This is a genomic window from Ruegeria sp. AB7 (genome assembly GCF_056542625.1).
On record NZ_JBQGAC010000008.1, the window covers coordinates 113688 to 200672 of the forward strand.

The 86985-nt window shown below is 57.7% G+C and carries 82 protein-coding genes and 2 tRNA genes (1 of these 84 cut by a window edge); 56 read left to right on the forward strand and 28 right to left on the reverse strand.

The features are described from left to right. The 6 genes in view from ACR0EN_RS18395 to ACR0EN_RS18420 are tightly spaced (at most 53 nt apart) and all read left to right on the forward strand, a layout consistent with a single transcriptional unit that may run on beyond the window. Positions 1 to 933 carry the 3' portion of an LLM class flavin-dependent oxidoreductase gene (locus tag ACR0EN_RS18395; protein ID WP_480588218.1) on the forward strand. 222 nt of this gene lie to the left of the window's left edge, so 933 of the gene's 1155 nt are visible here — the last part of the coding sequence; its start codon lies off the left edge, out of view; the stop codon is at positions 931 to 933. Next, positions 933 to 1823 (forward strand): aldo/keto reductase, encoded by an 891-nt coding sequence (locus tag ACR0EN_RS18400; RefSeq protein ID WP_170425620.1) that lies wholly within the window; start codon positions 933 to 935, stop codon positions 1821 to 1823. Before ACR0EN_RS18395 ends, ACR0EN_RS18400 begins: the two co-directional genes overlap by 1 nt. Next, on the forward strand, positions 1823 to 2338 hold the full coding sequence (locus tag ACR0EN_RS18405) for a flavin reductase family protein (RefSeq protein WP_170408253.1): 516 nt from the start codon (positions 1823 to 1825) through the stop codon (positions 2336 to 2338). The genes ACR0EN_RS18400 and ACR0EN_RS18405 overlap by 1 nt, the downstream gene beginning before the upstream one ends. Before the next feature lie 53 nt (positions 2339 to 2391). Beyond that, positions 2392 to 2979, forward strand: a complete 588-nt coding sequence (locus tag ACR0EN_RS18410) for a TRAP transporter small permease (RefSeq protein WP_170398319.1) — start codon at positions 2392 to 2394, stop codon at positions 2977 to 2979. Next, on the forward strand, positions 2980 to 4269 hold the full coding sequence (locus ACR0EN_RS18415; protein WP_170398321.1) for a TRAP transporter large permease: 1290 nt from the start codon (positions 2980 to 2982) through the stop codon (positions 4267 to 4269). Positions 4270 to 4294: 25 nt separating this feature from the next. Then, positions 4295 to 5356 carry a TRAP transporter substrate-binding protein gene (locus ACR0EN_RS18420; protein ID WP_480588221.1) on the forward strand — a complete coding sequence of 354 codons (1062 nt, stop codon included), beginning with the start codon at positions 4295 to 4297 and terminating at the stop codon, positions 5354 to 5356. Positions 5357 to 5386: 30 nt separating this feature from the next. Here ACR0EN_RS18420 and ACR0EN_RS18425 read toward each other — a convergent pair whose 3' ends face one another. Then, on the reverse strand, positions 5387 to 5857 hold the full coding sequence (locus ACR0EN_RS18425; protein ID WP_170595133.1) for a tetratricopeptide repeat protein: 471 nt from the start codon (positions 5855 to 5857) through the stop codon (positions 5387 to 5389). Positions 5858 to 5872: 15 nt separating this feature from the next. On the opposite strand from ACR0EN_RS18425, the gene ACR0EN_RS18430 reads away from it, so the two are divergent. The 3 genes from ACR0EN_RS18430 (at position 5873) to ACR0EN_RS18440 (ending at position 9774) form a co-directional block, all read left to right on the forward strand. Further along, complete coding sequence (locus tag ACR0EN_RS18430; RefSeq protein ID WP_480588223.1) at positions 5873 to 7141, forward strand: cytochrome-c peroxidase; 1269 nt, start codon at positions 5873 to 5875, stop codon at positions 7139 to 7141. Positions 7142 to 7216: 75 nt separating this feature from the next. Then, complete coding sequence (locus ACR0EN_RS18435) at positions 7217 to 8602, forward strand: bifunctional enoyl-CoA hydratase/phosphate acetyltransferase (protein ID WP_170613203.1); 1386 nt, start codon at positions 7217 to 7219, stop codon at positions 8600 to 8602. Next, positions 8602 to 9774 (forward strand): acetate/propionate family kinase, encoded by a 1173-nt coding sequence (locus tag ACR0EN_RS18440; RefSeq protein WP_170819109.1) that lies wholly within the window; start codon positions 8602 to 8604, stop codon positions 9772 to 9774. The genes ACR0EN_RS18435 and ACR0EN_RS18440 overlap by 1 nt, the downstream gene beginning before the upstream one ends. A gap of 213 nt (positions 9775 to 9987) precedes the next feature. On the opposite strand, the gene gph is transcribed toward ACR0EN_RS18440, so the two are convergent. Beyond that, a complete protein-coding gene (gene gph / locus ACR0EN_RS18445) occupies positions 9988 to 10650 on the reverse strand; it encodes a phosphoglycolate phosphatase (RefSeq protein ID WP_170613205.1) in 663 nt (220 codons plus the stop codon). A 225-nt stretch (positions 10651 to 10875) separates the two neighbouring features. Here gph and hemP point away from each other — a divergent pair, with 225 nt between their 5' ends. Further along, positions 10876 to 11043: a hemin uptake protein HemP gene (hemP, locus tag ACR0EN_RS18450; protein WP_170408197.1), complete on the forward strand. Its 168-nt coding sequence runs from the start codon at positions 10876 to 10878 to the stop codon at positions 11041 to 11043. After that, positions 11040 to 11516, forward strand: coding sequence for a hypothetical protein (locus tag ACR0EN_RS18455; RefSeq protein WP_170408198.1), 477 nt, complete (start codon positions 11040 to 11042; stop codon positions 11514 to 11516). The genes hemP and ACR0EN_RS18455 overlap by 4 nt, the downstream gene beginning before the upstream one ends. A gap of 46 nt (positions 11517 to 11562) precedes the next feature. Here the strand turns inward: ACR0EN_RS18455 and ACR0EN_RS18460 are convergent, their stop codons facing one another. From ACR0EN_RS18460 to ACR0EN_RS18470, 3 genes are all read right to left on the reverse strand, one after another. Continuing rightward, positions 11563 to 14628 (reverse strand): aminotransferase class III-fold pyridoxal phosphate-dependent enzyme, encoded by a 3066-nt coding sequence (locus ACR0EN_RS18460; RefSeq protein ID WP_480588226.1) that lies wholly within the window; start codon positions 14626 to 14628, stop codon positions 11563 to 11565. A gap of 104 nt (positions 14629 to 14732) precedes the next feature. After that, positions 14733 to 15659, reverse strand: a complete 927-nt coding sequence (locus tag ACR0EN_RS18465) for an NAD(P)-dependent oxidoreductase (RefSeq protein WP_255612153.1) — start codon at positions 15657 to 15659, stop codon at positions 14733 to 14735. 114 nt (positions 15660 to 15773) lie between these two features. Further along, the gene (locus tag ACR0EN_RS18470; RefSeq protein ID WP_480588228.1) at positions 15774 to 16415 is read right to left on the reverse strand and encodes a pyridoxamine 5'-phosphate oxidase family protein; all 642 of its coding nucleotides are present in this window, start codon (positions 16413 to 16415) and stop codon (positions 15774 to 15776) included. A 219-nt stretch (positions 16416 to 16634) separates the two neighbouring features. Here ACR0EN_RS18470 and ACR0EN_RS18475 point away from each other — a divergent pair, with 219 nt between their 5' ends. Together ACR0EN_RS18475 and ACR0EN_RS18480 are read left to right on the forward strand one after the other, a co-directional pair. Continuing rightward, a complete protein-coding gene (locus ACR0EN_RS18475; RefSeq protein ID WP_170425647.1) occupies positions 16635 to 17792 on the forward strand; it encodes an acyl-CoA dehydrogenase family protein in 1158 nt (385 codons plus the stop codon). 216 nt (positions 17793 to 18008) lie between these two features. Next, positions 18009 to 18761 carry a nuclear transport factor 2 family protein gene (locus ACR0EN_RS18480; RefSeq protein WP_480588230.1) on the forward strand — a complete coding sequence of 251 codons (753 nt, stop codon included), beginning with the start codon at positions 18009 to 18011 and terminating at the stop codon, positions 18759 to 18761. 7 nt (positions 18762 to 18768) lie between these two features. Here the strand turns inward: ACR0EN_RS18480 and ACR0EN_RS18485 are convergent, their stop codons facing one another. After that, the gene (locus ACR0EN_RS18485) at positions 18769 to 19668 is read right to left on the reverse strand and encodes a LysR substrate-binding domain-containing protein (protein ID WP_480588232.1); all 900 of its coding nucleotides are present in this window, start codon (positions 19666 to 19668) and stop codon (positions 18769 to 18771) included. A gap of 217 nt (positions 19669 to 19885) precedes the next feature. Between ACR0EN_RS18485 and ACR0EN_RS18490 the strand changes: the two genes are divergently transcribed. From ACR0EN_RS18490 to ACR0EN_RS18500, 3 genes are read left to right on the forward strand one after another with little or no spacing between them, the layout of a single operon-like run. Then, positions 19886 to 22078, forward strand: a complete 2193-nt coding sequence (locus ACR0EN_RS18490; protein WP_480588234.1) for a dehydrogenase E1 component subunit alpha/beta — start codon at positions 19886 to 19888, stop codon at positions 22076 to 22078. Then, on the forward strand, positions 22075 to 23109 hold the full coding sequence (locus ACR0EN_RS18495) for an ACP S-malonyltransferase (RefSeq protein WP_170819114.1): 1035 nt from the start codon (positions 22075 to 22077) through the stop codon (positions 23107 to 23109). Before ACR0EN_RS18490 ends, ACR0EN_RS18495 begins: the two co-directional genes overlap by 4 nt. 41 nt (positions 23110 to 23150) lie before the next feature. Next, positions 23151 to 24422 carry an NAD(P)/FAD-dependent oxidoreductase gene (locus ACR0EN_RS18500; RefSeq protein ID WP_170819115.1) on the forward strand — a complete coding sequence of 424 codons (1272 nt, stop codon included), beginning with the start codon at positions 23151 to 23153 and terminating at the stop codon, positions 24420 to 24422. Between the two features lie 2 nt (positions 24423 to 24424). Here ACR0EN_RS18500 and ACR0EN_RS18505 read toward each other — a convergent pair whose 3' ends face one another. Further along, a complete protein-coding gene (locus ACR0EN_RS18505) occupies positions 24425 to 25126 on the reverse strand; it encodes an SDR family oxidoreductase (RefSeq protein WP_480459942.1) in 702 nt (233 codons plus the stop codon). A gap of 103 nt (positions 25127 to 25229) precedes the next feature. Between ACR0EN_RS18505 and ACR0EN_RS18510 the strand changes: the two genes are divergently transcribed. Beyond that, positions 25230 to 26081 carry a LysR substrate-binding domain-containing protein gene (locus tag ACR0EN_RS18510; protein ID WP_480588236.1) on the forward strand — a complete coding sequence of 284 codons (852 nt, stop codon included), beginning with the start codon at positions 25230 to 25232 and terminating at the stop codon, positions 26079 to 26081. Here the strand turns inward: ACR0EN_RS18510 and ACR0EN_RS18515 are convergent. Further along, positions 26072 to 26974, reverse strand: coding sequence for a LysR family transcriptional regulator (locus tag ACR0EN_RS18515; RefSeq protein ID WP_170819117.1), 903 nt, complete (start codon positions 26972 to 26974; stop codon positions 26072 to 26074). The two genes, ACR0EN_RS18510 and ACR0EN_RS18515, sit on opposite strands and share 10 nt — an antisense overlap. Positions 26975 to 27051: 77 nt before the next feature. Here ACR0EN_RS18515 and ACR0EN_RS18520 point away from each other — a divergent pair, with 77 nt between their 5' ends. The 5 genes from ACR0EN_RS18520 (at position 27052) to ACR0EN_RS18540 (ending at position 34229) form a co-directional block, all read left to right on the forward strand. After that, the gene (locus tag ACR0EN_RS18520; RefSeq protein WP_480588237.1) at positions 27052 to 30264 is read left to right on the forward strand and encodes a reductive dehalogenase; all 3213 of its coding nucleotides are present in this window, start codon (positions 27052 to 27054) and stop codon (positions 30262 to 30264) included. A gap of 129 nt (positions 30265 to 30393) precedes the next feature. After that, positions 30394 to 31260 carry an FAD binding domain-containing protein gene (locus tag ACR0EN_RS18525; protein ID WP_170398402.1) on the forward strand — a complete coding sequence of 289 codons (867 nt, stop codon included), beginning with the start codon at positions 30394 to 30396 and terminating at the stop codon, positions 31258 to 31260. Then, positions 31257 to 31736: a (2Fe-2S)-binding protein gene (locus ACR0EN_RS18530; protein ID WP_170408211.1), complete on the forward strand. Its 480-nt coding sequence runs from the start codon at positions 31257 to 31259 to the stop codon at positions 31734 to 31736. Before ACR0EN_RS18525 ends, ACR0EN_RS18530 begins: the two co-directional genes overlap by 4 nt. Further along, on the forward strand, positions 31736 to 33991 hold the full coding sequence (locus ACR0EN_RS18535) for a xanthine dehydrogenase family protein molybdopterin-binding subunit (protein ID WP_170819119.1): 2256 nt from the start codon (positions 31736 to 31738) through the stop codon (positions 33989 to 33991). Before ACR0EN_RS18530 ends, ACR0EN_RS18535 begins: the two co-directional genes overlap by 1 nt. Beyond that, entirely contained in the window at positions 33984 to 34229 is a 246-nt protein-coding gene (locus ACR0EN_RS18540) for a MoaD/ThiS family protein (RefSeq protein ID WP_170408213.1), read from the forward strand. The genes ACR0EN_RS18535 and ACR0EN_RS18540 overlap by 8 nt, the downstream gene beginning before the upstream one ends. A gap of 28 nt (positions 34230 to 34257) precedes the next feature. On the opposite strand, the gene ACR0EN_RS18545 is transcribed toward ACR0EN_RS18540, so the two are convergent. Beyond that, complete coding sequence (locus tag ACR0EN_RS18545) at positions 34258 to 35130, reverse strand: LysR family transcriptional regulator (RefSeq protein WP_170819120.1); 873 nt, start codon at positions 35128 to 35130, stop codon at positions 34258 to 34260. Between the two features lie 99 nt (positions 35131 to 35229). On the opposite strand from ACR0EN_RS18545, the gene ACR0EN_RS18550 reads away from it, so the two are divergent. The 6 genes from ACR0EN_RS18550 (at position 35230) to ACR0EN_RS18575 (ending at position 42876) form a co-directional block, all read left to right on the forward strand. Next, positions 35230 to 36672, forward strand: a complete 1443-nt coding sequence (locus ACR0EN_RS18550; RefSeq protein WP_170819121.1) for an aldehyde dehydrogenase family protein — start codon at positions 35230 to 35232, stop codon at positions 36670 to 36672. Continuing rightward, complete coding sequence (locus ACR0EN_RS18555; protein WP_170819122.1) at positions 36672 to 37649, forward strand: membrane dipeptidase; 978 nt, start codon at positions 36672 to 36674, stop codon at positions 37647 to 37649. Before ACR0EN_RS18550 ends, ACR0EN_RS18555 begins: the two co-directional genes overlap by 1 nt. Further along, the gene (locus ACR0EN_RS18560; RefSeq protein WP_480588240.1) at positions 37649 to 39331 is read left to right on the forward strand and encodes a hypothetical protein; all 1683 of its coding nucleotides are present in this window, start codon (positions 37649 to 37651) and stop codon (positions 39329 to 39331) included. The genes ACR0EN_RS18555 and ACR0EN_RS18560 overlap by 1 nt, the downstream gene beginning before the upstream one ends. After that, complete coding sequence (locus ACR0EN_RS18565) at positions 39328 to 39957, forward strand: DUF3726 domain-containing protein (protein WP_480588242.1); 630 nt, start codon at positions 39328 to 39330, stop codon at positions 39955 to 39957. Before ACR0EN_RS18560 ends, ACR0EN_RS18565 begins: the two co-directional genes overlap by 4 nt. 13 nt (positions 39958 to 39970) lie before the next feature. Next, complete coding sequence (locus ACR0EN_RS18570) at positions 39971 to 40981, forward strand: Ldh family oxidoreductase (protein ID WP_170513784.1); 1011 nt, start codon at positions 39971 to 39973, stop codon at positions 40979 to 40981. Positions 40982 to 41058: 77 nt separating this feature from the next. Then, complete coding sequence (locus tag ACR0EN_RS18575; protein ID WP_170514568.1) at positions 41059 to 42876, forward strand: BCCT family transporter; 1818 nt, start codon at positions 41059 to 41061, stop codon at positions 42874 to 42876. Between the two features lie 621 nt (positions 42877 to 43497). Here ACR0EN_RS18575 and ACR0EN_RS18580 read toward each other — a convergent pair. The 6 genes from ACR0EN_RS18580 to ACR0EN_RS18605 all read right to left on the reverse strand — a co-directional run bounded on the left by ACR0EN_RS18580 (position 43498) and on the right by ACR0EN_RS18605 (position 48882). Further along, complete coding sequence (locus ACR0EN_RS18580) at positions 43498 to 44112, reverse strand: YidC/Oxa1 family membrane protein insertase (RefSeq protein WP_170398434.1); 615 nt, start codon at positions 44110 to 44112, stop codon at positions 43498 to 43500. A 44-nt stretch (positions 44113 to 44156) separates the two neighbouring features. Next, positions 44157 to 45605 (reverse strand): class I SAM-dependent methyltransferase, encoded by a 1449-nt coding sequence (locus ACR0EN_RS18585; protein WP_480588244.1) that lies wholly within the window; start codon positions 45603 to 45605, stop codon positions 44157 to 44159. Further along, entirely contained in the window at positions 45574 to 45801 is a 228-nt protein-coding gene (locus ACR0EN_RS18590; protein ID WP_170398438.1) for a hypothetical protein, read from the reverse strand. The genes ACR0EN_RS18585 and ACR0EN_RS18590 overlap by 32 nt, the downstream gene beginning before the upstream one ends. Further along, positions 45794 to 47299 carry a hypothetical protein gene (locus tag ACR0EN_RS18595; RefSeq protein WP_170819127.1) on the reverse strand — a complete coding sequence of 502 codons (1506 nt, stop codon included), beginning with the start codon at positions 47297 to 47299 and terminating at the stop codon, positions 45794 to 45796. The genes ACR0EN_RS18590 and ACR0EN_RS18595 overlap by 8 nt, the downstream gene beginning before the upstream one ends. An 814-nt stretch (positions 47300 to 48113) precedes the next feature. Further along, complete coding sequence (locus tag ACR0EN_RS18600) at positions 48114 to 48725, reverse strand: DUF6538 domain-containing protein (RefSeq protein ID WP_480588270.1); 612 nt, start codon at positions 48723 to 48725, stop codon at positions 48114 to 48116. A gap of 82 nt (positions 48726 to 48807) precedes the next feature. Beyond that, positions 48808 to 48882 (reverse strand) — tRNA-Thr (locus ACR0EN_RS18605). An 83-nt stretch (positions 48883 to 48965) separates the two neighbouring features. Between ACR0EN_RS18605 and ACR0EN_RS18610 the strand changes: the two genes are divergently transcribed. From ACR0EN_RS18610 to ACR0EN_RS18655, 10 genes are all read left to right on the forward strand, one after another. Beyond that, the gene (locus tag ACR0EN_RS18610; protein WP_170425679.1) at positions 48966 to 49121 is read left to right on the forward strand and encodes a hypothetical protein; all 156 of its coding nucleotides are present in this window, start codon (positions 48966 to 48968) and stop codon (positions 49119 to 49121) included. Between the two features lie 6 nt (positions 49122 to 49127). Beyond that, a complete protein-coding gene (gene murA / locus ACR0EN_RS18615) occupies positions 49128 to 50396 on the forward strand; it encodes a UDP-N-acetylglucosamine 1-carboxyvinyltransferase (protein WP_480588246.1) in 1269 nt (422 codons plus the stop codon). Beyond that, complete coding sequence (locus tag ACR0EN_RS18620) at positions 50393 to 50869, forward strand: DUF2948 family protein (RefSeq protein ID WP_170408222.1); 477 nt, start codon at positions 50393 to 50395, stop codon at positions 50867 to 50869. Before murA ends, ACR0EN_RS18620 begins: the two co-directional genes overlap by 4 nt. After that, positions 50866 to 51387 carry a GNAT family N-acetyltransferase gene (locus ACR0EN_RS18625; RefSeq protein WP_170819129.1) on the forward strand — a complete coding sequence of 174 codons (522 nt, stop codon included), beginning with the start codon at positions 50866 to 50868 and terminating at the stop codon, positions 51385 to 51387. The genes ACR0EN_RS18620 and ACR0EN_RS18625 overlap by 4 nt, the downstream gene beginning before the upstream one ends. Before the next feature lie 60 nt (positions 51388 to 51447). Continuing rightward, positions 51448 to 52749 carry a histidinol dehydrogenase gene (gene hisD, locus ACR0EN_RS18630; RefSeq protein WP_170819130.1) on the forward strand — a complete coding sequence of 434 codons (1302 nt, stop codon included), beginning with the start codon at positions 51448 to 51450 and terminating at the stop codon, positions 52747 to 52749. Positions 52750 to 52847: 98 nt separating this feature from the next. Continuing rightward, entirely contained in the window at positions 52848 to 53327 is a 480-nt protein-coding gene (locus ACR0EN_RS18635; RefSeq protein ID WP_170398457.1) for a UPF0262 family protein, read from the forward strand. A gap of 3 nt (positions 53328 to 53330) precedes the next feature. Then, a complete protein-coding gene (locus tag ACR0EN_RS18640; RefSeq protein ID WP_170398460.1) occupies positions 53331 to 53783 on the forward strand; it encodes an arsenate-mycothiol transferase ArsC in 453 nt (150 codons plus the stop codon). A 2-nt stretch (positions 53784 to 53785) separates the two neighbouring features. Continuing rightward, complete coding sequence (locus ACR0EN_RS18645; RefSeq protein ID WP_170819131.1) at positions 53786 to 54184, forward strand: ketosteroid isomerase-related protein; 399 nt, start codon at positions 53786 to 53788, stop codon at positions 54182 to 54184. After that, positions 54177 to 54770, forward strand: a complete 594-nt coding sequence (locus ACR0EN_RS18650; RefSeq protein ID WP_480588249.1) for a GNAT family N-acetyltransferase — start codon at positions 54177 to 54179, stop codon at positions 54768 to 54770. Before ACR0EN_RS18645 ends, ACR0EN_RS18650 begins: the two co-directional genes overlap by 8 nt. 144 nt (positions 54771 to 54914) lie before the next feature. After that, positions 54915 to 55664, forward strand: a complete 750-nt coding sequence (locus tag ACR0EN_RS18655) for a hypothetical protein (RefSeq protein WP_170819133.1) — start codon at positions 54915 to 54917, stop codon at positions 55662 to 55664. Between the two features lie 68 nt (positions 55665 to 55732). On the opposite strand, the gene ACR0EN_RS18660 is transcribed toward ACR0EN_RS18655, so the two are convergent. Beyond that, positions 55733 to 56506 carry a FadR/GntR family transcriptional regulator gene (locus ACR0EN_RS18660; RefSeq protein WP_170819134.1) on the reverse strand — a complete coding sequence of 258 codons (774 nt, stop codon included), beginning with the start codon at positions 56504 to 56506 and terminating at the stop codon, positions 55733 to 55735. A gap of 330 nt (positions 56507 to 56836) precedes the next feature. On the opposite strand from ACR0EN_RS18660, the gene ACR0EN_RS18665 reads away from it, so the two are divergent. From ACR0EN_RS18665 to dld, 3 genes are all read left to right on the forward strand, one after another. Continuing rightward, positions 56837 to 57889, forward strand: a complete 1053-nt coding sequence (locus ACR0EN_RS18665; RefSeq protein WP_480588252.1) for a TRAP transporter substrate-binding protein — start codon at positions 56837 to 56839, stop codon at positions 57887 to 57889. A gap of 128 nt (positions 57890 to 58017) precedes the next feature. Continuing rightward, entirely contained in the window at positions 58018 to 60084 is a 2067-nt protein-coding gene (locus ACR0EN_RS18670) for a TRAP transporter large permease subunit (protein WP_480588254.1), read from the forward strand. A gap of 14 nt (positions 60085 to 60098) precedes the next feature. Further along, positions 60099 to 61781: a D-lactate dehydrogenase gene (dld, locus tag ACR0EN_RS18675; protein WP_170819136.1), complete on the forward strand. Its 1683-nt coding sequence runs from the start codon at positions 60099 to 60101 to the stop codon at positions 61779 to 61781. Positions 61782 to 61814: 33 nt separating this feature from the next. Here dld and ACR0EN_RS18680 read toward each other — a convergent pair whose 3' ends face one another. Further along, positions 61815 to 62438 (reverse strand): DnaJ domain-containing protein, encoded by a 624-nt coding sequence (locus ACR0EN_RS18680; protein ID WP_170398478.1) that lies wholly within the window; start codon positions 62436 to 62438, stop codon positions 61815 to 61817. Positions 62439 to 62545: 107 nt separating this feature from the next. Here ACR0EN_RS18680 and ACR0EN_RS18685 point away from each other — a divergent pair, with 107 nt between their 5' ends. The 8 genes from ACR0EN_RS18685 (at position 62546) to ACR0EN_RS18720 (ending at position 72617) form a co-directional block, all read left to right on the forward strand. Next, the gene (locus ACR0EN_RS18685) at positions 62546 to 62800 is read left to right on the forward strand and encodes a BolA family protein (RefSeq protein ID WP_170398480.1); all 255 of its coding nucleotides are present in this window, start codon (positions 62546 to 62548) and stop codon (positions 62798 to 62800) included. A 159-nt stretch (positions 62801 to 62959) separates the two neighbouring features. Next, on the forward strand, positions 62960 to 64066 hold the full coding sequence (locus ACR0EN_RS18690) for a cytochrome-c peroxidase (protein ID WP_480588256.1): 1107 nt from the start codon (positions 62960 to 62962) through the stop codon (positions 64064 to 64066). A gap of 11 nt (positions 64067 to 64077) precedes the next feature. Next, positions 64078 to 65262, forward strand: a complete 1185-nt coding sequence (locus ACR0EN_RS18695) for a cytochrome-c peroxidase (protein ID WP_480588258.1) — start codon at positions 64078 to 64080, stop codon at positions 65260 to 65262. A gap of 5 nt (positions 65263 to 65267) precedes the next feature. Continuing rightward, positions 65268 to 65837, forward strand: a complete 570-nt coding sequence (locus ACR0EN_RS18700) for an arsenate reductase (azurin) small subunit (protein ID WP_170425700.1) — start codon at positions 65268 to 65270, stop codon at positions 65835 to 65837. Positions 65838 to 65850: 13 nt separating this feature from the next. Further along, the gene (locus tag ACR0EN_RS18705) at positions 65851 to 68532 is read left to right on the forward strand and encodes an arsenate reductase (azurin) large subunit (protein ID WP_170819138.1); all 2682 of its coding nucleotides are present in this window, start codon (positions 65851 to 65853) and stop codon (positions 68530 to 68532) included. Between the two features lie 143 nt (positions 68533 to 68675). After that, on the forward strand, positions 68676 to 70880 hold the full coding sequence (locus ACR0EN_RS18710) for a HEAT repeat domain-containing protein (protein ID WP_480588260.1): 2205 nt from the start codon (positions 68676 to 68678) through the stop codon (positions 70878 to 70880). Between the two features lie 14 nt (positions 70881 to 70894). After that, positions 70895 to 71380 (forward strand): plastocyanin/azurin family copper-binding protein, encoded by a 486-nt coding sequence (locus ACR0EN_RS18715; protein ID WP_170408233.1) that lies wholly within the window; start codon positions 70895 to 70897, stop codon positions 71378 to 71380. Beyond that, positions 71373 to 72617 carry a molybdopterin molybdotransferase MoeA gene (locus ACR0EN_RS18720; protein ID WP_480588262.1) on the forward strand — a complete coding sequence of 415 codons (1245 nt, stop codon included), beginning with the start codon at positions 71373 to 71375 and terminating at the stop codon, positions 72615 to 72617. The genes ACR0EN_RS18715 and ACR0EN_RS18720 overlap by 8 nt, the downstream gene beginning before the upstream one ends. Positions 72618 to 72771: 154 nt before the next feature. Here the strand turns inward: ACR0EN_RS18720 and ACR0EN_RS18725 are convergent, their stop codons facing one another. From ACR0EN_RS18725 to ACR0EN_RS18760, 8 genes are all read right to left on the reverse strand, one after another. Further along, positions 72772 to 73290 carry a GNAT family N-acetyltransferase gene (locus ACR0EN_RS18725; protein WP_170425708.1) on the reverse strand — a complete coding sequence of 173 codons (519 nt, stop codon included), beginning with the start codon at positions 73288 to 73290 and terminating at the stop codon, positions 72772 to 72774. Next, on the reverse strand, positions 73287 to 73841 hold the full coding sequence (locus ACR0EN_RS18730; protein WP_170819141.1) for a helix-turn-helix transcriptional regulator: 555 nt from the start codon (positions 73839 to 73841) through the stop codon (positions 73287 to 73289). The genes ACR0EN_RS18725 and ACR0EN_RS18730 overlap by 4 nt, the downstream gene beginning before the upstream one ends. A 116-nt stretch (positions 73842 to 73957) precedes the next feature. Further along, positions 73958 to 74974: a Fe(3+) ABC transporter substrate-binding protein gene (locus ACR0EN_RS18735; protein WP_170398498.1), complete on the reverse strand. Its 1017-nt coding sequence runs from the start codon at positions 74972 to 74974 to the stop codon at positions 73958 to 73960. A 141-nt stretch (positions 74975 to 75115) separates the two neighbouring features. Further along, positions 75116 to 75679 (reverse strand): hypothetical protein, encoded by a 564-nt coding sequence (locus tag ACR0EN_RS18740; protein WP_170398500.1) that lies wholly within the window; start codon positions 75677 to 75679, stop codon positions 75116 to 75118. Positions 75680 to 75699: 20 nt separating this feature from the next. Next, a complete protein-coding gene (locus tag ACR0EN_RS18745; protein WP_170398502.1) occupies positions 75700 to 76221 on the reverse strand; it encodes a hypothetical protein in 522 nt (173 codons plus the stop codon). Continuing rightward, positions 76211 to 76597 (reverse strand): hypothetical protein, encoded by a 387-nt coding sequence (locus tag ACR0EN_RS18750; protein ID WP_170636916.1) that lies wholly within the window; start codon positions 76595 to 76597, stop codon positions 76211 to 76213. The genes ACR0EN_RS18745 and ACR0EN_RS18750 overlap by 11 nt, the downstream gene beginning before the upstream one ends. 184 nt (positions 76598 to 76781) lie before the next feature. Further along, positions 76782 to 76907, reverse strand: a complete 126-nt coding sequence (gene ykgO / locus ACR0EN_RS18755; protein WP_005648635.1) for a type B 50S ribosomal protein L36 — start codon at positions 76905 to 76907, stop codon at positions 76782 to 76784. A 92-nt stretch (positions 76908 to 76999) separates the two neighbouring features. Beyond that, positions 77000 to 77074: transfer RNA gene (locus tag ACR0EN_RS18760), tRNA-Val, on the reverse strand. Between the two features lie 149 nt (positions 77075 to 77223). On the opposite strand from ACR0EN_RS18760, the gene ACR0EN_RS18765 reads away from it, so the two are divergent. Continuing rightward, entirely contained in the window at positions 77224 to 78096 is an 873-nt protein-coding gene (locus ACR0EN_RS18765; RefSeq protein WP_170425714.1) for an N-formylglutamate amidohydrolase, read from the forward strand. Between the two features lie 2 nt (positions 78097 to 78098). Here ACR0EN_RS18765 and ACR0EN_RS18770 read toward each other — a convergent pair whose 3' ends face one another. Further along, on the reverse strand, positions 78099 to 79352 hold the full coding sequence (locus ACR0EN_RS18770) for a DNA polymerase IV (protein ID WP_170733876.1): 1254 nt from the start codon (positions 79350 to 79352) through the stop codon (positions 78099 to 78101). 91 nt (positions 79353 to 79443) lie between these two features. On the opposite strand from ACR0EN_RS18770, the gene ACR0EN_RS18775 reads away from it, so the two are divergent. Then, on the forward strand, positions 79444 to 79842 hold the full coding sequence (locus tag ACR0EN_RS18775; protein WP_480588265.1) for an NUDIX hydrolase: 399 nt from the start codon (positions 79444 to 79446) through the stop codon (positions 79840 to 79842). A 257-nt stretch (positions 79843 to 80099) separates the two neighbouring features. Here ACR0EN_RS18775 and pyrF read toward each other — a convergent pair whose 3' ends face one another. Next, entirely contained in the window at positions 80100 to 80804 is a 705-nt protein-coding gene (gene pyrF / locus ACR0EN_RS18780) for an orotidine-5'-phosphate decarboxylase (RefSeq protein ID WP_170425720.1), read from the reverse strand. 141 nt (positions 80805 to 80945) lie between these two features. Between pyrF and ACR0EN_RS18785 the strand changes: the two genes are divergently transcribed. Continuing rightward, a complete protein-coding gene (locus ACR0EN_RS18785; protein WP_170636920.1) occupies positions 80946 to 81266 on the forward strand; it encodes a hypothetical protein in 321 nt (106 codons plus the stop codon). A gap of 127 nt (positions 81267 to 81393) precedes the next feature. Beyond that, positions 81394 to 84012, forward strand: coding sequence for an ATP-dependent chaperone ClpB (gene clpB, locus ACR0EN_RS18790; protein WP_170819144.1), 2619 nt, complete (start codon positions 81394 to 81396; stop codon positions 84010 to 84012). 72 nt (positions 84013 to 84084) lie between these two features. Here the strand turns inward: clpB and ACR0EN_RS18795 are convergent, their stop codons facing one another. After that, positions 84085 to 84462: a VOC family protein gene (locus ACR0EN_RS18795; protein WP_170466559.1), complete on the reverse strand. Its 378-nt coding sequence runs from the start codon at positions 84460 to 84462 to the stop codon at positions 84085 to 84087. 40 nt (positions 84463 to 84502) lie between these two features. On the opposite strand from ACR0EN_RS18795, the gene ACR0EN_RS18800 reads away from it, so the two are divergent. The 3 genes from ACR0EN_RS18800 to msrQ all read left to right on the forward strand — a co-directional run bounded on the left by ACR0EN_RS18800 (position 84503) and on the right by msrQ (position 86692). Continuing rightward, entirely contained in the window at positions 84503 to 85042 is a 540-nt protein-coding gene (locus tag ACR0EN_RS18800; protein ID WP_170819145.1) for a winged helix-turn-helix transcriptional regulator, read from the forward strand. 131 nt (positions 85043 to 85173) lie between these two features. Further along, on the forward strand, positions 85174 to 86073 hold the full coding sequence (gene msrP, locus ACR0EN_RS18805) for a protein-methionine-sulfoxide reductase catalytic subunit MsrP (protein WP_170425728.1): 900 nt from the start codon (positions 85174 to 85176) through the stop codon (positions 86071 to 86073). A gap of 4 nt (positions 86074 to 86077) precedes the next feature. Further along, entirely contained in the window at positions 86078 to 86692 is a 615-nt protein-coding gene (gene msrQ / locus ACR0EN_RS18810) for a protein-methionine-sulfoxide reductase heme-binding subunit MsrQ (RefSeq protein ID WP_170398528.1), read from the forward strand. Positions 86693 to 86985: the final 293 nt, after the last annotated feature.

An 86985-nucleotide genomic window follows, 5' to 3' on the forward strand; every position in this document is an offset into this window, starting at 1 on the left:
GTTGCAGGCTGCGCCCCGATCACTGAAAAGATCAACCTGCTGGCCGCCGTGCGCTGTGGCGAAATGCAGCCCATCATGCTGGCCCGTACCATCGCGACGCTGGACCACATGCTAAAGGGGCGGCTGACGGTTAACATCATCTCGTCCGATTTCCCGGGCGAGAAAGCCGACAGTGCGTACCGCTATCAGCGTTCGCGCGAAGTTGTGGAGATTTTGAAACAGGCCTGGACACAGGATGAGATCAACCACGCGGGTGAGGTCTATAACTTTTCGGGCCTGACCACCGATCCGGCCCGGCCCTACCAAACCGGTGGTCCGTTGCTGTATTTTGGAGGCTATTCTCCGTCCGCGTTGGATTTGTGTGGTGAGCATTGCGATGTCTATCTGATGTGGCCGGAAACCAAGGACCAACTGGCTGAACGGATGAAGGCTGTTCATGCGGTGGCCGAGAATTACAACCGGACGCTGGATTACGGCCTGCGCGTGCACATGATCGTGCGCGATACCGAGGCCGAAGCGCAGGAATATGCGGACTACATCGTCTCAAAACTGGATGACGAGTACGGGCGTGCCATTCGTGAACGGGCGTTGGACGCAACCTCGCTGGGTGTGGCGCATCAGTCCAAGAACCGTGATCTGGCCGACGAATATGGCTATGTCGAACCCGGCCTTTGGACCGGCGTCGGACGCGCACGGTCGGGCTGTGGTGCTGCGCTGGTCGGTTCGACCGATCAAGTTATGTCTAAAATCGTAGAGTATCAGAAGATGGGCATCCGCGCCTTCATCTTCTCGGGCTACCCGCACATGGACGAGGCCAAGCATTTTGGCGCCCGTGTGATGCCCAACCTGAAAACCTGCTCGCTTCCCGAAGCCTACGGGCGCGTGCCAGCAACCACCCCGGCAACCCCGCTGGGCAACGGAGTTCGTCGCTGATGCAACGTGTGAAACTATCTGACACGCTGGAAATGAGCCGTCTTGTCTATGGCATGTGGCGCTTGGGTGATGACAGTGACACCTCGACTGCGCATGTTGAGGCCAAGATTCAGGCCTGTCTGGATCAGGGCATCACCACCTTCGATCAGGCCGACATTTATGGCGGATACGCGGCCGAAGCCGTTCTGGGCAATGCCTTGCGCACCAATCCCAGCCTGCGCCAGAAAATGGAGATCGTCACCAAATGTGACATCGTCGCGCCGATGGGGCGTTATGCCGAGGCCAAGGTCAAATATTACGACACGTCGCGTGCGCATATTCTGAAATCGGTCGATACATCTCTGTCGGAAATGGCGATCGACCACATCGACTTGCTACTGATCCACCGCCCGGATCCAATGATGGATCACCATGAAACCGGTGCAGCGCTGGATGAGGTGGTTGCCAGTGGCAAGGTCGGTGCGGTTGGTGTGTCCAACTTCCGCCCTTGGGACTGGTCTTTGCTGCAGTCGGCGATGAAAACCCAGTTGGTCACCAATCAGATCGAGATATCTCTGGGCGAGATCAGCCCGTTCACTAACGGCGATCTGGCGTTCCATCAACAGCATGGTCACCCGCTTATGGCGTGGTCTCCACTGGGTGGAGGCCTTTTGATGGCCGGGAATCCACCGGTTGGTGTTGTTGCGGATGAGATAGCCGAGGATTTCGGGGTGGACCGCGCCGCCGTTGCGGTTGCCTTCCTGCTCGCGCATCCGGCGAACATCCTGCCGGTTTTGGGCACAAATAATCTGGGCCGTATCAAACGCGCCTCGGATGCGTTGAAGGTCAAGCTGGATCGTGAAAGCTGGTACCGCCTGTATGAGGCGGCGCTGGGACATGAGGTGCCATGATGAACGCAATCTCGCGCGATATGAACCATACATTCGTCCCGCATAAGGACGACACGCGAACCCTGCGCGATGCTTTTGGCCGTTTTGCCACCGGAGTTACTGTCGTGACCTGCGACAGTGAGGATGGGCCAATCTGCATTACCGCCAACAGCTTTTCGTCCCTGTCGCTGGATCCGCCGCTGGTGATGTGGGCGGGCGACCGCAATTCGCGCCGGTTCCGCTATTTTCACGCGGCGCGTCACTTCAGTGTGCATGTTCTGTCTGCTGAACAGGCCGAGCTGTGCTTTGGCTGTTCAAAAGACGCCCATGCGCTGCGTGATATCGAACATGACCGTTGTGAAAACGGCACCCCGTTGTTGCCGGGCAGTCTTGCCCGGTTCGAATGCGAGCAGCACGCTTATCACGATGCAGGCGATCATGTGATCGTGGTGGGCAAAGTTCTGAAAGTCAGCATGGCGGATGGAGACGCGCTGACGTTCTTTGCCGGAAAACTCGGCCAATTCGCGCAGAGCTAAGCGCGATATGACGACTGCGGGTCAAACCCGCAGCTGACAGTGGGAGGATCCGCATGGGCGGACTGGCATCGGCGTTGACGCCGATTGCATTCGTGAACGAAACCGTGCTGCGTCTGGGCCGCGCGGTCGGTGTTGTTGCGATTGCAGTTATGGTTATCGCGATCTTGATTCAGGTGTTCTTCCGATATGTCTTGGGCAACGCCCTGCCATGGCCGGATGAGGCTGCCCGGTTCTGCATGCTCTGGATGACGGGCCTGATGGCCCCCACAGCTTTCCGTCGCGGAGGGTTCGTCGCTATCGATATGCTTGCACGTTTCCTGCCGCGCGTGCTTGGTCAATCGCTCAATTTGTTCCTGCTGCTGATCTCGCTGGCCGTGCTGCTTGTTGCGGTCAATATCGGCTGGTCTGAGGTTACGGGCTTTGGTGGCCGGTTCGCCACTGCGGCGTTGTACCTGCCTACCTCTTTCGGGTTCGATGAATGGTACCGTATTCCGCGCAGTTGGATGATGGCCTCGCTGCTGGTTGGGATCATCTTGCTGATCTCGGTCAATATCGAACTGATCTTGCGGTCGATAGTAACCATGTTGGGCGGAGCACATCTTTTGCCTGAAATTCCCGAAGCTGCGGTGGGGGCTGAATAAATGCTGATTTGGTTCCTGCCCACCTTCCTGATTTTCCTGCTGATCGGCCTGCCGGTCTTTTTCGCACTGCTGGCAGCGCCCGGCATTCTGCTATGGCTCAGCGGTCAGACCAACGACATTACGCTGCTCTATCGCAATGTCTATAACGGTATGGATAGCTTCCCGCTGATGGCGATCCCTTTCTTCATGCTGGCCGGAGAACTGATGAACCGGGGCGGCATCACCATCCGCCTCGTCGAGTTCAGCCAGGCCCTGATGGGCCACCTGCGGGGCGGCCTTGCGCATGTGAACGTCCTCAGCTCGATCCTGTTCGCGGGCCTTTCAGGGTCCGCTGTCGCCGATACTTCGGCGCTTGGGTCAATGCTGATCCCGGCGATGGAGAAGCAAGGCTATACCCGCAAATTTGCCGCCGCGATCACGGCAGCCAGTTCGGTGATCGGGCCGATCATCCCGCCCTCGGGCATCATGATCATCTATGCCTATGTCATGGGTGAAAGTGTGGCTGCGCTCTTTCTCGCTGGCATCGTGCCTGGGGTCATGGTCGGTGTCGGTTTGATGCTCATGATCAAGCTGATGGCGGATCGCTACGACTTCCCGGTCGCCAGCCGTAAATACACTTGGCCGGAACGCCGTCAGGCCAGCCTAAAAGCGTTCTTCCCACTGATGACCCCTGTGATCATCCTGGGCGGAATACTGGGTGGCATCTTTACCCCAACCGAGGCCGCCGCAGTCGCAGTAGGGTATGCCTTCATCATCGGTTTCTTCGTCCTGCGCACATTGACGTGGAAAGAAGTCCCCGAGGTGCTCAGCAATGCAGGTATGACCTCAGCTGTCGTCCTGTTGTTGGTCGGGGCGGCAATGGCGTTCAAGACGGTCGTTAGTCTTAGCCATGCGCCGGAGCAGCTGGCCTCGCTAATCCTCAGCCTGTCGGAAAACCCGCTGATCCTGCTGTTCCTGATCAACCTGCTGCTGTTCATCGTCGGAATGTTCCTGGATGCAGGCCCCGCTATTATCATCCTTGGCCCGATCCTCGGTCCGATCTTCACCAGCCTCGGTGTAGACCCGATCCATTTTGCCATTATCATGAGCGTCAACCTGACCGTCGGTCTGGCCACCCCGCCCATGGGGCTGGTGCTGTTCGTAGCCGCCGCCGTGTCTCGGGAACGGGTTGAAACCATCGCCAAGGCAATCCTGCCGTTTCTGGCGGTCGAAATCATCGTGATCTTCTTGATCACATACATCCCCGCACTATCCATGACGATCCCGAGGATAACGGGATTTGCAAACTGAACTGAGTATCACAGGGAGGAAACGCATGCTCAGAAGATTTATCAAAACCGCAGCGGTGGCCACGTCGCTAGCGGCCGCGTCTGCGATTGCCGCGGCTGCCGCCGACTACACGCTACGCGCCACAGCAAACTCGAATGAAAACGACGAAGACTATGACGGTCTGGTCGTTTTCAAGAACTACGTTGAGGCGGCCTCGAACGGAGCCATTGAGGTTGAGCTGTTCATAGGTACGCAGCTCTGCTCGAACGGTGCCGAGTGTCTGCAGGGTGTGGCAGACGGTACGATCGACATCTACATCTCAACCTCTGGAGGGGCCTCGGGCATCTTCCCTTATGTGCAGGTTCTGGACCTGCCTTACCTGATGGCCGATGACCGCATTGCCGAACATGTCCTATCCGGTGATTTCACCCGGCAGATGCGCGACATGGCGCTGGAGGATTCCGGCGGTGCGATCCGTCTGATGACAATCGGCAATACAGGTGGCTGGCGCAACTTTGCCAATACGCAACGCCGTGTTGCTGAGCCGGCTGACATGGAAGGTCTGAAAATCCGCACCGTGGTTGCCGACCTGCCGCAGGAGCTGGTCAAAGCACTGGGTGCATCACCGACCCCGATCCCGTGGCCAGAACTGTTCACCAGCTTCCAGACCGGCGTGGTTGAGGGCTCGAAAAACGGCATCACTGACATCATGGGTATGAAGTTCCCTGATGCAGGCCTGCAATATGTCACGCTGGATGGGCATGCCTACATGGGTGCGCTGTGGTGGATGAACAACGCCAAGTTCCAGGAGATGCCAGAAGATATGCGCCGCGTGGTAGTCGACGGGTTTTATGCGCTGCAGCAGGCGACCTTTGCCTCACCCAAGCGCAAGTCGATCCAGGCGTATGAGGATTTCGTTGCCGGCGGTGGTGACCTTTATGTCCTGACACCCGACCAGAAAGCTGCTTTCAAAGAAGCCGCAACCCCGGTCTATGACTGGTTCCAGTCCAATGTGGCACGTGGTGATGAGATCTTTGTAGCGTTGACTGACGCTGTGGCAGCAGCCGAGGCGGATGTTAATGCCTCACGCGATGCGGATCTGAACTGAATTGCTGGGCCGGGCCCTGGGGTCCGGCCCTCACCGAAACGGGTACATCCACCCTTTGTAGTCGTTGACCAGAACATGCGCCTTCTCGATCTGCTCCGGCGACATTTTTTTGACCACTTCTTCAAGGCTGATCGCCGCATCGGGGTCGCCGCCAATGGCGCTGAGCGTGTACCACATGTACGCTCGAACCAGATCAGGCGCGGGCATGCCCAGACCCAACTCGTAGTACCAACCGATACCAGATTGCGCCCCGGGATGACCTTTCATCGAGGCGCGCAAGTACCATTCAAACGCGCGTTCATAGTCCTGTTCGACTCCAAGTCCCAACCCGTACATCACACCGATCAATTCCTCGGCTTCGGCATTGCCGGACCGCGCTGCCGGCAGCAATTCCTCACGCGCGGCTTCAAACTCTCCGGCCTCCATCAGATCGCGTGCTTTTTCCAGTTCAGCCAGCGCTGGGGTCGCGAGAAGGCACAGGGCAAATACAAACTGGCGCATGGGGTTGCTTTCCTTTTGGCAGGGGCTGCGGCAGCTCAGGATCTGCCGCGCCCGCTGACGGATGACGATTTCATCCCCTTTGATATGGAACAGGCCGCCATCGGTCATCAACTGTTTTACGATCCGATCTTGTCGGGCAACCAGAACATCAGCTGTGCCCACTGCCACCACCCGGATTTTGGCACCTCGGACGGGTTGTCGCTGGGCATTGGCGAGGGCGGGCAGGGGCTTGGCCCAGATCGCACGCCGGGCACCGGAGCGGACAAAATCCGCAAGCGTATTCCCCGCAATTCGCCGGGGCTTTGGAACCTTGGGGCAAAGCATCTTCACACGGTCTTCCATGACGGTCGCCTAAGTATCTCTGACGTCTACGGTAACGGCTTCAATTCGCCCGCGCAGGAATGGCTGCCGGAGGGGTTGAATTCACTGCTGGCCGCGCAGGCACTTTTCCCGCTGACCTCGCAATTCGAGATGGCCGGAAATGTGGCCGAAAATCAAGTCACCGGCGCGGTGCATGACCGCATCGACAAGGGCTGGCCGATCCTCGCCAAACGCGTGCGCACTGATCCGCGCTATGGGCCTGCCATGGTCAAGGCATTCGATGACATCGACACGACCGAGGACATCACGATCACCCAAGTAGCCAACGCGCTGGCGGCATTCATGGCGCTGGAATGGCGCAGCATGGACAGCCCGTTCGATCAATATCTGGCCGGAGATAACACAGCCCTGACGCCTCGGCAAAAGGACGGCATGACCCTGTTTTATGGTGAGGCAGGTTGCGCAAACTGCCATTCCGGCCCGTTGCTATCGGATCAAAAATTCCACGCGCTGAGCCTGCCGCCATTTGGACCGGGCAAGACCCGCCAATGGGACCCCTATGCCCGCGACGTGGGTCATATGGGTGAAAGCAACCGTCTTGAGGACGCCTATCGTTTCCGCACACCGATGCTGCGCAATGTGACAGAGACGGCGCCCTATGGTCACAACGGTGCCTTTCCCGATCTGGCAGGCATTATTCGCCACCACTTGAACCCATCTCAGAGCCTCGCTGCCTGGACCCCTGATTTGGCCGGGCTGCCCAACGTGCCGTGGCTTGAGAATGTGGATTTCATCGTCTGGCAGGATCGATTTGAGATGGAGCGTCATCGCCAGAAAATTGACATCGAACCGCTGGAACTGACCGATGCCCAGGTCGCAGATCTGGTGGCGTTCATGGGTGCATTGACCGGGACCACACTGGATGCGCCACTGTTCGGTGTGCCAGATGGGTTTGAGCCCTAGAAACCCACCAAACGTCATTGGAAATTTACGTGAAATCTCATAATGATCGGTGCAAAACAGCCGCCGAGAGTTTCAATGCAGTATCACAACAAGCCCTTTGATCAGCTTCAGATCGGAGACACCGCCGAGTTGACCCGGTTCTGCACAGAGGATGATTTTTATGCCTTCGCATCGAATTCCGGCAACCATAACCCTTTGAACCTGGCCGACGAAGATGGGGACGGTGATAACGTAAACGAGGCGATCGCGCCCGAGATGTTTCTTGGGGCTCTGATCTCGGCCGTTTTGGGGAATATCCTGCCGGGCGCGGGTACGCTGTATAAGTCGCAAAGCTTGGATTTTAGCGCCCGGGCATATGCGGGTGAAGAACTGCTGGCCAGAGTTACGGTTATCAAAAAACGCGATAACCGCGAGGTAGTTCTGGAAACTCAGGTGATGCGCCCTAGTGATGAGGCGCTGATCGTGTCCGGCATCGCGGTCGTGATCGCTCCGGAGAAAGAACTGTCATTCAATGAGATTGAAGTGCCTGGTCTAGTCGTCGAGCGGCACCGGCATTTTGATGCACTGCTCGATCGCTCGCGCCCGCTGCCTCCGATCCCCACGGCAGTTGTCGCCCCAGAAGAGCCCAACTCGCTGGGGGGGGCCTTATTGGCGGCGCGTGAAACCATCATCAAGCCGGTCCTGATAGGTGACCCCGACAAGATTGCTGCAGCAGCGCGTGAGATTGAGTTGCCCTTGGGTGACGTTGAGATCGTTCCCGTTAAGGACCATCTGGACGCCGCCAACAAAGCGGTTGATCTGGTTGTCGAAGGACATGTTGAAGCATTGATGAAGGGGCATCTTCATACGGACGAACTGCTACGGGCGGCGTTGCGGCGGGATCGTGGACTTCGCGCGGGGCGCCGATTTACGCATGTCTTCGTCATGGATATACCCGGCCAGCCGCATCCCTTGCTGGTGACCGATGCGGCCATCAATATCGAGCCGGATCTGGAAACCAAGATCGACATCACGCAGAACGCGATCGATCTGGCAATCTCAATCGGAATTGGCGCTCCGAAAGTGGGTGTTCTGTCGGCGGTCGAGACGGTGAATCCAGCAATCCGGTCGTCGATTGATGCCGCATTGCTGTCGAAGATGGCCGAGCGGGGGCAGATCAGGGGTGGCTTGGTCGATGGGCCGCTTGCCATGGACAACGCGGTCAGCCTGGCCGCGGCGCGCACCAAAGGGATCGTGTCTGAGGTGGCCGGGCGGGCAGACATTCTTGTCGTACCCAACCTGGACGCAGGCAACATGCTAGCCAAGCAACTGACGTATATCGCGCACGCCGAGGCTGCCGGGGTGGTGCTGGGCGCGCGCGTACCGATTATTCTGACCAGTCGCGCAGATGGCGAAAAGGCGCGGCTCGTTTCCTGTGCCGTCGCGGCCCTGCATGCGGCGCGGATGTCGGGTAAGATCTGATGGACCATATCATCACACTGAATTCAGGCTCGTCCTCGCTGAAGTTTGGGTTGTTCTCCGCGGGCGAAGCAGATCCGATCCTGGTCTGTTCGGGAGAGGTGGAACGCATCGGCAGCCGCGCGGCGCGCATCAAAGCAGAGACCACGGATGGCCGCGTGCTTGCCGATACCGCTTCTGAAGCGCTGTGCGATCAGGCCAGCGCCTTGGACTATATTTTGGATTTGCTGGAACGGCAGTTTCCGTCGGCGGGCGTGACCGCGGTTGGACACCGCATCGTGCATGGCGGCCCGGATAATGACAGGCCCATTCTGCTGACCCCCGAAAGCTTGCAGATGCTGGAAAAACTCGAGCCTTTTGCGCCCCTGCACCAACCTTACAATCTGCAGGGCGCACGTACTGCGATGGACAGGTTCCCCAATGCCAAGCAGGTTGCCTGTTTCGATACCGCTTTTCACCGCCACCACCCTTGGGTCAATGACACCTTCGCATTGCCGACCGAGTATTACGATATGGGCGTTCGCCGCTATGGCTTCCACGGTCTGAGCTATGATTACATCTCTGACTATCTGGCCAAGACTGCGCCGCTGATACATGGCGGACGGGTGGTTGTGGCGCATCTTGGCAACGGTGCCTCGATGTGCGCCATGATCGGAGGTCGCTCGGTCGGTTCAAGCATGGGGTTCTCGGCCATGGATGGTTTGCCGATGGGAACGCGTTGTGGCCAGCTGGATCCGGGCGTTGTGCTGTATCTGATGGATCAGCAAGGCATGAATGCGGATGAGATCTCGGACCTTCTGTATCGTAAATCCGGGTTGCTTGGCCTTTCCGGGATGACCAATGATATGCGTACGCTTGAGGCGTCGAATACGCCGGGTGCACGCAATGCCATCAACTACTACACGTTCCGGATACGCCGCGAGCTGGGCGCTTTGGCCGCCGTGTTGGGAGGTCTGGACGCCGTCGTGTTTACCGGCGGGATCGGTGAGAACTCGACCTATATCCGCGACCGTATCTGCACTGACATGGGGTGGTTGGGTCTTGAACTGGACCACGATGCAAACGCGGACAATCTGCGCGTCATCTCGACCGACCTGTCACGTGTGAAACTGATGGTCATTCCGACGAACGAGGAACTGGTGATCGCGCGTGCCGCGGCTGAGAAAGCCGCATAAATCCCAGTTTTTAGGCTTCTGCGCGCAAAATAATTTGGGGGATCGGGAAAAAAATCGCAGCACTACGGGAATCCCCCAATTTCGCGATCCGCGCAGGTGCGTTAACTTTTCATTAACTACCGGGCCAGTGCGCCCAATCCACTTTCACTAATTTCCCCCGATGAGGGGCTGGCTTCTTACCCCCTTGGCCGGCCCCTCGACCTTTTTTGGGGTCTATGCCTGCGTCAGGATTTTCCGAACAAGTGCAGGCAGTGCGGTACTGTTATCATAGCTGAGCGTGTGCGGCATGTCCGAAACCGGCGACTTTCGATATCCCTGTTCAAACAGCAAAAACGGAACCTGAGCCCGTTGCGCAGTTTCGGCATCAACCTCACTGTCGCCAACGAAGATCTGTGGGCCTGCGGCTTGAAGGGTCTTGAAACAGGCGTGCAAGTGCTCTGGATCGGGTTTGCGTATATCCAGCGTGTCTCCACCAAAGACCGTGTTGAAATAGGGTAGCAGGCCAAGTTCGCCCAGCACATGCCGGGCAGGGGCTTCGGGTTTGTTGGTGCAGACCCCAAGCGCACAGCCCATATCGCGAAGCTCATCCAGCGCCTGGATCACGCCGGGATAAACTACGGTCTGATCGCAGGCGCCTGCATTGTAGTGCTTCAGGGTAAGCTGTGTCAGGTCCTTGTGAAGCGTTGGCTCCAGCCCGCAATGCGTCATCGCGCGCTCGACCAGCTTGGGTAGTCCGTTCCCGACGAATCCCCGGATCGTATCCTGAGGCAAGGCGGGGTGCCCCTGATCGTGCAGCATTCGGTTTACCGCAGCTGCAAGGTCGGCAAGGCTGTCTATCAGGGTGCCATCCAGATCAAATACGACAACTGCTGCCATCTGCGAATCCGCCTTTGTTTGTTGATGTCCAATGCCTAGGTCGTGCTGTGCGACGGCGCAATAGAGACCCGTGGGAGCGATTGAAAAAACGGCAGCTTGACAAACCTTACTATTTTTATCAGATTAATCACACGAACAGATAGCCAGCCCAAAACAGGGTCAGCCAGATCAAGCGAAACGAAGACAGACAAGGCCAAGTGCCACAGATGCTCTGGAGATGCCCCAATGAACGCGCAAACCCCTTCCTCGACCCTTAGCTACGCTGTTTCGATGCTTCCGGCCCACAAGGCGGAAGACCTCACCAATGGCGGCAATTTGGCCCATATCGAGCTGGGCGATCAGCTTTATACGCTGCGTATCACCCGCGCAGGCAAACTGATCCTGACAAAATGAGCGCACCTTCTTCGCGTGGCGGGGCGGCTGTTGGCCGTCTGGCTGACCTGAACCCCATTGAGGCCGGAGCCGTCATGTATCTGCGGCTTTGGGGTGATGGGGTCGAAGGCCGGGCAAATGCCGCAAGCGATTTTGACATCGCGCTGGGTGCAGATCAGGGACGCGCCACGATGCTGACGCTGGACCGGCTGTGTTCACTTTGTGCACATCACGGTCGCCGTCCGCTGGTGCGTCATGGGCTGGGATGTGCATGTCTGGGCGCTGATGAGAATTGTTTTGCCCAGATGATCGGTGCCGCCTCTGAAGGGGCGCGTGAAGATGCAATGATGATGGCCTCGCTGATCGTACGGCCCGATTTCGCCCCGGCACTGGCCTCGTTGTCCGAGGAACTGGGCTTGGCGTTACGCCGGATGACCGTTTCGATCCCTTTGCCGACGACCGGGCACCACCCCCCACATTCAGTGCTCCACTGATCGACGGCGACAAAACCCCAGCAATTTCGCTGGGGTTTTGTGTTTCTTAGCAGCAGCCGCAGCCCGCATGATGATGATCGTGATCGCACATGGGGGCAGGGCTGTAGTCACCCACTTCGCCAAGAACCTCCCGCAGCGCCCAAAGAATCATGTCGACGTCCTCTGCTTCGATGGTTAGCGGTGGCCGGATTTTCAGGATATTGTCCTTGGGTCCCTCGCTACCGATCAGAATGCGATGATCGCGCATCCGATTCTTGACGTAGCTGCAAATCTCACCGCTTTCCGAACCGTCAGGATTGACCAGTTCCACCCCTAAAAACAGACCCATGCCGCGTACATCGCCAACGCAGGCAAAGTCCGCTTCGATCTTTCGGAGGCCGTCCATCAGACGAGCCCCCATCACACGGGCGTTCTCTTGAAGGCCTTCATCGTCGACGATGTCCAACACCTCTTTCCCGATTCTGCAGGACAAGGTTGAGCCGCCGAAGGTCGAGAAAAACTCGATCCCGTTGTCGAAGCTTTCGGCGATCTCTTTGGTAGTGACCAGCACACCCAGCGGGTGGCCGTTGCCGATGGGCTTCCCCATTACCACTATATCAGGCAGCGCGCCCTGATGTTCAAAGCCGAAGTAATAGTCGCCCAGGCGCCCGAGGCCGGTCTGGACTTCATCGGCAATGCAGACCCCTCCGGCGGCGCGGATTTTTTCATAGACCGCAGACAGATAGCCTTTTGGTGGAATGATCTGTCCCCCGACCGAGGGGAATGTTTCAGCGATGAACCCAGCTAGGCCTTGCCCTTTTGCCTGTAATGCCGAAATCGCCGGATCAATCAGGTCAGCAAACTTCCGTGCGCGCTCGGGGTCATCACGCCGGAACGAGCCGCGATAGTCATCCGCGACCTCAATCAGTTCCACCCAATCTGCCTGCCCAATACCGCCAGGTTTGTTGAATTTGTAGGCCGAGATCGCCACCGCAGCGTTTGTGTTGCCGTGATAGCCGTGATCGGGCGTCACGATCCCTTTTGCCCCGGTGTGCGCGCGCGCCAGACGCAGAGCCAATTCGTTGGCCTCTGTCCCTGAGTTGACGAAGAAACAGACTTCAAGGTGATCCGGCAGTTTCGACAATACCTTGTCGGCAAAAGCGGTTTGCGCCGGGTGCAGATAGCGTGTGTTCGAATTCATGCGCTTCAGCTGATCCGCTGCAACCGCCTGAATACGCGGATGCGCATGGCCTACATGCGGAACGTTGTTGTAGGCATCCAGATAGGGTCGCCCCCATTCATCGAACAGGTGATGCCTCCAGCCACGCACCAGCATGACCGGGTCGTCGTATGTCAGGCTGAGATTGCCGCCGAAGTGTTCGCGCCTGTCCTGTAGGATCGCCTGCTTGTCGGTTGGTCGATAGAAAACCTTTTCATCAGGCAAGTTCAACAGTGCTGCGGGGTTGGGGCAGACCGCGTGCCAAAGCTCGAGCTCATCAGGATCCGCTACGCCCGGCCAGTCGGCCTGCATACCGTCGGTCGTCAGCGCCAGTTGGAAATGCACATGCGGGGCCCATCCGCCATTCTGACTGGCATCGCCCAGACGGGCAAAAGCTGCACCCTGAGCCACCGGGTCACCTGGTTTCAAACGCTCACTCACCTCAGGGTCCAGATGGCCATAAAGCGTGTAGAATGCATCCCCTTCGGGCGTTTCGTGGTGCAGGATCACAACCCCGCCATAGTCGAGATGCGCGTCCCTGTTTTCAACCGCTTCGACCCGACCGCTGAGAGGTGCATGCAGCACTGTTCCGGCGGGTGCAAACACATCCACGGCCAGATGCACTGTGCGCCGATCCGACGCTTTCCACGGTCCCTTGCGAAACCCCGGCTCAGCATAGATCAGGCGAGGCTCGCTGTAATACCCAAGCCAGGGACTTTCCCCAAACTCCTCACCAACCCGCGCCGCCTCGTCCAACGGCATGTGGAACGGGTTTTGAGGCCAGGTTGAGTTTTCCACCGACAGTGAGCCCATTGGCGTGTCGCTCAGATCCTGCCCGAACATCTGCGCGAAATGTCCACGATGGTTGGACAGATAGGCATGGATGCGCTCGGCCCCATCCACAACGGGCAAACCACACGCGGCGCGCAATCGGGCGGGCATGAGTGCGCCATTGATTGCCTCATTTTCAATCAATCGCCACGCTGGGGCCTGGCTGATCGTGACATACGGATCATCCGGGTTCTCAATCGCCATCAGCGTCGAATTCACCACGGACACCGCCAACCGTGCTTGCAACAAAGGCCAGATCAGGTCGATCTCATCCGGGCGTAACCGATTGGCGGCGTGATACCCGCGTACCAGCGCAGCCAATGCGCGCTCGGGTTTAGGGTGGTCCAGAACGACATAGGCCCCGGCAATAGCCAGATCGCAAACGCGCGGCGCCGCGCACATGTCGCCAAGATCGATCAGACCCGAGATGCTGCGTCGCTCGCCCAGTTTGCCTTCAACAAGGATATTGTAATCATTGGCATCATTGTGAATCGCCTGCTTTGGCAATGCACCCAGTTGATCAGAGATCGCCTCAAAATCCGCAGCGATTTGTTGAACGCGCGCGCGTCGTGCCGGATCAGAGATGGCCTCTAGTTGGTCGACGATCCAACTCGCCCGCGTCAAATCCCATTTGAAATCGGCGCGCTGCAAACCCTCATGGGTGAACCCCTCCAGCGCCCGGTCGGTTGCGCCCAGAACACGGCCCAGTTTTAGTATCAGGTCTTCGGTCTTGGGCGCGCTGCTTGCATAGCATGCCCCCGGCAGTCGTTCCTGCAGCCAGACCTGTCGCGGTTGCCCATGCGCGTCGGCAATCTCGGGCAACATCATCCCGTTCAAATCGGGATAAACGGCAGGAAAGGGCAATCCGGGCGCTGCTGCGCTGAGATGTCCCAGCGCCTTGATCTGCAGATCGACCAATGCCGCATCGCACCCCGCGCGCATCACCTTGAGCACATAATCCTGCCCGTTGGTGGCTTTGACCAGAAAGTTGAGGTCGTACTCCCCATCCAGACGCGTCAGACGGGCGTCCAGACCCCAGTGTTCACGCAGGCGACCAGCCCAGAAAGTGTTCATGTCGCTCATGCGCTATCTCTTGCAACTGCCACGGTGATCCTCTTCATCTGGCCAAAAATATCTTCGGGCGGAGTCGCGCCCTGGCGCGATGGGGCAGACAGCCCCCCCTTTGCTCAGTCCAGTGCTCGCAACCGTTTGAACAACGAGGACGTATCCCACCGGCCCCCGCCAAGTTTCTGCACGTCTTTGTAGAACTGGTCGACCAGCGCCGTCACTGGCAGTGAAGCCCCGGTCTCATTGGCGGTATCCAGACAGATTCCCAGATCCTTGCGCATCCAGTCGACTGCAAAGCCATGCTCAAAATGGTCATCCAGCATGGTTTCATACCGGTTGGCCATCTGCCAGCTGCCAGCCGCGCCCTGACTGATCACTTCGACCACAGCTCGGCCATCAAGCCCGGCCTTCTCGGCAAAATGTAATGCTTCGCTCAGGCCCTGCACCAGCCCGGCAATCGCGATCTGGTTGCACATTTTGGTCATTTGACCCGCGCCGCTGTCCCCAATGCGGCGGCAGATTTTGGAATAGACCTGCATCACCGGCTCAGCAGCACGATAAGCGTCCATGTCACCGCCGCACATGATCGATAGCACACCATTTTCGGCTCCCGCCTGACCGCCCGAGATCGGGGCGTCCACAAAAGCAACCCCCTGTGTCATGCCAGCCTCGTACAACTCACGCGTGACCTTGGCCGAGACGGTGGTGTGATCAACAAATACCGCACCCTTGGCCATTCCGTGAAAGGCGCCATCTTCACCTGTGCAAACCATACGCAGATCGTCGTCATTGCCAACGCAGGCCATCACGAACTCTGCCCCTTCTGCGGCTTGCCGCGGTGTCAGGGCCATCGCGCCGCCATGCTGGGCGACCCAAGCCTCGGCCTTGGATGCGGTGCGGTTGTAGACGGTGACTTCGTGGCCGGCAGCCTGAAGATGCCCGGCCATCGGGTAGCCCATGACGCCTAGGCCAAGGAACGCAACTTTTGCCATGTGATGATCCTCTCTGTTATCCGCTCCTGCCTCAAGCGGACGGCAGGTCGTGATGTTTAGAAAGGACAAAGCAAAGCTTGGACCAAAGGGCAACCCTGCGTCACAATTTGCCGCTCAGATCCATAGCGATCGCGCGCCATTCGTTTCACATCTGAACCGGCGCGGATTTCATCTTCGAAAAACGGCCGCAGCTTTGAGCTCAGCCAATTCCCTCTGTAAACGCTGGTTTTCTGATTGCAGAACAGCCAGTTGCTGACCCAGATCATTCAGATGTGGCCGAAGCTCGGCCTCGGTAAAGCGCGGCGTGATGTGGCGGGGGCAATTCCAGTCAAGCGCTTCAACTTTGATGATCGCGGCCCGTTTTGCCTCGGTCTCGGAGCCTTTGGTGTAAAGATCAGCCGCTGCTGCGGCACCTTCCGAGAATGTCATCTGGCCAAGTATCTTGAGGCGGCGCTGGTTCGCGTAGTCCATTAATATCAGTGCCACGCGGTCATTCCCATCCAGGTTGCCGCGCGAGATATATTGTTTGTTACCAGACAGGTCCGCATAGCCGATGGTGTGCGGGTCCAGCACTTTCAGAAACCCTATCGGCCCACCGCGAAACTGCACATAAGGCCAGCCGGTTTCGGAGACGGTGGCCTGATAGAACCCATCGCGGGCGCGAATGAACGCCTCTTCGGTCGGTCCGATTTGATGGCCCTGTTTTGGTCCTCGGCTCAGGAATTTCGCATAGGTCGCGGCGGATCCCATCCGCTCTTGATGGGCGCGAACGGCGGGTGTGAAGGTCAGTTCAGAAAAGGCGCGGGGCATTATGCTGTTTCCTGGGTCTTCCGGGGCGTTTGCGCAATATGGTCGATGATGGCCTGCTCTGTCAGGCGTGGGAACACAGATGTGAACGTTTGGCCCCAAATTCGGCAACGGTGCCAAGGACGTTGCGTAGCATCTGTCCTGGACGCCACGTCACATGGATTGGAAGGAATCACACACCCGGCTAGTTTTAGGCAAACACCTGATCTGGAGAGCTATTTGATGTCGCTTTTTACCAGCACCGCCGCCTGGGTTACTGACGAACACCGAATGTTTGCTGAAATGGCGGGCCGGTTCATGGATGATGCCTTGGTACCCAATACCGAAAAATGGGCCGAGAACGGGGCGGTTGATCGCACTTTTTGGTTGCAGGCGGGAGAGACGGGTCTGATGGCCGGTTCGATTGCTGAGGAATATGGTGGCGTCGGCGGCGGGATGGGTTTCGATTCCGTTACTTTGTATGAGCAGACTGCGCGCGGGGACGCAGGATGGGGATATGGCATCCAGTCTATCGTGACCCACTACATCACCGCTTATGGCAGTGAGGATCAGAAACAGAAGTGGCTGCCGAAACTGGCCTCGGGTGAGATGATCGGCGCGCTGGCCATGACCGAGCCGGGCACGGGATCGGATGTGCAGGCGGTGAAGACGACCGCTGAGAAGGATGGCAATTCTTATCGGCTCAACGGGTCCAAGATATTTATCACCAACGGGCAATCGGCTGATCTGGTTATCGTGGCTGCCAAAACTGACAAGTCGTTAGGTGCGAAGGGTGTCTCTCTGATTGTGGTCGAAACCGACGGGGCTGATGGATTCCGGAGGGGGCGGAACCTCAAGAAACTGGGAATGAAGGGCAACGATACGGCTGAGCTGTTCTTTGAAGACGTAAAGGTGCCAATGACCAACCTGCTGGGCCCGGAAGAGGGGCAGGGGTTCTATCAACTAATGAAGCAGTTGCCGTGGGAGCGGCTGACCATCGGGATCATGGCGCTGGGCGCGATCGATTTCGCCATATCGCAGACGGTGGAATACGTGCAGGAGCGCAAGGCGTTCGGACAGCGGGTGATGGATTTCCAGAACACCCGTTTCAAGTTGGCCGAGTGTAAAACCAAGGCCGAGGTGCTGCGCAGTTTCGTCAATGACTGCATTGGAAAACTGGAGGCCGGTGAATTGGATGCTGCGACGGCCTCGATGGTGAAATACTGGGGCTCTGAGGTGCAGAACGAAGTGATGCACGAATGCCTGCAACTGTTCGGCGGCTATGGGTTCATGATGGAATACCCAATCGCGCGGCTCTATGCGGATGCGCGGGTCCAAATGATCTATGGCGGGACGAATGAAGTCATGAAAGAGCTCATCGCCCGTTCGCTGGACGTCTGAACCAAAACACTCCCGCCCGTCGTCCACATTCCTTACGGAACGTCTCCTCCCGTTGGGCCAGGCAGGCGCGGACGCAGCCCGCGCCTGCCTGGCCCCCTGCCGTCCGCAGGACGCAAGGCCGAAGGCCGCGCAGGGTTTGGCTGGTGCTGGCGTTGATGCCTGACACGTCGCCTGCCATTGTGATCACGGAGTAGTCAGACCTGAAGGGAACCCGGTATGGAGAAGTCCAACAAAGATCGCATATCTGCCCTGCTCAAAAGCATCGAAACGGGCGATCCGGGTCCGGTTTCGGTGGTAAATGAAGCACGATACATCCAGCACAATCCTCAAACCCATGAAGGCAGCGAAGGGCTTGCATCCCTATTCAAACAGCTGTCCCAGACCTCACCGCGCGTGAATATCGTACGCGCCTTTGAAGACGGCGATTTTGTATTTGCGCATACGGAATATGATTTCTCGCGTCGTAATATTGGCTTCGAAGTGTTCCGGTTCGAAGACGGGCAAGCGGTAGAGCATTGGGACAATATCCAGAAACGGATGGGGCCAAACGGCTCGGATCACAGTATGGTGGATGGTCCGACCGAAGTTCGGGATGTCGAGCAAACCGAGGAAAACCGGGCCTTTGTTCGCGCCTTCGTCGAAACCGCGTTGATTGCCGGGGATCTCGACCAGATAGAGGCCTGTATCAATACTTCCGCTTACGTAGAACACAGCCCGCAGCTCTCGGATGACTTGACTGCCTTGAGGACCGCATTGGCCGATAGGAACGCCCTAAACTATCAGCATCTGCATCGGGTATTGGCGGAAGGGGATTTTGTACTGACCGTGTGCGAAGGTGAATATCAGGGCACTCACAGCGCATTTTATGATCTGTACCGCGTTGCAGATGGCAAGATCGTCGAACACTGGGATACGGTTGAGTCCATTGCACCACGCAGCGAATGGAAGAATGACAACGGCAAGTTCTGAGGCCGCATCAGGCTTTAGCGCTTGTTCCGATCTGTTCACCAATCCAGACTTGGAAAGACCGTAACGGCTCGGGCATCGAGCGGTCATGCGGCCAGACCAGATAATAGCTGCCAAGGCTCACGCGCGGCCCGTCCCATGCCTGGACAAGCCGCCCGGTGCGCAAATCATCTTGCACCAGATATGACGGCAACAGAGCCACGCCCAACCCATGAATCGTGGCCTGAATCATGGTCGAAAACTGATCGAACAGCATTCCCCGTAGGCCGGTGACGGGCTGGCCCTGTATCTCAAACCAGCGCTCCCAGGCATCCGGACGCGACTCCAGATGCAGCAGTGGCGCGGCGCGGAGAGCATCCAAGCTATTGAAATTGACGGCGGTAAGGGCAGGGGCGCAGACCGGCAGGACCTCTTCCCGCATGATCGGCAGATACTGAACGCCCGCCCAATCCTGCTGACCGAAATGGATCGCGGCATCAAATGGCTCAGTCGTAAAATCAAACGGTTTGAGGCGGGTCCCCAGATTGACAGTAACCTCGGGATGACGTCGCGCAAAATCCTGAAGGCGCGGTGCCAGCCAATGCATGCCGAACGCGGGAAGGATCGACAAGTCAAGTGATCCGCCCGCCGGGTTAGCTTTGAGTTTCAGTGCGGCCTGCGCCAGATCCTGAACAGCAGACCTTGCGGTTTGCACATAGACTTTGGCTGCAGGCGTCAGGTGCAGCCGCATCTGGCTGCGTTCGATCAATTGCACGCCCAGCTGATCCTCCATCGTCTTCAACTGCCGACTGATTGCGCTTTGTGTTAAGGACAGCTCGGCCGCCGCAGCAGATGCGCTGCCCAGCCGATCTACGGCTTCAAGCGCAAGCAAGGACGAGATTGAAGGCAAGAAACGGCGGGGTGCAATCATATGACAATTCCTCATACCTATTGAACGCAATAGCACTGGTTTTTTCCTGCCGCCAGAGCGATGACTGGTGCGCCACATCACCTTTGTGGTCGAGCGGGTGCCGTACCATCCGCGATCTTGAAATTCACGTCGGAGCGCGGGACAAATCAGCAAGCGGGTCGGGCCCGCGCAGAGGTTCCCCAAGGCCGATGACACCAACAAGACAAAAGCGAGAGACATGGACCGCGCCCAGATCGTACATGAGAATTTCCTGACCCGTGTCGCAAATCGTGATTTTCCCGACGGAGCCCCACCGCGCGTCGGTCTGGGCGATGCTGAAGCCGTTTCGCTATTCCGGTCGCAAGTTCTCAGCCGCGCGTTGGATCGGACCAGCCGGGTGATGCAGAAGGCGGGGCAGGGGTTCTACACCATCGGCTCATCTGGCCACGAAGGGATGGCCGCCGTCGCGCACGCATTGCGCCCAAGCGATATTGCCTTTCTGCATTACCGGGATGCTGCGTTTCAGATCGCGCGTTCTGAACAGGTGCCGGGCCAGCAGATCGCGTGGGATATGCTGCTCAGCTTTGCGTGCTCGAAAGAGGACCCAACCTCGGGCGGGCGGCACAAGGTACTGGGGTCAAGGGCGCTGATGATCCCGCCGCAGACCTCGACCATCGCCAGCCATTTGCCCAAAGCCGTTGGTGCGGCTTATGCGCTGGGGGCAGCCCGGCGACATGCGCCCGAACATCGCGTGTTGCCGGAAGACGGGATTGCGATGTGTTCATTTGGGGATGCCTCGGCCAATCACTCAACCGCGCAGGGGGCGATCAACACGGCAGGCTGGACCAGTGTGCAATCGACGCCGCTGCCGCTGCTGTTCGTGTGTGAAGACAACGGGATCGGGATTTCGGTCAAAACGCCCAAGGGCTGGATTCAGGCGTCGATGGAGCATCGTCCGGGGATCAAGTATTTTCAGGCCAATGGGTTGGACATTTATGAAACCCATGCAGTCGCGAAAGAGGCTGCAGATTATGTCCGCAAGCGCAGGAAACCGGCCTTCCTGCATCTCAGAACCGTGCGGCTTTATGGCCATGCCGGGGCGGATGTGCCCACGACCTATCTGCCGAAAACTGAGGTTGAGGCGGATGAGGCCAATGATCCGCTTTTGCACACCGTACGACTGCTGGATCAGGCGGGTGCATTGTCGTCGGATCAGGCGTTAAAAATCTACAGCGATACCTGCACCCGAACGGATCGTGTGGCTACAGAGGCTGCCAGCCGTCCCCATCTTGCCAATGCGACCGAAGTGGTGGCAAGCCTGATCCCGCCTAAGCGCCCTTGTAAAGCGACCAACGGCCCGAGCGCTGAGGCGCGTGCGAAGACCTTTGGCGCAGATATGCGCGCGATGGATGAGCCGCAGCCGCTCAGCCGCCTGATCAACTGGGCGCTGACCGATCTGATGTTGGAACATGCCGAGATCGTTTGCATGGGCGAAGATGTGGGCCGCAAAGGTGGCGTTTATGGCGTCACACAAAAGCTGCAGCAACGCTTTGGTCCGGACCGCGTGATTGATACGCTGCTGGATGAACAATCCATTCTGGGTCTCGCGATCGGTATGGGCCATAACGGTTTCATCCCGATCCCCGAGATCCAGTTTCTGGCCTATCTGCACAATGCCGAGGACCAGATTCGGGGCGAAGCCGCAACTTTGCCGTTCTTCTCGAACGGGCAGTTCACCAACCCTATGGTGCTGCGGATTGCGGGGCTGGGATATCAGAAGGGCTTTGGTGGGCATTTCCATAACGACAACTCTCTGGCCGTTTTGCGGGATATCCCTGGTGTCATCATCGCCTGCCCGTCGACCGGGGCGGATGCGGTGCAAATGCTGCGCGAATGCGTGCGGTTGGCGCGCGAAGAGCAGCGGGTAGTGGTGTTTCTTGAACCGATTGCACTCTACCCGATGCGCGATCTGCATGCGGCGCAGGATGGCGGGTGGATGACCACCTATCCTGCGCGGGATCAGAAAATTGCGCTGGGCGATGTGGGAGTACACGGGGACGGCACCGATCTCGCCATCGTGACCTATGGCAACGGGCATTACCTGTCGCAACAGGCCCTGCCCGAAATTGAGGCGGCGGGTCTGAAAACCCGGATTATCGATATGCGTTGGCTAGCTCCTCTGCCAGAGGAGGCGCTGCGCGAAGCCACCAAAACATGCGCGCATGTTCTGATCGTCGACGAATGCCGCAAGACCGGCAGCCAGTCCGAGGCGCTGATGACTTTCTTCGCCGAACAAAGTTCTTCTACTCGAACTGCCCGCGTTGTGGCCGAGGATTGCTTTATCGCAACCGGCCCCGCCTATGCCGCACCTCTTCCTTCGAAAGACGGTATCGTTGCCGCAGCGCTGGCTTTGACAGGAGCAGCCTCATGACCCGCACCGCCGTTGTGATCTGCCCGGGCCGGGGCACTTATAACAAGCCTGAGCTGGGCTATCTGCACCAACATCATTCGGATCGTATGGACTTGTTCCGCAGCTTCGACGCCATTCGCGCCGGAACCGGACAGGATGCGATTACTGCCTTGGATGGGGCTGATCGCTTTAGCGTCGGGAAGTACTCGCGCGGCGATGTGGCCTCACCCCTGATCTATGCTGCCGCGTTGGCCGATGCGCAGGCATTGGCCAACGATATTGAAGTCGTCGCCGTCACTGGTAACTCGATGGGCTGGTATATTGCGCTAGCCACCGCAGGGGCATTGACCCCTGGGAACGGGTTTCGCGTGGTCAATACGATGGGCACGCTGATGCAGAAGCACCTGATCGGCGGTCAACTGGTTTACCCATTCGTCGATGAGACATGGGCGAATGATCCTGCCCGCAAAGCCGCATTGCTGGATGAGGTGGCGAGGATCGATGCGTTGCGCAATCATTCTCTGGCGCTTTCGATCGATCTGGGCGGGATGCTGGTATTGGCAGGCAATGAGGCGGGTCTGACGGCGTTTGAGGCGGCACACCCCACCGTGCAGGATCGGTTCCCATTGCGGCTGGCCAATCACGCCGCCTTTCATACGGCGCTGCAGGCCCCGGTGGCGGCGGAAGGTCGGGCGCAATTGAGTTCTGATCTTTTTGCTCAGCCAAAGTTCCCGATGATTGACGGGCGCGGCAAAATCTGGTGGCCCGGCGCAACTGACACGAGTGAGTTGTGGGACTACACGCTGGGCCATCAGGTGACCGAGACCTATGACTTCACCCATGCGATCCAGACGGCCGCACGCGAGTTCGCGCCCGATCTGTTCATCGTCACCGGCCCCGGTGCAACGCTGAGCGGCGCGGTGGCGCAGTCACTGACACTGGGGCGCTGGCGGGGCATGACCGACAAGGCGTCATTCCAGTCGCATCAGGAGGCGGATCCGTTCCTCATCGCCATGGGGCGGGCTGACCAGCGCGCCCTTGCAACTAACTGAGACCAGCCTGATGATCGGCGAAACTTTGGCGAGGCCCGGGCATGCGCGACTATGATCAATCGTTATGGCGGCAGACCTGTCGCGAGCGTATCGACACGCAAAAGCTGTCTGATGACGTAAGCGTTGATCTTGCCGTGATCGGCGGTGGTTACACCGGGTGTTCTGCGGCCTTGACCGCAGCAAAAGCGGGGGCTTCGGTGTGCCTGCTCGAAGCGTATCAGATCGGCCATGGTGGATCGGGGCGGAATGTCGGTCTCGTCAACGCAGGGCTTTGGCTGCCACCCGATCAAATTCGGTCGCATCTGGGGCAAATGGCGGGGGATCGGTTGATCGATCTGCTGGCTAACGCGCCGTCAGACGTGTTCGAGTTGATTGAAGCGCACGGGATTGACTGCGAGCCTGAGCGGCAAGGCACGTTGCATTGTGCTCATTCGGCCTCGGGCTTTGGTGATCTGCGTACACGCCACGCACAGCTGAGCGCTTCTGGTGCGCCGGTCGAATTGCTCGATCCTGACGCGTCGCGCCAGCGGACGGGCAGCCCGGCAGTCCACGGCGCATTGTTTGACCCCCGCGCGGGTACAATTCAGCCGCTGGGCTATGCGGTGGGACTGGCCCGCGCCGCACAGAATGCGGGAGCGCAGATATATACGCAAAGCCCGATTCGATCTTTGCGGCAGGAAGCCGGGGTTTGGGTGCTGCAGGGGGATGGTGGAACCGTACGCGCAAGATCGGTTATTCAGGCGACCAACGCTTATCATCAGGGCATTGCTGATACGGCACCAGACTATGTGCCGGTCTACTACTTCCAATACGCCACCGCGCCGCTGTCCCATAACCTGCGGGCCAGCATATTGCCTAAAGCAGAGGGATGCTGGGATACCGGCCTGATCATGACATCCTTCCGTTTGGACCAGGCAGGACGGTTTATCATTGGCGGTATGGGCGACCTAAACAGCGCCGGAGGATTTGCACACAAATCCTGGATCAAGCGCAAAATGGCTGCACTTTATCCGCAATTGGCGGATCAGCCGTTGATTGAGGGCTGGCATGGGCGGATTGCCATGACTTCGGATCATATTCCCAAAATCACTCTGATCGGTCCAAATGCGTTAGCCGCGCATGGGTTCTCGGGGCGTGGGATCGGGCCGGGCACCGTGTTCGGGCGTTTGATGGCCAAAAGTCTGCTCAAGGACGATCCGTCCTTGCTGCCGGTTCCGTCAGTGGCTGAGTATAGCGAAAACTGGACTGGCCTACGCCGCGCTTTCTTCGAAACCGGCGCGGCGCTGACGCATTTTGTTAAGGCGCGGTTCTGAATTCAGACAGACCGGGTGATGCCGCCATCGACGCGGATGTTCTGCCCGGTTATGTAGCCTCCGCCTTCGGAGGCGAGCATAGCCACGACCGAGGCGATCTCATCATAGCTGCGCCCGTAGCGGCCCATCGGGATGCGTGTGCGGAACTCTTCTTTTTCCGGAAGGCTGTCGATGAACCCGGGCAAGACGTTGTTCATGCGGATGTTGTCGGCGGCGTATTTGTCCGAGAACAGCTTGGTAAACGCCGCTAGCCCGGCGCGGAATACGCCCGAGGTCGGAAAAACCGGATCCGGTTCAAACGCAGCAAAGGTTGAGATGTTGATGATCGATCCACCGCCCTGCGCTTGCATGATCGGGGTCACCAGTCGGGTCGGTCGGACGGCATTCATGAAATAGACATCCATGCCGGTGTGCCAGTCCTCATCGGTCAGCTCCAGCACCGCTGCGCGGGGTCCGTGCCCGGCTGAGTTCACCAGCACATCGATCCGACCCCAATGGGACATTGCAGCATCGACCAGTTTCTGCAGGTCATCATTTGACTGGTTCGAGCCCGTGATGCCCACGCCACCCAACTCATGCGCCAGCGCCTCACCCTTGCCTGACGAGGACAGGATGCCGACTTTGAAACCATCCGCCGCCAATCTGCGCGCGGAATCCGCACCCATACCGCTGCCGCCTGCCGTGATCAAAGCTACTTTTTCCATCTTCACGCTCCTTTGCGATGTTTGGTATAAAGATGGCTGGCAGCGTTCACTTTGACCAATCAGTTCTATTGCGCATAGGCTGTAGAAAATCTACAGTCGAGTTATGCCCGCTCTTCCACCTCTCAATGCGATGCGCGCCTTTGAGGCCTCGGCACGCCACCTGAATTTTCGTCTTGCTGCGGAAGAAATTGGGGTGACTCAAGGGGCCATTGCGCAGCAGGTGCGGGGGTTGGAGGCGCGGCTGGGCACTGCACTCTTTGAACGACTACCACGTGGGTTGCGCTTGACCGAAGCGGGGCGTCGGTTCCACGCGCCGCTGCGTCGGGCGTTTCGGCTGATTGAAGAGGCTGTCGATGAGCTGGCTGATCAGCGGCAGATCACGATCTCGGTCACGCCCAGCTTTGCCTCAAAATGGCTGGTGCCGCGTCTGAGTGATTTTGTGACCCGCCATCCCGATATCTCGGTGCAGGTTGACGCGCGCGAGCGGTTGGCGGATTTCCAGTCTGATGGAATTGATATCGCGGTACGCCAAAGCCGTTCACCGGTTGCTCGAGATCTGCAAGCAACACCTTTGTTCTCGACCGAATTCGTTGTCGTGGGCAGTCCGGATCTCGCATCGCAAATTTCAGGTCCAGACGACCTGATGCAACACGTTTTGCTCAGTGATTCCCATGGGCTGTGGCCGTTGTTTCTTGAACGCGCCGGGGTCGAGGGGAAGCCGCGGATGATGAGTTTCAGCCAGACAAGTCTGGCGATAGACGCCGCTGTCTCGGGGCAAGGCTTTGCGCTGGCCAATGCGCCACTTGTGTCTGCGGAACTGGCTTCGGGTCGGTTGGTGCAGCCGCTCTCTGAGGTGCTGGTTGATGATCTGAGCTTTTTCATCGTCACCCCGCAGAAACCGCGCCAACCGGAGCTGGTGAAACAGATGCGCGACTGGTTGCTATCTCAGGTCTGAAGCGAGGCCGCAATCGCGTCGATCCGGTCGCGTAACCAACGATGTGCCGGGTCGTTGGCCGAGCGTTGGTGCCAGACCATATAGATTGACACTGCTTCGCATTTGAACGGCAGTGGTGCGCTGTCCAGCGTGGCAAGCGGCCCGCGTTTCATCAGTGCCGTGTCGGTCGAGATCAGGTCGCTGCCTTTCACGAAAGGCGGGATTGCGTTGAAATGCGGCAGGGTTACGACGGGCGGTCTGATCTGGCTTTGATCCACGCCACGCATCACGGCACGGGCGTTGCGCCCGTCGGCAAATCGCACCTCGACATGATCGCTATTGCAATAGGAGCGCCAATCCTCAGGCGGATCACGGTGAGCGGCATCATAGAATACCAACAACGGGCTGGTGATCAGCCGCTTCTGAAAGATATCCGGCCCATCCGGTGGCAGCGGGGTGAGCATCAATTGACACCGGTCGCTGCGCAGCAAGTCCGGGTCGGGAACACCCGACGGGATGAACTCCAGCCGCAACCTGACGCCTTCGGCGCGTGTCGCCCGCAGAAGTTCGGGAAAGATCAACTCACGCGGCATGTCGTTGGTGGCGATCTGAATGTCCATCTGTTCGGACAGCGGATCAAACGGGCGACCTTCTGTCAGGGCGCGCATGTTGTCCAGCACCTGTTGCACCGGCTCTTTCAACGACAAAGCGCGTTCGGTCGGGGTCAACCCCTGACCGGATCGGACAAATAGTGGATCGCCCAGCACTTGCCGCAACTTGCCCAGCGTATGGCTGATGGCCGATTGCGTCACCCCTAACCGGTCGGCAGCTTTCGACACCGAGCTTTCTTCGAGTATCGTCAGGAACACCCGTAGGACCTTGCCGTCCAGATCTGTGAAATCAATTCTGCTCATACCATTTATGATTATTCATGAATGGATTTGGTGTCCATGCCGGGGTAGGGGAAAGGGCAGCTAACTGGAGGCGCGCGATGGGGATCCGCTTTTTCTCGGACAAGAACAGACCTGTTCACATGGGTCCGTTCCCGCTGGAACGGCTGGCGCGGCTGGATCGGATGCCTGATCTGGCGCAGGTCGAACCGATGTGTGCGCTTAGCTTTCGCAGGCCCGAGCAGCCCGAAAGCATCGTGAATGCGATGGGCGAGTTTCAGGCGATGATGGACGCAATCCGGGATGGATTTGTGAACCCCGTCGCATCGGAAATTCCTGCCAACCCAGCAGATCGTGCCAACCATCTGAAAGCGTTTGGCTATTTCAACGATGCGTCGATGATGGGCTGCGGGCCGCTACCCGCGGAGGCGATGTTGGCTGAGCCTCGCCGCAACCCGGATATCGACCGGCTGGCTCATGCGCTTAGGACGCGGCAAACCAAAACGCTGGCCTCGGGCATCGATCTGATCATGGCGGATCTAAAAGAAAGCATGGAGGCCGCGCCACGCCCGATGGACTGTCATCGCCATACGCTCGTGTTTCTCTATGAGTTCAACCGCGATCCGGACCCCTCGGAGCCCGGGTCCGATTGGATCATGGATGCGCAGGATCACCGCGCCTGTTTGCTTGCCACCGAGAATGCAGTGGTCATTGCCAACTACATCCGCCTCCTGGGTTTCGATGCGCGGGCGCATACGGCGATGTCCTCTGAGGTTGATCTGGGCAAGCTGGCAGTTGCTGCGGGTCTGGCCTCGGTTGAGGATGGTGCGGTTGTGGTGCCCTGGTTGGGTAAGCGGTTCGGATTGGCGGCTGTGACCACCGAAATGGAGATCGCGCATGACCGACCCTTGCAACCGCTGGCCGAACAACCGTGGTTCCGCACGCAAGGACCTGCATGGTGGCTGGGTGCAGGCTTCGCCAAGAACGCTCTGAACCGGGATGCCTATGCCAAGCGGCGCTATGTGGACGGGGCACATCCTTTTGAAAACCTCAAACGAGTCGAAACACCGACCACCTATATCGACGAGCAAAACGTAGCCCGGGTGCCCAAACGCGCAGACATGTTTGCGCGGGCTCAGTTCGGCGACATGGGAAAATCGCTGCAGGACGCGACCAAGGGCGGGCATTACGTGCGCAAATCCGCCCCCAGCTTTGCCCAACGCCGCGCGCTGGGCGCGTTTGTTTTGCTGCAGGACGGTGACAGCGCCGAGGCTATACAACCCACAGATACCGAAAGAAATGCCGCGAATATCAAGGCTGCAACCTATTTCCTTGGGGTCGATGCGGTCGGGCTCAGCCGGTGCCCCGAGTGGAGCTGGTATTCCCATGACGCCACCGGAGAAGAAATCGTTCCGCCCCATGATCAGGCGATCAGCATGATCATCGACCAGGGCTATGAGACGATGGAAGGCGCCAGCGGGGATGACTGGATCAGCGTGGCCCAATCTATGCGCGCCTACCTGCGGTTTTCACTGCTGGGGGGCGTGATCGCGCAGCAAATCCGAAATCTCGGCTACAAGGCCAAGGCGCATACGGTGATGGATGGCGAGGTGCTGCAACCGCCGCTGCTGCTGTTGTCGGGGTTGGGCGAGGTCAGTCGGATCGGTGAGGTGATCCTGAACCCCTATCTTGGCCCGCGCCTGAAATCCGGTGTCGTGACAACCGACATGCCGATGACGCATGACAAGCCCATCGATTTCGGCCTTCAGACGTTTTGCGAAAGCTGCAACAAATGCGCTCGGGAATGCCCTTCGGGCGCGATCACTGCCGGGCCAAAGCTGATGTTCAACGGCTATGAAATCTGGAAATCCGACAGCCAGAAATGCGCCACTTACCGTATCACCACGCCCGGGGGGGCGATGTGCGGACGATGCATGAAGACCTGCCCGTGGAATCTCGAAGGTATATTCAAGGAACGCCCGTTCCGATGGGCCGCGATGAATATTCCGCAGGCCGCGCCTGCATTGGCCAAACTGGATGATGCGGTCGGCAATGGTGGTCTAAATAACATCAAGAAATGGTGGTGGGATATCGAGCTGGAACCTGACGGGGCCTATCGCCCGTCGCAGCACCCATTGAACCGGCGGGACCTACAAAAAGACCTCGATTTGAAGTACGAGGATCAGACGCTTGCTGTCTACCCCGCTCCTCTCGCTCCGCACCCATGGCCCTATCCCTTCAACATGGACCGGGAAGCCGGGATTGCCGCCTATGAGGCGATGGTCACAGCTGAAGACTACAAAGCGCGCAAAGCGGCCGGCGATATGTCTGTGATCCACCGTTATCAGGTCGCAGGGGACGCCCCGGTGATGCGGGTGGAATTAACCAAGGTCGACAAGATGACCTCGGATGTCACCAAGTACGAGTTCTCAACCCTCGACGGTGCGCCCTTGCCGAAATGGACTGCGGGTGCGCATCTGGACGTGCTGGTTTCGCCCGAATTCCTGCGGCAGTACTCGATGTCGGGCGATCCCTCCGACCGCAACACTTATCAGATCGGCGTGCTGCGCGAGGATGAGGGGCGCGGCGGCTCGGCCTTGCTGCATCGCATCTTCAACGAAGGGCGCAAGGTCTTCATCTCAAAGCCGATAAACCATTTTGAGCTGGACGAGACTGCAACCAAAACCTTCCTGATGGGCGGTGGTATTGGCATCACGCCGATGATTGCTTTTGCCCACCGACTGCATGCGATGGGCAAACCGTTCGAGTTACACTATTCCGCCAGCACACGAGCAGGTGCCGGATATCTGGACGATCTGGCGGCTATGCCATGGGCCGATCACGTGCACTATCATTTCTCGGACGAGGGCACGCGGGCCGATCTGGAGGCTGTTCTGGAAGAATATCAGGACGGATGGCACGTTTATACCTGCGGCCCCGACCGCTATATGGATGGCGTCATACAGGCCGCCGAACGGCAGGGTTTCCCCGAAGAAGCACGGCATCTGGAGTATTTTTCGGTCCCGGAACAGCCCGAATATGAGAACCATCCGTTCACTCTGAAATTGGCGAAATCGGGTCGGGAGTTGACTGTTCCCGCTGACAAAGATGCGGCGCAGGTACTTAATGAGGCGGGCTTTCACGTGGATGTGAAATGCGCTGATGGGATCTGCGGGGTCTGCAAATGTGACGTGATTTCAGGTGATATCGAACACCGCGATTTCGTTTTGTCCAACAAACAACGCGAAGGTGCGATCATACTGTGCCAAAGCCGGGCGGCCCGGGCAGACGGGGTGATCGAGATCGATCTGTGATTGCTCTCGATAAAACGACATTTTGAATCCCAAAAATTGGTCGTTCCAGCCATGGACGCCGCCGACTTGCTGCACTAACGTCCCCGGCGAACCCCAGTCTATCCTGATCAACAGGTGCGAGGTACTTTCATGGATTATCACAGCCCCGCCAGCTTTGCCGAGGCGTCGGCTCTGGCCGCAAATGCAACGGGCATCACTCGGTTTCTGGCAGGCGGCACCGATGTGCTGGTGCAGTTGCGCTCGGAATTGGTGACGCCCGATACGCTGATCGACATCAAGAAGATCGATGGCGTTAGCGAAATTACCCGCAATGCCGATGGCAGCTGGACGCTGGGCGTCGCCGCGACCGGCGCCGAGATGAGCGAGCACGCCGCGTTGGGCCGCGATTGGCCGGGTGTGGTCGAGGCGATGGATCTGATTGGATCGACTCAGGTACAGGGGCGTGCGACGCTGACCGGGAATCTGTGCAATGGCTCTCCGGCGGCGGACTCGGTGCCAGCGATGGTTGCGGCAGGCGTTACAGTCACCGTGACGGGCCCGGACGGCACACGAGAGGTGGCGGTCGAAGACATCCCGACGGGACCCGGCAAGACCTCACTGGCCAAAGGCGAACTGATCTCGGCGGTCAACATTCCAGCGCGTGGCGACAACGCCGGTGACGCCTATCTGCGCTTTATCCCGCGCACCGAGATGGATATCGCGGTGGTTGGTGTGGGCGTAAACTTACGACTGGATGGCGATACCATCACCGAGGCGCGCGTCTCACTGGGGGCTGTCGCACCAACCGTCTTGCTGGTTGAAGACTGCGCCAAAGCGCTGATTGGCAGCGCGTTGGATGACGCGGCGCTGGACGCGCTCGCTGCAGCGGCCTCGGCTGCCTGCAACCCCATTGATGACAAACGCGGCACTATTGCATTCCGCACCGAAGTTGCTGGCGTTCTGGCCAAGCGCGCCGCAAAAATCGCCTATGCCCGCGCAAAGGGAGAAGACGTATGAGTAAGTTCCACGTATCCACCACCGTAAATGGGGACGCGGTTGAATACCTCTGCGACCCACGCGAAACCCTGCTGGACTGTCTGCGCGACAAGCTGAACCTGACGGGCGCGAAAGAGGGCTGCGGCACCGGCGATTGCGGTGCTTGTTCGGTCAGCGTCGATGGCCGTCTTGTGTGTTCATGCCTGATGTTGGGCGTCGAGGCTGAAGGCAAGCAGATCGAAACGGTTGAAGGGATCGCGGACGGTGACGTCCTGCATCCGCTGCAGAAGAAGATGATCGAATATGCCGCCCTGCAATGCGGCATCTGTACCCCGGGCATTCTGGTGGCGGCCAAGTCGCTGCTGGAAAAGAACCCCAACCCCACCGAAGAGGAAACCCGGTACTGGCTGGCGGGCAACCTCTGCCGCTGCACCGGCTATGACAAAATCATTCGCGCCGTGATGGATACGGCGGCTGAGATGCGGGAGGCTTCGTAATGGCACTGGACGATCGCAAATCTGACTTCACCTTTGTCGGCACCCGACCCGATCGCCCTGACGGTCTGGACAAGGTGACGGGCCGCGCCAAGTTCGGTGCGGATATCTCAGCCCCCGGCATGTTACATGGCGCCATCCTGCGTTCACCCCATGCCCATGCGCGGATCGTCAAGATTGATGCATCAAAGGCCGAGGCCCACAAAGACGTCAAAGCCGTTGTTACCCGCGCCGATTTCGCCGATGTCCCCTTCAAGCCGGGGCTGGAAGGGGAATTCTGGAACGTGCTGGAAAATGTCATGGCGGGCGAAAAGGCTCTATATGACGGCCACGCGATTGCAGCAGTTGCAGCGACATCAGCCTTGGCGGCGCGCGATGCGCTGAAGTTGATCGAGGTTGAATATGAAGTTTTGCCCCACGTCACAGATGTGGACAAGGCGATGGCCCCCGACGCGCCTGTCATCCGCGAAGGCGCGGCGGACTACTCGGTGCCCGAGGGGATGCACCCCAACGTAGTGCGCTATCACGAAAGCGGCCACGGAGATGTCGAAGCCGGTTTTGCCGAGGCGGATCTGGTAATTGAGGACAGCTTCGTTACCGAGGCAACCCATCAGGGTTACATTGAACCTCATGCCTGCATGGGGTCTCTGGGTACTGACGGCAAAGGTGAGCTTTGGTGCACCACCCAGGGCCATTGGATCGCACAGAAAACCTGCGCGGCGTTGCTGGGCATCGAAACCTCACAACTGCGTGTGACCGCGTCTGAGATCGGCGGCGGCTTTGGTGGTAAGACCACTGTGTTCATCGAACCGGTTGCGTTGGCGCTCAGCCGCAAGGCCAACCGCCCCGTAAAGATCGTGATGACCCGGTCCGAGGTGTTCCGTGCGACCGGCCCGACCTCATCGGCGTCGATGGATATCAAGATCGGTATGAAGAAAGACGGCACCATCACAGCAGCCGAAGGCATCTTCCGCCTGCAGGGCGGTGCCTTCCCGGGTGCGCCGGGCGACATGACTGCCATGTGTGCCTTTGCGCCCTACAACCTGACCAATGTACGTCAGGTCGGTTATGACGTAATGGCCAACCGCCCGAAACAGGCCGCCTATCGCGCGCCAGGCGCTCCGATGGGTGCGTTTGCGGTCGAATCCGTTCTGGATGAGCTGTGCAATCAACTCGGCCTCGACCAGGTGGATGTGCGCCTAAAAAACGCCGCGCATGAAGGCACCAAAGCCAGCTATGGCCCGACCTATGAGCGCATAGGTCTTGTCGAAACGCTTGAGGCCGCCAAGGCGCATCCGCATTACTCGGCCCCGTTGAAGCCGGGGCAAGGGCGCGGGATTTCCTGTGGGTTCTGGTTCAACCATGGTGGTGAGACCTCGGTATCTCTGGCGCTGTCCGAGGACGGCTCGGCCCAAGTCATGGTCGGTACGCCGGATATCGGCGGATCACGCGCGTCAATGGCGCTGATGGCGGCCGAGGTTCTGGGCATTCCCTACGAGAACATTCGCGTCACCGTCGCCGATACGGCAACGCTGGGTTACAATGATGTGAGCCACGGCAGCCGCGTGACCTATGCCTCGGGTCTGGCGACAATCAAGGCGGCGCGCCACGCGGTCGAGCAGCTATGCGCCCGCGCAGCGTCCAGTTGGGGAATCCCGGTTGATGCGGTGAAATGGGAGAACGGCTGTGCCGTGCCCTCAGGCCCCAATGCCGGTGACTTCGATCCGCGCCCGCTGGCCGATATCACCGCCCATATGGGCGCGACCGGCGGCCCGATCTCGGGCCATTTCGAGGCCACGCCGGAAGGCGCGGGTGTATCCTTTGGCACCCATATCGTGGATGCCGAGGTCGACCCGGAAACCGGCAAGACCAGCATCACCCGCTACACGGTCATTCAGGACGCGGGCAAGGCGATCCACCCGACCTATGTCGAAGGCCAGTATCAGGGCGGAGCTGCGCAGGGCATCGGCTGGGCGCTGAACGAGGAATATATCTATGGTGAGGATGGCCGCTTGCAGAACTCGATCTTCCTCGATTACCGCATCCCGGTCGCCAGCGATCTGCCGATGATCGACACGGTGATTGTCGAAGTGCCCAACCCCGGCCACCCGTTCGGTGTGCGTGGTGTGGGAGAGACTGGCATCGTGCCGCCCTTGGCCGCCATCGCCAACGCGGTCTCCAACGCGGCCGGTGTACGCCTGAAGCAACTGCCAATGTCCCCGCCGCGCATTCTTGCCGCGCTCAATGACAATGGTTGAGGTCCACCTCTGGTCTAGCCTCCGGTCTTTGACCGGGGGTCGCGAGGTGGTCGAGGTTGAGGCCGCCACCACGGGCGAATTGCTGCAGGAACTGGTGCGTATACATCCCCGGCTGCAGGCACCGATCGATGCGGGGGTCTCAGTGGCGTTGGACGGGCGCATCATCGCGACCGGACTGTCCGAGCCGATTCCGGAAGGTGCCGAGGTTTATCTGATGCAGCGTCTCAGGGGCGGTTGAAGGCGAAAGGTCTAGTCGACCCCCGCCCTCACGCGAAATCACGGGACAGGATGAACGCGCAACACTGCTCGGTCAGATATTGGAAGCGCGAACGCTCGCGGACATAGAGATACACTTGCCTTTTGTCGTGAAGGTCCGTGATCGGGCGGTAAGACACCGCCTCCGGCAAGAATTCGGCAACGGTTTGAGGAAGCACTGTGATCCACTCGCCCGATCGCACCAGCGTGATCAATGAATGCGTGTTGTGAATTGTAATCTCGGCGTTTTTGATTGCCGTATGGAAAGCTGGCGTTTGAATCAGATCGCACAACGTGTTTCGGACAAAGGGCGCGGTGGCGATGTCGGAGATATTCAGCGGTTCTGCGCGTGTGATCAGAGGATGATCCGAGGCCGCGACCAATCCAAAGGAGTCCTGAAATAGCGGAATGGTTTGGATGCCGTTCAGGGCGTGATACCCGGATGCGATTCCGATATCTGCCTGATCCTGAGCGATGGCATCCAACACCTGCTGCGTGTCGGTGTCGCGCAGCTCGATCTTCACCCCGGGGGATTCGCTGCTCATGTGGTGCAATAGTGGTGGAAAGATCAACGCGCCAACCGACGGGACGGATACGATCCGGATCAATCCCTGTTCAGCCAGCGCGGCGGCCTCGATATTCTGGACGGTCTGATCGAATTGGCGCACTTGCCGCAAGCCCAGATCGAGTACCTGCTCACCCAGCGGGGAAAGCTGGTTCTTGCGCTCGCCTTCGAACAGCTTTTTGCACAGATGGTCTTCGAGCTGCTTCAATGTCATCGAGACGGCTGATTGCGTTCGACCAAGGCGGTCGGCGGCCTCGGACAGGTTCCCGGTCTGGGCTACCGTGCAAAAGCAACGCAGCATCTCAATCTTGATTGCCAACTTCAGATTCCTTGAAGTTTGTTTAAGTTATTTGAGTTTGACTGATGTGCATCGGAAAATCCATCCTGCGACAAACGAATTCTGACTCTGGGGCGCATTGTGACCAAACTGAACCTGATCGCTGGCGAATGGCTGGCAGGCGAAAGCGAAATCGAAAACCGCAACCCTTCTGATTTGACTGACCTAGTTGGTATGTTCGCGCAAGCCAGCAGCGACCAACTTGAAGCGACGCTGGATCAGGCGCGTGTCGCGCAAGCTGAATGGGCTGCCTATGGGCTGGAACGTAAGCAGGCAGTTCTGAACGCCATCGGTAACGAGCTGATGACCCGCGCCGAGGAACTGGGCACTTTGCTCAGCCGGGAAGAGGGCAAACCGCTGGCCGAAGGTAAGGGCGAAGTCTATCGAGCGGGTCAGTTCTTTACCTACTACGCCGCTGAATGTCTTCGTCAGATTGGGGAAAACGCTGACTCTGTTCGCCCCGACATCGAGATTGACGTGCGCCGCGAAGCGGTGGGTGTTGTCGCCATTATCAGCCCGTGGAACTTTCCCACCGCGACCGCTTCGTGGAAGATTGCGCCCGCGCTGTGCTATGGCAACGCTGTAGTGTGGAAACCGGCGAACATCACCCCGGCCTCGGCCGTGGCACTGACCGAAATCATCGAACGGCAGGACATTCCCAAAGGTCTGTTCAGCCTCGTTATGGGCTCAGGCCGCAGCATCGGGCAGCGTTTGGTCGAAAGTCCTAAGGTCAACGCGATCTCTTTCACCGGCTCGGTTCCAGTAGGCAAGGGCATCGCGGCGGCGGCGATCCAGAACCTGACCAAAGTTCAGATGGAGATGGGGTCCAAGAACGCGCTGGCCGTGATGGACGACGCGGATTTGGATCTTGCGGTTTCGCTGGCATTGGGCGGCGCATTCGGCGGCACCGGTCAGAAATGCACCGCCTCGTCGCGGCTGGTGGTGCATGCAGGCATCCATGATGCTTTTGTCGAGAAACTCGTCGCAGGCGCGCAGGCGATGAAAGTTGGCCACGCGCTGGAAGAAGGTGTTCAGATGGGCCCCGTCGTAAGCCAGCAGCAACTAGGCGAGAACCTCACCTATGTCGATCTGGGTAAATCTGAAGGGGCCGAACTGGCCTGCGGTGGACAGCGCCTAGAGATGCCGCATGAGGGCTTCTACATGTCGCCGGGCGTGTTCCTGAACACCACAAACGACATGCGCATAAACCGCGAGGAAATGTTCGCGCCGCTGACCAGCGTCATCAAGGTTGGCAGCTATGACGAGGCGCTGAGTGTGGTGAACGACACCAATTTCGGCCTGACTTCGGGCATCGTGACTAAATCGCTGGCCCGTGCCACCCATTTCCGCCGCAATGCGCGAACTGGTGTGGTGACGGTGAATCTGCCTACGGCAGGCACCGATTATCACGTACCCTTTGGCGGTCGCGGCGACAGCTCTTACGGGCCGCGCGAACAAGGCAAAGCAGCGGCAGAGTTCTATACCACCGTCAAGACCGCCTATATCAGCGCGGGCCCCGTCTGATGCGTATCGACGGGCTGCAATATGCCAACTGGTCGGAGAAGATTTTCCGCCAACTGCGCGAAGGCGGCGTGGATGCGATCCACGTCACCATCGCTTATCATGAGAATTTCCGTGAAACCGTTCTGAACTTTGAGAAGTGGAATCGCTGGTTCGAGCAATACCCGGACCTGATCATGAAAGGCCGTTGGGCCAGCGACATCGACATCGCGCGCGAAACGGGGCGGACGGCTGTGTTCTTCGGGTTTCAGAACCCATCCCCGATCGAAGACGATATTGGTCTGGTTGAGGTTCTGCATGATCTTGGCGCCCGCTTCATGCAGCTGACCTATAACAACCAGTCGCTGCTGGCGACCGGCTGTTATGAGGCCGAAGACACCGGCATCACCCGCATGGGCAAGCAGGTGATCAAAGAGATGAACCGCGTGGGCCTTGTTGTCGATATGAGCCATTCGGCGGATCGGTCGACCATCGAAGCGACGGAATTGTCCGAGCGCCCCATCGCCATCACCCATGCCAATCCGCACGAATGGTCACCTGCTTTGCGCAACAAGCGCGATGCGGTGATCCGGGCGGTGACGGAAAATGGTGGGATGCTGGGCTTTTCGGTCTATCCTCATCACCTCAAGGACAAGTCCGACTGCACGTTGGAGAGTTTCTGTGAGATGATCGCCCGAACGGCTGAGAAATACGGTGCCCAGCATCTGGGGATTGGCACCGACCTGTGTCAAGATCAGCCCGACAGTGTGGTTGAATGGATGCGCGTGGGGCGCTGGACAAAACAGATCGACTATGGCGAGGGTTCGGCCTCGGCCCCCGGTTTCCCGCCAATGCCGGGCTGGTTTCGGGACAATCGCGACTTCGGCAACATCGAGTCCGGCTTGCGCGCCACTGGCATGAACTCCGACGAGGTCGCGGGGATCATGGGCGGCAACTGGTACCGCTTCTTTGCCGATAATTTTGGGCCACAAGGCATATGATGGACCAAAGCCCGCATATCGCACGCCGCGACCCGGCCACTGTGATGCGCCTGTCCCGTTTGGGATCGTTGCATCAATGCCGTGTTAGTTTTATGCGGCAATTGACCCGTCGGATGGCTGCCGAAAACTGGACATTCACCCGCCCGGTCTTCCAGATTGATGAAAAGGGCGTCGGTCACGCGGTCTACACCGCACAAGGTCCCGAACGCGCTTATTCGTTGGTGGCGTTTGCCCATGATTTGCCACCCGAGCAACGCTCGGATCGTGTGATCGCCGAGGCATGGGACGCGACCTTTGCGTTGTTTGACGGAATTCCTGACCCGGAAGACATTGAGCGGCTTTCGCAAAACGTACCTCTGCAAGAGGCCGGGCGTGTAAGCGAAAGCGAGCTGTCCTTGTCGCGGGCCAACCGCTCGGTGCGTCTGTGGGCACATGTTGTGGATCGTCTTTCCACCGGTCAGCAGCCCGACCTCGAACAGATTTACAAGGTCGGTTACCTGATGCGGACAACCGCCGTGTATGGCTCGGGCAAGTTCGGCGCGGCAGATCGTGAGAGGATTGCAGACCGAGACGAAGTCAGCGCGCCATTTCAGGCCGAGATGCTTTCGGTCTACCTGACGCGGACCTTCGTGCGCGATCTGGTGCAACATATGGCCCGCACCAAGGGTGGCGACCAGACCGCAGAGTTGAGCCCGGAAGTCGCGCGTTGGCTGGGTATAGGCAATTCGACCGGGCTAGGTATGGCACCTTTCATCGTCAATCACCCGATCCTGTTCAACAACTGGATCATGGTCCGGGAAGAGGCGATCTCGCGGGTTCGGTCCATTGAGACCGCAACAGAGGCAGAAGCGGCCAAGTTTCGCAACATCTTCGCCCGTAGCAAATTGTCGATCTCGTGGTGGAAGTCCGAGCATCCAATCCAGATCGAAAAGCTCGCGGCGCTGAATGCTGACTTGTGCGCAATATCGGACTATCTCGACAAGACCGATCTGACGGGCAATCAGCCGTGGGACCGCTTGATATTGTGGTCTCAGGCTACGCTCAGCGAAGAAGGGCAGGAGTTGTTGGCCTCGCTGATCCTTGAACCCTACGGTGAACTGGTCGATGGGCTGACCAGCTGTATGGCAGACAGCAACGGTGCGGCGCATGTGATTGATGGCACGATGACCGTTGGCGCGGTGCGCGACCTGATCCGCGCCTGCTTTGGCTGGGCAATGGATCTGGACTGGAACGCGCCCGAACACTGCGCGCGCGCTTGGTATGTGTCCGAGGAAAAGCTCGAGCCCCGGCTGGGTGAGCGGTTTGACGAACCGATTGCAGACTACGAACAGCCGCTTGCCCCGGCGCGCGACGCGGCTCTGGCCGAAAGCGCGCTTTCGGAATGGACGGATGGTGCACCCATCGCCGAGTTCCTACTTGAACACCCTGAACACCGCCACACGATCCGTCGCGCGCAAATGAGTCGCGTCGCGCCTTACGGCGAAATTCGCGACAACACGATCAGCGCGGATGTTCTGCCGATCGACATGCTGCGTGCCAAACTCTCGTTCTTTGGCGCCACGCATTTCGATCCTCGTTCAGACCGCTGGGTACGTATCTGCATGTATGCTGGCGCGCCTTATCCCGAAGAGTTAAGCAGCAAGACTGCCGATCTGTGGGTCTATCCGGAGCTTGCACCGTGAACGTATCGCTGAACGAGATCGAAGCCACGGCCAAACGCGCCGCGCGCGGGGCCGGATACCCATGGGGTCTGGCGGAAGAGGCGGGCAAAGCCACGCGTTGGTTATGCGCGCACGGGATGGATGGCGCGAATTCCCTGGCGCAATTGTTGGAGCAAGGTCTGGCAGCCTCACTTAAGGATCACCGCCCGGTTGCGATGCAACCGGTTTGGGCGGGGCAAGGCGTGCTTTGCCCGATCATTACGGGCGCGTTGCTTTCTGATCGGTCTGACCTGCTGCACGCAGGTCCCATACGTATCCAGAAGCTCGCAGTACCTGTTTTTCTGCTGGCCTTCGTAGCCTCGGCGGCACGCGCCCAGAATATCGTGATCACGCATACGTGCGATCTGTTCAGGGCCGCAACGGATGGCGATCGTCTGGAGGCGGGGCAGGATTGGCCATCGTTTTCTGATCACACCCAGATCACGCTGGGCGGCCAACTTACCACCCCTCGACCGCACGTGACCCGCGCAACCCCGGACCCGGTTTGCTGGGACACCCTCAACCGATTTGCCCATCGCACCTACGCGCCTGCTACCGATGAATCCCGACTGTTGGGTGCCGGCGCTGGCCTGTCCGACAATGACTGAATGAGAGAGCGACATGATCGAAACCCGTACCCTTAGCCTAGCTGAAATCGAGGATCTTTCTTTCCGTGCGTTGGTGTCCGCGGGCACCAGCGAAGAAAACGCGCGCCCATTGGCAATTGCAACCGCCGCAACCGAGGCGGACGGGGTAGCGAGCCATGGTCTGGCCTATATCCCGATCTATTGCGAACATGTTCAGTGCGGCAAGGTAGATGGGCAGGCCACCCCTCAGCTGTCCCAGCCGCGCCCCGGCGTAGTGACGGTCGACGCGGCAACCGGGTTCGCCCACACGGCGATCGACGTTGGGTTCGAGGCATTGATCGCTGCGGCGCGCACGCAGGGCGTTGCGGTGTTGGCGATCTGCAACAGCTATAACTGTGGCGTGCTGGGGTATCACACCTACCGGCTGGCACAGGCTGGTTTTGTGGGGCTTGGGTTCACCAACGCGCCCGCCTCCATCGCGCCGTCCGGGGGTGCCAAGCCCGTGGTCGGGACCAATCCGTTCTCAATCGCAGTCCCCGGAAACGATGGCCAACCCGCATTACTGATCGATCAAAGTGCCAGCACCATCGCAAAAAGCGAGGTCATGAAACACGCACGCGAAGGCAAACCAATCCCGGTTGGCTGGGCGTTGGACGCAGATGGCAACCCTACGACCGACCCGAATGTTGGGCTTAAGGGTTCCATGGCCCCATCGGGTGGGTACAAGGGGGTTGGCGTTGCCCTGATGACCGAGGTTTTGGCTGCAGCGCTGACCGGTGCCACGCTTGGGATACACGCCTCACCTTTTTCGGGAACCGCCGGTGGGCCTCCGAAAACAGGCCAGTTCTTTATTGCAATTGACGCTTCTGCGACTGCGGATGACGCATTTTCTTCCAGAATTGTCGATCTTGTCGAAGCGATCCGATCTCAGAACGGCGCACATTTGCCCGGTGACGGCCGCCAGGCAAAGCGTTTGGTGGCCAAGAACGATGGTGTGGCTGTCAGTGTAGCGACCCTCGACAAAATAGAAGCTCTGCTGACGTAGGGCTCGATGGCGAAGCTCCGGGACGCTCATGAAGATCTTTCTGGAAATCAGGACACGTGCGAATAGGGAGGAAACACATGTCTATGAAGGAACCTTTTACCGATCTGGAGATCAAGCGATCTTCGGGCGGGTTTTATGAAGGGCACAGTGTTGAGATTGCCTTGCTGAGCAAGTCAATCATGGTCGCGCTGGTTATCTGGGCGCTTGTCTGGCCCGCAAATGCAAACGGAGTTCTTGGAAGCCTGAACTCGCGTCTGCTGGAAGATTTCAACGCCTTCTATATCATTATTGTCGGCTTTTTTGTCTTTTTCCTGTTTGTCGTGGCGGCGCTGCCGCAAACCGGTAAGCGGCTTATGGGCCCAGAGGGCGAAAAACCAGAATTCTCGGATTTCTCATGGTTTTCGATGATGTTTGGCGCGGGCTTGGGCGTCGGTCTCATGGTGTTCGCTACCGCTGAGCCTTTAGGGCTGTGGGGATCGAACCCGGTTGTCATCGCGGGCGATGTCGTCGGAAATAGCGAAGACGCATTGCAGTCGGGATATCGCTACACTTTCTTGCATTACGGGTTTCACGCCTGGGCGATCTATGTGGTGACCGGCCTGTCGCTGGCCTATTACGCCTACACGCGCAACATGCCCCTGACTATTCGCACCGCGCTGACACCTCTGTTCGGCAAGCTGATGAACGGCTTCCTGGGCCACGTCGTGGATGTACTGGGCGTGGTGGCAACCATTTTGGGTGTTTCAGTTACCATCGGGTACGGGGTTTCGCAGTTCATCGACGGCCTATACGCCATTTCGGGTATGGAATGGATGATGGATCTGACCGGTGACGCACCAGCCCCCAGCACTGTTGGTCTGCTGGCTGGCCTCATTGTGATCATGGGCCTCTCGATCATCTCGGCTGTCTCTGGTGTTGGTCGCGGCGTCAAGTACCTGTCTAACCTGAACCTGGTGTTGTCGCTGATCCTGTTGCTGGTCTTTGTTGTCTTTGGGTCGTTCCTGTTCGCGATGACGACTTACGCAACTGCATTTGTCGATTACATCCAGCATTTCATTTCGCTCAGCTTTGGTGCTTTCAATCCGCAATCGGCGGCGGCGTTTGATGCTGCCCTGCCGAGTGAAGCAGCGCCGTTTGCCGATGCGCTTTATGCCGGTGCGACCAATCCTTGGGGATCGTTTGACGGGTTCAAATCTGGCCTGGAAGGCGATGCCGCCGCGCTGCCGGAATCTGTTCTGGCTTCGGTCTACGCCGCAGGTGATCCGGGTCGGCAGTTTGGCTGGCAAGCGGGCTGGACCACGTTCTACTGGGCCTGGTGGATAGCGTTTTCGCCGTTCGTCGGCCTGTTCCTGGCGCGCATTTCCAAAGGACGCTCTGTGCGTGAGTTCATCATCGGTTGTGTCTTTGCCCCTGCGCTGGTCTGCTTTGCGTGGATGACCATTCTGGGTGGCACCGCGATCGATCTCGAACTGAATGGCACCGCCGAAGGCGCCATCATCGGGGCGTCGAACACCGCCAAGCTGTTTGTCACCTTGCAAGAGATGATCACCGGTGGGCTGTTGTCTGGCATCACCGTGATGTGCGTCATCCTGATCATGACCTTCCTGGTTACCTCGGCGGACTCGGGCATTCTGGTGATGAACACCATCATGTCTGGCGGAGATCAGAACATCGGCAACAAGCACAAGATCGTCTGGGGCCTTATCCTGACAGCGGTGATTGGCGCTCTGATCCTCGCTGCGGGTGAAAACAATCCGATGGACGCCTTGCGAAATGCGATGATCATCGGTGCGCTACCCTTTACGATGGTCATGGGCCTGATGTGCATAGCGCTCGCCAAGGCGCTTTATCGCGATGGTCTGAGGCAAAAGCAGACCACAGCACCTGCGGAATAAACCTAGGCACGGGCGGTTGTGATGCAACCGCCCGCTGTCGTCAGGCGCTTTTGCGCGCGTCAACTTCAACTCAATTCAATGAAAATGCCAGTGGCAGAGACGCCACGTTTTCGTGCACCATTCGAGGCATTATGTCGGACGTGAAGATGGTGTGCCCGGAGGGAATTGAATTTGGATGAGGGAGTTCCAATACATTGATTTAATGATATAAAACCATACGTAGAGCAGCTATATGTGGCGGTCCTGCGGAGGCGTATTGGCCAATATCATGACTAACATAAGCTACAATGTAACTTCGGCAATTGTTGAAGGAATATCCTTCGCAAGCTTCTCGATAGCCGAACACTTGCACCTACGCGTCCTCGCATTTAGTCAGGATATCGTGAATGCACCGGGCAGCCTTCAGCTCAAAGCAAAGTTACTCTACAAACTTTGCAGATTCTCAGATACGCACCAAACATCATTTCGCCACCGTTTCTACAGCGAACTTTATTGGTCAGCTAAATAATAGCTGCCTCCTGTAACCGTGAATTCGCTGCCGGACGACACTGGAGCTGTCTCCTAAAACGGGAGAGGCAATCTGGCGCGAGACACAGGTTGTCGCCAACCGAAAGTTCACCTCTAACGAGGATTCTGGCTTCTCGCCGCAAAAAAGATGATCCCGGCACAAATGTTCATGCTAATCCAGTAGAGTATTAGTGCAGATGCAAGTGAATAGACCAACGCAAAAAGAACAACCGACACGATTAAGTAACGGATCAATTGATCCTTTTGGTTATGCCAGCGCAATAGGGCCTCGCTAATTCCAAGGAGCAACATTAAGATAGGGAGTAAATTTAATCCAAAAAACAGATGATCTTGTTCCGAAAGATCACTAATTAACAAAAAGCTAACGCCTTTCAATTCATCCGAGCCTCCAAAAATAAAGATCGCCGAAATCAGAAATGGAAGCATAACAACGAACGATGTTCCGGCGACGATCGATTTGATTGGATGATAGCCGTGTTTTTCATAAACTTTTTCAACTACTTCGAATCGCTTTTCGCCTTTTAGCCCAGCAGCTTGCTTTGCGATATCGATGTCGACCAACTGCTTGACCGCAAGAAATTTATCCTCGGACTTTTTCGCCCACTTCTTAAGCGGGATGGTCAAAATCGAGATCACCATTGCAAGCAGAATTATCGATAGCCCAGCAGAATTCGTTGCAGTCCACATCAAATCGAACAGCAAGTCCATCGGATATATAACCGGCAACAGGACCGTATAAACAACATCCCCTATCACTGTGGCTCAATATGGTAAATCACGCGCTTACCGCCTTTGAGGTCTTTGGAAGTACGCACTTTAAAGCGCTCTTTTAGCTCGTGCTCGAAGGCCACGCGGTCGTAATCCAGATACTGTTCCGTTTTGTTCTGCAGCAATTTGACGACCATCTCGTCGTGCCGATCAACGAACTCAATAACGATGTCGCAATTGAAAGACCGCAACCAGTCTAGGAACAATGCCATCGGGATATTGGCAGAAATCCGAATGTGGTGGATAAGGGCCAGAACCAGAATTGCATCTGGATTGGCGCGACTGTCGAATGAAGAGCGTTCCTTGCCTGCCCATCCCTGATTGGGGGAGACGTTGGACAAATCCAGCACTAACGGCAAGATGTTGTTGTGCACCGAGTGACTGGATTCATGCATAAACAGTTTCTGGACCGCATCGTGGTCGCCATCAGCTGCAATGACCAAGTCTGCATGTTCCGCAGCAATTTTTGAAAAAGTGCCTGTGTTGCAGCCGATATCCATTAGGCAACAAGGTTTCTTTTCTTGTACGAACTTTTGTACGAAACCTTTTTTCGCTTGGAGTTCCTCGTCATCGTAAGTGTGGGTTTTGTCGTATTCCGACCAGTCCGTGTGCTCGATGTTCACAGAGAGCGACTTGACCAGTCGCGTTACACTTTCAACAAGTGCCAGAACGTATTTTCGACTGACTTTGCGCTGACTTCGGTCCTGAGCGGGAACGGCATCGCGTTCACGCGCCTCAATCCGCTTTTCTACGCGAGCAGGTAGCATGATGTGGCTAGCGACACCGCGCTTGAAACGGGAGAAACCTCTGAAAAAGTTCGCAGCCTCAACCGGAGGTATACCGTCCAAGTAGGACCGTAATAATGGAAGGTGATTGATGCCCAGATGACTACGCATCATCAACGGCGTCAGAAAACAGCAACAAAACTGTCGGTATGCCAACCAGGGTTCGCCTTCCTGCCAAGGCACAAACGATGGGATGTCAATAAAGACTGGTGCCGTACCTTCAAACTGGATGTTAAAAGGTGTTGAGTCCTTAATGGTCCACCCAGCTTCCAGCGCGTCGGTCAAGATACGCAGATGCAATAGAGCCGCTCGTCTTAGCATGGCGAACGACCATTCGTAAGAGTAAGAAACGATCGAGACAGGCTCATGCTGCATCACACCTGCCCATCCGGCTTCTAGGATTTCCTTTGCAACAGGATCGTCAGGCGCGCAAAGCTTGGTTTTTACAACGCGCTTTTCGATCTCAAGTTGTTGGTAGAAGGGCTCAGTCTGGAGCTTTTTGAAGTTCTCAAGCGTTTTACTGTCGACGCCTCGAAAAATAGCAGAACTGCCATTTTCGGGTAAGTCAATTGTATATACACGGCTGCTGGGGTCACGAAAGGAGCCACTGTTTGCCTTAGTCATCGAGCGCTCGACTGTCTTCTTCATCGCTTTTTGTGCCAAATATCTTTCGCTTCAGCTTATAGAAGTACTTGCGGAACGTGTAAGCAATCGCTGCGAAGAACCCGAGAATTGTGGTTACAATGACGCTCCCCGAACCTGGATCCACGTATGCCAGAGCAACGGATGGGTGCACAATGGCAGCGGCAATGATGAGCAATGCCAATTTCTTGCGGCTATTCATATACATAGTCCTCGAATTTATCACTTACGCCGTCAACGCTTTGGTTGATTCTATAGACTTGATCCAGTTCCTGATAGCGACCCTCGGTCAGGCACTTTAAGATTGCTTCCGCACCTTGAACGCTCGTCGTATACGTCTGCTCATTTCTCAGGTCCACATAGGTTTTACAACGCCCCTTCGGAAAAACGCCCCCTAATATCCCAAAACGATCATGTACAAAGAACTCTGGGTCTTTCGCAAAACGGGTCTCCCAAGTTCCGCGGCTCCTCCATGGGCCGTGATCTCCAAAAATGTACAGAATCGCTGTCGGGTCCTCCCGTTCAAGTTGATCCAGCAGCCGTTTCATGGTTTGCTGTGCTTCCTCAGAGCGTTCCATATAGAAGCCATTAAATGCGGCGTCGGCATCTTCATCCTCGATGAAAAAGTCCTTGCCCGTGTGGCCGGGGGAGTAGATCGAAGCGAGCAAGAATTGCGGCTTCCCCTGACGCGAAAGGTAAGACACAAAATCCAACACAAATGAGGATTTGTCTACCTTTCCATCGGCTTTTTTGTTGTCAAGGAAACGGCAGAGGCCAAACAAGGATACCTGTCGAAACTTGCTGTCATTGAATTCACACGCACCTGTTGATTGAGACGGGATGTGATACCTGTCCACGAAGCGACCCTGTTCGTTGCCAAAGTACTTTCCACTATAGGCCGTGTTGATTTCATAGCCGTTGTTGCGGAAAATTGCATTTAGGCGACCGTCATAACCACCCCGATATAGCTCAAAACTCTTACGCTTTCCGCGATCGAACTCATTAACGTCCATCCCTAACATCAAATTCATCGCATATCTTGTTGGAACGCGAACTGAGAACAAGTTCTGGAACCGATCCATTCTGGTATAAATCGGCTCGTGGAAAGCAGTTTCCTCGATGCCCATATAGCGCGATGTCAGGCTTTTGGGATGTATTGAGTCAAACGAGATAAAATAGACATTCGGCTTCGTTGCAAACGTGATGTTTTCAATGCCCGAGAACTTTTTGTTTTTAATTTTCCAAGGTTCTTCAAATCCTTCCAGTAGTTCCTTACCGGGGATAGCGACAAAAACAAGGGCCGTAAAAATAGCTACGATTAACTGCCCCTTGATGCCCAAGCTTAAGGCGATATACACTAGGTATGTTGCTAGAAGGCAAAGGCCAGCCATTGCTATCATCGGAAGCAATACGAATGCTTCGACCATCGACCAATTAATCGAAAAAACAGCGGCAGCGAAAAGCACACCCGTCAGAGCTCGGGCCGCTAGTGCAAGCTTTGAAGGCAACAAATTTGCAACGACAACCATTGCAATAAGGGCGGAAGAACAGGCCAGAAAGGCTGTTCTGATGTAGTCTAACTCAACGGGGCGAAATTCATTTCTAGCGCTGAAAACTGTATCCAGCGTAAAAATCGATAGCGCTACAACCAATATGAATGCGCTTAAGAAAATACCCAGGAGTCTTTTGCGATTATTCATTGCAGAGAAATCAACTTTCGGTCTTCAGACGAGTGTTTAGTAAAAAGTACCATTTTCTTCAATTGCGGGTGGTTAAGCCTGGTTGAGAGCTCGAGAGGGACCGGTACTACACACTAGGGCTTTTGAAAAGTAGTTAGAGACAGTTCCGAGAGATTTTTAACGTGTTTTGCAGATCGGTCTTCGATGCAATCTGATTGGAACTGGCTCGCAGGCTCTAGTGATTTGGTTTTCTTCCGTTGGACTGGTCCTCCACTATGTTTAGGAAACCGGAGGAGGCACATGGCAGACAAGCGATCGAAGCCCGAGGAGACTGTCACGAAATTGCGACAGATTGAAGTTCTGGCTGGGAAAGAGGTGCCACCTTTGCCTAACGTGAGGAGCATCGAACGTCAGAGCCAGCCGTCTCGATGTGACCAAAAGGTCCCGTAGGGATCACATTGAAATAGACCGGTCTGGCACCTTGACGGGAGATCTCAGCCCAGGCCCAGGCCATTCCGCAGCTGGTTCAAAGTCGTCATAATCGTCCACCACGTCATCACCCATGTGGACGTACCGCTTTAGTTCAATGAGGCGGCAGCGGCATGCATTAGTGCAAAGACAGAACTGCACCTCGTCGGTACCTAAAGGGCGCTTATTGATCGTCCATCGGTAGCTTCAATCCTTTTTCGTCTCGAAGGTAGTCACACTAATCTGCAATGTCCTTAGGCCTTACTCGAGAGATATCCTCGTGCCCCGGATAGGCAGCCAACGTGTCTTTCTTATGAGCGAAGTCTCAATTGTTGCATACATTCCCGTTGCTCAGGTGGTCTTTCTGTCACCGCTCCGTGAGATGGGTGAGTGCTGGGCCTTCTGCCGCCTTTTTTTTTGATACGCCTTCGGGTTCCCATTCGGGGAAACGCATGACCTGAGGGTCCGGGGTGAAATCGCCTTCCGTTCTCTTCAACTGCTGGCTAGCCGCCTGCATCCAAGACCTGTGGACTTCACGTAGTAATCGCGCACGCGTCGGTTCGTCTACAGCAATACCTTCTTCCGCCAGTATTTCGTCAGCGACATCTCCGTACCATTTTTTAATGCCGCCTTCGGTAGCTTCCGCTTGTTGGCTCAGGTGCAGTACACGGTTCCGTATCTCAGGTTCACCCGGTTCGCTATCTAGCATTTCCATCAGGCGGAAATTCACGCGACCAGAAAGAGCAACGATCTTTTTCAAAGGGAGGGTTTCAGGCTTTGCCCGCAGGCACGCCCACTGCTTTTGGATTTTGGCGTATTCAGCCGCAAATCTCTCTTTGGCCTCTGCAGGGTCTCTGGTGCGGAGTGACTTTGACACCTCGGCACGGTCGACGATTCCCTTAAGGTCCGCCGGAACTCGCACCCTGTTGTAGTATATTCCGCTGTTTTTGTCTTTGCCTGGTGTAGGCATGATAAGCATCACTGTGTAGAACTCCTATGTAGGAGACTGCAAGCGCAAGCCGCTGTTTTATCGTAAGTTTCTGATGTAAATAAGGAAATCATGGTGCTGCTGGAGAGAATTGAACTCTCGACCTCTCCCTTACCAAGGGAGTGCTCTACCTCTGAGCTACAGCAGCGCTGTGGGCGGGTGATTAGACTCAAACGAAACGCGGCGCAAGGGTGTCTGGACGGTTTTTTTCTACTCCTGTAGAGAAAGGCAATGGCAGACAAAAATTCACCTAAAAAACACGGCAAGTCCGGGGAAACGCGCGAAGACCGTCTAAAGGCGGCGCTAAAAGCGAATATGGCGCGGCGCAAGGCTCAGGCCAAGGCGCGAGCCACCTCCGGGGACAAAGCCGGCAAGGACGAGGGATAAGAGCAAATGGATTCGATTCTGGTAACGGGCAATGGCCCGCTGAACGGGCAGATTCCCATTGCGGGGGCCAAGAATGCGTGTCTGACGCTGATGCCCGCGACCTTGCTCAGCGAAGAACCGCTGACGTTGACCAATGCGCCGCGTTTGAGTGACATCAAGACCATGACGGCGCTGCTGCGGTCGCTGGGGGCCGAGGTGTCTTCGCTGCAGGATGGTCAGGTCATTGCGATGTCCAGCCATGACCTGAACAGCCACACGGCGGATTATGACATCGTGCGAAAAATGCGCGCTTCGAACCTGGTGTTGGGGCCGATGCTGGCGCGGCTGGGGCAGGCCGTGGTGTCGCTACCTGGTGGATGTGCCATTGGCGCGCGCCCGATGGATTTGCATGTCGAAGGGCTTGAGGCGCTGGGCGCCGAGATCGAGCTTAGAGATGGCTATCTGCACGCGAAGGCGTCGGGCGGGCTGAAAGGTGCAGTGCATGAGATGCGCTTTGCCTCGGTTGGCGCGACCGAGAACATCGTCATGGCCGCCACGCTGGCCAAGGGCACCACGGTGCTGAAAAACGCCGCGCGCGAGCCCGAGATTGTCGATCTGGTCGAATGCTTGCGCAAGATGGGCGCGCAGATTTCGGGTGAGGGGACCTCGACCATCGAAATTCAGGGTGTCGATCGTCTGCACGGCGCGACCCATCAGGTGGTGACCGACCGGATTGAGCTGGGCACTTATATGCTGGCCCCGGCGATCTGCGGGGGCGAGGTTGAGCTGCTGGGCGGGCGCATGTCGCTGGTCGAATCCTTCGCCGCCAAGCTGGATGCGGCGGGGATCAGTGTTTCTGAAACCGACAAGGGGCTGAAAGTTTCTCGTAAGAACGGGCGTGTGACCTCGGTCGATGTGGTCACCGAACCCTTCCCCGGCTTCCCGACCGATCTGCAGGCTCAGATGATGGCGCTGATGTGCACTGCCGAAGGTGTGTCCGTGCTTGAAGAGCGTATTTTCGAGAATCGCTTTATGCATGCGCCCGAACTGGTGCGCATGGGCGCGAATATCGAGGTACATGGCGGCACGGCCACCGTAACCGGGGTCGAACGATTGAAAGGTGCTCCGGTGATGGCGACAGACCTGAGGGCCTCGGTCTCGCTGATCCTTGCCGGAATGGCGGCGGAAGGTGAGACGGTTGTCAGTCGGGTCTATCATTTGGACCGCGGATATGAACATGTGGTGCGCAAGCTGGAAGGCGTGGGCGCAAAGATCGAACGGATTAAAGGTCAATGACAGACGCGAGTTTCAAAGACGGCCGCGAGGCACCGCTGAACCTTGGAGCCGAAGATGCCGATGACCTCCAGGTGATTGCGACCCTGACGCAGGATGCGGTTTTCCCGGTGACCGAGATGACATGGCAACCCGGCCAGCGCCGCTTTGCGCTGTTGCTCAATCGCTTTCGTTGGGAAGACAAGGATGCCGCTGCCCGGCGCGGTCGCGCCTACGAGCGGGTGCAGGCCGTTTTGATGTTCGGCTCGGTTCTGTCGGTAGCCAGTCAGGGCATCGACCGCAGCGACAAGGACATGATCCTGTCTCTGCTCTCGGTCGAATTCGAGCCAAGCGAGGATGGTGCGGGGCAAATCCTGTTGACCTTGGCAGGCGACGGCGCGATCCGCCTGTCGGTTGAGGCCATCGATGCAACGCTCAAGGATGTGACGCGTCCCTACAAGGCGCCTTCTGGACAAGCGCCCCATCACCCCGAGTGAAGAATAAACGTGGCATCGCTCAGGCCTTCCCGAATCCGCCACGCGGCATCGCGGTGCGGCGGGCAACCGTGTTTGATGTATTCGACATCAGCCGTGTTCTGATCCGATCGATCCGTGACCTCTGTCGGGCGGATCATCTGGATAATCCCGAAAACCTTTCCCGCTGGTCTGCCAATAAGGATCCGGCTTCGGTCCGAAACTGGATCGATAGTGGAGCAATCCTTTGGGTCGCTACGCAAGTGGGAGTGGTTACTGCCGTGGGCGGTATAAGTGGCGAGGGTGAGATATCTCTGCTCTATGTCGATCCCGATCACGCAGGGCGCGGGCTCGGAGCAGCGCTGCTGCACCGGTTGGAAGAGGAACTGCAAGCACGTGGCGCCTCTGAGGCGCATCTGCACGCGACCAAAACGGCACATTCGTTCTATCTGGCGCACGGCTGGCATGATGTCGGCGACCCGACGGAATGGCACGGCATCCCCCAATTCCCGATGCGCAAATCGCTGCAACCAGCGGCCTAAGGGTTGAGGCCACCCGGCCCGGGCGATAAGACCCGTTGAAACGCTTCCGGAGTCTCTCACATGCCCGTTTTCCTCGATACGACCTCCGCCGATTTCGAACCTGCATTTCAGGCGCTGTTGTCCGCCAAGCGCGAGGACAGCCCCGACGTGGATGCGGTTGTGGCGCAGATCATCGATGATGTGCGGACCCGTGGTGATGCTTCGGTGATCGAACTTACCGCGAAATTCGACCGGCTGGAGCTGACGCCCGAGACCATGGCCTTTTCATCCAATGAGATCGCCGAGGCCGTCGCGCAGGTCACGCCCCAGGACCGCGCCGCGTTGGAACTGGCTGCAGAACGCATTCGTGCATATCACGAAAAGCAGATGCCCGAGGATCATCAGTGGACCGATGAGGCAGGCGCAACACTCGGCTGGCGCTGGTCGGCGGTGTCGGCCGCGGGGCTTTATGTGCCGGGCGGATTGGCTTCATACCCGTCGTCGGTTCTTATGAACGCAATACCTGCGAAGGTGGCGGGCGTAGACCGGTTGGCCATTGTCGTCCCCACACCTGAGGGTCAGGCAAACCCGTTGGTCCTGCTGGCGGCACAACTGTCGGGCGTGGATGAGATTTATCGCATCGGCGGCGCGCAAGCTGTGGCCTCGCTGGCTTATGGCACCGAAACCATTGCGCCGGTCGATAAGATCACCGGCCCGGGCAACGCCTTCGTGGCCGCCGCGAAACGCCGTGTATTCGGCAAAGTCGGCATCGACATGATCGCGGGCCCCTCGGAAATTCTGGTCATTGCAGACAAGGACAACGACCCCGACTGGATCGCGCTGGACCTGCTCAGCCAGGCCGAGCATGACGAAAGCGCCCAATCCATTTTGATCACGGATGACGCAGAATTTGGTCAAGCCGTGACGCAAGCGGTGGAAAAACGTCTTGAGACCCTGCAACGCCGCGCCATCGCCCGGGCCAGCTGGCGCGACTTTGGTGCCGTAATCACTGCGCGCGATCTGGACGAGGCTGCCGCGTTGTCCAACCGCATCGCGCCCGAACATCTGGAACTCTGCGTGGCCGACCCGGTGGCGTTAAGCCAGCAAACGATCCATGCCGGTGCCATTTTCCTTGGCCAGTACACGCCCGAAGCCATTGGCGATTATGTCGGCGGCCCCAATCACGTGCTGCCCACAGCGCGTTCGGCGCGCTTTTCGTCTGGCCTTAGCGTGATGGATTTTCTCAAACGCACAACGCTCAGCCAGATGACACCCGAAGCTTTGCGCGCCATCGGCCCGGCGGCTGAAACGCTTGCGCAATCCGAAAGCCTCGAAGCGCATGGCCTGTCCGTTTCGGCGCGCCTTAACCGGCTGAATGGCTGAAGTGACGCAATGACTTGGCACGCATGGCGCTTCTGTACGTTGCTCAATGAAAATCGTTGTTATAGGTCTGTGCAGACGCAAGGATTGTGACCGTTAAGATGACCCGTATTTCGCATATCGAACTGGACGACCGAAATCTGCCCCCGCCGACACCGGAGATCGAGCAGGAGCGGAAGGTCGCCATATATGATTTGCTTGAAGATAACTCGTTCACGCTGCCAGCGCGCGACGATCGGATGATCCCCGACGGGCCCTACCATGTGCAGCTATCAATCCGTGACAAGCGACTGGTTTTCGATATCGCCACCGAAGCCAGCGAGAAGGCGGCTGAGTTTCATCTGTCGCTTGGTCCATTCCGGCAGGTCGTAAAAGACTATTTTCAGATCTGCGAGAGCTATTTCGATGCGGTGAAAACACTGCCGCCCAGCCAGATCGAAACGATCGATATGGCTCGGCGCGGCATCCACAACGAAGGCAGCCGCGTGTTACAGGAAAGGCTGGAAGGCAAAGCTGAGGTTGACACTGATACTGCCCGCCGCCTCTTTACGCTCATCTGCGTCCTTCATTTTGGAGGCTAACGGGTGACGCCTCTGCCGCAGTCCATTCTGTTCTGTTGCGACCACAATTCGGTTCGGTCACCCATGGCCGAAGGCATCATGAAGAAGTTTTACGGCACCGGCACCTATGTGCAATCCGCCGGTGTGCATAACGATCTTGAGATCGATGGGTTCTGCATCGCAGCCTGTCAGGAGATTGGCGTTGAGCTGTCCCGTCACCGCTCGCGTTCTTTTGACGAAATGGAGCAATGGGGCGATGACCTCAGTTCATTTGATCTGATCGTGGCCCTGTCACCCGCCAGCCAGCGAAAAGCGCTGGAACTGACGCGTTTTTTTCACCTCGATGTCGATTATTGGCCAATTATGGACCCTACCGGACTAGGTGAAACCCGCGAGGACAAGCTACGTCATTATCGACAAACCCGAGATCAGATCATCGCGCATCTGAAAGACCGCTGGGGTGAACCGACGGAGTAAACATGAACCCGACCGTGCAAACTTATTTTGATGCCTTCAATGCCGGTGACGTGGATGGCATGCTGGCCTGCCTGTCCGATGACGTGGCCCATCATGTCAACGAAGGTCAGATTCGCGTCGGCAAAGAGAAATTTGCCGCCTTCTGCGCGCATATGAACCGCTGTTACCGCGAGAACCTGACGGATATCGTGATCTTTGAAGCCGAAGGCGGTACCCGTGCTGCGGCTGAGTTCATCGTCAACGGAACCTATCTGGAAACTGATGAAGGTCTGCCAGAAGCGTATGGGCAGACTTACCGCTTGCCTGCGGGTTCGTTTTTTGACCTTAACGACGGGAAGATCACCCGCGTGACCACGTTTTACAACCTTGCGGACTGGACCAAACAGGTCTCGAATGGCTGAGATTTCGCAGTTCCGCGCAATGACCGGATCGACATTGGTCGACGCGTTGGATGAAGTCGCGCGCCTGCGGATCGACGTATTTCACGCCTGGCCATATCTCTATGATGGCGATCTGGAGTATGAGCGCAAATACCTGCAGTCTTACGTCGACAGCGCCAGGGCCATCGTTGTCGGAGCGTTCGACGGTGATACTTTGGTGGGTGCTTCGACGGGTGCACCCTTGACGGATCACGCCGACGATTTCGCGGCCGCGTTCGAAGGCTCGGGCCTGTCGCTGGGCGATATCTTCTATTGCGCAGAATCGGTTCTGCTGCCGGAGTATCGCGGACAGGGCGCAGGTCACACGTTTTTTGATCTGCGCGAAGCCCACGCCCATGCGATGGGATTCACCAAAAGCGCCTTCTGCAGTGTAGTACGCCCTGACGACCACCCCATGCGACCAGATCATTACCGCCCGTTGGATGCCTTCTGGCGCGCGCGGGGTTATGTGCCGCTTCCTGGCGTCGTGGCGCAATTCTCGTGGAAGGATCGAGGCGACGATTGCGAAACCCAAAAGCGGCTTAAATTCTGGATTCGGGATTTATAAGCCATCCATGCGCGTCGCGCCGGGTGTTTGAAACGGGTTGTGGCATTGTGAGTTGGCGATGACATGTGCGGCCGAATTTGCCTGAAGCATCCTGTGATTGTATAGTTTCACTTATTCAATTGCGCGTTTTCATGGGGAAATTTGATGAAGTCCGTTTTCAATCGCCTGATTCCGGCCTTGGTGCCGCTGACTTTGATCACCGGTTGTGCCTACGAGAACAGGGCCTTTAATGCCGAGCAAACCGTGCTGTCGAATACATCGGGAGACGTTATCCAGCACGCTGTTGGGATCGGGGGTGCGTTTGAAACGGCACCAAAAACATTTCAGTCCACAAGCCTGTTGCTTGAACGCGGTCCTATTCGTACGTCGTATTATGCGCTGCAACTTTCAGATGCCTACAAAAGGCTGGGCGACGAAGCAGCGCGCAATCGGGACCTGACAGCGGCGGCACTGATCACTGTAGCAGGCGGTGCCGCGCTTGGAAGTGCGGCCTCGATCTCAGGGAAAGACCTGGCCTTGGTCTTGGCCGGTGGAGCTTTGATCAATGAAGGCGTTAAATACGTAAACCCTAACAGCGCGGCGCAGGCTTTCTACGTGGCATCCGAGTCAATGGCGTGCGCAAGCACTGCGATCGCCGCCCATGTACCTGTGGACACTCCACCTGACATTCGTGTGTCTTCTCTGACCCTTTGGTACATTCGAAAAATTGAGGTTTTGCTGCGCGCGGGATTGAAGCGGGACGTACCGGACTGGAACACGTTGCTCAAAAACCTTGGTTTGACGAGGCAAGGAGCCAATGACGTGGACGCTCTGCGAGCTGGAGACATAAACCTTAGTGCATTGGAAGAAGACTTGGAAAAGTGCCTGAGGCGAGAACCGGTCGAGAAAGGTTAAGCCAAGGCTCTGTACGTCGTGCGGGGGACTTTTCCGTAGAACAAAAAAATACGCCTCTGTTTTTGACTTCAATCCGAAAACTGCCGCCGTTTTGCTGCGCGGATCTCGCGAGCTTGTTGTTCTTGTCCAACGCGAAATGAATCCTCGACGAAATCCATATGCGTGCGTGCAGCGGTTTCTGCGCGGTCCGGGTCGCCGTCGATGATGGCCTGCGCGATTGCCTTGTGCTGATCAAGCAGTGCTTCACCCGTGCCGTCCATCGAGCGCAGGAAGCGGCGGTTGTAGAACACGCCTTGGCGCGTGAGGTCATAGATGGATGCCATCATGTGGATAAGGGTCGTGTTTTGGCTCGCATCGACAACGGCGGCGTGCAGTCGAAAATCAGCCTCTTCACTGGCATCCTGATCATCATTCTTCCAGGCTCGCTGCATTTCATCGATGATTTCAGCAATCCGTTCCTTGTCGGATTGTGTAGCGCGCTGTGCGGCGAGGCGGCTGGCAAAGGCCTCTTGCTCGCGCCGGTATTCAAGATAATCGTAGAAAGCACTGCCGTGTCGGGCATAGAGAGACAGAAGGGCGGGCGACATGGCACGACCGGTCAGTGGGGCGATAAAGGTGCCCTCGCCATGTCGCACGGTCACCAAGCCGCGATTTTCGAGGATTTGGAGTGCTTCGCGCAGCTTGGGGCGTGAAACGCCTAGGGCTTCCGCAAGCTCCCGTTCAGACGGGATTCTGCGACCCTCTTTCAGGATTCCATCAACAATCATTGTCTCGATTTGTGCGACGACCGCATCGGCAATTGATTCGTGACCAACGGGATCAAAGAGGCTGTTCGTGCTCATAATTCCTGTCCGGTAGTTAGATTAAAGATCGTCGAAGTTGTTTATAATATTTACCACTAGCTTTCGACATTGCAAGAAAAACTACCCAAAAATACGGATGCTCGCTGCGCGTATAAGCGTTTGTTTTTATTGAGTGTCGCAAAATTATTCGAAAATTCCAGGTTATGAAAGGTCAATCTTGGTTAAGAGCCACACCACCGCGGTGTAGCCAAATTGGTAAATAAAATTGTTGACTGAATGATAAGGTAAACAATATTTACCACTTAAGCCGTGCTCGCGGCGAGAGTGACAGCCAGACCACCGGCTGATCTTTACCTTGGAGGAGAACCCATGAAGACCACCCTGACATCGCTTGCCGTTGCGGCCTCGCTGCTGGCAGCCCCGGTTGCCCACGCGGCGGATAAGATGCTGCTGAAAACCCCAATCGCGTTTTCAACCGCTCTACCGGGCCTCGGCTCGCCGATCCCGCGCGTGGCCGAACAGCTGGACCTGATGTCCGGCGGCACGCTGAAGATGAAGGTTTACGAACCGGGCAAGCTGGTCCCGCCGTTTGAAATTCTGGATGCGGTGTCTTCAGGCAAGATCAACTCGGGCTATACGACCGCCGGCTACTGGGCGGGCAAGATTCCGGCCGCGCCGCTGTTCTCGGCCGTTCCGTTCGGGCCGGAGGCGGGCGAATACATGGCGTGGCTGTACTATGGCAACGGCATGAACCTGTATCAGGAGATGTATGATCAGGCAGGCTTCAACGTCCATGTCATTCCCTGCGCGATCATTGCCCCTGAAACCTCGGGCTGGTTCGCGAATGAGATCAACAGCCCCGAGGACCTGAACGGCCTGAAGATGCGCTTTTTCGGTTTGGGTGGCGAAGTGATGCAGAAGCTGGGTGTGGCGACGTCACTGCTGCCCGGAGGTGAAATCTTCCCGGCGCTGGAAAAAGGCGCGATCGACGCGACCGAATTCTCGATGCCTGCGATCGACGCGCGTCTCGGCTTCCACAAGTTGGTCAAGTACAACTACTTCCCCGGCTGGCACCAGCAAGCGACGGTGTTTGAACTGATGATCAACAAGGACGTCTGGATCGAAGCCAGCGATCAGCACAAAGCGATCATCGAAAATGCCTGTAAGGCTTCGATGGCTGACAGCTTTGCCGAAGGTGAGGCGATCCAACACGCTGCGCTGCTGGACAACGTTGAAAACAATGGTGTTCAGATCAAGCAGTGGAACGACGAGATGCTGTCGACCTTCCGCGCGACCTGGGAAGAGGTTGCCGCAGAACAGGCCGCCAACGACGAATTCTTTGCCAAGGTTCTGGCCGACATGAACGAATTCCGTGACGGTTATGCGGTCTGGAAAGAGAACGCATTCCTCCCCCGCAAGTAAATTTGCCGCTTGCGATTATCCGGGGGCGGCTTCCTTCCGCCGCCCTCGGTCCCTTCTGATTTTCTTTATTTTCCCCCACGACCCGGGCGCATTCACGACCCCGCCGCCAAACTCTTGAGGAGGAGACCATGGCCGAGACACAGCGTCATCAGGACGACCCGATTGAAGTCTATGAAAGTATACTTGAGCATGGTGAGCCCGACCGTCAAAAGCTGGCAGTAGCGATCGACAACGGTGTCAAAGCGGTAGGTCATGTGGTCATGTGGGCCAACCTGTTGCTGGTTGGGGCCATCGTTTCACAGGTGGCGATGCGCTATCTACTGAACCAGAACTATCCCAAACTAGACGAGATCCAGTGGCATTTCTACGGGTTGGTGACGATGGTCGGCATCTCGTATGCGTTGGTCACTGACAGCCATGTGCGGGTGGACTTGCTGCATATGCAACTCAGCCAGCGCGCGCGCCGGATCATCGAGATCATCGGAATCTTCACACTGCTTGTGCCGTTCATCTATCTGATGATCGATCAGGGGTATGACTATTTCTACGAAAGCTGGCGCGTCAACGAATCCTCGGACAGCCCCACAGGTCTGCCCGCGCGTTGGGCTTTGAAAGGTGTGATCCCGGCCAGTTTTGTATTGCTGGCATTGGCTGCGGCGGCACGGCTGATCCACGATGTGCACGCCCTGTTCGTCAATCTCGACGAGGAACGGCAGGGCAAGGGCCTGCGCCTGATCATCTGGGCCCTTCTGGGCTTTGCTGTGGTCGCAACAGCGCTGACCTTCCTGGTTGAAACAACCGAGGAAAAACTGGTCATCGCCATGTTCCTGACCTTCATCGCGTTGCTGTTCACCGGATTCCCGGTGGCGTGGACGCTGGCCGGGGTTGGCGTTGCCTATTGCGGTCTGGCCTATCTGTTCGACAATGGCATGATGAACTGGACCGGGCTTGAGGAAACGCTGACCGGTCTGGACTATCTGACGCTGGGCGCGGTGGTGAACCGGGTCTATGCCACCATGTCAAATGCGGTTCTGGTGGCGCTGCCAATGTTCATCTTCATGGGCCTGATGTTGGACGAATCCGGTGTGGCCGAGCGTTTGATGTCCTCGATGCAGCGCCTGTTCGGCACGGTGCGCGGCGGGTTGGCGATCACGGTAACGATGATCGGCATCATTCTGGCCGCCTCGACCGGGATCATTGGGGCGTCTGTGGTTCTGTTGGGCGTGCTTTCGCTGCCGTCGATGATGGAGCAGAAATACAGCCCCTCATTGGCCGCCGGTGTGGTCAGCGCTTCAGGCACGCTGGGCATCCTCATCCCGCCGTCGATCATGCTTGTCATCATGGCGGACCAGATGGCGCTATCGGTCGGCGACCTATTTATGGCTGCAGTGTTCCCCGGCGTGATCATTGGCGCGCTCTACCTGACCTATATTTTTGTCATCGCCCTGATCAAACGCGACGTGGCCCCAGTACCCGAAGGCGCAACCCGTCCTGACTGGAACGCAGTCAAGGACGTGCTGATTGCAGTCTTGCCGACGCTGGCCCTGATCCTCGCCGTGCTGGGCTCGATCTTCGCGGGTTTGACCACACCGACCGAAGCCTCGGGCGTGGGCGCGTTGGGAGCCACTCTGCTGGCGCTGGGATATCGCAAGCTGACGCTGGCCAAGCTGGTGAATGTGCTGAAAGCAACGTTCAACACCACCGCCTATATCTTCGCGATCTTCCTGGGTGCCACAGTGTTCTCCTATGTCTTGCGCGAACTGGGCGGCGACGCGCTGATCGAGGATATGATCCACGGTACCGGGCTCGGCCCAAATGGCACTGTCTTCATGATCCTGTTCATCGTCTTCCTGCTGGGCTTCGTGCTGGACTGGATCGAGATCACGCTCATCGTTCTGCCCTTGATGCGCCCCATCGTGAACGGGCTGGGTCTGGATATCGACGGCTTCGGTGTCATCGATGAACCTGCGCTGGTGTGGTTCGTAATCCTTGTGGCGGTGACGTTGCAGACCTCTTTCCTGACACCTCCGGTTGGATTTGCGCTTTTCTATCTGAAAGGGGTCTGCCCGCCCGAGATCAAGCTGACTGACATCTATAAAGGGATTATCCCATTCGTGATACTGCAGCTGACCGGCCTGTTCTTTGTCTTCTTGTGGCCGCAACTGGCCACGTGGTTGCCCTCGGTCGCGTATTAACGGAGGGTAGCTGGATGAACGATGCCGATCTGATCAAGCGTCTTCAGGCCATTTGTGGGCGGCGGCGCGTTTTGACTTCGTCGCGCAGCACCCGCCGCTTTCGCCGGGGGTTCAGATCAGGTGAAGGGGACGCGCTCGCGGTGGCTCAGCCCGCCACGCTGCTGGAACAATGGCAGGTGCTTCAAGCCTGCGTTGCCGCCGACAAAATCGTCATCATGCAAGCCGCCAATACCGGCCTGACCGAAGGGTCTACGCCCAAGGGTTGCTACGATCGTGATGTAGTGTTGATCAACACGCGGCGGATGGACGATCTGCATCTGATCAATGAAGGCAAACAGGTCGTCAGCTTTCCGGGCAGCACACTGTTTGCGCTGGAAAAGCTGCTGGACCCGATTGGCCGCCAGCCGCATTCGGTGATCGGATCTTCGTGCATCGGTGCCTCAGTCGTTGGCGGGGTGTGCAACAACTCGGGCGGTTCGCTGGTCGAGCGCGGCCCCTCCTATACCGAGCTGTCACTGTACGCGCGGATCACTCAGGCCGGCGAGCTTGAGTTGGTCAATCATCTGGGCATGCAGTTGGGTGATACACCCGAAGAAATCCTGACCCGGCTGCAGAACGGTGATTTCTCAGCAACTGATATCGAGACCGACAATCGCAAAGCCTCTGACACCGATTACGCCCGTCGGGTGCGTAATGTAGATGCTGAAACGCCAGCACGCTTTAACGCTAATAAGTCGCGTCTATACGAAGCAGCGGGCTGCGCGGGTAAACTGGCGGTTTTTGCGGTTCGGCTGGATACATATGCCAAGAACGAAGCAGAACGTACTTTCTACGTCGGGGCGCACGACACCGAGGCATTCACGGAATTGCGCCGTCGCATCCTGTCCGACTTCAAAACCCTGCCGGTCAGCGCTGAATACATGCATGAGGAGGTATTCGATATCTCTGACCGCTATGGCAAAGACACCATGGTGATGATTGACAAGTTGGGAACCGACCGTTTGCCCACTTTCTTTGCGCTGAAGGGCGCGGTGGACGCGCGTTTAGAAGGCATTCCGGTTCTCGGCAATTTTACCGATCGTTTCATGCAGTTCGCGATGCGACTTTGGCCCGATATCCTGCCGCGCCGGATGCGGGCCTATCGGGATCGGTATCCGCATCACCTGATACTCAAAATGCGCGATGGCGGTATCGATGAAGCGCGCGATCTACTCAATGACATGACTGCCGAAGACAAGCTGGATTTCTTTGAATGCGACCTGCGTGAGGCAAAAATCGCTGGGCTACATCGTTTTGCTGCCGCAGGTGCAGCCATTCGTTATATGAAGGTTCATGCAGCCGAAGTCGAAGATATCATCGCCCTTGATATCGCGCTGCGCCGCAATGATGTCGACTGGTTCGAAGATTTGCCAGCTGAGATCGCGGATCAACTGGTCGGCAAGCTCTACTATGGCCACTTCATGTGTCATGTTCTGCATCAGGATTACATCGTCAAGAAAGGCGCAGACCCGAACGCGTTGAAGGCCGCAATGCTAAAGTTGCTGGACAAACGCGGCGCTGAATACCCGGCGGAACATAATGTTGGCCATCTCTATGCAGCCAAACCCGATCTGGCAGCTTTCTACAAGTCGATCGATCCCACGAACAGTATGAACCCGGGAATCGGAAAGATGTCCCGCAACAAGCACTATTCGTGAGACGGAACGCTGCTGACCCGTATCCGTTGGATACTACTTGAAGCTGCGGCTGTCCTTGATCTGATCCCAGGCCCAGACGACCTCTTGCAACTGCTCTTCCTGAGATCGGTCACCACCGTTCATATCCGGGTGCAGCACCTTGATCAGCTTCTTGTAGGCTTTGCGAATCTCTGCCTTCGACCAGCTATCTTGCGCTTCGAGGATCTCTATCGCGCGGCGCTCGGTCGGCGGCAGGCGTCGACCGCCGGAATTGGCGCGGCCGGGATTTTTGGTGGCGTTTTCGCCTAGAACCTGATGCGGGTCCTCGATCCCCAGACGTGCCCAGGCACGGGCCTCAGGGTCGCCCATCGGTTTGGTCTCACGCTCCCACACTTTGTCCTTCGAACGCTGCGCGTTCAGTTCGGCCTCGGTGGTGCCGTCGAAGAAATTCCACTTCTGGTTATATTCGCGCACATGTTGCTGGCAGAACCAGAAAAAATCATCCAGCACGTCCGGAGCTTTGGGCGCGCGAAACTTACCGGGTTCTTCACAGCCCTCATGATCACAGATTCGCACCGAAGTTTCGGACGCACCTGACATACCCCGACGGCCGCGCGGCTTCTTTTTCTTAGCGCTCGACACGGACATATCGAATCCGAAGGGATCTGACTTTACCATCTGCACAACCTCACGAAGGCATCTTTTCGACTCGGAGGCAGCAGTTTAATCTAAGCAGCCGAAAGTAGAAGAGGGGGACGGCAATTTATTTGCCGTTGAGCATAAAAATGAGCGTGACCGACGAAATCCGTGAACGATTGCAGGCAGCATTTAACCCGCGTGAGCTGGAGGTGGTTGACGACAGCGAGAGCCATCGTGGTCACGCTGGATATCAGGAGGGCGGTGAGAGTCATTTCAACGTCCTTATTCGTTCGGCGGCTTTCGAGGGGCAATCCCGCGTTGCCCGCCATCGCGCAGTACATACGGCATTGGGGGATATAGTCCCCCGTATCCATGCGCTTGCTCTGGATATCGACGTCTGACAGTCGCGGCCTTGGTTCAGATAAGCGACGATTACGTCGCCAATTCTCTGCGGATTTAATCTCGATCAAGGCATCGCGATACATGACCCTCTAATATTCGCCTCGTCGATCTCCGGTTAACCGGAGCGATCAGATTTGCGGATAATGAGGGCTTTTTAAATGATGACCAAAGCCAGAACGTGGTTCTCGGCACTGTCGACAGTTTCATTGCTGTCGGTGGGTGTTGCGTTCCCGGTTCACCATGCCCAGGCGGAACAGCCGGGCCCGGTAGAAGCCATTGAGTTCGACCAAGCCAAGGCGGCACTTGGCAAACGTTTGTTTTTTGACCCGCGCCTGTCTGGCGACACCGAACTGTCCTGCGCCAGCTGCCACCAGCCGGAAAACGGCTTTACCGACGGGCAGGCCCTATCGGATGCCTATGCCGGCAGCCTGCATTTCCGCAACGTGCCGACGCTGATTAACAGCGCTAAGCGCGCCGCGTGGTTCCATGACGGGCGCATTGGCACCAACCTCAACGACGCGACCCGCGAAAGCATCACCGAGACATACTCGATGAACATGGATATGCGTTTGATGCAGGAACGCATCAAGCAAGATCCGGTTTATGTCGAGATGTTCGAAGCCGCCGGATTTGGCGAGCCGTCGAACGGCGGGGTCCGTAACGCCATCCCGGAATATCTGAAAACGTTAATTTCGCGCGGCGCGCCGTTCGATTCCGGCGAGATGTCGGAAGACGCCAAGGCGGGCTATGAGCTGTTCAATGCCAGCGGCTGCAATTCCTGCCACTCGGGCGAGCGGTTCACGGATGATCTGCCGCACAATATCGGCGTGGGCGACAACCCCGATATCTGGGCGACCCCGGAACGTCACATCACCTTTGTGACCATGATGAAGTTCCTCGGCGTCGAGAATTACATGAACCTGCGCGCCGACCCCGGTGCGTATATCCGCACTCACACCGCCGATACATTCGGCACGTTCATAACCCCCACGCTGCGTGAGCTGACCTATACCGCGCCATTTATGCATAACGGCTCGATTGCGACGCTCGAGGATGTGGTGGCCTTCTACAACGCCGGAGGTGGCGAAGATGAAAACAAGGATCCGCGCATCAAGCCGCTTGGCCTCAACGAGACCGAACAAGCACAGCTGGTGGCCTTCCTTAAGGCGCTGTCTGGTGAGCCGCTGACCGGCCCGGACTTCGTCGCCGAGGAAATCGATACGGATTATGCGCCGATCGAAAACTGGCAAGACGCGACAAACTGAGGAGTGGACCCATGAAAGACCTAAAGTCTTACCTTTCAGGCACAATCGCCACCGCTGCCCTGTTTGCCGTCCTAGGTGCACAGGCGATTGCGGAAACCAGCATGGAGATTGAGGCCGGCATCGGTGGCGCAGACCCCGATGTAGACTCGCCGCTGGTGGCGCTGGGCGCGCCGCCGATCCCGCTGGACAACCCGCAAACCGACGCCAAGATCGAACTGGGCAAGATGCTGTTCTTTGATGCCCGTCTTGGCGGGAATCCGTCGACGCCCTGTTCGGCCTGTCACATGCCAGATGTCGGCTGGGACGTCGAGGCACCGATCTCGTTCGGCTATCCGGGCACGACCCACTGGCGCAACAGCCAGACCATCGTGAACTCGGCCTATTATGGCAAGCTGTTCTGGGCAGGTTCCTCGAAAAGCCTTGAGAGCCAGGCCAAATCCGCCGCAGGCGGTGCGGTCGCCGGCAACGGCGAGGCTGACATGATGGAGGCCCGTCTGGCCTTTGTCCCCGAATATGTCGAACGCTTTAACGATGTCTTCGGCGATCAATGGCCGCGCATCAGCAACGCATGGCGCGCCATCGCAGCGTTTGAACGGACCATCGTTCAGACCGACACGCCCTTCGACAACTATCTGCGCGGGGATGATGCGGCGCTAACCGACGAACAGAAACGCGGGCTGGAACTGTTTACCGGCAAGGCGCAATGTTCCGAATGCCACAACGGCGCGCTGCTGTCGGACGAGAAATACTACAACACCGGCGTACCCGCCTATGATGGTTGGCAGGACGATGGTCTGGCGCAGGTCACCTTCCGGTATGAGCTATATGCCAAAGGCTCGACCGAAGAGATGTATCGCCACACCAAGGACGACCCCGGCTTCTATTTCCGCACCAAGGAAAAGGCCGACAAGGGCAAGTTCCGCACGCCCAGCCTGCGCTACACCCTCTATACCGAACCCTACATGCACAATGGCATGTTGGAGACGCTTGAGGATGTGGTCGAGTACTACAACCAGGGCGGCGGCGAGAATGAGTTCGCTGAAAACAAATCCCCGCTGATCCAACCCCTTGGCCTGAATGATCAGGAAAAGGCGGATCTGGTGGCCTTCCTGAAATCCCTGTCCGGTGACGAGATTCTGGTCGAAGAACCTGATCTGCCGGATTACCAGCCGCTTCCCGCGGCAGCAGAGGAGTAAGCGTCATGAAAGATCATAACGCAACCGGATGCAGCTGTTCGGGCGAGGCCAAAAAGGCCTGCACCGTGAACCGCCGCCAGTTCCTGTTCGCCTCGGGTGCCACCACCTTTGCCGTGATGGTGACCATGCCTACCCGCCACGGTCAGGCCGAACAGGTGCCCGCATTGGTATCGACCTATCCGCGCAAGCTGATCGGCAAACTGTCCGAACTGGAACAGGATGTGCCGGTCGAGTTCTACTACCCGGACGAGGGCGACTATTCGGACTCGATCCTTGTGAAAACCGGCGTGGAAAGCGGCGGCGGCATTGGTCCGCAAAAGGATGTTGTGGCCTTCAACCTCACCTGCACCCATCAGGGCGGGTCGATGTATGACAGCTACAAGCCTGAACATAAGGTGCTGGGCCCGTGCCCGTTGCACCTGTCCACCTATGACGTGACACGGCACGGCATCCTCGTCTCGGGGCAGGCCTATCAGTCGCTGCCGCAGGTCCTTTTGGAACTGGACGGCGATGACATCTACGCCGTTGGCATGTTCGGCCTGATCTACGGCCGTTACGACAACCTCATTGCATAAGGGAAGCGGAATCATGGCAACCCCGTATTACGTACCCGAAACCAACGTCCCGCTGCCGCCCAAAGGAGCCGAGGTCATCTCGACCGCCTGCGACTACTGCATCGTGGCTTGTGGTTACAAGGTCTATCGCTGGCCCGTGACGGCCAAACCCGGCGGCCCCACGGCGGACGAAAACGCCTTTGGCGAGGATTTTCCCGTTGCGCCCTTGGGTGCCTGGGTCGCGCCGAACCAGCACAATATCGTCCTGCACAAGGGTCAGCCGCATCACGTGGTGATCATCCCGGACAAGGACACGCAATACGTCAACACCGACGGCGACAGTTCCTTGCGGGGCGGGTGTATCGCGCAGAAATGCTATAACCCGCAGACACCGACGCGCGACCGTCTGAAGACGCCACTGATGCGGATCTATGGCACCTTGATGCCGGTTCCGTGGGATCTGGCGCTGGATGTGGCGGCTGAGGTGGGCAACCATGTCATCGCCAAACACGGCACCAATGCCTATGGCGTCAAGACTTTCAGCTATCAGTATATCGAGAACACCTATGCGATCTCGAAATACGCGCTGCGCCATATCAACACCGCGAACTTCACCTTCCACGACACGCCGTCCGACGTAACCTCGACCCCCGGTTTCCGGGATGCGGGTTTTGACAATTTCGGCCCCTCCTACGAGGACTGGCGGGATGCGGAAACCCTGCTGGTCTGCGGCACTGACCCGTATGAGACCAAGACCATCCTCTATACCCAGTGGATGATGAAGGGGATGCAGAACGGTCAAAAGGAAATCTATCTGATCCCGCGCCGGTCCGCCGGTGTGGCCCATGCGGAAAAGATGGGAGGCCTGCATATCGACGTTCTGCCCGGCACCGACCTGCTGGTCGTCAACGCCATTGCCCGCGTCATCGTGGAAAATGGCTGGGAGGACAGCGACTGGATCAAGAAATGGGTCAATAACAAGTGGGAGAGCTCCTCGGGCTTCGGTCAGGGCACTCGGAACACGCCGTGGCAGTGGCGCACGACCTGGGGCAAGTTCCAGACCAAAGGCTTCGAGGATTGGAAAGAGTGGCTGCTGTCGCAGGACGAATTCGCGCCTGAAACCGCCGCCGCCATGGCCGAGATCGACGTGCAGAAGATCTATACGGCCGCCGAATGGCTGGCCAAACCCAAGGCAGACGGCACACGGCCCAAAACCTCGGTCATGATCGAGAAGGGGTTCTACTGGTCCAACAACACCGGCAACACGCAGGCGATTTCCGCTTTGGGCATCATCTGCGGCTGCGGCGGGCGTCCGGGTCAGGTCATTGGCCGGGCTGGTGGTCACCAGCGGGGCGGCGTGAAGGGCGGGAAATACCCGCGCAACAAATCGCCCGAGAAACTGCCGGGCCGTCGTCGCCGCGCCATGGATACCGACCGGTATCTGATCGCGGGCCATACCCGTATGGCCCACGTGATCGGCACCACGTGGATTCAGTCCATGTGCGGCAGCCAGCAATTGGCCGACAAGTTCGAGGAACTGACCGTCCGCAACCCGCACCAGATCGCCAGCTTCGACAAGCAAGAGATGATCGACACGCTGAAGGCCCGCGCTGACAGCGGCGGTATGGTGGTGATCAACCAGGACATCTATCTGCAGGACCCGATCGGCAACCGCTATGCCGACATCGTGTTCCCCGCAGCGACCTGGGGTGAAGAGGACTTTCTGCGCGCCAACGGCGAACGCCGCTTGCGACTGTATCAGAAGTTCTATGATGCGCCCGGTGCGGCCAAGCCCGACTGGTGGATCATCGCGCAATTGGCACAGCGGATGGGCTTTGATGGGTTCGACTGGCAGAGCTCGAACGAAGTTGCCGAAGAGGCCGTCCGCTTTACCCGCGGGTCGCGCAAGGACTTCCACGCGGTCTTCCGTCTGGCCAAGAAAGAGGGCAAGGGTCTGCACCAGAAGGTCCGTGAGTTTGGCACCGACGGGGTGCAATGCCCGGTCATGCTGGATGCCGATGGTGTCACGCTGATTGAAACCAAGCGCCTGCACGATACAACCCGCACGCTGCCTGCTACCGGTGCGGCTGGTGCGGATGTATTCAACAAGAAGCTGACGCACTTCAACAGCCAGACCGGCAAGTGCAACATCCAGAAATCGCCTTGGGGCCTGTTCTCGGATTATTGGGAATGGCTGAAACCCAACAAGGACGAAGGCGAGTTGTGGGCCACATCTGGTCGGATCAACGAACGCTGGCAGTCCGGTTTCGACGACCGCCGCCGCCCGTATATCGTGCAGCGCTGGCCGGAAAACTGGGTTGAAATCCATCCCGACGATGCGGCCGAGCGTGGCATCGAAAGCGGCGACTATGTGATGGTCTATTCGGAACGCGTTCCGGGCAACAAGCATACGCTGCTGGGTGTGGAAGGCGACGACTTCCAGTTCTCGAAACTGATGGAGAACGGGCATATCGAACTGACCAAAGCGGCGATCACCGCCGTGGCCATGGTTACGCCCGCCATAAAGAAAAGCGTCGTTTACATGGACTTCCTGCACATGCAGCAGCCTGCCAACGCGCTTGAGGGCCGGATCGTCGACTGGATCAGCGGCAACTACAACTACAAGATGGGCGTCGCCAAGGTCCGCAAACTGGGGCCGAGCCCCTACAAGACCTCGTTCCGCACGATGTCCTTTGCGCCGCGCGATATCGCCTGACGCTTTTCCGGGGGGCGGACGCCATGCCGCCCCTCGGGTCCGGTCCCACTGCAGAAGGGACCACCTGGAAGGCAGGCTTCGGTTGGGAAACCTGTCTTCCACTTTACCCAACCCGTCCCAACCGCAAACATGGCAGACCTGATATGAACATGCATTCCGATACCGCCCTGCGCGATGAGGCCACCGGCCTGCTTTCCGACTACGCCAAATCCGAATATGACGTGATCCGCCTGCGCGCCATTCAGGCCCTGGCGGCCATTGGGGCCGCCAACAGCCCGGCCTTGATCGAGGCGCTGCTGGATGATGACGAAGACGTCCGGCAAGACGCAGCCCAAGCGCTGGGCGCGCTGGGCGTAACGGAGGCCGCGCCGCAACTGCTGGAAAACCTGATCCACGATCCCTGCGGTGAGGTGAAACTGGCTTGCGTGACCGCTCTGGCCGAGTTGAAATCCGAAGACGCAGGGCCTTACCTGCGCACGCTTGTCACTGGTCGCGGCGAGGATATCACGTGGGACGAGGACGAGCTGCATCAAGACGAATGGGACGACTGGCTGGATACTCAGATCGCGGCGATCAAAGCGTTGGGTCGCATGGGCGATACGGCTGCGATTGAACCCATTGTCATGGCGCTGATGGACGAAGACGGGCAGGAACTGGGGGATGTGGCCTGCGAAGCGCTGGGCCGGATCGGTGCGCCCTCTGTGCCGACCTTGGGTGTGTTCGCCCAATCCTGGAACCGTCGTCTGCGCCATCGTGCTTTGCACACTCTGGCCACCATCGGTGGGGCCGAGGCCGAAACCATTCTCCGCAAGGCTCTGACGGGCAAAGACGGCGCGGCGCGTCTGATCGCTTATGAGGCGCTGATGCCGAACGACCCGGCGCTGGTCGAACAGGCCCTGACAGATGCGGTCGAGGATATCCGCATCGCAGCGCTGAACCAGTCCGGCCTTTCCGAACCCGAACTGCTGGATCGCATGATGCGCGACCCCGGCGCCAAGGTGCAACTGGCGCTGATCGACCGGCTGGACCGCAGCCAGCCTATCGTTGATCAAGACGACCTGCGCTGGCAGGTGCTGGATTTCCTCGCAACCGGACAACAGCCTGAGGTCTCGGCGCAGGCGCTGGGCCTGCTGGCGGCGTTGGCCCCGCAACTGGTGGCAGATCGGCTGAACGCGCTGTTCTCGGCCGAGGCGGACGACCTCAAGGCCGAGCGTATCCAATGGGCCATCGTCGACGCGCTGGCGACCTCGCCCCTGCGCGAGGCGGCAGAATGGCTGCAACGCGCCTGCCGCGCGCCCTTCCGGTCGGTGCGGCTGAAGGCCGTGGCCTCGCTGGCGATGATTGTTACTGACACCGACCGCCCGCATGTGAACCAGCAGCAGGGCCGCGAATTGCTGCTGTCCTTCGCGCTCGCCCCGATGAGCGTGGTCGAAGACGCGCACGAGGAAGAGGCCCCGCAAACCGACATCGCCGCGCTGGAAGAGGCAGGGCTGGATGTATCCGACGGTGGTGAAAACGGCCCTACCTCCAGCCTCGGCGCGATCCTTGGCCATGACGCTATCGCGGCAGAGATGAAGAAAGAGGCCGAGGATGATGACCTGCACCCCCTGACGCCACGCGAGCAGGCATTGTTGGTCAAGGCCACCCGCCATCCCAAACGCCGCCGCGTGGCGTTGGATGACAATGCCGAAGCCTTGGAGCGTGAGACCCGCATTTCGGCCATCCGCCTGCTGGGCGACGTCACAGGTATGCAGATCATGCTGGCCCAGATCGCGCAGGACCCCGAGACCGAGATCGCCGCGCAGGCGCTGGCGGCACTGGGCTTGTCGGTCGCGCGCAACGGGTCCGAACTGAACCAGTCGCATTTGATCGATCTGATCACACAGTGGCTTTCGCATACCGATGCCAATCTGTCTCTGCAAGCGCTGAACCTGCTGCAACAGGCTGACCTGCCACCGCAGGATGCGCTGCGGGGCAAATTGCGGGCTATGCTGAAAACCGGAGATACTGCCTTTCGCATCGACGCCATGCAGATTCTGACCCGCTGGGACGGGACGGCCGTTGTGGCGCGCAGCTTGCTGGACGATGTCTCGGCCCCGGTACGGCAGGCGGCGATGCGGCTTTTATCTGAAACGGCCCCGGATCAGGCAGGTGCGGCCATCGTACCCTTCCTTCTGGCCAATCCTGAGCAACGGATCGTGACCTATGTCAATGACAGCACCCCTGCCTTGGTGTCCATTGGGCGCGAATTGTTGGCCGGATTGCGCGACGAGAACCGCCGCGCCCAGTGGCCGGTGTTGATCAGCGCTTTGGCCGACCTGTTGGGAGACCCCTACCGGGCGGTCTGAAACCGGAGGGATAGATGGCGATTTCGCTGAAACTAGGCGCGGCGATTCTAACGGGGGCAATGGCTTTTGGTAGTGTCGCACTGGCCGAGGAGATCCCCGAGGTTGCCGTAGTTCATCAGGTCATCGACCTGAACGCCGACACTCCGGCGCATGCATTTCGGTTCGAACCCAAATTCCTGCAGGTTCCCGCTGGGGCGACTGTGCGTTTCAAAGGCTCGACCGGGCGGCACACGGTCACTGCCATTCCTCGAATGATACCCGTGGGCGCGCGCGTCTTCGAGATTCGGGGCAAACCCGAACTGGATCTGACTTTCGAGAAAGAGGGAGTCTACGGCATCCGTTGCCGCGTTCATGGGCGTCATGGAATGGTCATGCTGCTGGTAGTTGGTGATCCAAGCTCGAATCTCGAAGAAGCCAAGGCCTATCTACCTAAACTTGGAGAGGCCGAGCGGGTCGGTTTCGAAGAGCTCTTTGCGTATATGGAGGCCCAAAATGGCTGATGGATGTGCCTGCGACCACCATGCTCATATGTACCTGACCGTAGATGACGCCCTAAGGCGCGGTTTGTCCGTGGCCAACCCCATCACGGATACCGAAACACTACCGCTGGTGCAGGCTATTGGCCGGATACTGGCCGAGAATTGCGACAGCAAGGTAGACATGCCCGCCTTCGATAACTCGGCCATGGACGGCTATGCCGTTCGCAGCGCCGATCTGGGCGAGGGGCCTGTGTTCGAACTGCTAGTTGGCGGGCGCATAGCCGCCGGTGATAGCGGCGCACACGATGCGCCGGATGGCAGTGCCTTGCGTATATTCACAGGAGCGCCGGTGCCGTCCGAGTTCGATGCGGTATTAATGCAGGAAGACTGTGAGTTACAGTCCGATCGCATCCGGTTCAACCGCCGTCCAAAATCCGGTCAGCATATCCGTCGCGCGGGCGAGGATTTGAAAGCTGGTGCCCCGATCCTGCGGCGCGGGTGTGAAATTACTGCGCGTGAGGCCGCCGCGTTGGCCTCGGCTGGTTATGGCGAGGTGAAGGTTTATCGCAAGCTCAAGGTCACGATCTTCTCGACCGGTAGCGAACTTCGCCAGCCGGGTGAAGCGCTTGGCCCTGGACAGATCTACAACTCGAACCGCTACATGCTTTTGGCTTTGCTGGATAAACCCTGGATCGAACTAGCCGACCGAGGCCCGGTCGAAGATGATCCGGTGCTGCTGAAGCAGGTCTTGAGGGATGCCTGTAATAGCTCGGACCTGATCATCACCACGGGCGGTGTTTCGGTCGGGGACGAAGACCACATGCCGCGCCTGTTCAGTGAAATCGGTGGCGAAACCGAGGTGATGAAAGTGGCGATGAAACCCGGCAAGCCGATCATGTTCGGTTGTCGGGGTAATGCGCTTTATGTGGGCCTGCCGGGAAATCCGGTTTCGGCCTTTGTGACGTGGCAGATCATTGGTGCGCGGATGATGGAACGCCGTGCCGGTCTGCATCGGAACGAACGCACCCCGGAGCAGGCGGTTTTGGCAGAACCTCTTCAACGCCGCGCGGGACGGCGTGAGTACCGCCCGGTAAGCATCGACGGATGTACACCGAATGGCGCACCGCGATTGCGCCTGATGGCCGGGTCTTACAGCGGGCGCGTTGCCCTTCTTGCACAGGCCGATGGTCTGGTAATTATTCCGGCAGAAACTGAGAAGCTGCCAGCCGGAGAAGCTCTGGAGTTCCTTCGATTCTAGATTGATCCCGATGCGCTTGAGGTATCAAATTCTTTGGTCAACGAGCGCCCTTTTGCTGTCGATGGCGCGCGGCTGTAGGCCTTTGGTGCCGACCTATGTCGGGACCTTCGGGGATCGCCGAATGCTCTGTCGCGAATGCGCGCGCTACGGGCAGCTAGGTGACGTCCTTGAACATGTAAGTGGTCGGCTCCAGCCGATCCTCAAACGGGTTTCGGCAATAGTTCGGAATTTCTCCGGCAATCTGAAAACCCATCGACTGATACAGCAAGCGTGAAGGATCGCTGCTACGGGTGTCCAGCACCAGCATCGTGCGTTTCAATTCCCGAGCTCGCTCATGCAGTGCCTCCATCAGCGACCGACCCAAACCGCGACGGCGAGCCTGCGGATGAACCAGCAGCTTTGCCACATCCGCGCGATGCGGCTGGTTTGGCATTGCGGCGGGGATCAGTTGCACCGTGCCCAGAATGCGTCCGTCACCATATGCGACAAACAGATCGAGTGTCTCCGCGCGGAGTTCGGGCTGCACCCTGTCCCGCCAATAGGCGCGGGCATCGTCCCGCGAAAAAGGAAGGATGAACCCGATACTGGCACCGGTATGGACACAGCGGTGCAGGATATCGGTCAGATCCTCAAGCGCTTCGTCGAAATATTCCTGTGGCAATCGCGTAATCATATCAGCACCAACAGATAGCGCGCACCGCGTTTGGGTCCGGTTTCGAACTGCGTTGGCCCCGACAGGTGATAGCGAAGGCAGTCGCCGCCGCTGAGCGCATGGGCAATCCCGTCCACTGTCAACGTTAGCCTTCCATCAAGTAGGATCAGGTGGTGCTCCTGTCCCGGCTTGGGCGGAGTATCGTAGGTGATGACAGTACCTGGGGGCAAATGACCTTCCATTACTTCCCCACTGAGGCCAGTCGCCGGTGGTGAAACCGAACGGCGGGTAAACCCGCTTTCGGGGTCATGCCATTCAGGCTGCTTCTCGAAAGGTACTTTGGGATCGAAACTGTCTTCGACCATCATCAGCAGGCGTGACATGGGCAGGCCGTATGCTGCGCATAAACGGCCAAGCGTTTCAGCGGTAGGGCTGACATCACCGTTTTCCATTCGCGACAGTGTCGCCCGGCTGATCCCACTTTGGTCTGCCAGCTGCTCAAGCGACCAGCCATGACCCTGGCGCAGCTCGTTCAGACGCTTAGCGAGGCGGATTGATAGTGTGTCGAGCATGGCTCACATATGGGAATCAGTTACGAATATGGGATTATTGCCTTGCTTTACATCAAACACAATAGAAAAAGGGCGCAGAAATCTGCGCCCTTTTGCTGCTCGGGTATCGGACTGGATTACTTCCAGCCAACTTCGTTATAGATTTTCTGTGCCTCGGGGATGTTTTTGGCGGCCTCTGAGAGGTTCACCTCATCTGCTTTGAATTCCCCCAGAGCAGCCACGTTCTCAGCCAGCGCGACGCCTTCGACAGCGGGGTATTCATCGTTTCCGTTCGAGAAGTAGACCTGCGCCTGATCGCTTGCGAGATACTCAAGGAACTTAATCGCGTTTTCTTTGTTCGGCGCGTTTGCTGCAACACCCGCGCCCGACAGGTTCATATGTGCACCTTCGGCGTCCTGTGCCGGGAACTGCACGCCGATCATCTCGATATCCGCGCTTAGACCCTTGACGTCTTTGCGCATAGCGCGGGCCATATAGTATGTGTTGGCAACCGCAATCTCGCACTCGCCTGACACGATGCCGCGCAGCTGGTCTGTGTCACCGCCCTGAGGTTCGCGTGCCATGTTGGCGGCGACACCTTCAGCCCATTTCCTGGCTTCTTCCGCGCCGTGATTTGCAATGATCGATGACAATAGTGTCTGGTTATAGATATTGCCGGACGAGCGAATGCAGATCTGCCCTTTATACTCCGGTTTTGCCAGATCCAGATAGGTTGCGGGTGGGTTGGCGACATCAGCCTTGTCAAAGAAGATGATCCGTGCGCGCTGAGAAAAGCCGTACCACTGATTGTCTTCGTCCTGAAGGTTTGCCGGAATACGCTCCTCTAAGATTGCGCTCTCGACCGGCTGCAGGATGCCTTCGCTCTTGGCGCGGGCCAGGCGCGAGCTGTCGACCGTCAGCAGGACATCAGCGGGCGAATTCGCGCCTTCTGCTTTCATCCGTGCGATCAGTTCGTCGGCCTTGCCTTCGATGCGGTTGATGGTGATGCCGGTGGCCTCTTCGAAGTCGGAATACAGGCGTTCGTCGGTGTCGTAGTGGCGCGAGGAATACAGGTTCAGCTCGCCCTCGGCTGCGGCAGAGGTGGCGATCAGGGCCGTCAGGGTGGCGGCAAAGCAGGTAGAGGATTTCAGCATCATTTGTCCCAACATTGAAAATCGCGACGGGAATTAACCCGACTGATTTGGTCAATTAAACGATTCTCGGTGGGATGCAAGGAAATCCGACAAAATTAGTTGGTCAAAACGTCGCTGAACTTACCTTGCCGGACGGCCCCTTCAGGATTGACGCCGCCTACTTTGTTTTCTTTCGGGTTGCGGTGGGACGGGGGACGGTGCCGGCTCGGGGTCCGGATCGTCGCTGAGCACCGGTTCTTTGGTCAGCATCGCCTGAGTTACCGCTTCCATGTATTTCTGCAGCATGACCGGCGGATCGGCTGGGGCCAGTTTGATTGACAGCCTGCTTGCGCCTTCCTGATTATAGGCATAGCGCGAGGAATAACTTGCGTTGACCTGCGCCGCCACGGGTCCCCAGCCACCTTTGACCGATGCGCTGCCTGATTTCTCGGTCTGTTTGGTCATCGAGATCGCCATCTTTACCTCGATCTCGGCCTCTTGCACCGCATAGAACGCGGGCAGGAAACCCATCGACACGAGGCTGAATTCCTTTGGGGGACCATCGGGGTTGGATAGGTCGGGAAGCTGGATTTTCTGATCCGCCATGTATTTGGCGATATCAGTCGAATGTCTATCCAATTCAGTTTGCGACTCTGCCACGGAAATCGCCAGTTTCTGAACCATTTCCGCGAAAGGGACGTTTAGCAGTTCCTGCCCGATACTCATTTCCAATCTCCTTTGTGAATTCAGTCTCTATCAATAATCTTCGTTGCGGACCGTCTTTTGACCGAGAACGAGACCTTCGCTGCGTTCTGGCTGACCGCCTGTTTCTTCGCGTTTGTAGCGAACTGGGCTTTGTCGCCATCCCGACCAAGCCCAACAAAGGCTTCGACCTGGACATTGTCGATGGTGAAATCGTCGCTGCCGTCGGATCCTGCAAGGATCTGTTCGCCCAGGGCCTGCGAAAAAACCTGCGCATCCACGATCTGCGTATCTTTGTCTTCAACCTCCATTCCGCTCTGGCCTCCGGCCATTGGGTTCACCACCGGAGAACCCGAGCCCATCAGCATGCCACCGCCTCCTTCTTCCAGGTCGTCGATCTGGTCTTGCAGGTCCTGGATCGTCTCCAGCAACACGACCTCGCGCGCCTCCAGCGCGGTCAGGCGGTTTTCCAATGACTGAAGCAGTGTGGTGAAGGCCTCGGGCAGTTCGGTGATGCGCACATCTATAGGCTGTTTTTTGGGGGTCTTGTCCTTTTTAGTCGCCATCGACCCCTCCACCAGAACCACTTTCATCCACCGGTCCCGGCGCGAACCGCATCCGCATGGTCGACGCGCTGCTCGCATCGAGCGTATCTGTTTGCGTCAGTTTTGGCCCACACAGAAACGCGCCAATGATCCCGCGTTTGCCTTCTTCTGTGGTGCTGGTCATCTCCATGACGACCTTCAATTCTACATCGACATCCTGCATGTGGTAAAAGACTGGCGGAATGCCCATCTCGCGCAGTTCCTGAGGATAGTTCTTCAGCGCGTTCAACTGATCCAGGCTAAGTTGTTCGGCGGCCTGGGCCACGCTTCGGCCTATATCGGCCACCATCTCGGTCAGGGTTGTTCCTAATAGCGTATCCAGATCATCGTTGGCCAACCCGACCTCCCGTCATAAAAACAGGGAAAGCGTAGCACGAGACCGTCTCATAACAATACTAAATCTCAGAACCGGACTTTCGGAGCGATTTCCGGCACTTCCGCCGACACGAAAGGGCGCTAGAAGCAGGGCATAAAAAAACCGCGCTCGAAAGCGCGGTTTTTGAATTAAGTTCGTGTAGCCCTTAGCCCTGGCGAGCTTTGAACTTGCGCTGCGTCTTGTTGATCACGTAGACGCGGCCTTTGCGACGCACAACCCGGCAATCACGGTGCCGGTTCTTGAGCGAGCGGAGCGAGTTCTTGACCTTCATGGGTCTGTCTCCAATCTGCGGCGCCTTCATCAAAGACGTGGCCAGCGCCTGGGTTAATCGGGTGCCCCGGAAAGACCAGAGCAATGAATTCATGGTGGGCGGTACAAGGATCGAACTTGTGACCCCTTCGATGTCAACGAAGTGCTCTACCGCTGAGCTAACCGCCCATGAAACCGTTGCGTGACCTGCCCCATAACGAAATGGGGCGCGGAACCCCGCGCCGGTAGCGGGGTCTATAAAAGGAGTCGTTGGGGGGATCAAGGGGTTTGGCAGAACTATTTTACGGTCTATGTTGAGTGCGAACAACGGAGAGCCCATGCCCGACGCCGCCACCAATGCAGCCTATATTCTGGATATGCCCGCAACGCGTACGTCCTGCGTGGTATTTGCCTCGCCCCATAGCGGTCGGACCTATCCCGAGTCTTTGTTGAAGCGGTCTGTTTTGAACCGCAATATGATTCGGTCCTCCGAGGATGCGTATGTCGATCAGCTTTTTTCCTCAGTCGCTGAATTCGGTGCACCGCTGCTCGCCGCGGCCATGCCGCGCGCCTATCTGGACCTGAATCGCAATTCGGATGAATTGGACCCCGCTTTGATACAGGGTGCGCGTCGTCACGGACATAATCCGCGGGTTACCTCGGGCCTCGGGGTGATTCCCCGCGTGGTCGCCAACGGCAGGGCGATCTACAGCGGCAAGCTGACTATGGATGAGGCGCGCCTGCGGATCGATACCTATTGGCGTCCATACCATACTCGTCTGAAATCTCTGCTGGCGGAATCGCATCAGTTGTTTGGGCAGGCCATTCTGATTGATTGCCACTCGATGCCGCACGAGGCGGTGGCGCTGGCCGGCGGCTCGCGCCGGGCCCGACCGGAAATCGTTTTGGGCGATCGGTTCGGTGCGGCCGCTTCCGGTGTGATCGTTGATCAGATCGAGGCCGCTTTTGCCGACGCGGGTCTGAATGTGGCGCGCAACACGCCTTTTGCAGGGGCCTACGTCACCCAGACCTATGGTCGACCTGCCCGCCATCAGCATGCGGTTCAAATCGAGATCGATCGTTCACTTTATATGAACGAGGAAACGATCCAGCCGAACGGCAACTTTGAGGCGTTGCGTGATGTGTTGCGGCAGGTCACCGCGCAGATCACCAGTATCGGGTCCGATCCAATGTCACTTGCCGCCGAATAGACCTAGCGCAGCGCACGACCTTTTACGATTGCATCACTGCCGAAACGGCGCCGGATTTCGTCCGTCGCACGTTCGGCCTGTGATCGGCGTTCTGCACCGGGATCCAGAAGGTCGCCCGAGATATCGGCCTGATCCTCAGAGCATAGGTCAGACAGGCCGCATCCCAAAAGGCGATAGGGACCCTGATCGCCAACCTGATCAAATAGCCCACGAGCGGTGCGATAAATCCGATCCGCTATCTGAGTCGCATCGCGTAGTGATATCCGCCGGGTGATGATCTTGTGGTTGGCCTGTTTAAGCTTCAGCGTCACCACTCGCCCAGCCAATCCCTTGGCTTTGGCCCGGTCGGCTACCTTTTCAGACATACGCCACAGATGCCCGTCCAGAATTTCAAGACTGGCGGTATCCTCGAAAAAAGTGGTCTCATTACTGATCGACTTCATCGGCTCATGGGCCGATACGCGCCGTTTGTCCTGCCCTCGCGCCAGATGCCACAGACGGTAGCCCATTGATCCGAACCGCGCGGTCAGCGCCTCCTGATCCCAGCGCAGAAGATCAGCAAATGTGCGAATCCCCGCGCGATCCAGAGATTCCTGCGCCGCCGGACCAATTCCCCAGATTAATCGCACCGGCCGGTCATGCAGGAAATCAGCCGTCTCGGCCTTGCCGATCACTGAAAAACCCCGAGGCTTGTCGAGATCCGAGGCCACCTTGGCCAGAAACTTGTTATGGCTCAAGCCAATCGATCCCGTCAGGCCCAGCTCATCTTTCATCCTCTTGACCAGACGCGCAAGCATGACCGCTGGCGGTGCACCATGCAGCCGCTCGGTGCCGGATAGGTCCATGAACGCCTCATCCAGCGACAGTGGTTCAACATCAGGTGTCAACTCGTCCATCATGGTGCGTATCTCGCGCGAGACGCTGGCATAGAGCGACATACGCGGTTTGATCACCACCGCTTCGGGGCATAGTTGAAGCGCCTTGAACATTGGCATGGCTGAACGTACCCCGCGAACGCGGGCCACGTAACATGCAGTTGATACCACCCCGCGCTTGCCGCCGCCAATGATCACAGGCTTGTCGGCAAGTTCGGGATTGTCGCGCTTTTCGACCGAAGCATAAAAAGCATCGCAATCCATATGCGCGATCGTCAGGTCAAACAGCTCTGGGTGCGATTTGACCCTCGGGCTGCTGCAAGTTGGGCAGCGCGGCCCTTGCTTAATTTCCTTCAGGCAGTCGCGACAGATGGCGGGCATGATGTAGTTTCTTTCCGGCCAGCGGCGGATTGATCAAGACATTCGATAGGTTAATAAGTATCGCGAATGGATAAGGATAAAAAGAGGACCGATGGACTTCGCCGGGGCAAAAATAGCGTTGTTTCTGGGGCACAAGCTGCTGGTCATTCTAAGAGATGATCGATCAGATATTCCGTTTCCAGGTCATCTCGATTTTCCAGGCGGCGGGAAAGAGCCAGGTGAAACACCGATCGAATGCGCGTTGCGTGAAACAGATGAAGAGGTTGGACTGCGCCTGTGCGCAACCGATCTTGTCTGGTCACGGCAATATGGTCAAAGCTGGTTCTACGTCGCCCTGCGCCCGCCGGAAGATGTTGGCCTGATCCGTTTTGGGAACGAAGGGCAGGGGTGGAGGCTGATTTGTCCGCAGGATTATCTGTCGAATCCGTTGGCCATTCCAAATTTTGCAGATCGCCTTCGGGATTATTTGTCGGAAACGGCGCAGCTTTGAACGGGACTTCGAAAGAAAACCCCCCGCGCCTGCGGGGGGAGGTAACGAGCCTCAGGAAGAGATGGCCCGTTGGGGAGTGTCTTGTGTGTAGAATCGCCGAAAATGGCGTTTTTCGATAGCCACAAGCCGAACGCCATAAAACTCATGTTTTTCATGTGTGTTTTCGGGCACAGGGACGATTTGGCGCGGCGGCGCGAAAAATTGACCTAACGTCAATTGCTTGAGCACCGTTCCTTCCGCAATTTTTGGCTTTTCGCCTAATGGTGAGTCAATGAATTTAACTCGCTCAAAACTGCTTGTGCGGCGGCTTTGGGGTCATCCGCCTGATAAATCGGGCGGCCCACGACGATATGATCGGCCCCATCGCCGATTGCACTGGCCGGGGTTGCGACCCGCTTTTGGTCGCCCAAAGCTGCACCAGCAGGGCGTACCCCAGGGGTTACAATCAAACGACCTTCGGATTGGGGCAGGGCGCGGATTAGTGCGGCTTCCTGAGGGCTGGCGATGACGCCATCAGCTCCGGCCTCGAAAGCCTTGGCCGCGCGTTCTACAACGAGGTCCTGTAGGTCACCCGCTTTCAGAAGGCTTGCATCCAGATCGTCCCTGTTCAGTGATGTTAGGACTGTTACCGCCAGAATTTTCATGTCCTTGCCTGCAGCGCCCTCCTTTGCGGCGCGTACGACATGCGGATCACCATGCACCGTCAAGAAGTCCAGATCGAACTGAGCCAACCCACGCACTGCATTTTCTACAGTGTTGCCGATATCGAACAGCTTCATGTCCAAGAAAATGCGCTTTCCGTGATCCTGTTTCAACTCGTTGGCCAATGCCAGACCGCCGCCAGTCAACATACCCAGCCCGATCTTATAGAACGAAACCGAGTCGCCCAGCCGCTCGGCCATGGCTAGACCCTGCAGGGCGTTTGGGACGTCGAGGGCTACGATAAGGCGGTCATCGGACATGGGGCGCTCCTTTTTGGCAAACGTTTGCGTCCTAACGGGTTCAGGGCGATCTGTCCATGTGTGAAGCCCGAGGTGACGCAGATCACTCACTATTTTGCGCAATGTGCTAAAGTACCGACGTTCAGAACAGGGATAGAAATGATGAAAAAGGTAATAGTACTTGGCGTGGCACTGATGTTGGCCGCATGCGAAGACGCGCCTCAAAGCGATCCGCCCGAAACCGGTGTCGCGCCGGCTCCAACCAATGACAATCTTCTGTTAGTGCGTGGGTACCGATCGGAAGACGACTGGTGTCAATTGACCGGGGAAACAGCCTATACCGGCAACTTCCTCGATCATACAGCAGATCTGGTTTCATGCCCTACAGGCAGCAGTGCCGAGCAGTCTTTGGTCGAAATGTACAACGCTGAATTGATGGGAGAAACTGGCGGTTATTCCGTCTACTCGATTCCGCGCGGATGACGCCGTTTTATATGCTCTAGCCTCTTGAATGGGAAAAGACATTTCCCAAATTGAATGTGAGGCCCAGACCGACGCGTGCCGCCAAGCGGGCGCATCAATACGGGGCGCTTAAGAAAAGGAGAATGCTATGGACTTGAACAAGTTCACCGAGCGGGCACGGGGTTTCGTGCAAGCCGCGCAGACCATTGCGCTGCGCGAGGGGCACCAAAGGCTGGAGCCCACACATATCTTGAAAGCATTGATGGACGACGATCAGGGGCTGGCCAGCAACCTGATCACACGCGCTGGCGGCGCACCGAACCGCGTGGTTGAGGCGTTGGACGCGGCCATGGGCAAAATTCCGAAGGTCAGCGGCGACGCGAGCCAGATCTATATGGACGGCCAGACCGCCAAGGTTTTGGACGAGGCAGAGAAGCTCGCCACCAAGGCGGGCGACAGCTTTGTGCCGGTTGAACGCGTTCTGATGGCGCTGTGTATGGTGAAATCCAAAGCCAAAGAGGCTTTGGAGGCCGGTGCTGTATCGGCCCAGAAACTGAACGAAGCGATCAACGATATCCGCAAGGGCCGCACTGCTGACACCGCATCGGCGGAAGAAGGCTACGACGCGCTTAAGAAATATGCGCGCGACCTGACCGAGGCTGCAGCCGAAGGCAAGATCGACCCGATCATCGGGCGGGATGAGGAAATCCGCCGTTCGATGCAGGTTTTGTCGCGCCGCACCAAGAACAATCCGGTACTGATTGGTGAACCCGGCGTCGGTAAGACCGCGATTGCCGAGGGCATGGCCCTGCGCATCGTCAATGGTGATGTGCCGGAATCATTGAAGGACAAGAAGCTTCTCGCGCTCGACATGGGTGCGCTGATCGCCGGTGCTAAATATCGCGGTGAGTTCGAAGAACGACTGAAGGCTGTTCTGACCGAGGTGACCGAAGCCGCCGGTGAGATCATACTGTTCATCGACGAGATGCACACGCTGGTAGGTGCCGGTAAATCCGACGGCGCGATGGATGCCGCCAACCTGATCAAGCCTGCGCTTGCCCGGGGTGAGTTGCATTGTATCGGCGCGACGACGCTGGATGAGTACCGCAAATACGTCGAGAAAGACGCAGCCCTCGCCCGCCGGTTCCAGCCGGTTATGGTCACTGAGCCGACAGTTGAGGACACGATCAGCATCCTTCGCGGTATCAAGGAAAAATACGAGCTGCACCACGGTGTGCGCATCTCGGACTCAGCGCTCGTGTCGGCGGCGACCCTGTCGCATCGCTACATCACCGACCGCTTCCTGCCTGACAAAGCCATAGACCTTGTCGATGAAGCGGCGTCGCGTTTGCGGATGGAGGTGGATTCCAAGCCCGAGGAACTCGATCAACTGGATCGTCAGATCTTGCAGATGCAGATCGAGGAAGAGGCGCTGAAGCTTGAGGATGATGCGGCATCAAAAGATCGTCTGGAAACCTTGCAAAAGGATCTGGCTGATCTGCAGGAGAAATCCGCCGAGATGACTGCTCAGTGGCAGGCAGAACGCGACAAGCTGGCTGGCGCGCGTGATCTGAAGGAACAACTCGACAAAGCGCGCGCTGATCTGGAGATCGCCAAGCGTGAGGGCAACCTCGCCAAGGCGGGTGAGCTGTCCTATGGCGTCATCCCCGAGCTTGAGAAAAAGCTGACCGAGGCTGAAAACGCCGAAAGCAACGCCATGATGGCCGAGGAAACGGTGCGCCCGGAACAGATCGCTTCGGTGGTCGAACGCTGGACCGGTATCCCGACCTCGAAAATGCTGGAAGGCGAGCGCGAGAAACTGCTGCGGATGGAAGACGATCTGCATTCCCGCGTGATCGGTCAGGATGCGGCGGTCACTGCCGTTGCCAACGCCGTGCGCCGTGCGCGTGCCGGTCTGAATGACGAGAACCGCCCATTGGGCTCGTTCCTGTTCCTCGGCCCGACCGGCGTGGGCAAGACCGAGCTGACCAAGGCCGTGGCGAACTTCCTGTTCGACGACGACAACGCGATGGTGCGCATCGACATGTCCGAGTTCATGGAGAAACACGCGGTCGCCCGTCTGATCGGTGCCCCTCCGGGCTATGTCGGCTATGACGAAGGTGGTGTGCTGACCGAAGCCGTGCGGCGCAGACCCTATCAGGTCGTGCTGTTTGACGAGGTCGAAAAGGCACACCCGGATGTGTTCAACGTGCTGCTGCAGGTCCTGGACGATGGCGTCCTGACCGATGGTCAGGGTCGTACCGTCGACTTCAAGCAGACGCTGATCATCCTGACGTCGAACCTTGGGTCTCAGGCACTCAGCCAGTTGCCCGAAGGAGCGGACAGCGCGCAGGCGCGGCGCGACGTGATGGATGCGGTCCGGGCGCATTTCCGGCCCGAGTTCCTGAACCGTCTGGATGAGACCATCATCTTCGACCGGCTCAAACGGGCCGATATGGATGGCATCGTCGATATCCAGATGGCGCGCGTGCAGAAACGTCTGGCCGCCCGCAAGATCGAGCTGGCACTGGATGATGGCGCGAAGGAATGGCTGGCCAATGAAGGCTATGATCCGGTCTTCGGTGCCCGCCCGCTGAAACGCGTGATCCAACGTGCCTTGCAGAACCCGCTGGCCGAGGCACTGCTGGCCGGTGAGATAAAGGATGGTGAGACCGTTCCGGTGACCGCCGGAACCGATGGTTTGATCATCGGCGACCGGCTGGGAACGTCCGAGCGTCCGCGCCCGGATGATGCAGTCGTGCATTAAATCTCAGGTAATGAAGAGACCCGCCATCCAGGCGGGTCTTTTTTTGGTGGCTTGTATTGCGACTAAGAGCGTTCAGACCTGCCCGGTCAGATCCTGCGCCAGCATCATTGCGTTGCCGTCCGGGTCGTAAAATGTGGCAGTGCTGACCATCCCCTCAATCGTCTCGGTTTCGCCGTCAAACCGAACTCCAGCCCCTTCCAAAGCATCGCGTGCGCTTGCGATATCAGCAACACCAAAGACCGGAACGGTGTTTCCGGGCGCTGGTTCTGCCTGCTCGCCCAAACCAAGGGTGACGCCTTCGGTTTTGGTGAGCATCTCGCTCCAACCCGCCTCATCAATATGATGGATCAACTCAAACCCGAGCTTGTCATTATACCAGCGCGCACTGGCGTGGCGATCTTTGACCGAAATGGCAAGAGTGATGGTGTTTTCTAAGGAAACGAGGGGCATGGAACTTTCCTTTTGTCCTAAAATAAAGTAACTATATTTTATGGACATAAAACTACTTGTCAAGCTTACCTCCCGGGCCTGGTCACTGAACATTCTTGCGCAGCTGCACCAAGGGGTTCCGGGCAGGCAGGCCCCATTGCTCGCTGCGACCGGGGCAAGCCGGACGGCATTTGCCGCAAGTCTGGAGCATCTGGTCAGCCTCGGCTTGCTTGAACGGAATCCGGGCCACGGCCACCCCTTAAGACCTGAGTTCCGTTTGACCAAAGCTGGGGTTCAGGCGGCGGCAGTAGCGGCAGAAATCATGGCCTTGGTGCCGGATGATACTGAATTGAAGCTACTGCGCCGCAGCTGGACGGTTCCTATTCTGGCGCTGACCCGCCAACCGCGGCGCTTTTCAAGGCTCAGGTCGGATCTTCAGGTGATCACTGATCGCGCATTGTCATCCTCGCTCAAGCAATTAGAGGAGCAGGACTGGGTTCGGCGCGATATCGAAACTTCAGCCCGGCTACCCTTTCCGACCTATCAGGCGGTCAATCTTGGGTGCGAAATAAACCGTGTTGTCGGCTTGAACATCGGGTGACCGTTATCCTCGCGCCCAAGCGTACCTAATTTTCGTTACAATCCGTTCGCTCAATCGTGACGCCTGTTTCCTTGGCTCTGTGCTATCAGACCTTACCTCAGTTTCGAGGTTAATGGATAACGGAGAACCAAATGGCGCATCGCTGGACCAACAAACTGACGCATGCGGACGTCACCCCAAGGGCGGCGTTTCTGAACCGGCGACAGGTCATGGCCGGTTTGGCGGGTGTCGGGCTGGCGGGTCTGGCGCGGCCAGCGGCGGCCGAGGCGCTTGAACCGAATACATGGGAAGAGATTACTTCCTACAACAATTATTATGAGTTCGGGACTCGCAAGGATGATCCGGCGAAATATGCACACACACTGGTGACCGAGCCCTGGAGTGTCACCATCGACGGTCTGGTCGACCGCCCCGGTGATTATGATTTCAACGACATCATGTCTGAAATGACTATTGAGGAGCGAATCTATCGGTTCCGCTGTGTTGAGGCCTGGTCGATGGTGATACCATGGAACGGGTTTGAACTGGCAGATCTACTCGGCATGGCTGGTGTTCAGGACGGCGCGAAATACGTGGCGTTTGAGACCGCCTATCGTCCCGATGAGATGCCGGGTGTGGCGTATCCGGTACTAGACTGGCCATATCGCGAAGGGCTGCGTTTGGATGAGGCGATGCATCCGCTGACCATTATGGCTACTGGGATCTACGGCAGGGACATCCCGAACCAGAACGGCGCGCCTTTGCGATTGGTGGTACCGTGGAAATACGGCTTCAAATCGATCAAATCGATCGTGCGGATTACCCTGACGGATACCCAGCCTCCGACAAGTTGGAACATGGCAGGTCCTAGGGAATATGGGTTCTACAGCAATGTGAACCCCAATGTGGATCACCCCCGCTGGTCGCAGGCTTCGGAACGTCAAATCGGCGGAGGTCTGTTTGCCAAGCGAATCCCGACGCTGATGTTCAACGGATATGAAGATGAGGTCGCCAGCCTTTACGAAGGCATGGATCTGGCGAAGAACTACTGAGATGATGCGGCGGCTCAACGACCTCTTGCGACGGCTTCCCAATTGGGCTGTTTATCTGCTGGGCGCGCTGCCTGCGCCCTGGTTGTTTTATCAGGGCATGACCGGTGGTCTCGGGGTCGAGCCGATCGAGGCGCTCGAGCACGAGTTTGGCGAACTGGCGCTGCAGCTTCTGATTTTGGGTCTCGCGATTTCGCCCTTGCGTCGCTTCGCTGGCCTAAATCTGATGAAGTTCCGCCGCGCGATAGGTGTACTGACATTTTCTTATGTCGCATTGCACCTGTTGATCTGGCTGGTTCTGGATGTTCAGATTCCCAGCCAAATCTGGGCAGACATTATCAAGCGGCCCTATATCACGGTGGGCATGGCTGCTTTTGTATTGTTACTGCCGCTTGCAATCACGTCCAACAACTGGGCGGTTCGCCGTTTGGGGCCTCGTTGGCGCAAATTGCATCGTCTGGTCTACCCGGCAGCAATTCTGGGCGCGCTTCATTATGTGATGCTGGCGAAGGGGTTTCAGATCGAGCCATTGGTCTACCTGGCGATTATCCTGGGTCTTCTGGCCTTGCGCTTGCCGGTCACATCATTCCTGATCCGGTTTAGGCAAGCCGATTCAGCCTGACTCGCAGGCGAGTCTGTGGGTAACAGTGTGAATAACATATCCATGGCGCTGATTTGCGGTGGTCTGTGTCCGCGACTTCCGGGTTGAATGGCTGGGTGCTATTCGTAACCATTTGTTTTAGTATGATAAAATACTGTTTTTGCGTTTTTTTGTGTTTTTTTGATTTTTCCACTTGCGGCTTCTGGGCGATATACTTAGAACGCCCTTCACCGGCGCTGCTGAGGTGCTGGGACGCGGTGGAAGCTGCGGAGACGCTCGGGAGAGACTGGGGGCATCTGAGGTTTTTGATTGGG

Coding starts and splice junctions, on each gene's coding strand:
- ACR0EN_RS18705 (WP_170819138.1), top strand. CDS start 65,851: ATGGCAACCCCGTATTACGTACCCGAAACCAACGTCCCGCTGCCGCCC.
- ACR0EN_RS18420 (WP_480588221.1), top strand. CDS start 4,295: ATGCTCAGAAGATTTATCAAAACCGCAGCGGTGGCCACGTCGCTAGCG.
- ACR0EN_RS18730 (WP_170819141.1), bottom strand. CDS start 73,841: ATGCTCGACACACTATCAATCCGCCTCGCTAAGCGTCTGAACGAGCTG.
- ACR0EN_RS18520 (WP_480588237.1), top strand. CDS start 27,052: ATGGGGATCCGCTTTTTCTCGGACAAGAACAGACCTGTTCACATGGGT.
- ACR0EN_RS18515 (WP_170819117.1), bottom strand. CDS start 26,974: ATGAGCAGAATTGATTTCACAGATCTGGACGGCAAGGTCCTACGGGTG.
- ACR0EN_RS18415 (WP_170398321.1), top strand. CDS start 2,980: ATGCTGATTTGGTTCCTGCCCACCTTCCTGATTTTCCTGCTGATCGGC.
- dld (WP_170819136.1), top strand. CDS start 60,099: ATGAACGATGCCGATCTGATCAAGCGTCTTCAGGCCATTTGTGGGCGG.
- msrQ (WP_170398528.1), top strand. CDS start 86,078: ATGCGGCGGCTCAACGACCTCTTGCGACGGCTTCCCAATTGGGCTGTT.
- hisD (WP_170819130.1), top strand. CDS start 51,448: ATGCCCGTTTTCCTCGATACGACCTCCGCCGATTTCGAACCTGCATTT.
- ACR0EN_RS18770 (WP_170733876.1), bottom strand. CDS start 79,352: ATGCCCGCCATCTGTCGCGACTGCCTGAAGGAAATTAAGCAAGGGCCG.
- ACR0EN_RS18575 (WP_170514568.1), top strand. CDS start 41,059: ATGTCTATGAAGGAACCTTTTACCGATCTGGAGATCAAGCGATCTTCG.
- ACR0EN_RS18540 (WP_170408213.1), top strand. CDS start 33,984: ATGGTTGAGGTCCACCTCTGGTCTAGCCTCCGGTCTTTGACCGGGGGT.
- ACR0EN_RS18510 (WP_480588236.1), top strand. CDS start 25,230: ATGCCCGCTCTTCCACCTCTCAATGCGATGCGCGCCTTTGAGGCCTCG.
- ACR0EN_RS18680 (WP_170398478.1), bottom strand. CDS start 62,438: ATGGTAAAGTCAGATCCCTTCGGATTCGATATGTCCGTGTCGAGCGCT.
- ACR0EN_RS18530 (WP_170408211.1), top strand. CDS start 31,257: ATGAGTAAGTTCCACGTATCCACCACCGTAAATGGGGACGCGGTTGAA.
- ACR0EN_RS18495 (WP_170819114.1), top strand. CDS start 22,075: ATGACCCGCACCGCCGTTGTGATCTGCCCGGGCCGGGGCACTTATAAC.
- clpB (WP_170819144.1), top strand. CDS start 81,394: ATGGACTTGAACAAGTTCACCGAGCGGGCACGGGGTTTCGTGCAAGCC.
- ACR0EN_RS18635 (WP_170398457.1), top strand. CDS start 52,848: ATGACCCGTATTTCGCATATCGAACTGGACGACCGAAATCTGCCCCCG.
- ACR0EN_RS18650 (WP_480588249.1), top strand. CDS start 54,177: ATGGCTGAGATTTCGCAGTTCCGCGCAATGACCGGATCGACATTGGTC.
- ACR0EN_RS18620 (WP_170408222.1), top strand. CDS start 50,393: ATGACAGACGCGAGTTTCAAAGACGGCCGCGAGGCACCGCTGAACCTT.
- ACR0EN_RS18670 (WP_480588254.1), top strand. CDS start 58,018: ATGGCCGAGACACAGCGTCATCAGGACGACCCGATTGAAGTCTATGAA.
- ACR0EN_RS18735 (WP_170398498.1), bottom strand. CDS start 74,974: ATGCTGAAATCCTCTACCTGCTTTGCCGCCACCCTGACGGCCCTGATC.
- ACR0EN_RS18655 (WP_170819133.1), top strand. CDS start 54,915: ATGAAGTCCGTTTTCAATCGCCTGATTCCGGCCTTGGTGCCGCTGACT.
- ACR0EN_RS18460 (WP_480588226.1), bottom strand. CDS start 14,628: ATGAGCGACATGAACACTTTCTGGGCTGGTCGCCTGCGTGAACACTGG.
- ACR0EN_RS18585 (WP_480588244.1), bottom strand. CDS start 45,605: ATGAAGAAGACAGTCGAGCGCTCGATGACTAAGGCAAACAGTGGCTCC.
- ACR0EN_RS18745 (WP_170398502.1), bottom strand. CDS start 76,221: ATGGCGACTAAAAAGGACAAGACCCCCAAAAAACAGCCTATAGATGTG.
- ACR0EN_RS18765 (WP_170425714.1), top strand. CDS start 77,224: ATGCCCGACGCCGCCACCAATGCAGCCTATATTCTGGATATGCCCGCA.
- ykgO (WP_005648635.1), bottom strand. CDS start 76,907: ATGAAGGTCAAGAACTCGCTCCGCTCGCTCAAGAACCGGCACCGTGAT.
- ACR0EN_RS18660 (WP_170819134.1), bottom strand. CDS start 56,506: ATGAGCACGAACAGCCTCTTTGATCCCGTTGGTCACGAATCAATTGCC.
- ACR0EN_RS18795 (WP_170466559.1), bottom strand. CDS start 84,462: ATGCCCCTCGTTTCCTTAGAAAACACCATCACTCTTGCCATTTCGGTC.
- ACR0EN_RS18525 (WP_170398402.1), top strand. CDS start 30,394: ATGGATTATCACAGCCCCGCCAGCTTTGCCGAGGCGTCGGCTCTGGCC.
- ACR0EN_RS18535 (WP_170819119.1), top strand. CDS start 31,736: ATGGCACTGGACGATCGCAAATCTGACTTCACCTTTGTCGGCACCCGA.
- ACR0EN_RS18740 (WP_170398500.1), bottom strand. CDS start 75,679: ATGAGTATCGGGCAGGAACTGCTAAACGTCCCTTTCGCGGAAATGGTT.
- ACR0EN_RS18580 (WP_170398434.1), bottom strand. CDS start 44,112: ATGGACTTGCTGTTCGATTTGATGTGGACTGCAACGAATTCTGCTGGG.
- ACR0EN_RS18690 (WP_480588256.1), top strand. CDS start 62,960: ATGATGACCAAAGCCAGAACGTGGTTCTCGGCACTGTCGACAGTTTCA.
- ACR0EN_RS18695 (WP_480588258.1), top strand. CDS start 64,078: ATGAAAGACCTAAAGTCTTACCTTTCAGGCACAATCGCCACCGCTGCC.
- ACR0EN_RS18665 (WP_480588252.1), top strand. CDS start 56,837: ATGAAGACCACCCTGACATCGCTTGCCGTTGCGGCCTCGCTGCTGGCA.
- ACR0EN_RS18725 (WP_170425708.1), bottom strand. CDS start 73,290: ATGATTACGCGATTGCCACAGGAATATTTCGACGAAGCGCTTGAGGAT.
- ACR0EN_RS18405 (WP_170408253.1), top strand. CDS start 1,823: ATGAACGCAATCTCGCGCGATATGAACCATACATTCGTCCCGCATAAG.
- ACR0EN_RS18775 (WP_480588265.1), top strand. CDS start 79,444: ATGGACTTCGCCGGGGCAAAAATAGCGTTGTTTCTGGGGCACAAGCTG.
- ACR0EN_RS18590 (WP_170398438.1), bottom strand. CDS start 45,801: ATGAATAGCCGCAAGAAATTGGCATTGCTCATCATTGCCGCTGCCATT.
- ACR0EN_RS18400 (WP_170425620.1), top strand. CDS start 933: ATGCAACGTGTGAAACTATCTGACACGCTGGAAATGAGCCGTCTTGTC.
- ACR0EN_RS18570 (WP_170513784.1), top strand. CDS start 39,971: ATGATCGAAACCCGTACCCTTAGCCTAGCTGAAATCGAGGATCTTTCT.
- ACR0EN_RS18480 (WP_480588230.1), top strand. CDS start 18,009: ATGGAGAAGTCCAACAAAGATCGCATATCTGCCCTGCTCAAAAGCATC.
- ACR0EN_RS18785 (WP_170636920.1), top strand. CDS start 80,946: ATGAAAAAGGTAATAGTACTTGGCGTGGCACTGATGTTGGCCGCATGC.
- ACR0EN_RS18700 (WP_170425700.1), top strand. CDS start 65,268: ATGAAAGATCATAACGCAACCGGATGCAGCTGTTCGGGCGAGGCCAAA.
- murA (WP_480588246.1), top strand. CDS start 49,128: ATGGATTCGATTCTGGTAACGGGCAATGGCCCGCTGAACGGGCAGATT.
- ACR0EN_RS18455 (WP_170408198.1), top strand. CDS start 11,040: ATGAGCGCACCTTCTTCGCGTGGCGGGGCGGCTGTTGGCCGTCTGGCT.
- ACR0EN_RS18645 (WP_170819131.1), top strand. CDS start 53,786: ATGAACCCGACCGTGCAAACTTATTTTGATGCCTTCAATGCCGGTGAC.
- ACR0EN_RS18800 (WP_170819145.1), top strand. CDS start 84,503: ATGGACATAAAACTACTTGTCAAGCTTACCTCCCGGGCCTGGTCACTG.
- ACR0EN_RS18475 (WP_170425647.1), top strand. CDS start 16,635: ATGTCGCTTTTTACCAGCACCGCCGCCTGGGTTACTGACGAACACCGA.
- ACR0EN_RS18410 (WP_170398319.1), top strand. CDS start 2,392: ATGGGCGGACTGGCATCGGCGTTGACGCCGATTGCATTCGTGAACGAA.
- ACR0EN_RS18505 (WP_480459942.1), bottom strand. CDS start 25,126: ATGGAAAAAGTAGCTTTGATCACGGCAGGCGGCAGCGGTATGGGTGCG.
- hemP (WP_170408197.1), top strand. CDS start 10,876: ATGAACGCGCAAACCCCTTCCTCGACCCTTAGCTACGCTGTTTCGATG.
- ACR0EN_RS18555 (WP_170819122.1), top strand. CDS start 36,672: ATGCGTATCGACGGGCTGCAATATGCCAACTGGTCGGAGAAGATTTTC.
- ACR0EN_RS18490 (WP_480588234.1), top strand. CDS start 19,886: ATGGACCGCGCCCAGATCGTACATGAGAATTTCCTGACCCGTGTCGCA.
- gph (WP_170613205.1), bottom strand. CDS start 10,650: ATGGCAGCAGTTGTCGTATTTGATCTGGATGGCACCCTGATAGACAGC.
- pyrF (WP_170425720.1), bottom strand. CDS start 80,804: ATGTCCGATGACCGCCTTATCGTAGCCCTCGACGTCCCAAACGCCCTG.
- ACR0EN_RS18560 (WP_480588240.1), top strand. CDS start 37,649: ATGGACCAAAGCCCGCATATCGCACGCCGCGACCCGGCCACTGTGATG.
- ACR0EN_RS18600 (WP_480588270.1), bottom strand. CDS start 48,725: ATGCTTATCATGCCTACACCAGGCAAAGACAAAAACAGCGGAATATAC.
- ACR0EN_RS18720 (WP_480588262.1), top strand. CDS start 71,373: ATGGCTGATGGATGTGCCTGCGACCACCATGCTCATATGTACCTGACC.
- ACR0EN_RS18425 (WP_170595133.1), bottom strand. CDS start 5,857: ATGCGCCAGTTTGTATTTGCCCTGTGCCTTCTCGCGACCCCAGCGCTG.
- ACR0EN_RS18435 (WP_170613203.1), top strand. CDS start 7,217: ATGCAGTATCACAACAAGCCCTTTGATCAGCTTCAGATCGGAGACACC.
- ACR0EN_RS18710 (WP_480588260.1), top strand. CDS start 68,676: ATGAACATGCATTCCGATACCGCCCTGCGCGATGAGGCCACCGGCCTG.
- ACR0EN_RS18595 (WP_170819127.1), bottom strand. CDS start 47,299: ATGAATAATCGCAAAAGACTCCTGGGTATTTTCTTAAGCGCATTCATA.
- msrP (WP_170425728.1), top strand. CDS start 85,174: ATGGCGCATCGCTGGACCAACAAACTGACGCATGCGGACGTCACCCCA.
- ACR0EN_RS18685 (WP_170398480.1), top strand. CDS start 62,546: ATGAGCGTGACCGACGAAATCCGTGAACGATTGCAGGCAGCATTTAAC.
- ACR0EN_RS18470 (WP_480588228.1), bottom strand. CDS start 16,415: ATGCCCCGCGCCTTTTCTGAACTGACCTTCACACCCGCCGTTCGCGCC.
- ACR0EN_RS18715 (WP_170408233.1), top strand. CDS start 70,895: ATGGCGATTTCGCTGAAACTAGGCGCGGCGATTCTAACGGGGGCAATG.
- ACR0EN_RS18440 (WP_170819109.1), top strand. CDS start 8,602: ATGGACCATATCATCACACTGAATTCAGGCTCGTCCTCGCTGAAGTTT.
- ACR0EN_RS18610 (WP_170425679.1), top strand. CDS start 48,966: ATGGCAGACAAAAATTCACCTAAAAAACACGGCAAGTCCGGGGAAACG.
- ACR0EN_RS18485 (WP_480588232.1), bottom strand. CDS start 19,668: ATGATTGCACCCCGCCGTTTCTTGCCTTCAATCTCGTCCTTGCTTGCG.
- ACR0EN_RS18500 (WP_170819115.1), top strand. CDS start 23,151: ATGCGCGACTATGATCAATCGTTATGGCGGCAGACCTGTCGCGAGCGT.